Source organism: Methylosinus sp. Ce-a6, from assembly GCF_009811655.1.
In the GTDB taxonomy this organism is placed as follows: Bacteria; Pseudomonadota; Alphaproteobacteria; order Rhizobiales; family Beijerinckiaceae; genus Methylosinus.
The window spans coordinates 51700-147390 of record NZ_BGJX01000008.1 but is presented as its reverse complement, the minus strand read 5'-3'; the positions used below and the strand labels follow the sequence as shown (position 1 = coordinate 147390).

At 66.2% G+C, this 95691-nt stretch carries 97 protein-coding genes and 2 tRNA genes (1 of these 99 only partly in view); 40 read left to right on the top strand and 59 right to left on the bottom strand.

Annotation, left to right across the window (positions count from 1 at the left end; genetic code table 11):
- The first annotated feature begins 101 nt into the window (after window positions 1-101).
- Both Mspo_RS07990 and Mspo_RS07985 read left to right on the top strand, forming a co-directional pair.
- Window positions 102-1085: a GDP-mannose 4,6-dehydratase gene (locus Mspo_RS07990; protein ID WP_201281652.1), complete on the top strand. Its 984-nt coding sequence runs from the start codon at window positions 102-104 to the stop codon at window positions 1083-1085.
- Window positions 1082-2503, top strand: coding sequence for a glycosyltransferase family 1 protein (locus tag Mspo_RS07985; RefSeq protein ID WP_159728553.1), 1422 nt, complete (start codon window positions 1082-1084; stop codon window positions 2501-2503). The genes Mspo_RS07990 and Mspo_RS07985 overlap by 4 nt, the downstream gene beginning before the upstream one ends.
- A 96-nt stretch (window positions 2504-2599) precedes the next feature.
- Here the strand turns inward: Mspo_RS07985 and Mspo_RS07980 are convergent, their stop codons facing one another.
- The 4 genes from Mspo_RS07980 to Mspo_RS07965 form a co-directional block, all read right to left on the bottom strand.
- On the bottom strand, window positions 2600-6364 hold the full coding sequence (locus tag Mspo_RS07980) for an AAA family ATPase (protein WP_159728551.1): 3765 nt from the start codon (window positions 6362-6364) through the stop codon (window positions 2600-2602).
- Window positions 6365-7588, bottom strand: a complete 1224-nt coding sequence (locus Mspo_RS07975; RefSeq protein ID WP_159728549.1) for an exonuclease SbcCD subunit D C-terminal domain-containing protein — start codon at window positions 7586-7588, stop codon at window positions 6365-6367. It lies immediately after the preceding gene.
- A 62-nt stretch (window positions 7589-7650) separates the two neighbouring features.
- A complete protein-coding gene (locus Mspo_RS07970; protein WP_159728547.1) occupies window positions 7651-8103 on the bottom strand; it encodes a cupin domain-containing protein in 453 nt (150 codons plus the stop codon).
- Window positions 8104-8113: 10 nt separating this feature from the next.
- Complete coding sequence (locus Mspo_RS07965; RefSeq protein WP_159728545.1) at window positions 8114-9829, bottom strand: OFA family MFS transporter; 1716 nt, start codon at window positions 9827-9829, stop codon at window positions 8114-8116.
- A gap of 380 nt (window positions 9830-10209) precedes the next feature.
- Here Mspo_RS07965 and Mspo_RS07960 point away from each other — a divergent pair, with 380 nt between their 5' ends.
- Window positions 10210-11208, top strand: coding sequence for an LLM class flavin-dependent oxidoreductase (locus Mspo_RS07960; RefSeq protein ID WP_159728543.1), 999 nt, complete (start codon window positions 10210-10212; stop codon window positions 11206-11208).
- 77 nt (window positions 11209-11285) lie between these two features.
- On the opposite strand, the gene Mspo_RS07955 is transcribed toward Mspo_RS07960, so the two are convergent.
- Window positions 11286-12032 carry a hypothetical protein gene (locus Mspo_RS07955; protein WP_159728541.1) on the bottom strand — a complete coding sequence of 249 codons (747 nt, stop codon included), beginning with the start codon at window positions 12030-12032 and terminating at the stop codon, window positions 11286-11288.
- Window positions 12033-12215: 183 nt separating this feature from the next.
- Here Mspo_RS07955 and lexA point away from each other — a divergent pair, with 183 nt between their 5' ends.
- Both lexA and Mspo_RS07945 read left to right on the top strand, forming a co-directional pair.
- Window positions 12216-12920 (top strand): transcriptional repressor LexA, encoded by a 705-nt coding sequence (lexA, locus tag Mspo_RS07950; RefSeq protein ID WP_159728539.1) that lies wholly within the window; start codon window positions 12216-12218, stop codon window positions 12918-12920.
- Between the two features lie 212 nt (window positions 12921-13132).
- Window positions 13133-15034 (top strand): AsmA family protein, encoded by a 1902-nt coding sequence (locus tag Mspo_RS07945; protein WP_159728537.1) that lies wholly within the window; start codon window positions 13133-13135, stop codon window positions 15032-15034.
- Window positions 15035-15163: 129 nt separating this feature from the next.
- Here the strand turns inward: Mspo_RS07945 and Mspo_RS07940 are convergent, their stop codons facing one another.
- From Mspo_RS07940 to Mspo_RS07900, 9 genes are all read right to left on the bottom strand, one after another.
- Window positions 15164-15637 carry a GNAT family N-acetyltransferase gene (locus tag Mspo_RS07940; RefSeq protein WP_159728535.1) on the bottom strand — a complete coding sequence of 158 codons (474 nt, stop codon included), beginning with the start codon at window positions 15635-15637 and terminating at the stop codon, window positions 15164-15166.
- A 51-nt stretch (window positions 15638-15688) separates the two neighbouring features.
- Window positions 15689-15979 (bottom strand): DUF1778 domain-containing protein, encoded by a 291-nt coding sequence (locus tag Mspo_RS07935; RefSeq protein ID WP_159728533.1) that lies wholly within the window; start codon window positions 15977-15979, stop codon window positions 15689-15691.
- A 48-nt stretch (window positions 15980-16027) separates the two neighbouring features.
- Complete coding sequence (locus Mspo_RS07930; RefSeq protein WP_159728531.1) at window positions 16028-16822, bottom strand: ABC transporter permease subunit; 795 nt, start codon at window positions 16820-16822, stop codon at window positions 16028-16030.
- Window positions 16819-17736 (bottom strand): ABC transporter permease subunit, encoded by a 918-nt coding sequence (locus tag Mspo_RS07925; RefSeq protein ID WP_159728529.1) that lies wholly within the window; start codon window positions 17734-17736, stop codon window positions 16819-16821. The genes Mspo_RS07930 and Mspo_RS07925 overlap by 4 nt, the downstream gene beginning before the upstream one ends.
- A complete protein-coding gene (locus Mspo_RS07920) occupies window positions 17736-18794 on the bottom strand; it encodes an ABC transporter ATP-binding protein (protein WP_159728527.1) in 1059 nt (352 codons plus the stop codon). Before Mspo_RS07920 ends, Mspo_RS07925 begins: the two co-directional genes overlap by 1 nt.
- 56 nt (window positions 18795-18850) lie before the next feature.
- Window positions 18851-19561, bottom strand: coding sequence for a bifunctional 2-polyprenyl-6-hydroxyphenol methylase/3-demethylubiquinol 3-O-methyltransferase UbiG (locus Mspo_RS07915; RefSeq protein ID WP_159728525.1), 711 nt, complete (start codon window positions 19559-19561; stop codon window positions 18851-18853).
- Entirely contained in the window at window positions 19543-20010 is a 468-nt protein-coding gene (locus Mspo_RS07910) for a DNA polymerase III subunit chi (protein ID WP_159728523.1), read from the bottom strand. Before Mspo_RS07910 ends, Mspo_RS07915 begins: the two co-directional genes overlap by 19 nt.
- A 112-nt stretch (window positions 20011-20122) precedes the next feature.
- The gene (xth, locus tag Mspo_RS07905; protein WP_159728521.1) at window positions 20123-20899 is read right to left on the bottom strand and encodes an exodeoxyribonuclease III; all 777 of its coding nucleotides are present in this window, start codon (window positions 20897-20899) and stop codon (window positions 20123-20125) included.
- A 63-nt stretch (window positions 20900-20962) separates the two neighbouring features.
- Window positions 20963-21529 (bottom strand): flavodoxin family protein, encoded by a 567-nt coding sequence (locus tag Mspo_RS07900; protein ID WP_159728519.1) that lies wholly within the window; start codon window positions 21527-21529, stop codon window positions 20963-20965.
- 172 nt (window positions 21530-21701) lie between these two features.
- Between Mspo_RS07900 and Mspo_RS07895 the strand changes: the two genes are divergently transcribed.
- Together Mspo_RS07895 and Mspo_RS07890 are read left to right on the top strand one after the other, a co-directional pair.
- On the top strand, window positions 21702-22604 hold the full coding sequence (locus tag Mspo_RS07895; RefSeq protein WP_159728517.1) for a LysR family transcriptional regulator: 903 nt from the start codon (window positions 21702-21704) through the stop codon (window positions 22602-22604).
- 157 nt (window positions 22605-22761) lie between these two features.
- The gene (locus Mspo_RS07890; protein ID WP_159728516.1) at window positions 22762-23379 is read left to right on the top strand and encodes an HAD family phosphatase; all 618 of its coding nucleotides are present in this window, start codon (window positions 22762-22764) and stop codon (window positions 23377-23379) included.
- Window positions 23380-23388: 9 nt separating this feature from the next.
- On the opposite strand, the gene pyrF is transcribed toward Mspo_RS07890, so the two are convergent.
- From pyrF to dnaJ, 3 genes are all read right to left on the bottom strand, one after another.
- Window positions 23389-24102 (bottom strand): orotidine-5'-phosphate decarboxylase, encoded by a 714-nt coding sequence (gene pyrF / locus Mspo_RS07885; protein ID WP_159728514.1) that lies wholly within the window; start codon window positions 24100-24102, stop codon window positions 23389-23391.
- Window position 24103: 1 nt separating this feature from the next.
- Window positions 24104-24709: a class I SAM-dependent methyltransferase gene (locus Mspo_RS07880; protein WP_159728512.1), complete on the bottom strand. Its 606-nt coding sequence runs from the start codon at window positions 24707-24709 to the stop codon at window positions 24104-24106.
- Window positions 24710-24784: 75 nt separating this feature from the next.
- Entirely contained in the window at window positions 24785-25900 is a 1116-nt protein-coding gene (dnaJ, locus tag Mspo_RS07875; RefSeq protein WP_159728510.1) for a molecular chaperone DnaJ, read from the bottom strand.
- A 401-nt stretch (window positions 25901-26301) separates the two neighbouring features.
- On the opposite strand from dnaJ, the gene Mspo_RS07870 reads away from it, so the two are divergent.
- The 6 genes from Mspo_RS07870 to mutT all read left to right on the top strand — a co-directional run bounded on the left by Mspo_RS07870 (window position 26302) and on the right by mutT (window position 31240).
- Window positions 26302-27186: a peptidylprolyl isomerase gene (locus Mspo_RS07870; RefSeq protein WP_159728509.1), complete on the top strand. Its 885-nt coding sequence runs from the start codon at window positions 26302-26304 to the stop codon at window positions 27184-27186.
- Window positions 27187-27315: 129 nt separating this feature from the next.
- Window positions 27316-28563 carry a bifunctional glutamate N-acetyltransferase/amino-acid acetyltransferase ArgJ gene (argJ, locus tag Mspo_RS07865; RefSeq protein WP_159728507.1) on the top strand — a complete coding sequence of 416 codons (1248 nt, stop codon included), beginning with the start codon at window positions 27316-27318 and terminating at the stop codon, window positions 28561-28563.
- Window positions 28564-28844: 281 nt separating this feature from the next.
- The gene (locus Mspo_RS07860) at window positions 28845-29543 is read left to right on the top strand and encodes an HAD family phosphatase (RefSeq protein ID WP_159728505.1); all 699 of its coding nucleotides are present in this window, start codon (window positions 28845-28847) and stop codon (window positions 29541-29543) included.
- Window positions 29544-29604: 61 nt separating this feature from the next.
- The gene (locus Mspo_RS07855) at window positions 29605-30024 is read left to right on the top strand and encodes a hypothetical protein (RefSeq protein ID WP_159728503.1); all 420 of its coding nucleotides are present in this window, start codon (window positions 29605-29607) and stop codon (window positions 30022-30024) included.
- Between the two features lie 225 nt (window positions 30025-30249).
- Window positions 30250-30825: a carboxypeptidase regulatory-like domain-containing protein gene (locus Mspo_RS07850; protein WP_244613236.1), complete on the top strand. Its 576-nt coding sequence runs from the start codon at window positions 30250-30252 to the stop codon at window positions 30823-30825.
- Between the two features lie 13 nt (window positions 30826-30838).
- The gene (gene mutT / locus Mspo_RS07845; RefSeq protein WP_159728501.1) at window positions 30839-31240 is read left to right on the top strand and encodes an 8-oxo-dGTP diphosphatase MutT; all 402 of its coding nucleotides are present in this window, start codon (window positions 30839-30841) and stop codon (window positions 31238-31240) included.
- Window positions 31241-31452: 212 nt separating this feature from the next.
- Here the strand turns inward: mutT and Mspo_RS07840 are convergent, their stop codons facing one another.
- From Mspo_RS07840 to Mspo_RS07830, 3 genes are all read right to left on the bottom strand, one after another.
- Window positions 31453-31869 (bottom strand): hypothetical protein, encoded by a 417-nt coding sequence (locus Mspo_RS07840; RefSeq protein WP_159728499.1) that lies wholly within the window; start codon window positions 31867-31869, stop codon window positions 31453-31455.
- Between the two features lie 143 nt (window positions 31870-32012).
- The gene (locus tag Mspo_RS07835) at window positions 32013-32744 is read right to left on the bottom strand and encodes an arginyltransferase (RefSeq protein WP_159728497.1); all 732 of its coding nucleotides are present in this window, start codon (window positions 32742-32744) and stop codon (window positions 32013-32015) included.
- A 120-nt stretch (window positions 32745-32864) separates the two neighbouring features.
- On the bottom strand, window positions 32865-33326 hold the full coding sequence (locus Mspo_RS07830) for an RDD family protein (RefSeq protein WP_159728495.1): 462 nt from the start codon (window positions 33324-33326) through the stop codon (window positions 32865-32867).
- A gap of 241 nt (window positions 33327-33567) precedes the next feature.
- Here Mspo_RS07830 and Mspo_RS07825 point away from each other — a divergent pair, with 241 nt between their 5' ends.
- Together Mspo_RS07825 and Mspo_RS07820 are read left to right on the top strand one after the other, a co-directional pair.
- Window positions 33568-33828, top strand: coding sequence for a DUF2312 domain-containing protein (locus Mspo_RS07825; protein WP_108917590.1), 261 nt, complete (start codon window positions 33568-33570; stop codon window positions 33826-33828).
- Between the two features lie 99 nt (window positions 33829-33927).
- Window positions 33928-35601: an outer membrane beta-barrel protein gene (locus Mspo_RS07820; protein ID WP_159728493.1), complete on the top strand. Its 1674-nt coding sequence runs from the start codon at window positions 33928-33930 to the stop codon at window positions 35599-35601.
- Here the strand turns inward: Mspo_RS07820 and Mspo_RS07815 are convergent.
- Complete coding sequence (locus tag Mspo_RS07815; protein WP_244613234.1) at window positions 35573-36904, bottom strand: O-antigen ligase; 1332 nt, start codon at window positions 36902-36904, stop codon at window positions 35573-35575. The two genes, Mspo_RS07820 and Mspo_RS07815, sit on opposite strands and share 29 nt — an antisense overlap.
- Window positions 36905-37056: 152 nt before the next feature.
- Here Mspo_RS07815 and mgtA point away from each other — a divergent pair, with 152 nt between their 5' ends.
- Window positions 37057-39666: a magnesium-translocating P-type ATPase gene (mgtA, locus tag Mspo_RS07810; RefSeq protein WP_159728489.1), complete on the top strand. Its 2610-nt coding sequence runs from the start codon at window positions 37057-37059 to the stop codon at window positions 39664-39666.
- A gap of 274 nt (window positions 39667-39940) precedes the next feature.
- A complete protein-coding gene (locus tag Mspo_RS07805) occupies window positions 39941-41485 on the top strand; it encodes an AAA family ATPase (RefSeq protein ID WP_159728487.1) in 1545 nt (514 codons plus the stop codon).
- An 89-nt stretch (window positions 41486-41574) separates the two neighbouring features.
- On the opposite strand, the gene Mspo_RS07800 is transcribed toward Mspo_RS07805, so the two are convergent.
- Together Mspo_RS07800 and Mspo_RS07795 are read right to left on the bottom strand one after the other, a co-directional pair.
- Window positions 41575-42558 (bottom strand): zinc-dependent alcohol dehydrogenase family protein, encoded by a 984-nt coding sequence (locus tag Mspo_RS07800; protein WP_159728569.1) that lies wholly within the window; start codon window positions 42556-42558, stop codon window positions 41575-41577.
- Window positions 42559-42569: 11 nt separating this feature from the next.
- Complete coding sequence (locus Mspo_RS07795) at window positions 42570-43043, bottom strand: GNAT family N-acetyltransferase (protein WP_159728485.1); 474 nt, start codon at window positions 43041-43043, stop codon at window positions 42570-42572.
- Between Mspo_RS07795 and Mspo_RS07790 the strand changes: the two genes are divergently transcribed.
- The 12 genes from Mspo_RS07790 (at window position 43042) to Mspo_RS07735 (ending at window position 57237) form a co-directional block, all read left to right on the top strand.
- On the top strand, window positions 43042-44019 hold the full coding sequence (locus Mspo_RS07790) for a polysaccharide deacetylase (protein WP_159728483.1): 978 nt from the start codon (window positions 43042-43044) through the stop codon (window positions 44017-44019). The genes Mspo_RS07795 and Mspo_RS07790 overlap by 2 nt on opposite strands.
- Before the next feature lie 67 nt (window positions 44020-44086).
- Window positions 44087-44350, top strand: coding sequence for a type II toxin-antitoxin system ParD family antitoxin (locus Mspo_RS07785; protein WP_159728480.1), 264 nt, complete (start codon window positions 44087-44089; stop codon window positions 44348-44350).
- Complete coding sequence (locus Mspo_RS07780; RefSeq protein ID WP_159728478.1) at window positions 44347-44571, top strand: type II toxin-antitoxin system RelE/ParE family toxin; 225 nt, start codon at window positions 44347-44349, stop codon at window positions 44569-44571. The genes Mspo_RS07785 and Mspo_RS07780 overlap by 4 nt, the downstream gene beginning before the upstream one ends.
- Window positions 44572-44801: 230 nt before the next feature.
- Entirely contained in the window at window positions 44802-47627 is a 2826-nt protein-coding gene (secA, locus tag Mspo_RS07775; RefSeq protein ID WP_159728476.1) for a preprotein translocase subunit SecA, read from the top strand.
- A gap of 108 nt (window positions 47628-47735) precedes the next feature.
- Window positions 47736-48956, top strand: a complete 1221-nt coding sequence (locus tag Mspo_RS07770; protein ID WP_159728474.1) for a 6-phosphofructokinase — start codon at window positions 47736-47738, stop codon at window positions 48954-48956.
- A gap of 318 nt (window positions 48957-49274) precedes the next feature.
- On the top strand, window positions 49275-50540 hold the full coding sequence (gene clpX, locus Mspo_RS07765) for an ATP-dependent Clp protease ATP-binding subunit ClpX (protein ID WP_159728472.1): 1266 nt from the start codon (window positions 49275-49277) through the stop codon (window positions 50538-50540).
- 289 nt (window positions 50541-50829) lie between these two features.
- Complete coding sequence (gene lon / locus Mspo_RS07760; RefSeq protein ID WP_159728470.1) at window positions 50830-53256, top strand: endopeptidase La; 2427 nt, start codon at window positions 50830-50832, stop codon at window positions 53254-53256.
- Between the two features lie 300 nt (window positions 53257-53556).
- The gene (locus tag Mspo_RS07755; protein ID WP_159728468.1) at window positions 53557-53841 is read left to right on the top strand and encodes an HU family DNA-binding protein; all 285 of its coding nucleotides are present in this window, start codon (window positions 53557-53559) and stop codon (window positions 53839-53841) included.
- Between the two features lie 168 nt (window positions 53842-54009).
- Window positions 54010-54085, top strand: a tRNA-Val gene (locus Mspo_RS07750).
- 73 nt (window positions 54086-54158) lie between these two features.
- The gene (locus Mspo_RS07745) at window positions 54159-54815 is read left to right on the top strand and encodes a hypothetical protein (protein ID WP_159728466.1); all 657 of its coding nucleotides are present in this window, start codon (window positions 54159-54161) and stop codon (window positions 54813-54815) included.
- Between the two features lie 56 nt (window positions 54816-54871).
- Window positions 54872-56407: an acyl-CoA carboxylase subunit beta gene (locus Mspo_RS07740; protein ID WP_159728464.1), complete on the top strand. Its 1536-nt coding sequence runs from the start codon at window positions 54872-54874 to the stop codon at window positions 56405-56407.
- Window positions 56408-56886: 479 nt separating this feature from the next.
- On the top strand, window positions 56887-57237 hold the full coding sequence (locus Mspo_RS07735; RefSeq protein WP_159728462.1) for a RidA family protein: 351 nt from the start codon (window positions 56887-56889) through the stop codon (window positions 57235-57237).
- Here the strand turns inward: Mspo_RS07735 and Mspo_RS07730 are convergent.
- The gene (locus Mspo_RS07730; RefSeq protein ID WP_159728460.1) at window positions 57221-58003 is read right to left on the bottom strand and encodes a molybdopterin-synthase adenylyltransferase MoeB; all 783 of its coding nucleotides are present in this window, start codon (window positions 58001-58003) and stop codon (window positions 57221-57223) included. The two genes, Mspo_RS07735 and Mspo_RS07730, sit on opposite strands and share 17 nt — an antisense overlap.
- A 213-nt stretch (window positions 58004-58216) precedes the next feature.
- On the opposite strand from Mspo_RS07730, the gene Mspo_RS07725 reads away from it, so the two are divergent.
- Window positions 58217-59020, top strand: a complete 804-nt coding sequence (locus Mspo_RS07725; protein WP_159728458.1) for a hypothetical protein — start codon at window positions 58217-58219, stop codon at window positions 59018-59020.
- Here the strand turns inward: Mspo_RS07725 and Mspo_RS07720 are convergent.
- Together Mspo_RS07720 and Mspo_RS07715 are read right to left on the bottom strand one after the other, a co-directional pair.
- On the bottom strand, window positions 58970-60067 hold the full coding sequence (locus Mspo_RS07720) for a glycosyltransferase family 1 protein (RefSeq protein WP_159728456.1): 1098 nt from the start codon (window positions 60065-60067) through the stop codon (window positions 58970-58972). The two genes, Mspo_RS07725 and Mspo_RS07720, sit on opposite strands and share 51 nt — an antisense overlap.
- Window positions 60067-60906: a UDP-2,3-diacylglucosamine diphosphatase gene (locus Mspo_RS07715; protein WP_159728454.1), complete on the bottom strand. Its 840-nt coding sequence runs from the start codon at window positions 60904-60906 to the stop codon at window positions 60067-60069. The genes Mspo_RS07720 and Mspo_RS07715 overlap by 1 nt, the downstream gene beginning before the upstream one ends.
- Window positions 60907-61072: 166 nt before the next feature.
- Between Mspo_RS07715 and Mspo_RS07710 the strand changes: the two genes are divergently transcribed.
- Both Mspo_RS07710 and Mspo_RS07705 read left to right on the top strand, forming a co-directional pair.
- Window positions 61073-61690, top strand: a complete 618-nt coding sequence (locus Mspo_RS07710; protein WP_159728452.1) for a helix-turn-helix domain-containing protein — start codon at window positions 61073-61075, stop codon at window positions 61688-61690.
- Window positions 61691-61694: 4 nt separating this feature from the next.
- Complete coding sequence (locus tag Mspo_RS07705; RefSeq protein ID WP_159728450.1) at window positions 61695-62945, top strand: MFS transporter; 1251 nt, start codon at window positions 61695-61697, stop codon at window positions 62943-62945.
- An 11-nt stretch (window positions 62946-62956) separates the two neighbouring features.
- On the opposite strand, the gene bfr is transcribed toward Mspo_RS07705, so the two are convergent.
- Together bfr and Mspo_RS07695 are read right to left on the bottom strand one after the other, a co-directional pair.
- Window positions 62957-63433 (bottom strand): bacterioferritin, encoded by a 477-nt coding sequence (gene bfr / locus Mspo_RS07700; protein WP_159728448.1) that lies wholly within the window; start codon window positions 63431-63433, stop codon window positions 62957-62959.
- 33 nt (window positions 63434-63466) lie between these two features.
- Window positions 63467-63703: a bacterioferritin-associated ferredoxin gene (locus Mspo_RS07695; protein WP_108917613.1), complete on the bottom strand. Its 237-nt coding sequence runs from the start codon at window positions 63701-63703 to the stop codon at window positions 63467-63469.
- Between the two features lie 300 nt (window positions 63704-64003).
- Here Mspo_RS07695 and Mspo_RS07690 point away from each other — a divergent pair, with 300 nt between their 5' ends.
- Complete coding sequence (locus Mspo_RS07690) at window positions 64004-64888, top strand: alpha/beta fold hydrolase (protein WP_159728446.1); 885 nt, start codon at window positions 64004-64006, stop codon at window positions 64886-64888.
- On the top strand, window positions 64885-65742 hold the full coding sequence (locus Mspo_RS07685) for a patatin-like phospholipase family protein (RefSeq protein ID WP_159728444.1): 858 nt from the start codon (window positions 64885-64887) through the stop codon (window positions 65740-65742). Before Mspo_RS07690 ends, Mspo_RS07685 begins: the two co-directional genes overlap by 4 nt.
- On the opposite strand, the gene Mspo_RS07680 is transcribed toward Mspo_RS07685, so the two are convergent.
- Both Mspo_RS07680 and Mspo_RS07675 read right to left on the bottom strand, forming a co-directional pair.
- Window positions 65727-66167, bottom strand: a complete 441-nt coding sequence (locus Mspo_RS07680) for a nucleoside deaminase (RefSeq protein ID WP_159728442.1) — start codon at window positions 66165-66167, stop codon at window positions 65727-65729. The genes Mspo_RS07685 and Mspo_RS07680 overlap by 16 nt on opposite strands.
- A 166-nt stretch (window positions 66168-66333) precedes the next feature.
- Window positions 66334-67635 (bottom strand): UDP-N-acetylglucosamine 1-carboxyvinyltransferase, encoded by a 1302-nt coding sequence (locus tag Mspo_RS07675; RefSeq protein ID WP_159728440.1) that lies wholly within the window; start codon window positions 67633-67635, stop codon window positions 66334-66336.
- 184 nt (window positions 67636-67819) lie between these two features.
- Here Mspo_RS07675 and Mspo_RS07670 point away from each other — a divergent pair, with 184 nt between their 5' ends.
- Together Mspo_RS07670 and rsmD are read left to right on the top strand one after the other, a co-directional pair.
- On the top strand, window positions 67820-69931 hold the full coding sequence (locus tag Mspo_RS07670; RefSeq protein WP_159728438.1) for a pseudouridine synthase: 2112 nt from the start codon (window positions 67820-67822) through the stop codon (window positions 69929-69931).
- A gap of 3 nt (window positions 69932-69934) precedes the next feature.
- Window positions 69935-70489 (top strand): 16S rRNA (guanine(966)-N(2))-methyltransferase RsmD, encoded by a 555-nt coding sequence (gene rsmD / locus Mspo_RS07665; protein WP_159728436.1) that lies wholly within the window; start codon window positions 69935-69937, stop codon window positions 70487-70489.
- Between the two features lie 28 nt (window positions 70490-70517).
- Here the strand turns inward: rsmD and Mspo_RS07660 are convergent, their stop codons facing one another.
- From Mspo_RS07660 to Mspo_RS07640, 5 genes are all read right to left on the bottom strand, one after another.
- Window positions 70518-71135: a DUF1134 domain-containing protein gene (locus Mspo_RS07660; protein WP_159728434.1), complete on the bottom strand. Its 618-nt coding sequence runs from the start codon at window positions 71133-71135 to the stop codon at window positions 70518-70520.
- 132 nt (window positions 71136-71267) lie between these two features.
- Window positions 71268-72092: a 3'(2'),5'-bisphosphate nucleotidase CysQ gene (cysQ, locus tag Mspo_RS07655; RefSeq protein WP_159728432.1), complete on the bottom strand. Its 825-nt coding sequence runs from the start codon at window positions 72090-72092 to the stop codon at window positions 71268-71270.
- Window positions 72093-72099: 7 nt separating this feature from the next.
- On the bottom strand, window positions 72100-72387 hold the full coding sequence (locus Mspo_RS07650) for an acylphosphatase (protein WP_159728430.1): 288 nt from the start codon (window positions 72385-72387) through the stop codon (window positions 72100-72102).
- Complete coding sequence (panC, locus tag Mspo_RS07645) at window positions 72384-73250, bottom strand: pantoate--beta-alanine ligase (RefSeq protein WP_159728428.1); 867 nt, start codon at window positions 73248-73250, stop codon at window positions 72384-72386. The genes Mspo_RS07650 and panC overlap by 4 nt, the downstream gene beginning before the upstream one ends.
- Window positions 73247-73696 carry a gamma-glutamylcyclotransferase family protein gene (locus Mspo_RS07640; RefSeq protein ID WP_159728426.1) on the bottom strand — a complete coding sequence of 150 codons (450 nt, stop codon included), beginning with the start codon at window positions 73694-73696 and terminating at the stop codon, window positions 73247-73249. The genes panC and Mspo_RS07640 overlap by 4 nt, the downstream gene beginning before the upstream one ends.
- Window positions 73697-74224: 528 nt before the next feature.
- On the opposite strand from Mspo_RS07640, the gene Mspo_RS07635 reads away from it, so the two are divergent.
- Window positions 74225-74314 (top strand) — tRNA-Ser (locus Mspo_RS07635).
- A gap of 281 nt (window positions 74315-74595) precedes the next feature.
- On the opposite strand, the gene Mspo_RS07630 is transcribed toward Mspo_RS07635, so the two are convergent.
- The gene (locus Mspo_RS07630) at window positions 74596-75300 is read right to left on the bottom strand and encodes a DUF4145 domain-containing protein (RefSeq protein WP_159728424.1); all 705 of its coding nucleotides are present in this window, start codon (window positions 75298-75300) and stop codon (window positions 74596-74598) included.
- 113 nt (window positions 75301-75413) lie between these two features.
- A complete protein-coding gene (locus Mspo_RS07625) occupies window positions 75414-76265 on the bottom strand; it encodes a S1/P1 nuclease (protein WP_244613232.1) in 852 nt (283 codons plus the stop codon).
- A 21-nt stretch (window positions 76266-76286) separates the two neighbouring features.
- Here Mspo_RS07625 and Mspo_RS07620 point away from each other — a divergent pair, with 21 nt between their 5' ends.
- On the top strand, window positions 76287-77261 hold the full coding sequence (locus tag Mspo_RS07620) for a LysR family transcriptional regulator (RefSeq protein WP_159728422.1): 975 nt from the start codon (window positions 76287-76289) through the stop codon (window positions 77259-77261).
- Between the two features lie 19 nt (window positions 77262-77280).
- Here the strand turns inward: Mspo_RS07620 and Mspo_RS07615 are convergent, their stop codons facing one another.
- On the bottom strand, window positions 77281-77508 hold the full coding sequence (locus Mspo_RS07615; protein ID WP_159728420.1) for a hypothetical protein: 228 nt from the start codon (window positions 77506-77508) through the stop codon (window positions 77281-77283).
- Between the two features lie 121 nt (window positions 77509-77629).
- Here Mspo_RS07615 and Mspo_RS07610 point away from each other — a divergent pair, with 121 nt between their 5' ends.
- Together Mspo_RS07610 and Mspo_RS07605 are read left to right on the top strand one after the other, a co-directional pair.
- Window positions 77630-78193, top strand: coding sequence for a GNAT family N-acetyltransferase (locus Mspo_RS07610; protein WP_159728418.1), 564 nt, complete (start codon window positions 77630-77632; stop codon window positions 78191-78193).
- Window positions 78190-78405 (top strand): hypothetical protein, encoded by a 216-nt coding sequence (locus tag Mspo_RS07605; RefSeq protein ID WP_159728416.1) that lies wholly within the window; start codon window positions 78190-78192, stop codon window positions 78403-78405. The genes Mspo_RS07610 and Mspo_RS07605 overlap by 4 nt, the downstream gene beginning before the upstream one ends.
- Window positions 78406-79048: 643 nt before the next feature.
- On the opposite strand, the gene Mspo_RS07600 is transcribed toward Mspo_RS07605, so the two are convergent.
- The 21 genes from Mspo_RS07600 to Mspo_RS07500 form a co-directional block, all read right to left on the bottom strand.
- Complete coding sequence (locus Mspo_RS07600) at window positions 79049-79414, bottom strand: hypothetical protein (RefSeq protein ID WP_159728414.1); 366 nt, start codon at window positions 79412-79414, stop codon at window positions 79049-79051.
- 244 nt (window positions 79415-79658) lie between these two features.
- The gene (locus Mspo_RS07595) at window positions 79659-80045 is read right to left on the bottom strand and encodes a hypothetical protein (protein WP_159728412.1); all 387 of its coding nucleotides are present in this window, start codon (window positions 80043-80045) and stop codon (window positions 79659-79661) included.
- Window positions 80046-80050: 5 nt separating this feature from the next.
- Complete coding sequence (locus tag Mspo_RS07590) at window positions 80051-80890, bottom strand: lysozyme (protein ID WP_159728410.1); 840 nt, start codon at window positions 80888-80890, stop codon at window positions 80051-80053.
- Window positions 80891-80991: 101 nt separating this feature from the next.
- Entirely contained in the window at window positions 80992-81498 is a 507-nt protein-coding gene (locus Mspo_RS07585; protein WP_159728409.1) for a DUF4376 domain-containing protein, read from the bottom strand.
- 1 nt (window position 81499) lies between these two features.
- Window positions 81500-82591, bottom strand: coding sequence for a DUF2793 domain-containing protein (locus Mspo_RS07580; RefSeq protein ID WP_159728407.1), 1092 nt, complete (start codon window positions 82589-82591; stop codon window positions 81500-81502).
- The gene (locus Mspo_RS07575) at window positions 82588-82767 is read right to left on the bottom strand and encodes a hypothetical protein (RefSeq protein WP_159728405.1); all 180 of its coding nucleotides are present in this window, start codon (window positions 82765-82767) and stop codon (window positions 82588-82590) included. The genes Mspo_RS07580 and Mspo_RS07575 overlap by 4 nt, the downstream gene beginning before the upstream one ends.
- A gap of 20 nt (window positions 82768-82787) precedes the next feature.
- Window positions 82788-83969, bottom strand: a complete 1182-nt coding sequence (locus Mspo_RS07570; protein WP_159728403.1) for a hypothetical protein — start codon at window positions 83967-83969, stop codon at window positions 82788-82790.
- Complete coding sequence (locus Mspo_RS07565; RefSeq protein ID WP_159728401.1) at window positions 83966-88066, bottom strand: glycoside hydrolase/phage tail family protein; 4101 nt, start codon at window positions 88064-88066, stop codon at window positions 83966-83968. Before Mspo_RS07565 ends, Mspo_RS07570 begins: the two co-directional genes overlap by 4 nt.
- On the bottom strand, window positions 88063-88509 hold the full coding sequence (locus Mspo_RS07560; protein ID WP_159728399.1) for an NlpC/P60 family protein: 447 nt from the start codon (window positions 88507-88509) through the stop codon (window positions 88063-88065). The genes Mspo_RS07565 and Mspo_RS07560 overlap by 4 nt, the downstream gene beginning before the upstream one ends.
- Window positions 88506-89399 (bottom strand): DUF2163 domain-containing protein, encoded by an 894-nt coding sequence (locus Mspo_RS07555; protein WP_159728397.1) that lies wholly within the window; start codon window positions 89397-89399, stop codon window positions 88506-88508. Before Mspo_RS07555 ends, Mspo_RS07560 begins: the two co-directional genes overlap by 4 nt.
- A 6-nt stretch (window positions 89400-89405) precedes the next feature.
- On the bottom strand, window positions 89406-90035 hold the full coding sequence (locus tag Mspo_RS07550) for a DUF2460 domain-containing protein (RefSeq protein ID WP_159728395.1): 630 nt from the start codon (window positions 90033-90035) through the stop codon (window positions 89406-89408).
- A 27-nt stretch (window positions 90036-90062) separates the two neighbouring features.
- Complete coding sequence (locus tag Mspo_RS07545) at window positions 90063-92009, bottom strand: hypothetical protein (protein WP_159728393.1); 1947 nt, start codon at window positions 92007-92009, stop codon at window positions 90063-90065.
- Window positions 92002-92181, bottom strand: coding sequence for a phage tail assembly chaperone (locus tag Mspo_RS07540; RefSeq protein ID WP_244613228.1), 180 nt, complete (start codon window positions 92179-92181; stop codon window positions 92002-92004). Before Mspo_RS07540 ends, Mspo_RS07545 begins: the two co-directional genes overlap by 8 nt.
- Before the next feature lie 23 nt (window positions 92182-92204).
- Window positions 92205-92591 carry a GTA-gp10 family protein gene (locus Mspo_RS07535; RefSeq protein WP_159728389.1) on the bottom strand — a complete coding sequence of 129 codons (387 nt, stop codon included), beginning with the start codon at window positions 92589-92591 and terminating at the stop codon, window positions 92205-92207.
- Between the two features lie 13 nt (window positions 92592-92604).
- Window positions 92605-92976, bottom strand: a complete 372-nt coding sequence (locus tag Mspo_RS07530) for a hypothetical protein (protein WP_159728387.1) — start codon at window positions 92974-92976, stop codon at window positions 92605-92607.
- 33 nt (window positions 92977-93009) lie between these two features.
- Window positions 93010-93414, bottom strand: a complete 405-nt coding sequence (locus tag Mspo_RS07525) for a phage major tail protein, TP901-1 family (protein ID WP_159728385.1) — start codon at window positions 93412-93414, stop codon at window positions 93010-93012.
- 51 nt (window positions 93415-93465) lie between these two features.
- Window positions 93466-93903: a DUF3168 domain-containing protein gene (locus Mspo_RS07520; protein WP_159728383.1), complete on the bottom strand. Its 438-nt coding sequence runs from the start codon at window positions 93901-93903 to the stop codon at window positions 93466-93468.
- A gap of 170 nt (window positions 93904-94073) precedes the next feature.
- Window positions 94074-94499: a hypothetical protein gene (locus tag Mspo_RS07515; RefSeq protein ID WP_159728381.1), complete on the bottom strand. Its 426-nt coding sequence runs from the start codon at window positions 94497-94499 to the stop codon at window positions 94074-94076.
- Entirely contained in the window at window positions 94496-94825 is a 330-nt protein-coding gene (locus tag Mspo_RS07510; RefSeq protein WP_159728379.1) for a phage head closure protein, read from the bottom strand. Before Mspo_RS07510 ends, Mspo_RS07515 begins: the two co-directional genes overlap by 4 nt.
- The gene (locus Mspo_RS07505; protein WP_159728378.1) at window positions 94822-95496 is read right to left on the bottom strand and encodes a head-tail connector protein; all 675 of its coding nucleotides are present in this window, start codon (window positions 95494-95496) and stop codon (window positions 94822-94824) included. Before Mspo_RS07505 ends, Mspo_RS07510 begins: the two co-directional genes overlap by 4 nt.
- Window positions 95493-95691: the 3' portion of a hypothetical protein gene (locus tag Mspo_RS07500; protein ID WP_159728377.1), read on the bottom strand. The gene runs 92 nt beyond the window's last position; only the last 199 of its 291 coding nucleotides appear in the window; its start codon lies off the right edge, out of view; it ends in the stop codon at window positions 95493-95495. The genes Mspo_RS07505 and Mspo_RS07500 overlap by 4 nt, the downstream gene beginning before the upstream one ends.

Genomic DNA, 95691 nt, shown 5'->3' with positions numbered 1-95691 from the left:
GGCTGGGCTCCGCAGACCTCGCTCGAGCAGCTGATCCATGAGATGGTCGACGCCGATCTCGAGCGCTTGAAGCGCGATTCGGGGAATCGATGAACCGAGGAATGGCGCCCCTGTCGACGGCCCGTTTCGAACGCATATTGATCACAGGCGGCTCCGGCTTCGTCGGGCGCTACATGCTCGACGCCTTGGCGCGCGACTATCCGTCCGCGCGTCGCGTCGCGCTCGCCCGCGCCGGCGAGGCCGCGCCCGACCCCGGCTGGAGCGCGGCGGCTTTCGATCTCTTGAATCCCGCGGAGGTCGATGCGGCCATCCGCGAGGCGCGCCCGGATCTCGTCGTCCATCTCGCCGCCCAATCCTCGGCCGCGCGATCCTTCGTCGCGGCGGAGGAGACTTGGCGCGTCAATTTCATCGGCTCCTTCAATCTCGCCTCGGCGCTCGCGCGTCACGCGGCCGAGGCCGTCCTGGTCTTCGCCTCCACCGCCGACGTCTATGGCGCCAGTCTGAGCGAAGGCGCGGCGCATGAGGACATGGCGCCGCGGCCGCTCAACGCCTATGCGCGCTCCAAGGCCGCGGCGGAGACGATGCTCGCCGACGTGCTGCCGCAATCCGCGCGGCTCGTCGTCGCGCGCCCCTTCAGCCATATCGGCCCGGGGCAAGACAAGCGTTTCGCCCTCGCCTCCTTCGTCGCGCAGATCGTCGAGATCGAGAGCGGCCGCGCCGAGCCGCGCCTCTTGGTGGGCGATCTCTCGGTGCAGCGCGATTTCCTGGACGTCCGCGACGTCGTCGACGCCTATTCGCGGCTCATCGCCGTCGCGCCCGGCCTGCCGTCGCGCAATGTGTTCGACGTCGCATCGGGGACGACGCGCTCGCTCGCCTCGATCGTCGAGAAGATGCGCGCCCTCGCGCGCCGCGAGTTCGACATCGTCGTCGATCCCGCGCGGATGCGTCCGGCCGATATTCCGATCGCCCGTTGCGCCGCAGCCAAGCTGCGCGAGACGACAGGCTGGAGCCCTCGACGGACGATAGAGGAAACGCTCGTCGATCTGCTCGACTATTGGCGCGCCGCCTCCGAACGGACGCGATGACCGGCGGCGACCGCGAGCGGCTCGAGGAGCGCAATCGGCTGCTCGAGCATCAGCTCGATTATCTGCGCGCCGAGCTGCTGCATCTCGTTCATGAGCGCGAAAAAAACGTCTATTCCGCCGCCTGGCTGATCTTCCGGCCGCTGCGGCGCGTCGAGGCCGCCCTCGTCGATGCGCTCGCTCCGCTGTTTCGTCGCCTTTCGCGAAAGCCCGCCGCTCGCGCCGCCGAAGCGCCCGCGCCAGACGCCGGCGAACGGAGCGCGGCGCCGCCGAAGACGAGAGCGCGGCGCCTGCTCGTCGATGTGACGGCGACCGCGCGGCGCGACGCCGGCACCGGCATTCAGCGCGTCGTCAAGAAGATCACGCAGGCGCTCTATCGCGACGACTCGCTCCCCATTCCGGCCATCGCCGTGCGCTGTGAGGGCGGACGGCTGCTCACATGCGAGGCTTTCGTCGCTTCTCTCACCGGCGGCCTTGCCGACGCCGATCGGGAGATCGCGATCGAGCCCGGCGATCGTTTCTTCATGCTCTCGGACAGCTGGAACGCATTCGAGGAGTTCCAGCCGGTCTTCGCCCGCATTCGCGCCGGCGGCGGCGAGATCGTCACCTGCGTCTTCGATCTCATTCCCGCCCTCTATCCGCACGCCTGCCATGAGGTGACGCCGCCGCGCTATGACGCCTGGCTGCGCCGCGCGCTCGTCGAGAGCGACGCCTTTCTGGCCATTTCGCGCACTGTCGCCGAGGAGCTGGCCGCTTTCGTGGAAGAGAGCCGCCTGCCGCATCGCCCGGGTCTCGCGATCGGCTGGTTCCATTGCGGCTCGGACATAACGGAGGGAGCGCCCGCCGCGCCGCGCGCGCAGATCGCCGCGGCGGCGGCCGGCGACGCGCCGGTGTTTTTGAGCGTCGGCACATTGGAGCCGCGCAAGGGCCATCGCGTCGCTCTCGCCGCTTTCGAGGCGCTCTGGCGCAAGGGACGCGACGCGCGGCTCGTCTTCGTCGGGCGGCGCGGCTGGTTCGAGGAGGCGATCGCCGCCGAAATTCTCGGCCACGCCGAGCTCGGACGGCGGCTCTTCTGGTTCGATGATGTGGGCGACGGCGAGCTCGCCTTTCTCTACGACAAGAGCAGAGCGGCGCTCGTCCCCTCCTACGCCGAGGGCTTCGGCCTGCCGATCGCCGAGGCCGCCCGCCGCGGCCGCCCGACGATCTGCAGCGATATTCCCGTGTTCCGGGAGGTCGGCGGCGCGGGCGCCCTCTATTTCCGCGTCAATGATCCGCACGCCCTGGCCGAGCGGATCGAAGAATTCCTCGACGGCCGCGTCACAGCGGATCCGGCGGCCGTCAGCCGCGCCTCCTGGGCCGAGGCGGCGCGCCGCGTCGTCCAGGCGATCGCGGCGGAGGATTGGAGCAAAAGGCTGCCCTGAGACGCCTTCTCGCCCTCTCTCCTACGAAGCCCCCCGAGACGCTCGACGAGTGACTCCCTTCCGAGGGCCGCAGGCGGGGAAAGGAGGAAACGCGCCTCACACCAGCGGCCCCGCGCGCGCCTCGATCCGCACCGCGCTGCGGCCGCCGCCGCGCTTCTCCACCCTGATCTGCACGGGAATGCGCTGGCGCAGCGATTCGACATGGCTGATGACGCCGACCTTGCGGCCCTGGCCGTGCAGCCGCTCGAGCGCGTCCATGGCGACGTCGAGCGTCGATTGATCCAGCGTGCCGAAACCCTCGTCGATGAACAGAGTGTCGACGAAGGAGCCGCGCCCCTCGAGGCTGCACAATCCGAGCGCCAGAGCGAGCGAGGCCAGGAATCTCTCGCCGCCGGACAGCGAGCGCGTCGAGCGCCGCTCGTCGCAGAGATCGCGATCGACGATCTGCAGGCCGAGATCGGCTGTGTCGCTCGCCGATCGCTCGAGCCGATAGCGCGTCGTCAGCGTCGCCAGATTGCGATTGGCGAGCGCGACGAGATGCTCGAGCGTCACGCTCTGCGCGAAGCGGCGGAATTTGTCGCCGCTGGCCGAGCCGATGGCTGCGTCGATCTCGGCCCAGCTCTTGTGCTTGGCCTCCGCGGCGTCGATCTCGGCGCCGAGGGTTTCGGCGCGCCCGCGCGCGAGATCGTCGGCGGCGAGTCTTTCGCCGATCTCGCCGAGCCGCCGCGCGAGCGCCTCCAGCTTCGCCTCCGCTTCGGCGCGGCGCGCGTCCAGGACGGGAACATCCTGCTCCGGGCGACCGGCGGCGAGCGCTTCGGCGAGGTCGCGGGCGCGCGCTTCTTTCTCGGTTCGCGCGGCGGCGACGGCGGCGTCCGCCGCCTCCAGCCGCTCGCGCAGGCCGGCGCGCTCCTGCGGCGCGACGGCGAGCAGCGCGAGCGCCGTCTCTTCGTCGATCCGCTCGGCGCCGAGCGCCGCGGCGAAATCCTGCGCCGCAGCCTCGCTGCGCGCGCGCGCCTCCGCGAGCGCCTCCGTCGCATGGGCGAGGTCGCGTTCGGCGCCGGCGTGTCGCGCTTCGGCTTCCGAGCGTCGCCGCATCGCCAAATCCAGCGCCTGCTGGGCGAGGAGACGCGCCTCGTTGCGGCGCGCGCGATGGATCGCCGTCGGCTCGCCGCCGAGCAATTCGCCGCGCCGCGCGCGCAGCTCGGCGAGCGCCGCCGCGCGTTCCTCCCATTGCGTCGTCGCGCTCGCTCGCGCCTGCGCGCAGGCGCGCGCTTCGACCCTCAGCTCCGCGAGCCTCTGCGAGAGATCGGCGACGCTGCGCTCGGCGCGGGCGGCGTTGTCGCGCGCGTCGCGAAAATCCGCGCCGCGCTGCTTCAGCCGCCGCGTCGCGCTCTCGAGATCGCGATCGAGATCGGCGGGCGAAAGGTCGCAGAGCGGCAGAAAAGGCGCGAGCGCGCGATCGACGGCGCGCAACGCTTCCGTCGCGGCGGCGCGGGATTGGCCGAGACGCGAGGCCTCCTCGCGCGCGGCGGCGATGCGCGAGAGAATATCGTCGCGCCTTCGTCTGCGCTCGTCTGTCGCGGCGGCGAGGCGATCATATTTCTGGCGCAGCGCGTCCATATCGGCGCGCAGCGCGCGCGAACGGGCGAGCCGATCGTCGAGCGCGACGCTCTCGCGCTCGATCGCCCCGTCCAGCATGTCGAGCGCCGCCGCCTCTTCGATCGAATCCGGCGGGCCCGGCAGCGACTCGTCGCGCCAGCGACCGCGCATGTCCTCATAATTCGTCGCGGCGTCGGCGCATTCGGCGAGCGCCTCGTCGCGGCGGCGATTCGCATCGGCGGCGCGTTCCTGCGCCGCGACGAGGCGGCCGCTCGCCGCGGCGATCGCGCGCTCCGCTTCCGCTATGTCGCGGCGCAATCGGTCGCGCCGCGCGCGCAGCTCGGCGATGAGCGCGTCGGCCGCCTCGCTCGAATGCGCATGGGGATGCTCGCGCGCCCCGCAGACGGGGCAGGGCGCGCCCTCGACGAGGCTCGCGCGCAGCGCCAGCGCTTCCCTCGAGAGGGCGGCGTCGGCGATCTCGCCCAGCCGCTCGACCTCGCCGCGCTTCGCCTCGCCGATCTCGCGCGCCGCCTGCGCCTGTCGCAGCGAAAGCGTCTCGCTTTCATGTGCGGCGCTCGCGCCTTCCAGCTCCAGCGAGGCGCGTCGCAAGGCGTCGCGCGCGCGCGCATGGCGCTGCGCCTGCGTCTGCATTTGCGCGAGAAGCCGGGCGAGCGCCTCCAGCGCGCGCCGCCGCCCGCTCGCCTCCTCCTCCTTCATCGCGACGAGCGCGGCGCCGCGCGTTTCTGTTTGCTCGACGAGGGCGCCACGCTGCACATCGGCTTCGCGGTCGGCGAGCTCCAGCGCGGCGAGCTCTCTGTCCGCGAGGTCGATCTCGCCGGCGAGCTCTTCCCCTCGCGCGCCGTCGCGTGTAAGCGACTGCGCCGCCTCGCTCCGGCGCGCGAGCCAATCCGCGATCTCGTCGAAGCGCGCGAACAGCGGCTCCGCCGCGGCAAGACGCGCGAGCGCCGCGCTCGTCGTTGTCGCTTCGGCCTCGGCCATGACGACTCGCTCGGCCAGCCCCGTTTCTTCCGCCGACTTCTGCTCAGCGCTTTGCGCCGCGTCGCGCGCGAAACGCTCGGCTTTGGCCGCCTCCTGCTCGGCGGCGAGGATTTCGGCGTCGAGACGCTCGGCCTGCGACCATATCGGTCCGAAGGTCTCGAGCTCGGCTTCCGCCGCCTCCGACCCTTCCCGCTTTTGCGCCGCCTCGCCACGCGCCTCCTCGAGCGCCGCCTGCGCCGCGGCGGCGGCTTCACGCGCGGTCTTTTCGCGCTCGCTCGCTCGGACGAGAGCCTGCGCGGCGGCGTCGCGCGCGGCGAGCGGGGCGCGCAGCGGCTCGGCGAGATCGAGGCTTTTCAGCCGCGCGCGCGTCTCGGCGAGCGCCTCCTGCGCGGCGCGCGCCGCCTGGTGATTCGCGTCGGCGTCGGCGACACGCGTCTCCGCTTGCGCGATCGCCTCGTGACGGCGCAGCAGCGCCATGGCCTCCTCGCGCTCGCGCGCGGCCTCCGCGCGGCCGGCCTCCGCCGCTTCGCGTTCGTTCTCGAGCGCGGCGCGCGCTTCTTCCGGCAAGAGGCCGACCTCCTCGCGGCGCCGGCGCAGAATTTCGAGCGCTTCGAGGGCGGATTTGGTCCGCAGATAGACGCGCTTCGAAATCTCCGCATAGACGGAGGCGCCGGTGATCTTCTCGAGCAGATCGGCGCGCTCTTTCGAATCGGCGCGCAGAAAGGCGTCGAAATCGCCTTGCGCCAGCAGCACGGTGCGGCGGAACTGCTCGAAGGTGAGATCGGTGAGCTCGACCACCTTGGCGCGCACCGGCTCGACGCCCGAGGCCACCGCCGCGACGATCGCGCCGGTTTCGTCGATGCGATGCAGCGCGCGGCCGCGCTGCTGCAGATTGCCGGTGGCGCGGCCTCTCGCGCGCCCGATGTCGCAGCGGGCGCGATAGCGCGTCCCGTCGCGGCCGAGGAAATCGACCTCCGCGAAGCCGCGTCCGGCGCCGCGGCGCAGAATGGAGCGCGGATCGGCGGCGCTCATCGTCTGCCCGCTCGGGTCCGGCACCGCCTCATTGACGCCCTGCGCCGCGACGCGCGGAAAAGCGTCATAGAGCGCGAGGCAGAGCGCGTCGAGAATCGTCGATTTGCCGGCGCCCGTCTCGCCGGTGATGGCGAAGAGGCCGGCGCCGCGCAGCGGCTCCTGCTCGAAATCGATCTCGAAGCGCTCGGCGAGGCTCGCGAGATTTTCGCCTCTGATCGCGAGTATGCGCATCTATTCCTCCGCGGCGGCGGCGTGGAACAGCGTCATATGCTCGCTCGTCGGCTCGGATTTATGCGTCAGCGCGAAGGCCTCGCGGAACAATTCCACCGGCTGGCGTTCGGAGAGCCGCAGCGCGGCGGGCGCCGGCGCCTCCGTCTCGCGGCGCGGCGGGCGCTCCACTGTGAGCGAGGCGAGACGGATCGGAAATTTCTCCGCTATCGCATCGATTTCGGCGTCCAATCCAACGATCGGCCCGTCGGCGGCGACGGTCAGATGGACGAAGGGCTTGTCGTCGGCCGGCGTCGCGGGACCGAGGCCGAGCGCGGCCAAGGCCGCCTCGACATTCTCGCGCGCGAGGCCGCCGCGCGGGGGAATGCGCAGGCAGGGCGTCGGGCGGGGGAGCGGGACATGCTCTATCGTCGTCGCCGCCCCCTCGATCGCGACGATGGTCACGCCGTGGTTATAGTCGATCTCCGTCTTGGAGAGCGGAAACAGCGAGCCGGAATAGCGGACGCATTCGCGTCCGACCGACTGCGGGCGATGCAGGTGGCCGAGCGCGACATAGGCGATGTCTTCCGGAAAGACGTCCGAGGGAACCGCATGTTCGCCGCCGACGAGGATGCGGCGCTCGGCGCCTTCCGATTCGAGGCCGCCCGCGACATGCAAATGGCCGGTGACGACGAGCGGCGCCGCGCCGATGCGCGCCCGCGCGGCGGCGATGAGCTCGGCGTAGAGCGCGCGCACGGAGCGCACGACCGGCGAGCCCTCGCTCGCGCCGTCGAGGATCGGCAGATCGGCGGCGCGCGGATAGGGCGCGGCGAGCAGATGCGCCTCTATCGCGCCGCCGGCCCCGCGCAGCGGCAGGAGATGGACGCCGGCGTCGATCTCGCCGTCCTTGCGCGCGATCGTGCCGACGCCGGCGACATTGACGAGATCGAACAGCGCGCGCGGCGCTTCTATGCGTCCGGCCGGATCGTGATTGCCGGCGAGGAGGACGATCGTCGCCGCGGGCAGGGCGGCGCGCAGCTCTTTCAGCGTGTCATAGAGGAGCTTCTGCGCCTCGGCGGAGGGGTTGAGGCTGTCGAATATGTCGCCGGCGACGATCACCGCGTCGACGCGCCGTTCCGCCGCGAGGGCGACGAGGGCGCGCAGGGCCTTGCGATGCTCGGCTTCGCGCGGCCAGCCCTGCAGCTGCGCGCCGAGGTGCCAGTCGGCCGTATGGAGGAGAGTGAGCAACTCGGCGCCTTCCGTGTCTTCGCGGTCCGATCTACCACGAAGATACGAAGGACACGAAGGAGTCAGCGCGTCGGAGGCGGCTTTGGCCACAGGCTGGCGCCGGAGGGGCCGACGCCGGTCTCGAGCAGCAGGACCTCGCCATCCTTCGCCCAGCCGAAATGGACCGTCTCCGCCGGCACGACGATCGAATCGCCGGGGCCGAGGACGCGCAGCGATTTTTCGTCGAAGCTCGTCCCGACGCCGGCGTGGAAGCGGCCGGAGATCACCGTCACGACACGCGCGTCGGGATGGGTGTGCGGCAGCGATCTCGCGCCGGCGGCATATTTCACCGAGATGGCGTAGAGCGCGCCGGGCTGCGTCGCCGCGCCGCTCACCGGCGCGGCGAAGACGCCTGTAAAGAGCGGCACGGGCGAATAGTTCAACGCGCTCTGCAGCACCGCTTGCGGCGGGCCTTCGGCCCGCGCCTCGCCGGCCCAGAGGGCCAGCGAAGCGCAGAGGAGAGATCGCGCGAGCATGGACGCCCCGTCAGCGGAACAGGACGAAGGTCTTCTGCAGCGTGATCGACACGCCCCAGGCGAGCGGTATGCCGACGGCGGCCCAGGCGGCGAGCAGCAGAATGCGCGAGTCGCCGTTCTGCGCGGCGGCGGCGCGCCGCGCCTCGGCCGCCGCGGCTTCCGCCGCCTGTCCCTCCTCGACGAAATCCTCGAAATCGGCGTGGGGCTCCTTTTCTTCCGCCACGACGGCGGCGACGCTGGTCTTCTTCTCCGCGGCGACCTCCTCGTCGGTCATGAACAGCTTCTCGGCGACGGGCCGCACGGCGAGATCGCAGACGAGGCCGATAACGAGCAGGCCGGCGAGAATATACATGGTCTGATTATAGACCGCCTCGCGGGCGACGCCGTGGTCGAGCTGATAGTCGCGGATGTAATTGACGAGCACCGGGCCGAGCACGCCCGCCGTCGACCAGGCGGTGAGCAGCCGGCCATGGATCGCGCCCACGTAATGCGTGCCGAAAATATCCGCGAGATAGGCCGGTATGGTGGCGAAGGCGCCGCCATACATGGACAGGATCACGCAGAAGAACAGCACGAACAGCACCACATCGCCCTGCTGCGCCGCCCATGGCGCGGTGGAATAGAGAATGAAGCCGAGGATGAAGAAGACGGCGTAGGTCGTCTTGCGGCCGAGCTTGTCGGACCATGTGGCCCAGAACAAACGCCCGCCGATGTTGCAGAGGCTGAGCAGCCCGGTGAATCCGGCGGCGATGGCGGCGATCTTCGTCTTTTGCGCGGCGTCGAGGCTGGAAAATCCGATGTCGAGGCCGATGAGACGTCCGCCGAACACTTCCTGCAGCATGGGCGAGGCCATGCCGAGCACGCCGATGCCGGCGCTGACATTGAGCATCAGCACCGCCCACAGCAGCCAGAATTGCGGGGTCTTCCAGGCGACGTCGAGATGCACGTGGCGGCTCGTCATCATTTTATTGGCGGCGGTCGCGGAGGGCTCGAAGCCCTCGGGCTTCCAGCCGTCGCGCGGCACGCGATAGCCGAGCGCGCCGCCGACCATGAAGACGAAATAGATCGCCGCCATTGTGACGAAGGTCTGCCACACGCCGATCGAGGTCGGCGTCGCATAATAGGCCATCAGCTTGTCGGCGAGCGGCGCGCCGATCATCGCGCCGCCGCCGAAGCCCATGATGGCGAGGCCCGTCGCCATGCCGCGCCGGTCCGGGAACCATTTGATGAGCGTCGAGACCGGCGAGATATAGCCGAGGCCGAGGCCGATGCCGCCGATGACGCCGGAGCCGAGCCACAGCATCCAGATCTGATGCAGATAGACGCCGGCGGCCGAGATCAGCAGGCCGCCGCACCAGCACAGCGCCGCCGCGAGGCCGGCCTTGCGGGGGCCGGCGGTCTCCAGCCAATGGCCGAAGACGGCGGCCGAGGAGCCGAGAAAGACGAAGAACAGCGTGAAGGTCCAGCCGAGCATGCTGATCTTCCAATCGCAGCTCGTCGTGACGACGCTGGCGAAAAAGCTCATATCCGCCGGGCAGGCCTTGGGCTCGGCGCCGCCGACGGCGCGCGACAGCGGCAGCCAGAACACGCTGAAGCCATAGGCCATGCCGATGCAAAGATGCACGGCGAGAGCGGCCGGCGGCACCAGCCAGCGATTGAAGCCGTGCGCTGCGATCGAGCGCTCCCGGCTGAAGAAATGCCGGGAAGGCATGGCGGCTACCGACATGAAATCCTCCGATGACGAGCCGCGCCTCGAAGATGCGGCGTCGCGAGCGAACCGGGGCGCCGCCTTCGTGCGGCGCCCGCTGGCGCGAGACAATGCCGACGGCCGCGATTTTTTCAACTCTCCTATCGAAAAATCGCGACAGCGCGATCATAGATCAATATCGATTTCCCGTCGCTTTATTCGATTCTTCTATGACTGTCCTATCCGACGGAATGGACGCGAGCTTTCTCCGCTCTGATCAAAATTCGCACGAATCGCCAATGTTTTTAGGCTTGCCGGCGCTTGCCGCGCTCCCTATCCTGTCTCACGATATGTAACTGCCGTATATAGCAAACGCGGCGCGCGATCGAAGCGCCGGCGCGCATCTCGAGAGCATCGCCATGCGGTTCGGCGTCTTCTGCACCTATGAAAATCCGCAGCAGGATTACGCCCGCTGTTTCGAGACGCAGACGCGGCTCATCCGTCATGCGGAGGCGCTCGGCTTCGAGGAGGCCTGGGTCGCCGAGCATCATTTCGAGCCCGACGCGGCCTGCCCGTCGATCCTCGCCCTGCTGTCCTATCTCGCCGGCGTGACGACGAAGATAAGGCTCGGCTCGGCCGCGGTTCTGCTCGCCTTCCGCAATCCGATCCAGGTGGCGGAGGATGTCGCGACGATCGATCTTCTGTCCAAGGGCCGTTTCGACTTCGGCGTCGCGCGCGGCGGGCCTTTCGAATTGCAGAACCGGCATTTCGGCGCCGGCAAGGATTCTACGCGCGAGATGACGCTGGAGGCGCTCGGCCTCGTCAACCGCCTGCTCTATGAGGATAAGGTGACCTTCACCGGCGCGCATTACGAGGCCAATGGGCTGAGCCTCACGCCGCGGCCGCTGCAAAAGCCGATCCCCACCTATCTCGCCACCACCACGCCGGGGGCGATCCGCTACGCCGCGCGCAACGGCTTCGGCGTGATGGCCGGTCCGCCTTTCCCGATCGAGCAGATCACGGAGACGCTGCGCGTCTATCGCGAGGCGGCGGGGCCGGAGGGCGATCCGCGCTTCACCATGGCGCGCTTTTATTTCGCCGCGCCGCGGCGCGAGCAGGCGCTGGCCGAGGCGCTTCCCTTCCTCGCGCGTTTTTCCGAGCGCATGCGCGGCAATTTCGCCCGCCAGGACGGCGCGGCTCCCCCCTCGCTGACCGAGGAGGGGCTGCTCGAGCGCTCGCTGATCGGCGATTTCGACGAGGTGGCGGAGAAGATCGCCGCCTATCGCGACGAGACCGCCGCGCGGGCGATCTTGCTGAAGCCGATCTCCCGCGACGCGGAGAAGAATCTGCGCGCGCTCGAGGATTTCGCGCGGCATGTGCGGCCGATGCTGGGGGTGGAGGCGGCGGCGGCGCAGTGAGCTACCGCGGTCCACGACCTCCACGTAAATAGCCCAAAATATAATCTTGCTGTAGAGGCGCATATTTGGAGTCGGTGTCATTTGTTTGAATATGCTTGTTTTATTCCCGGTATGTAACCGGCAATGCCGATCCGATGATTTGCCTTATACAATATCGAATTTTCTCGCCCATTTATGTCTTTATACTTAAGATTAAATGATATGCCGCTGCGCTTTAATGACGATGCAGATACCTCGTCAAGGCTGAATAATAATACTCCTGTAATCATTGAGCCTGGATAGATAGGCGTCCTTGTCTTGTCGTACAACGCGTCTGTGCCAAATAGAGTTAGATTTTGCTTTTCATTCACGTCGACCGTCACCGTATTTGGCACCATTACGAGCTTACCTTGAAATGATTGGCCGTCTATGTTGAGCTCAAGGGAGTAGTTATCGACCACGCTTGGCATATTTCCGCGATTTTTGATCGTGGCAACCAACAAAACAGGATTCTTGAGGAGCGTATCTGGCTGTAGCTGATTGCCATCGGATTTTGAGGTTACATCTCCACCCCAGGCAATTTCAACTATGTTCCCTTCTAATGATGGGACGCTAAGTGTGGATTGCCCTAAAAGTAGTGATAAGAAGAAGAATAAACAAAACATCGGAACAATGAGGCGCAGTCCCTGAAGTTTTGCTTTGGGTTGAACGGTATTGATGATCGTTTTTATCACCTTATCAGTGACAAGTGCAGTGACGATGGCAAATAGGGCTTTTTTTCCAAAATCCCATGCAACATTTTGGACTAAGAAATCGATCGTAAGCCAGTCTGGAATAAAAGACATCGGGGACTCCAACGTAAGGCGGATGGGTCCTTCTGTATCGCGAATCCCCACTATCCGAAAGAGGTCTTGCGGAACGCACCGGGAACGCATATCCTCCCGTTCATGATTTGTTTATGAACCCGCGCCATCATGCGCGCGTTCGGTGGTGGCGCGCCGCGGGCGGGGCGGCGCCGGGGGGCTCCTATGCTGACCAAAAAACAGAGCGATTTGCTGCGCTTCATCCATGAGCGGCTGAAGGAGACCGGCGTGCCGCCCTCCTTCGACGAGATGAAGGACGCGCTCGATCTGCGCTCCAAATCCGGCATCCACAGGCTCATTCTCGCGCTCGAGGAGCGCGGCTTCATCCGCCGCCTGCCCAATCGGGCCCGCGCGCTCGAGGTGCTGCGCCTCCCCGAATCGGCGACGCCCCGCGTCGCCGCGCGCGGCGGCAAATTCTCGCCCTCCGTCATAGAGGGCGCGCTCGGCCGCGTGCGGCCCGTTCCGGCCGGCGAGCCGGAGTCCGATCAGCAGGTGGCGATCCCGGTCATGGGCCGCATCGCCGCCGGCACGCCCATCTCCGCGCTGCAGAACCGCAGCCACATTATCAATCTGCCGCCCGATCTGCTCGGCGGCGGCGAGCATTTCGCGCTCGAGGTGCGCGGCGACTCGATGATCGAGGCCGGCATTCTCGACGGCGACGTCGTCGTGGTGAAGAAGCAGGACACCGCCGACACCGGCGACATCGTCGTCGCCCTCATCGACGATGAGGAGGCGACGCTGAAGCGGCTGCGCAAGCGCGGCGCCTCGATCGCGCTCGAGGCGGCCAATCCCGCCTATGAGACGCGCATCTTCGGACCGGACCGCGTGCGCATCCAGGGCCGGCTGGTCAGCCTGCTGCGCAAATACTGAGGTCGCTCGCGCCGCCACGATCTCGCCGCCCTTTGCGGCCATCGTCCCTGCCGCGCGTTTCACGCCGCTGGGCGAGGAGCGGCGCGGCGTGGCGTGGGAAGCGGTCCCGGACGGGGCCGCTCGCTTTTTCTGCATGGATGCGGGAAGCGGTCCCGTATGGGACCGCTCGCTTTTTCTGCATGGACGATGGAATGTCGCACTCGACCGGCCCAATGCGCGAAGTCGAAGCATCGAAACCGGCCGCCGGCCGATCGCGTTTCCGCCGACCCTCGCGGCGCTGGCTGCTGGCGATGGGCGTCGCCGCCGCTCTGGCGCTCGGCGCGGCGCTCGCGCCCTGGACCTTCTCGACCAGCGCATTGCTCGAGGAGATTTCCGGCCAGCTCAGCTCCTCCTCGGGGCTCTATATCGCCGCCAAGGGCCGCTCGACCTTCTCCCTGCTGCCGCGCCCGCACATCACCATCGACAGCATCGCCTTCGCCGATCCGGCCGCCGCGCTCACCATCGAGGCGGAGCGGCTGCATGGCAATGTGCGGCTGCCGCCGCTCCTCGCCGGCCGGCTCGAGCTCGCCGACGTCGAGCTGATCAAGCCCTCGATCGAAATCGATCTCGATCGCAAGCCGATGACCTCCGCCGGCGCCGCCGTGCGCGCCGCGGCGGCGCGGCCCTCGACGCCGGAGGCCGAAAAGGCCGATCGCGCAAGGCTCGGGGGGGTCTCCATCGTCTCGGGCGTCGCGCGGCTCAAAACCGCCGGCGGCGAGGAGACGATCCAGGACATAGACGCGACGCTCGACTGGCGCACCGTCGGCTCGCCGGCGACGCTCGACGCCGCCTTCTCCTGGCGCGGCGAGCGTCCGCGCGCCATTCTCTGGGTGCTGAAGCCCGGCGCGCTCTTGCGCGGCGAGCAGACGCCGGTCACCGCCCGTCTCGATTCCGAGAGTGTGCGGCTCGAGGCCGAGGGCTTCGGCCAGCTCGGCGCCAAGCCCCGCTACACGGGCCGGCTGAGCGCTTCCTCGCCCTCGCTGCGCCATGCGCTCGGCCTCGTCAATGTCAGCGCGCCGCTGCCCGGCCCCTTCGAGAATGTCCAGCTCTCCGCCAAGGCCAGCGTCGGCCTGCGGGATTTCCAGCTCTCTGATCTCAAGCTCTCGGCCGACGACAATGAATTCGAAGGCTCATTCGCATTGCGCCGCGAGGGCGACAAGCCGATCGTCCATGCGACGCTCGCCAGCAATTTCGTCTCGCTGAAGCCGATCATCGTCGATCTGCCGCCGCTCGCCGGCGCCGACGGCCAATGGAGCCGCGACGGCTTCTCTCTCCCCAATATTCTGGACGCCGACGTCGATCTGCGTCTCTCGGCGACGCGCGCGCGCATCTTGCGGCTGAACCTCGAGGACGCCGCTTTGTCGCTGCTGCTGCGCGGCGGCCGGCTCGAGCTCGCGCTCGCCGAGGCGCAGGCCTATAAGGGCACGGTCAAGGGCCGCGCGACTTTCGCCGCCAACGCCGCCGGCGCGCTGGAATTCCACGGCGGCGCGCAATTGTCGGGCGTCGACGCCGGCGCGCTCGCCTGGGACCTCGCGGCGCGGCCCGATCTCGGCGGTGCGCTGGACGCGAGTCTCGCGCTGGATGCGACCGGCGACAGCGTCGCCCAGCTCATGCGCGACCTCGACGGCCGCGCGAGCTTCACGCTGACCGAGGGCGAGGTCGGCGGCATCGATCTCGAGCGCGCGCTGCGCCGCGTCGACAAGCGGCCGCTCTCCAGCGCGATGGACATTCGCTCCGGCCATTCGCTCGTCGACCGCGCCAGCGCGACGGTCAAGATCGTCAAGGGAACGGCGAATATAGAGGACGGCCAGGCGCATGGGCCGGGCTTCTCGCTCGCTTTCGCCGGTCAGACGCGCATTCCAGACCGCAGCCTCGCGCTGAAGGCGCAGGCGAGCGAGGCCGACGCCTCCGGCAAGCCGCGCGAGAAGGGCGTGCAGATCGGCTTCGATCTCTCGGGCCCATGGGACGATCCCGTCTTCGCGCCGGACGCCGCCGCGCTGATCAAGCGCTCCGGCGCCGCGGCGCCGCTGCTGCCGCGCGGCGATGCGGAGAGCGGGGCGGCGAAGGAGAGGTGAGCGGCGCCTCGTCTCGTTGCTGCGACGGCTAGAGCATGTTCCCGAAAAGTGCGAAGCGGTTTTCGGAAAAGAACATGCGAATCCAAATAACGCTAGAGCGCATTCGGACATGATTTGTCCGAATGCGCTCTAGCGTTCGTCTTTTTCGCTCCCGCTTATTTGCTCGAACTTAACGAGATCGAGCGCGAGCGTCGGCGTTTCGACTGGCAAACGCGCGAAGCCGTGATGGCGATAGAAGCCTTCCGCCGCCGGCGAGATCGCGTGAACGACGAGGAGACGGGCGGACACGTCGCGCGATGCGCGAAGGGCGCGCGATAGGGCGTCGTGAAGCAGAGCCCGGCCGATTCCCTGTGCTTGCCAATTCTCGTCGATGGCGGGACGCCCGAGGATCACCGACGGAATATGTCTCGGCATGTTTCGCCGCATCGAGCCCAGCGCCTCCCTATTGAGAATCTGTCCCATGGAGAGCGCGTAGAAGCCGATCACCCGTCGCGACCCCGCCGGGCAGAGGACATAAGTCTTGCTGGCGCCTGTCTCTATATTGGCGAGCGCGCGCTCGCGCAGCCATTCGTCGAGAACCGCCTCGCCGGACCGAAATTCCAAGAGCTCGTGTGTTCGCTCAGCGGCGCAGGCGCGTCGAGGGGAAGTCGCGCCTCAGCCACGCCGCCAGGGGGCCTTGCTCGAGGCGAGCCGTTTCATGCCCATTTCTTCCTCGGTCGACGCCGGCGCGTCCAACCAGTCCAGAACTTCGCGAAAGGCTCGGCGGTCTGCATAAAGGGTCGTCTGGTCTAGAAGGACATTCTTGGCCGCGCTCAAGGCGGAGGCCAACATGAATTGCGAGCGGTTGGCTCCCATCAATTCGGCCGCCTGGTCGATGAGCGATCTGTCCTGCTCGCGGGCGCGCAGATGGATGTTGACTTCGGCGAGCGGCTGCGGGGATTTCATGTCCGCAAAAATGGGATGGTGTGTTTACAATGTCGACATCTGCGGCGCTCACCCGGCCCCGCCGCCCTCGGCGCGGCCGCGGGTGATGAGCGCCGACAGGCCGAGAGCGGCGGCGACGAAGCCGAGCAGCAGCGTCGAAATGGCGTTGACCTCCGGCGACACGCCGAGCCGCACCTGCGAATAGATGCGCATCGGCAAAGTCGTCGCGCCGGGCCCGGTGGCGAAGCTCGCTATGACGAGATCGTCGAGCGAGATGATGAAGGCCAGGAGATAGGCGCTGACGACGCTCGGCGCGATCAGCGGCAGAGTGACGAGCGCGAAGGCGCGAACAGGCGTCGCGCCCAGATCCATCGCCGCCTCCTCGAGCGTGCGGTCGCAGCCTTTCAGCGCCGCATGGATCATCACCGTCGCGAAGCACATTGTGAAGGAGGCGTGCGCCAGAACGAGCGTGAGGAAGCCGCGCTCGACGCCGAATGCGACGAAGACCAGCAGGAGCCCGAGGCCGAGCACGACCTCCGGCATCACCAGCGGCGCATAGATCGAGCCCGCGAAGAGAGCGCGGGTGCGGAAGGCGCCGAAACGCGCGAGCGCCAGCGCCGCCAGCAGCCCGTTGATCGTTGCGATGAGCGCGGAGAGCGCGGCGGCGGCGAGGCTGATCTGCGCGGCGCGCAGCATCTGCTCGTCGTGAAAAAGCGCCGCGTACCATTTGGTGGAGAAGCCGCCCCATACCGTCACCAGCCGCGAGGCGTTGAAGCTCATCGTCGCCAGAATGACGATCGGCCCGTAGAGAAACACGAAGCCGGCGACGAGCGCGCCGAGGCGGGCGAGGCGCGCGGCGTTCATCGCGCGTCCTCGCGCAACTGCGCGCGCTCATAGAGGAGGATGGGAAACAGCAGCAGAGCGAGCAGCGCCACCGCGGCCGCCGAAGCCGCCGGCCAATCGCGATTGGCGAAGAAGTCGTTCCACAGAGTGCGGCCGATCATCAGAGTGTCGGAGCCGCCGAGGAGGTCGGGAATGACGAATTCGCCGACCGCCGGAATGAAGACGAGCAGCGCGCCGGCGACGATCCCACGCCGCGACAAGGGCAGGGTGACATGCAGGAAGACCTGCAGCGGCGTCGCGCCGAGATCGGCGGCGGCCTCGCGGAGCGAAGCGTCTTGTCCCTCGATCGCCGCATAGAGCGGCAGCAGCATGAAGGGAAGATAGGAATAGACGATGCCGACGACGACAGCGCCGCTCGTCGCGAACATGGGCAAAGGCGCGTCGATGAGGCCGAGCGCCATCAGCGCGTGATTGATGAGGCCCTCGTCCTTCAGCAGCGCGATCCAGGCATAGACGCGGATGAGAAAGCTCGTCCAGAAGGGCGCCACCGCAAAGCCGATGAGAATGGGCCGCAATCGCCGTGGCGCGCGCGCAATGGCCAAAGCGAACGGATAGGCGACGATGAGGCAAATCAGCGTCGCGACGCCGGCGATCGTCAGCGAGGAGAGATAGGAGTCGAGATAGAGATTGTCCTCGGCGAGGCCGCGATAGGCGCCCAAGCCGAACTGCGAGAGCTTCTCGAAAAGGCCGGCGACGCCATTCGCGAGGTCGAGGACGGGCTCATAGGGCGGTCGCGTCTGCGCCGGCTGCGACAGCGAGATTTTGACGATCAGCGCGAAGGGCGCGAGGAAGAACAGCGCGATCCAGGCGTAGGGCGCCGCGATGACGAGCATCTCGCCGCGGGTGAGCTTTCGTCTCTTGCCGCTCTCCGGCATTATTCGCTCGCAAAAAGGCGCGCGGCCGAAGGCGGGAAGGAGACGCGCGCGGCGTCGCCGATGGAGAAGGATCGCCCGCCATCGGCGCCGCGCGAGACGCGCAAAGTCTCGCCGCCGGAAAGGCGCAGGCGAAAATGCGTCGTCTCGCCGCGAAAGGCGACATCCTCGATCACGCCGCGCAAGCCTTCGGCCGCTTCGCTCGCCGGCGCGATGGCGAGCCGCTCCGGGCGAATGGCGAGCACGGCTTTCGCGCCGTCTTCGAGGCCGTCGTCGCCGGCCGGCAGGCGGCCGAAAGGGCCGACGAAGGCGCCGCTCTCCATGTGGCCCTCGAGGAAATTCATCTGCCCGATGAAGGAGGCGACGAAGCGCGTCGCCGGACGCTCATAGACCTCCGCCGGCGCGCCGATCTGCTCGATGCGGCCGGCGCGCATCACGGCGATGCGGTCGGCCATCACCAGCGCCTCGTCCTGGTCATGGGTGACGACGACGAAGCTCGTCTTCAGCCGGCGTTGGATTTCCTTGATCTGGAATTGCGTCTCCTCGCGCAACTGGCGGTCGAGCGCGCCCAAGGGCTCGTCGAGCAGCAGCAGCCTCGGCCTCGGCGCGAGCGCGCGGGCGAGCGCGACGCGCTGGCGCTGCCCGCCGGAGAGCTGGTCCGGGCGGCGCGTCTCGACGCCCTCGAGCCGCACGATCTGCAAGAGCTCGGCGACGCGCGCGGCGATCTCCGTTTTGCCCGCGCCCTGCCGGCGCAGGCCGAAGGCGATGTTCTCGAACACAGAGAGATGCGGGAACAGCGCATAGGATTGGAACATCAGATTGACGGGCCGGCGATGCGGCGGCGCGCCGCTCATGTCGGCGCCCGCGATCTCGACGCGGCCGGAGTCCAATGTCTCGAAGCCGGCGACGAGGCGCATCAGCGTGGTCTTGCCGCAGCCGGACGGGCCGAGCAGCGCGAAGAATTCGCCCCCGCCGACCTCGAGCGACACGTCCTCGAGCGCCGTGACCGCGCCGAAGCGCTTGGACGCGCCCTTGATCGAGAGTAGCGGCGCGTCGGTCATTTCGCTCCCGTTCCACGATCGAAGCGGAGCGAGCCTTCAGGCTCGCAAATCGCCCGTCAGCCGTCTCGGCGAAAGGCCGCCCGCCAATGGCGGACCATGGCGTCGGTCGCGGGAATATCCTCGAGCGTCTCGCAACGCAAGCCGCCCACAGCGAGCGCCGCGATCCGGCTCGGCGGCAGCGGCCATGGGGGGCCGGCGACCTCCTGTCCCTCGTCGCGGGCCCGCGCGATGACGAGCAGCAGCCCGCCCGGCGCAATGAGCGAGGCGAGCGCCTGCGCCGCTTCGTCCAGCAGCGAATCGGGGAGCGCCTGCAGCGTGTAGCATTCATGGACGAGATCGAAGCCGCCGCGCCATTCCGGCGGCGCGGCGAAGAGATCGGCCGCGCGATAATCGACCGCGCTCCGCGGAAAGCGGCGCTTCGCCCAGGCGACGGCGTTCTCGACGAGATCGAAGGCCGTCACGCGGGCGCCGGCGGCGGCGAGCGCCTCGGCGTTGTCGCCGAGCCCGCAGCCGATATCGAGCGCGCGGAGGTGGTCGAGACGGCGCGTCGCCAGCCAGTCCGCGAGCAGCGGATGGGGCGCGAGATTGGCCCAGGGCACATTCGCCGCATCGCCCTCGGCGAGGCGATAGACGGCCTCGAACCAGTCCTTGCGCTGCGGATCGGCCGTAGCGCCGCCCGCCCTCTTATGCGGATCGATCGCGTCGAGACGCGCCCTCGCGGCGGCGCGGCGCGCGAAAAACTCCTCGTTCACGCCTGTTTCTCCCATTTGCCTTCCTCGCTCTGGCGCCAGTAGGAGAGCGTGTGCCCCTCCGTCTTCAGCCGCCGCCATTGCTCGCGCGCGGCCGGCGCCGCCGCCTCGTCATTGCCGTCGAACATCAGTATCGCGCGCTCTTCCGGCGCGCTCCGCGCATCGGCGAGCACGGGAGAAAGCTCCGCATTCTCGACGAAAAAGCGCACATGGGCGCGATTGGGATTGTCCGGCCCGATCGTGAGGAAAATGGGCTGGCTCTCGGGATCGCCGTCCTTTTGCGCGCCATGCGGCAGAAAGCTCTCCGGCGAATAGGACCATAAGAGATCGTCGAGCGCCTCGAGGCGCCGCTCGCTCGTCGCCTGCACCACGACGCGCCAGCCGCGCGCGAGCGAGAGCTCGAGCAGCTTGGGCAAAGCGCTCTCGAGCGGGCGCCGCTGGAGATGGTAGAACCAGACGTCGGTCATGGCCCGCGCCACCCTCCGCGCTCCGTCATTGCGAGCGGAGCGAAGCGATCCAGAGCCGTGGGGCGGCCCCTGGATCGTTTCGTCGCTGCGCTCCTCGCGATGACGGCCCCGGTCACTCGAGCTCGCATCGGATCGGCACGTGATCGGAGGGCTTCGCGCCGGCGCGCAGCTCCTTGTCGATCGTCACGCTCTGCAAGCGGTCGGCGGCCTGCGGCGAGAGCAGCAGATGGTCGATGCGGAGCCCATTGTTCTTCTGCCAGGCGCCGGCCTGATAATCCCAGAAAGTATAGAGCCCGGTCGCATCGGTCGAAGCGCGCAGCGCCTCCGTATAGCCGAGGTTCAGCAGCTCCTGGAATTTAGCGCGCGTCTGCGGCAGGAACAGCGCGTCGCCGGCCCAGCCGACCGGATCATAGACGTCGCCTCGCGCCGGAATGACATTATAGTCGCCGGCGAGCACGACCTGTTCCTCGAGCGCCAGAAGGCTCGCCGCATGGGCGATGAGGCAATCCATGAAGGCGAGCTTATAGGCGTATTTTTCCGTCTCGGGCGGATTGCCGTTGGGCAGATAGATGCTGGCGACGCGCAGCGCGCCATGGTCGGTCGAGACCACCGCCTCTATGTAGCGGGCCTGCGGATCATGCTCGAATTTCGGCAGGCCGCGCACGACCTCTATTCTGTGCTTGGAGAGAATGGCGACGCCGTTGAACGTCTTCTGCCCATGCGTCTCGACATTATAGCCCAAGTCCTCGATCTCGGCGCGCGGGAAGGCGGCGTCCTCGCATTTGATCTCCTGCAGGCAGAGCACATCCGGCGCGACGTCGCGCAGATAGGCGGTGAGCGGCTCCAGCCGCTGGCGGACGGAATTGACGTTCCAACTGGCGATGCGCAAGGGCCTGACCTCTCGTCGCGGACAGGCCCTTTGTTTAGCGCGTGCGCCGGCCGAATGAAACGCTCAGCCGCGCCAGCGGATCGCCGTCTTCGCCACCCGCTCGCCCAAAAGCTCGGCCGTCTTCAGATCGGCCTGGGGCGGGCCGAATTCCGGGCCCTGGTCGGCGTTGGATTGCGCCATGGCGCCGAGAAAGCTGCCGAGCCGGTTCACATCCTCGACGCTGCCCTTGCTCGAATTATTGCCGGGAAGCACGCCCAGCCCCACCCAGATCATGCCGTGCTGGGCCGCGAAGACGGCGAGCTGCAGCAGGGTGGAGAGCTTGTCGCCGCTCTGGCTCGCCGAATTGGTGAAGCCGGCGGCGATCTTGTCCTTCCAATCCTGCGTGAACCAGCTCTTCGAGCTGGCGTCCATGAAGGCTTTGAACGGCGCGGAGACGCCGCCCATATAGGTCGGCGCGCCGAAGACGATGGCGTCCGCCTTCTGCAGATCGCCCCAATGGGCTTCGGCGTCCTCCGCCTTCACCAATTGCGCCGTCGCGCCGGGAACCGAGGCCGCGCCGCGCGCGACCGCCTCCGCCTGTTTCGCCGTATGGCCGTAGCCGCTGTGATAGACGATCGCGATATGAGTCATGAGAGCCTCCCGTCAAATCGACCAGCCGCCATTGATTTTCGCGGCAAAGGTCGTTTGGGCCTCGATCTGATTTTGCGCCGGCGACGCCGGCCTCGACGAGGCGAAAGCTAATCCGCGTCGGCTTTGAAATAATTCACCGATAATCGAATTGATTGTTCTATGGTGTCGAACAATGGATCTGCTGCAAGCCATGCGCGCCTTCGTCGCCGTCGCCGAGACGGGGAGCTTCACCGAAGCCGCGACGCGGCTCGGTCTCTCCCGGGCCATGGCGAGCAAACATATCATGGACCTCGAGGCCCATCTCGGCCTGCGGCTTCTCAATCGCACGACGCGCGCGGTCGGCCTCACCGAGGCGGGGGCGTCCTACGCCGCCCGCTGCCGCGAAATTCTCGACGCGATCCTATCGGCCGAGCAGGAGGCGACGAGCCGCGCCGCCGAGCCCGTCGGACGGCTGCGCGTCAGCGCGCCCGCCTTCTTCGGCAATAGATTTATCGCGCCGCTCGTCGCCGAATTCGCTCAGCGCTTTCCAAAGGTCGATGTCGAGCTTTCCGTCGACGACCGATATGTCGATCTCGTCGAGGAGAATTTCGATCTCGCCATTCGCATCGGCCGGCTCGCCGACAGTTCGCTGGTCGTGAGCCGCATCGCCTCGACCAAGCTCATGGTCTGCGGCGCGCCCTCTTATCTCGATCGGCGCGGGCGTCCCACGCGGCCGGCCGATCTCGCCGGCCACGAGTGCCTGCGCTACAGCCAAGCGACGATCGGAGCGGCCTGGCCTTTCGCCGGTCCCGAGGGCCCGGAGGTCGTGCGCCTATCGAGCCGTTTCGCCAGCAATAGCGCCGAGGCGCTCTGCGCCATGGCGGCGCGCGGTCTCGGGCTCGTCTGCGCTCCGGAATTCTACGTGCTGGATTATTTGCGCAGCGGCGCGCTGGAGCAGATTCTCGCCGATCATATGGTCGAGCCGCTCGGCGTCTTCGTCGTGCAGCCGAGCCGCCGGCATGTTCCTTCCAAGGCGCGACGCTTCATCGAATTCCTGACACAGGCCTTCGCTATACGCCCGCCTTGCGCGCCTTAGAGCATGTTCCCGAAAAGTGCGAAGCGGTTTTCGGAAAAGAACATGCGAATCCAAATAACTCTAGAGCGCTTTCCGCTCGAGCGGAATCGTTCGAGCGACCAGAATTCGCTCCAGACGAAATGCCGGACCAGTTTCCGATCCGATAGGAGCTTCTCATATGTTCGTGAAATCTCGCGTCACCACCGTCGTCTTCGACGTCGGCAATGTGCTCGTCGACTGGAATCCGCGCCATCTCTATCGCAAGCTGTTCGACGACGCCGAGGCCATGGAGCGTTTTCTCGGCGAAATCTGCACGACGGACTGGAATCTCGAATTGGACCGCGGGCGTCCTTTCGCCGAGGCGGTGGACGAGCTCGTCACGCGATTTCCCGATTTCGCCGAAGCGATCCGCGCCTATGACGCGCGCTGGAGCGAGATGGTCGCCGGGCCCATAGCCGGCAGTGTGGCGCTGCTGGAGCGGCTCGCCGAGCGCGAGACGCCGCTCTATGCGCTCACCAATTTCTCGGACGAGAAATTCGTCGAGACCTATGAGCGATTCGTCTTTTTCCGGCGCTTTGCGGGCGTCGTCGTCTCCGGCCGGGTGAAGCTGCTGAAACCCGATCCGGCGATCTATCGCCTCCTGCTCGAGACCTATGGGCTCGATCCGGCCGAGTGCTTCTTCATCGACGATTCGGCCGCCAATGTGGAAGGCGCGCGCAATGTCGGCATGCATGCGGCGCGCTTCGAGAGCCCGGAGCAGGTCGAGCGCGAGCTGATGGAGCTGGCGCTGCTGTGAGGCGCGTCCTCACGCGCCGACGGCGGCGATTTCCTCGACGATGCGCTGCGCGGCGGCGCGCGGATCCTCGGCCTGCGTCACCGGGCGGCCGACGACGAGATGGTCGGCGCCGGCCGCGATCGCCTCGGCGGGCGTCATCACGCGCTTCTGGTCGCCGAGCGCGGCGCCCGCCGGACGCACGCCCGGCGTCACCAGCGCCATTCGCGGTCCGACCAGCGCGCGAATCGGCGCGACCTCCTGCGGCGACAGGATGAGCCCGTCGATCCCCGCATCCTTCGCCTGTCTTGCGCGGCGCGCGACGAGCTCGGCGACGCCGATGGAATAGTTGGCCTCCGCGAGATCGGAATCGTCATAGGAGGTCATCACCGTGACGGCGAGCAGCCGCAATCCGCTCTCGCCCGCGCCCTGGCGGGCGGCGCGCATCGTCTGCGGAAAGCCGTGAACGGTGAGGAAATCCGCGCCGAGCCGCGCGATTTGCCGCGTCGCGCGCTCGACGGTCTGGCCGATGTCGTGGAGCTTCAGATCGATGAAGACCTTCTTGCCGGTGGCCTTCAGCTCCTCGACGAGCGGCAGGCCGCCGCCATAGGCGAGCTCCATGCCGATCTTGTAGAAGGAGACGGCGTCGCCGAGCCGTGAGACCAGCGCGCGCGCCGCCTCCACGCTGTCGACGTCGAGCGCGACGATGAGGCGGTCGCGCGCCGGGATCGTCGCGCCGTCGCCCATGTCAGCCGGCCCGGCGGCTATAACGCCACACGCGGGCCGGCGGAATATTCGCCCAGACCCGCGAGACCTCGGACGAGAAGGCGGAGCCGCCCGGATGGCGTTTCAGCGGCATGGGCGAGAACAGGCCATAGGTGAACTGAATGAGCACGCCGCCCGGCGCCATCATCTCGAAGGCCTGGTCGAGCAGGCGCAGCCGGTCCGATTCGGGCTGGTTCAGCAGCGGCAGGCTGGAGACGACCGCGGCGATCGGGCCTTCGAGCTTGCCGCCCAGCGTCTGCTTCAGCGAATAGGCGTCGCCCTGCACCACCTCGACGCCGGGAAAGCGCTGCCGCAAGAGATCGCAGAACGACGTCTCATATTCGACCAGGAGCAGGCGCGAGGCAGGAACCCCGCGCTCGAGCAGCGCCTGTGTGACAGGGCCGGTGCCCGGGCCGAGCTCGACGACCGGCCCCTCGCGGGAAAGATCGACATAGCTCGCCATGGCGCGGGCGAGCGCGGGCCCCGAGGGCGATACGGCGCCGACGCCACGGGGATTTTCCATCCAAGACCGCAGAAAGCGCGCATTGTCGGCGAGAGCGGATTTCAGTGGCTCGATAGTCTGTGACACGCTGAGACAGCCCCTCGATCGTTCCAAATGCGCGCGACCATGTACGAGGTCGCTCGCTCGGTCAATGGCGTCCGCTCACTTGCCGAAAAGCTCCTTCATCCGAGCGAAGAAGCCGGTCGCCTCGGGGTGGGTGTGGTGGGAGGACTCCTCCTCGAATTCGGCGAGCAGCTCGCGCTGGCGCTTGGTCAGATTTTGCGGCGTCTCGACGCTGATCTGCACGTAGAGATCGCCCGATTCGCGCCCGCGCAGCAGCGGCATGCCCTTGGCTTTCACCTTGATCTGCTTGCCGGTTTGCGCGCCTTCCGGAATTTTGATCTCGGTCTCGCCGCCGTCGATCGTATGCACGGTGATCTTGCCGCCGAGCGCGGCGCGCACCATGGAGATCGGCACGCGGCAATAGAGATCGGCGCCGTCGCGCTGGAAGAATGTGTGCGGCTTCACCGAGAGGAAGATGTAGAGGTCGCCGGGCGGTCCGCCGCGCAATCCGGCCTCGCCCTCGCCGGCGAGGCGGATGCGGGTGCCGTCCTCGACGCCGGGCGGCACATTGACGGAGAGCGTTCGCTCGATCGTCGAGCGGCCGGTCCCAGAGCAGACGGAGCAGGGATTGTCGATGACCTCGCCGCGGCCCTGGCAGGTCGGGCAGGTGCGCTCTATGGCGAAGAAGCCCTGTTGAGCGCGCACGCGGCCATGGCCGGCGCAGGTCGGGCAGGTCTTGGGCTTGGAGCCTTTTTTGGCGCCCGTGCCGGAGCAGGCCTCGCAGGAGACCGAGGTCGGCAGCTTCAGCGTTGCCGCCTTGCCGTGGAAGGCCTCCTCCAGCGTGATCTCCATATTGTAGCGCAGGTCCGAGCCGCGCTCGCGCGCCGCGCCGCGGCCGCCGCGTCGGCCCATCACCTCGCCGAAGAGATCGTCGAAAATATCGGCCATGGAGGCGGCGAAGCCGTCGCCGGCGCCGAAGCCGCCGCCCTGCTCGAAGGCGGCGTGGCCGAAACGGTCATAGGCGGCGCGCTTCTGCGAGTCGGAGAGGCATTGATAGGCCTCGTTGATCTCCTTGAAGCGCGCCTCGGCGTCCTTGTCGCCGGGATTGCGGTCCGGATGATATTGCATCGCGGCCTTGCGAAAGGCGATCTTCAGCTCGACATCGGTCGAGGTCTTGGAAACGCCGAGTATTTCGTAGAAGTCGCGTTTGGACATGGGTCGGTCATTGGCAAGTTGGGGAGCCGTCCCGCCGACGGGGCGCGTCGAGGATCGCGGACAGCCGATATATGAACTCGGGCGAATCTGCTAGCACGGTTTGCCGAACGACGCCAAAGCCGGGCAGTTCCGAATCTGCGATTCGTCGACCTCGCCCGGCCGCGCGCCGCATGGCGGAACCTCCCGCCGCGCGTCGCGGCGGCGTCGCGCATGTCGAATTTCGCCATTTCACCTTCGCCATTTCGACCTTCGCAATATATTGTCGACCAATCCTATTGAAATGTCGCGTACGGCCGCGACGCGCTGAAATTTCCGTGTTCCCCTTTGCTTGGACTTGCTCTAGTGGAACGCTGTTCGCGACAGGCCTCCCCCCGCCTGTCGCACTTTTGTTGGAGACCATCATGCCTCACCTCAAGACCATGCGTCTCGGCAGCCGGGGCGTCCTCGCCGCGATCGGCGTCCTCGCTCTGCTGGCGATGGGCGCGGCTCCGGCGCAGGCCAAGGTCCTCGCCAAGGTCAATGGCGTCGAAATTACCGACGACGACGTGAAGATCGCGCTCGACGACCTCGGCTCGGGCCTGCCGCGACAATTGGAGGGCAAGGCGCGTGAGAATTACATTCTCGATTTCCTCATCGACGAGCAGCTCGTGGTGCAGAAGGCGCAGCGCGACAAGCTCGGCGAGACGGCGGATTTCGCCAAGAAGCTCGCTTATTTGCGCGACAAGGCGCTGATGGAGGCGCTGCTCGGCAAGATCGCCAAGGACGCGACCACCGAGGCCGCCGTCAAGAAGACTTATGACGAGGCCGCCAAGAATCAGAAGCCCGAGACCGAGATCCACGCCCATCATATTCTGGTGAATACGGAGGACGAGGCCAAGGCGGCGCAAAAGCGCGTGAGGGGCGGCGAGGATTTCTCCAAGGTCGCCACCGAGCTCTCCAAGGACACGGGCGCGCAGGGCGGCGATCTCGGCTGGTTCACCAAGGACCGCATGGTGCCGGAATTCGGCGAGGCGGCGTTCAAGCTGGAGCCGGGGCAGACATCCGATCCGGTGAAGACGCAATTCGGTTGGCACATCATTAAGCTGGACGGCAAGCGCCCGAAGGTGTTCCCGCCGCTCGACCAGGTGCGCGACCAGGTCTCCCGCTATGTGGCGCAGAAGGCGCAGTCGGACCTCATCGTCGAGCTGCGCCAGGGCGCCAAGATCGAGCGCACGGAGGCGCCGCCCGCGGAGGCCAAGCCGGCGGACAAGCCCGCCGAGGCGAAGCCCGCCGAGAAGAAGAAATAGTCATGAGGCGGTAGTGAGTGGGGAGTAGTGAGGAGGCGGCGGACCGCTACGTCCGCCGCCGCTCACCACTCACCACTCACCACTCACTTCCCCCGTCACTCTCGCCTTTTTCAGGACCCATACCGAGCCATGGCCAAGGCCGCTCCCGTTTCGCCGCTCGCCCCCAAGACCTATCCCGATATTCCGCCGATCGACGGCGTCCGCTTCGCCGTCGCCCAGGCCGGCGTCCGCTACGCCGGGCGCACCGACGTCATGCTCGCCCTCTTCGACGAGGGGACGCAAGTCGCCGGCGTCTTCACCCGCTCCAAATGCCCGTCCGCTCCCGTCGACTGGTGCCGCGCGCGGCTCGACGGCGGCAAGGCGCGCGCGCTGCTCGTCAATTCCGGCAACGCCAACGCCTTCACCGGCAAGGCCGGCAAGGAGGCGGTGAAGCTCTCGGCCAAGCTCGTCGCCGCCGCCGCCGGCGTGCTCGAGAAACAAGTGTTCCTGGCCTCGACCGGCGTCATCGGCGAGCCGCTGGACGCCACGAAATTCGAGCCCGTGCTCGGCAAGCTCGTCGCCGAGGCGCGGCCCGACTCCTGGCGCGAGGCCGCCTCCGCCATCATGACGACCGACACCTATCCGAAGCTCTCGACGCGCGTCGCGAGGCTCGGCGACGTGGAAGTGCGCATCGCCGGAATCGCCAAGGGCGCCGGCATGATCGCCCCCGACATGGCGACGATGCTCTCCTTCGTCTTCACCGACGCGCCGATCGAGGCGGAGGCGTTGCAGAGCCTGCTCTCGAAATCGGTGCAGGGCTCGTTCAACGCGATCACCGTCGATAGCGACACTTCGACGTCGGACACTCTGCTGCTCTTCGCGACCGGCGCGGCGGAAAAGCGCGGCGCGCCCGCGATCGACAAGGCGAGCGACCGACGCCTCGAGGATTTTCGCCGCGCGCTGGACGAGGTGCTGCTCGACCTCGCCCATCAGGTGGTGAAGGACGGCGAGGGCGCGCGCAAATTCGTCGAGGTGACGGTGATCGGGGCCGAGAGCGCGAAAGCGGCCAAGCGCATCGCCCTCTCCATCGCCAATTCGCCGCTGGTGAAGACGGCGGTCGCCGGCGAGGACGCCAATTGGGGCCGCGTCGTCATGGCGGTCGGCAAATCCGGCGAGGCGGCGGATCGCGACAAGCTCGCCATCTGGTTCGGCGACATACGCGTCGCCCATAAGGGCCAGCGGGATCCGGATTACGACGAGGCCGAAGTCTCGCAGATCATGAAGCGCGACGACATCGCCATCCATGTCGATCTCGGCCTCGGCTCCGGCGCCGCGCGCGTGTGGACCTGCGATCTCACGAAAGAATATGTCGCCATCAACGGCGACTATCGGAGCTGATCTTTTGCGGATTCCTTCTCCCACTCGTGGGAGAAGGTGGCCCCGCGAAGCGAGGTCGGATGAGCGTCGCTGCGAACGCCGGCGATCTCGCGATGTCAGCCCCCATCGCAAGCCGCAGGAACGACGAGCTCTTCCGACCCTCGCTGACGCGAGGGACATCTTCTCCCGCGAGCGGGAGAAGGAGTCGAGGCCTTGACATGCGCTCGTGACCTCTTCGTCATCGCAACGTTTCGAGAATCGGTTTCTACTCGCCTCGGCTCGGTGGCGGCGAGGAAGCGGACGTGGTTTTTCCCTATCCTGTGGAGGCGGTCCTTTTCGACATGGACGGCACGCTCCTCGATACGGAGCGGCTCTATGTCGACGCCTGGCTCGCGGCCGGACGCGCCGTCGGCTATGACATCACGGAAGCCTTCTGCCATCGCATGATCGGCAAGCCCATGCAGGATTGCGAGACGATGATGATCGAGCGCTTCGGCGCCGATTTCCCGCTCGACGCCTGCATAGAGGCCTGCGGCTCCTTCGTCGCCCACGCCTCGCGCGCCGGCGTGCCGCTCAAGGACGGCGCGCGCGAGCTCGTCGATTATCTCACCGCCATGAATATTCCGCTCGCCGTCGCCACCTCCTCGCGGCGGCCGACGGCGGAGCATCATCTGAGCCGTTGCGGCCTGCTGTCGCATTTCTCCGCTCTGGTGACGCGCGACGATGTCGCGCGCGGCAAGCCGCATCCCGAATCCTATCTGCGCGCCGCGCGCGCGCTCGGCAAGGAGCCGCCGCGCTGTCTCGCGCTCGAGGATTCGCCCACCGGCCTGCGCTCGGCCGCCGCCTCCGGCGCGATGACGATTCTCGCGCCGGACATATTGCAGCCCTCGTCGGAGGAGCGCGCGCTCTGCCTCGCCGTCGTCGCGAGCCTGCGCGACGTGCTCGAGATGCTGCGCGCCCATGCGGATGCGCCGCGCCCCCTAGGGGCCTTTGCGCGCTGACGAGAACCGCCTCGGTTTCTAGACTGCGGAACGATTCGACGCTTGCGCCACGGAGATGGCGATGACCCCGCGCCGGCCGCTTTTCGCGGCTGTTCTGCTTGCTCTTTGCCTATCGCTCTCCGCCTGCGCCGGCGCCTATGAGGAGGCGCGGGACTATGCGGCGCTCTCCGGCGTCGCCGTGGAGAAGAGCGCGCCCGACGGCGATGCGAAAAAGGCCCGCGGGAAGAAAGGCGGCGAGAAGAAAGGCGGACAGAAAAAAAGCGCCGAGAAGAAGAAGCCGGCCCAAAAAAAGGCCGAGGACGACGAGAACGAGCCGCCGCCTGTCGGCGCCTGCGTCACCTATCAATTCATGGGGGGCGCGGATTGCGAGGAGGCGATCACCAAGCGCGATTGCTACGACAAGCGCATGAATGTCGTCGATTGGCGCAATGGGCTGAGCTGCGCCGCCGCCTTTCTGTCGCCGCCGCCGGCCGATCGCTGATGCAGTTTCTGGCTGATCGCTTTGGCCCGCAAATACAACTCCCTCATCCCGAGGCGCTTTTTGCGGGACGCAAAAAGCCTCGAAGGATGATCCAGCGCGCGCGGCTTCGACCCTTCGAGACGCCCGCTTCGCGGGCTCCTCAGGGCGAGGGATTGTTGCTTCGTCCGCGTATCGATCGGAAATCGCATGACAGCGCGAGGCCGAAAGCTGCCGAAAGCGCGAGCCTTGCCTTTGCGTGGCGAAGCGGCGACATTGGCCGCGCTTTTCGCCGTGCCGGGGCCGTTTTCCATGCGTCTTGTCGTCGTCTGCGCCGCGCTCGCGCCGCTCGCCCTTTCCGCCTGCAACAGCGCCGCGCCCGACCTGCGCTTCGATCCGGCCGAGGCGGCCTTCATCCGGCAGGAGGGCAAGGCGACGATCGAGGGTCAGGCTTTTCTGCGCGACCGGCAGGGGCATTTGAATGTGCGCTACGCCGCGGGCGAGGTGGTGCGGCTCATTCCCGCGACCGCCTATGCGCAGGCGCGCTTCGCGCAGTTCTACGGCACACGGAAGTTTATTCCCGCCCTCTTCATGCCGACGCCGACGCAGGAGGCCGAATATGCGGCCTATACGCGCACGACCAAGGCGGGCGCGACGGGCCGCTTCGCCTTCGACAAGGTCGCGCCGGGCCGCTATCTCGTGACGACGCAGCTCACCTGGGTCCCGAAGGGCGGCTTGCTCAGCGATGGCGGCGCGATGTACGACGAGATCGTCGTCACCGGCAAGGAGACCGATCCGATCGAGGTCGTGCTCTCCGGCAATTGAACGGGGAAACGCATTGTCCTTGCTTCTCGTCGTCGCCGCCGCGCTCGTCGACGCGCGGGGCCGCGTGCTGATCGCCGAGCGCCCGCCCGGCAAGCAGCTCGCCGGGCTGTGGGAGTTTCCCGGCGGCAAGCTGGACCCGGGCGAACGGCCCGAGCAGGCGCTCGTCCGCGAGCTCGCCGAGGAGCTCGGCATAGAGGTGGAGACGGCCGACCTCGCGCCGCTGACCTTCGCCAGTCACGCCTATGAGGCCTTCCATCTCCTGATGCCGCTCTATCTCTGCCGGCGCTGGCGCGGCGAGCCGCGCTCGCGTGAGGGGCAGGCGATCGCCTGGACGCGGCCGAGCGAGCTCGACCCCGCGCAAATGCCGCCGGCCGACGCGCCGCTGATCGCGCCGCTCGTCGCGCTGCTCGGCTGAAGCGGGGCCTGGGCCGACAAAAACGAAAAAGGCCTCCCGGAGGGGAGATCCGGGAGGCCATGCGTCCGCCGTCGCGCGAGAGGGGGCGGGGAAGCGGCGGCGGGCTTCGACGCCCCTGGCTTACCGGGCGTCGAATGCTTCGAAATCGAAAAAGCTCGAGCGTTTCCAGCCGAAGTGGACGCCGGTTCGGCGTCCGGAAACGCGTCAAATCCCTAGTTGCAGACCCGCACGCGGCGATAGGCGACGACATCGCCCCAGTCGTCGACGACCGGCTGATTGGCGAGATAGCAACCGCCGTAACCGTAGCCGTAGCCGTAACCGTAACCGTAGCCGTAATGCGGCTGCGACGCCGCGGCGGCGACCGCGCCGACGGCCAGAGCGCCGAGCACGCCCGCCGCGACGGGAGCGCCCCAGCCGTAGCCATGGTGGCCGCGCCAGCCATAGCCGGCATGGCCCCAGCCCGGACGCCATTCGTGACCGCCGTGATGGCCCCAGCCGCCATGGTGGTGGTCCCAGCCGCCGGGATGGCCCCAGTCGTCGGCGTGTGCCGGCGTGGCGGCGCCGACCGTCGTCGCGGCGATGACGCCAGCGACCGCGATTGCGGCGATTTTCATGATCTTGGCGTCCATGGACGCTCTCCTTCGCTCCGTCGGCCGCGCGCGGCGCGGGCCGGCAATTCCCGATGACGAAGGAAAGGTTAATTCCGCGAAGCTGAACGGCGCATGGCCGGTTCGTTCATCTGGCCTTCAGGAAACGCGGCAGGGCGCGGACATCAACCGACGCGCTTCCAGCCGTCCATGCCGAGCCGCTCCTGCGGCAGGAAGCGGGCCTTATAGGCCATCTTGCGCGAGCCTTCGACCCAATAGCCGAGATAGAGATGGGGCAAAGAGGCGCGGCGCACCCGCTCCACATGATCGAGAATCATGAAGGCGCCGAGCGAGCGCTCGTCCATCGTCGGATCGTAGAAGGAATAGACCATCGACAGACCGTCGGCGAGATAGTCGGTCAGGCAGCAGGCGACGAGCCTGCCCGGCCCGCCATTGACGTCGGGCGCGCGATATTCGACGAGCCGCGTCTCGACATGGCTGTCCTCGACCATCATCTGATAGTCGATCATGCTCATGTCGGCCATGCCGCCGTCATTGTGCCGCACGCCGACATAGGCGCGAAACAGCGCATATTGCTCGGTCACGGCATGGGGGCGGCGCGCCTCGGCGAAGATGTCGGCGTTGCGCCGCGCCACCCGGCGCAGGTTCTTGGACTGCTCGAACTCGTCCACCTTCACGCGCACCGAGATGCAGGCGCGGCAGGTCTCGCAGGCCGGCCGATAGGCGATGGTCTGCGAGCGGCGGAAGCCCGATTGCGTCAGAGTGTCGTTGAGCGCCGGCGCGCGGCGGCCGATGAGATGGGTAAAGACCTTGCGCTCCTCGCGGCCCGGCAGATAGGGGCAGGGCGCGGGCGAAGTGAGATAGAATTGCGGCGCGTCGCGGGGCTCTCTCGTCACGCTGGTCTCGTCCTGTCGCCGAATTCGATATACCGCACGCTCCGACGCCTTCCAGCGCGGACGGACAGCGATATTAGAATCGACGCGGGCGGCGCGCCAAGAATTTTTCTACTCGATATCTCAATCCGCGCGGCGCAGGACGATGACGTCGGCCAGAATGTCGTGCAGGCAGCGCTTGTCCGGGGTGATGAAGGTCGCGAGCAGCAGAGGCGGGAACAGCCAGCTCACATAAAAGAGCACGCCGTGGACGGCCGCGTTGAGGAAGGGCGCCGGCGCGCCATCGGAGAGGCGGACCTCGAGGTCCATGGCCCGCATCCCCGGCGTCGCCCGCCGCCAGCCGGAGACCGTGAGGCCGTTATAGAAGAAGGCGACGAGCGGAAACAGCGGCGGCAGCAGCAGAGCCGACAGGCCGAAGCTCAGCACCAGCAGCGCGAACCATAGCGCCGCCGACAGAAGCGCCACCGCGACGAAATCGAGGCAGACGGCGAGGATGCGGCGCGTGCGGACGCCGGCGAGCGCTTCCCGCGGCGGCTGGCCGGGCGAGACCGGATAAAGGCGGCCGTCGCCGCTGGCGTCGTACATTTTCGCATCCTCTCGGCGCCCGCAGCGGGCGGGCCGCGGTTGATGTCGGGGACGAAAGGCCGGCCGTCAAGCTCGGACGCAAGGAAAGCGGGGATTATTTCGTCCCGCGCTTGACGGCGCCGGCCGCGGCTTGGCATGGCTCCCCACCGCCCTGGAAGCGGGCGCCGCGCCGCCCCTCCAGAGCCCTCGAAGCCCCCCAGAGGAGAAGATCATGGCCAGCAACAGGGTCGCCGCCCGTGAGATGGAGGCCAGCGCCGGGATCGATCCGACCGGCGAGGTGAATGGCGGCCATTTGCGCTCCTTCATCGAGCGCATCGAGCGGCTCGAGGAGGAGAAGCGCGCCATCGCCGACGACATCAAGGACGTCTATGGCGAGGCCAAGAGCACCGGCTTCGATCCGAAAATCATGCGCAAGATCGTCTCGCTGCGCCGCCAGGACAAGCACAAGCGCGCGGAAGAAGAAGAAATTCTCGAGCTCTATATGGCCGCGCTCGGCGAATGAGCGCCTGAGGCTCGGCCGGTAAGCATCCGTTAACCATAACTCCTTAACGCTCGACTCCATCGCGCCTGCTTCGAAACGGGCGTCCGCGCGAGGGAACGAGTGGCTTCCGCCAAGTCTCAGAGCCGCGCCGCGGCAACGACGCTCATCGCTCTGTCGCTGGCCGCGCCGGCGGCGGTCGCGCCCTCGCGTCCGGCCGAGGGCCAGGCGCTCTCGCCGTCCTCGCTCGATATCGCCCCGCTGCGCGATCTGCCGGCGACGCCGCCCATACCGGGCCCCGCGGCCGCGCCGCCCGCCGTCACGCAGCCGGCGCCGGAGCGGCAGGCCGCCCCCGAGGTCTCGCCCGGCGCGCCCAATTATGGACCGCCGCGCGTGCGTGCGCGCGTGCCGCGACCCTATCCGCCGCCGCCGCGCCTGAAGCCGCCGCCATTCTCGCCGGCGCACCCGCTGCCGCCGCTCGAGCCCTATAAGACCTCCTACCAGGCCAAGGAGAAGATCAAGCGCCAGGCGAGGCTGCGCCTGCGCGGCTTCCGCGGGACGCTGGATCTGCCGCCCGAGCGCCCGCCGCCGCCCAATGTCGCACTGCCCGCGCAGATACCGACCAAGCCCAAGCCGGTCGTCGACGCCAATCCCTATGCGCCGCTGGGCGTCGGGGTGGGCTCGCTGCGCCTCTACCCCTATGCCGAGCCGACCTTTGGCTATGACACCAACCCCAACCGCCTGACAGCGGACGTCCACGGCTCGCAGTTCTTCCGCGTCGACGCGGGCCTGCGGCTGCGCTCGGAATGGACGCGCGACGAGATTCAGGGGAATCTGCGGCTCGGCTATGTCGATTATTTCAGCGTCCAAAACGCCGATCGGCCGGACGGCGCCGGCGACGTCTTCTATCGATGGGACGTCGCGCGCGACACAAAGGTGAAATTCGAGGGCCGCTTCACACTCGACACGCAGCGGCCCGGCGCGCCGGGCCTCGCCACCACACTGCCCAATGTCGTCGTCGTCAATCGGCCGCTCATCGTCTCGCTCGGAACCGCGGCCGGCGTCACCCAGAGCTTCGGGCGCCTCGACGCGACGATGCGCGCGACCTTCGACCGCTGGATCTATCAGAACGCCTATTACAACGACGGCTCCGTGCTCAATCTGATGAGCACGAGCTACAATGCCTACGGGATCAATCCCCGCCTCGCCTTCGAGCTCAATCCCTCGATGAAGCCTTTTGTGGAGGCGATCGTCGACAAGCGCGTCCACGATTCCTGGCTCGACCCTTACGGCTATGCGCGCGACAGCACGGGCGTCTATGGCCGTGTCGGCACGACCTTCAAGATCACCGATCTCGTCAGGGGCGAAGCCTCCGGCGGCTACGCTCAGCGCGACTATGCCGATCCGCGCCTGCCGCGCCTGCGCGGGCCGATCATCGACGCCGCCATCATCTATACGGCGACGCCGCTCACCACGTTCACGCTGCGCGCCGGAACGACGCTCTCCGAGACCACGCTGCAGGGCGCTGCGGGCATTCTCTCGCGCAACATCACCTTCGATGCGACGCATGCGATGTTCCGCAATTTCACCATCACCGCGACCGGCAGCTATCAGACCAATAATTATCAGGGCGCCGACACTCTGGAGCGCATCGGCACGGCGGGCGTGAAGCTCGAATACAAGCTCACGCGCTCGCTCTCCATCAAAGGGAGCTATTTCTGGCAGCGCCTCGTCAGCACGGCGAATTCGAACTTCACCGCCAATGTCATCATGGGCGGGCTTCGCTTCGAGCCGTGACGAGAGTTTCGTCTCGCGCCGCGCGCTCGGCCCATTTCACGCGGCCGACCTCGAGGCCCCAGACGGCGCCGAGATAGATGAAGAAATAGCGCCAATGGTCGATGTCGATCTGCAGCGCCTGCAGGAAGAACACGAACATCGCCGACCAGATGAGCTGCCCCTGCCGCAGATAGGGCGAGCGCGTGAGCGACAGGCGGAAGCCGACGAAGGTGGTCGTCAGCACGAGGCCGAGAAAGGCGAAGCCGCCGAGCCAGCCATTGGAGGCGAAGGCGTTGATGTAGGAATTATGCGGCTCGAGGCCGAAGGTCAGGCGGAATCGCAGCGGGCCCATGCCGTTCGGCCGCTCGACGAGCATGGGCAGCGAGCGCTTCTGATTGCCGAAGCGCCCCGTCGGGCCCTCGTCATAGTCCTGCGTCGCCGAGGCGCGCTTGAAGAAGAACTCGCGCACCGAATAATCGGTGAGCGCGACGCCTATGCCGACCGCGACGACGCCGGCGACGGCGAGCGCCATGGCGCCGATGCGCAGCCGCATCTTGCGGGAGTCCGCCGTGACGACCGACATGATCGTCATCAGCGCGATCGACACCACCGCCGCGCCCCAGGAGCCGCGCGAGAAGGAGGTGAAGAGCGCCGCGCCGCAGAGCGCGAGGCCGATGAGCGTGACGGGCCAGAATCGCCAGCGGCCGAGCAGCAGGCGCTGCACGAAAAAAAGCACGCCCGGCACCATATAGGAGCCCAGCACATTGGGGTCCTTGAAGGGCGCCATGGCGCGCCCGTCCAGCGTCATGGCGGCGTGATTGCCGAACAGCCCCGCCCAGGAGCCGACCGCTATGACCGCCGCCAGAATGCAGCTCGCCGCATAGCCGCTCATGCACAGATCGAAGCGCCTCGACGTGTTCTCCGAGAAGAACAGCATATAGAAGGCGCCCGTCGTCGAGATGAACAGCGTATGCGTCATGAACTCGACCGGGTCCGGCTCGTTCCAATAGGGAATGAGCGAGAGGTAGCCGCCGAGCGTCCACAGCGCGAGGAAAGCGACGCCCGGCAGCACCGCGCGATGAATGCGCACGCCGCCGAGCCCCCAGACGATGAGCGTGAGCAGGATCAGGAGGTCGTAAGGAGAGGGCTCGATGAACACCACCGAGCCGGAAAAGGAGGTGATCCAGAACAGCGCGCCGAGCAGCCGCGGATAGTTCAGGGTCCATCTCGGCTGCGCCGCCGCCGCCGCGGCCTCGGTCATCGCTTGTCCCATATCGGAACGATCCAGAAGATCGCGCGCCTTCGGGCGCGACGCGCGCGACATGAGGACGGCGCCTTGCGAATTTGCTAGCCTCTTCATCGTTAACAAAGCGTGACCTGAGCTTGATAGCGAAGCGACATCGCGCCCTCTTGCCGGACCATGATGAAACAGCTTCGATCCTTTCGCTCCTCGCCCGAATCGGGATTCAGCAAGAGATGAACCAGCGATTTTCGCCGCCGCGCCTGCGCCACGAGAGAGGTCACGACGACGAGCTCTTGCGCTCGGCGGAGGAAACAGGCGAGGAGACGCTCCGGCGCCTGAAAACCTCGCCGTCCGGATTGGCCGTGCGCGCCGCGGCGCTGAGGCTCCGGCGCGTCGGGCTCAATCGCATCGCCCGCGAAAGGCGTCCGAGCCTCATGCGCGAGCTCGCCGGCCGCGCCAAGAATCCGTTGAACGCTCTGCTGCTCTCGCTCGCTGTCGTATCCTACGCGCTCGGCGATCTGCGCGCATCCGTCGTCATCGCGGCGATGGTCGTGCTGAGCGTCGGCCTCGCCTTCTTTCAGGAGCATCGCTCCAACGAGGCGGCGGCGCGCCTGCAGGCCATGGTGCGCACGCACGCCTCCGTGCGCCGGCCGGGCGCGCATACGCCGGACGGTTTCGTCGAGGAGCCGATCGAGCGCCTCGCGCCGGGCGACATCGTGCGCCTTTCCGCCGGCGATATGATCCCCGCCGATCTGCGCCTGCTCGAGGCGAAAGACCTTTTCGTCAATCAATCGGCGCTGACCGGCGAATCCATGCCGGTGGAGAAATTCGCCCATGCCGAGCCCGCGAGCGATCCATTCGCCGCGCGCAATATCGCGCTGATGGGCGCCAATGTGGTGAGCGGCTACGCCACCGGCGTCGTGGTGGAGACGGGGCGGCGCACCGCTCTCGGCGCGCTCGCCGACAAAATGGCCGGCGCGCGCGTCGAGACGAGCTTCGACAAGGGCGTGACGCGATTCACGCTGCTGATGATCGGCTTCATGGCGGTGATGGCCCCTGCCGTCTTCATCATCAATGGCGTGACCAAGGGAGACTGGCTGCAGGCGCTGCTCTTCGCCGTCTCGGTGGCGGTGGGCCTCACGCCCGAAATGCTGCCGATGATCGTGACGGTCAATCTCGCCAAGGGCGCGATCGCCATCGCCCGCAAGAAAGTGATCGTGAAGCGATTGAACGCCATCCAGAATTTCGGCGCGATGGATGTGCTCTGCACCGACAAGACCGGCACGCTGACGCAGGACCGCATCATATTGAAGCGGCATCTGGATATTTTCGGCGAGGATTCGGACCGCGTGCTCGAATTCGCTTTTCTCAACAGCCATTTTCAATCGGGGTTGAAAAATCTGCTGGATCGCGCCGTGCTCGAGCATCACGAATTGGCGAGCGCGCTGCGTCCCGATCACGCTTTCGAGAAGATCGACGAAATTCCCTTCGATTTCGAGCGGCGGCGGCTCTCGGTGGTGGTGCGCCGCGACGACGGGCCGCATCTCCTCATCTGCAAGGGTGCGGTGGAGGAGCTCTTCGCCATTTCGTCGCGCTACGAGACCGCGACGGATTGCGGCGCGCTCGATCCTTCGCATCTCGAGGCGGCGCAGCGCGAGACGGAGGAGCTGAACGCCGACGGGTTCCGTGTCGTCGCGGTCGCCTACAAAGAGCTGCCGCAAGAACAGGCGAGCTTTTCTGTCGCCGACGAGAGCGCGCTGACGCTGCTCGGCTATATCGCTTTTCTCGATCCGCCCAAGGAGAGCGCCGCGCCGGCCATAGCGGCGCTCGAAAAATCCGGCGTCGCGGTGAAGATACTGACCGGCGACAACGAGATAGTGACGCGCAAGATCTGCAAGGACGTCGGCCTTTCGGTGGGGCGCGTCGCGCTCGGCTCGGAGATCGAGCGGATGAGCGACGAGGAATTGTCCGCTCTCGCCGATGAGGCGAGCGTCTTCGCCAAGCTCTCGCCGCCGCAAAAGGCGCGCGTCATCGATGCGCTGCATCGCAAGGGCCATGTCGTCGGCTATCTCGGCGACGGCATAAACGACGGGCCGGCGCTGAAGGCGGCGGATGTCGGCATTTCCGTCGACACGGCCGTCGACATCGCCAAGGAATCGGCCGATATCATCTTGCTCGAGAAGAGCCTCGCCGTGCTCGGCGACGGCGTGCTCGAGGGCCGCAAAGTGTTCGCCAACATCACCAAATATATCAAGATGGGCGCGAGCTCGAACTTCGGCAATATGTTCAGCGTGCTCGGCGCGAGCATGTTTCTGCCCTTCCTGCCGATGACGCCCATTCAAGTGCTCACCAATAATCTGCTCTATGATTTTTCGCAGACGACGATCCCCACCGACAATGTGGATAAGGAATATCTCGAGAAGCCGCGCCGTTGGGACATAGACAATATCGCCAAATTCGTGACTGTCGTCGGGCCGATCAGCTCCATCTTCGATTATGCGACCTTCGCGCTGATGATCTACGCCTTCGGCGCCTGGACCGATCCGTCTCTGTTTCAGAGCGGCTGGTTCGTCGAATCGCTGCTGACGCAGACGCTCATCATCCATGTCATCCGCACGGCGCGGGTTCCCTTCATCCAGAGTCGGGCGAGCAATGCGCTGATGCTGACGACGCTCGTCGTCTGTCTCTTCGGCGCGGCGCTGCCCTTTTCGCCGATCGCCGGCGTCTTCGGCTTCACGCCGCTGCCGCCGCTCTATTGGCCGGCGATATTCTCCTTCCTCCTCGCCTATTGCGTGCTCGCGCATCTCGTGAAGAGCTGGTTCGTGAAGAGATGGGGGATGTGATGGAATCATCGTGCGCGACTCCTTCTCCCGCCTGCGGGAGAAGGTGGCCCGGCGTAGCCGGGTCGGATGAGGGCTCGTCGCCATTGCCCGCGACATCGATGAAATGCGCGCCAGCGATGAAGGATTCGAATTCCGCCGTCGGCCCTCATCCGATCCCGCCATTAGCCCGGCGCTTGCGACGGGCGTCCTTTCGGACGCCCTATGGCGGGGCCACCTTCTCCCGCAGGCGGGAGAAGGGGCGCGCGTTCTGCGTGGCGTCGGAGGGCTTTGTCCCATGACATTCGGCGCGCAGGACGAGACCGTTCGTTTTCTCATGGCGCAGGGCGAGGACGCGCAGACGATCGTCACCCATATCTCGATCGTCGTGCTGACGAAGGAGCGCGCCTATAAGCTCAAGCGCGATGTCGTCTTTCCCTATCTCGATTTCCATACGCCACAGATTCGACTGGCGATGTGCGAGCGCGAAGTCGCGCTCAACCGCCGCACGGCGCCGCGGCTCTATCTCGCCGTGCGACGCGTCACGCGCGGGGACGACGGCGCGCTTGCCTTCGACGGCGAGGGGGAGCTCGTCGACGCCGTCGTCGAGATGCGGCGTTTCGAGGAGGACGATCTCCTCGACAATCTCGCCGTCGCCGGCCGTCTCTCGGCGCCGCTCGTCGAGCGGCTCGCCGAGCGCGTCGCGCTGTTTCACGATGGCGCGGAAGTGGTCGCGGGCCGCGGCGGCGCGGCGGTCATGGCCTCTCTGCTCGATCTCGGCGAAGCCTGCTCGCTCGCCAAATCGGCCGTTGTTTCCGCAGAGGAGCGGCGCGCGCTCGCCGACGATCTGCGGAGCGCGGCGCAGACGCATGGCGCGCTCATCGATCATCGGCGCGACGCCGGCAAAGTGCGGCGCTGCCACGGCGATCTCACCTTGCGCAATATCTGCCTCGTCGACGGCGAGCCGACGCCTTTCGACTGCATCGAATTCTCCGATGCGCTGGCGACGATCGACATTCTCTACGATCTCGCCTTTCTAATCATGGATCTGCGCCGGCGCGGGCTGGACGCGCTCGCCGCCTTCGCGCTCAATCGCTATCTCGATCAGCGCGACGAGGCGGACGGCTTGCCGCTGCTGCCCTTCTTCATGGCGCTGCGCGCCGCCATCCGCGCCGATGTCGCGGCCGCGCGCGCGCTCGACGCCGACGCCGATCATGCGGCGCTGAACAGAGAGACGCGCGATTATTTCGATCTCGCTCGCGCTCTGCTTCGACCCGCGGCGCCGCGCATCGTCGCCATCGGCGGCCTGAGCGGCTCGGGCAAGTCGAGCGTCGCGGCGGCGCTGGCGCCGCTTCTCGGCGCGGCGCCCGGCGCGCGCACGCTCAACAGCGATCGGCTGCGCAAGAAGCTCTTCGGCGTCGCGCCGACGTCGCCTCTGCCGCAGGAGGCTTACACTGTCGCCGTTTCCGCAAAGGTCTATGAGTCGATGCAGAGCGAGGCGCTGCGCGTCGCCGCTTTCGGCTGGCCTGTCATCGTCGACGCCGTCTATGCGCGCGAAAGCGAGCGCGATGCGCTGGAGGCGGCGGCGCGTGGCGCGGGCATTCCCTTCGCCGGCTTTTGGCTCGAGGCCGATGCGTCGCTGTGCGTTTCGCGCGTCGGCGCGCGCAAGGGCGATGTGTCGGATGCGACGCAGGAGATCGCGGCGCGGCAGCGCAATTACGATCTCGGCGCGCTGCGGTGGATGCGCATCGACGCTTCGCGAGAGACGGATGTGGTCGCCGAGGAGATAGCGGCGCTGACGCCCCCTCCCCAGCCTTCCCCCGCTGCGCGGGAGAGGGGGTAGGCTGCGCGCTTCATCGAGCCGCCGCGAGACGCCGATCGTCGGCGTCTCCCTCTCCCGCCGCAGGCGGGGGAGGGCCGGGGAGGGGGCGCTCACGGCAACAGCACCGCCGCGCCTTGCAGGCGCCCCTCGCGCAAATCCGCGAGCGCCTCATTGGCCGCGGCGAGAGGATAGCGCACGACATGCGCATCGACGCCGAGCTGGCGAGCGAGCGCCAGAAACTCGCGCGCGTCGTCGCGGGTGAGATTGGCGACCGAGGCGATCCGACGCTCCTCCCACAGCAGCGAATAGGGAAAAGAGGGAATGTCGCTCATGTGAATGCCGCCGCAGACGACGATCCCGCCCTTGCGCAGCGCCGAGAGCGCGCGCGGGACGAGGGCGCCGACGGGCGCGAAGATGATCGCCGCATCGAGCGTCTCGGGCGGCGCCTCGTCGGAGCCGCCGGCCCAGACGGCGCCGAGCGAGAGCGCGAAATCGCGCGCCCTCTCGTCCCCCGGCCGCACAAAGGCGAAGATGCGCCGCCCGCGCGCGATCGCGACCTGCGCGATGATATGCGCCGCGGCGCCGAAGCCGTAGACGCCGACGTTCCGCGCTTCGCCCGTCATTTTCAGCGAGCGCCAGCCGATGAGGCCGGCGCAGAGCAGCGGCGCCAGCGTCGCGGCGTCGCCCTCTCGCGGAAGCAAAAAGCAATAGGAGGCGTCGGCGACCGTATGAGTCGCATAGCCGCCGTCGCGCGTGTAGCCGGTGAAGAGCGGATCGTCGCAGAGATTCTCATGTCCGCTCGCGCAATAGGGGCAGGCGCCGCAGGTGTGGCCGAGCCAGGGAACGCCGACGCGCTCGCCGATCGCGAATCCCGTGACGCCCGCGCCGATCTCCATCACGCGGCCGACGATCTCATGGCCCGGAACGATGGGCAGCTTCGGATGCTCGAGCTCGCCGTCGACGACATGGAGATCGGTGCGGCAGACGCCGCAGGCCTCGACCTCGAGCAGCAATTCGCCTGAATCCGGACGGGGCAGGGGCCGGCGCTCGGCCGCGAGCGGCGTCCGCGGCCGGCGCAGCGCCATGGCCGTCATTTCCGGCGCGCTCATGCGGGCTCGAGCCTCTTGGAGAAGAACATGCGGCTATGGCCGAGTGGAAAATCGGCGATCTCGCCGAATCGGACGAAGCCGAATCTCTCATAGAGGCGAGCGGCGCGAGGGTCGAAACTGTCGATATAGAGGCCGAGGCAGTCGCGCGAGCGGGCCTCGCTCTCGGCGCGCCGCAGCAGCGCCGTGCCGAGGCCTATGCCGCGGCGCTCGGGCGAGACCCACAAATGCCTTATATAGAGCCAGCGCCAATGGAAGACGCCGTTGAGCCCGCCGATCAGCGCGCCGGCGTCGTCATGGGCGATGATGGAGTAGGGCGCCTCGTCGCGGGGGCGGAAACGGGCGGCGAGCTCGCCGCCGAGCGCCGCCGCGACGGCCGGGCTCTCGCGGGCGAGATCGTGGAAGACGACCGAAAGCGTTTCCCGCGGGGATTTCCCGTCAGGGTCTTTTTGGGGAGGAGTTTTCTCGGTCATGCGCCATCCCCCGCGAAGCAACGCGACGATCTCATTCTGGGCGCTCGCCGCCCTCGCCGCAATCGCCCCTCGCGTCGAGGCGCGCGAGGCGGCGCGCCGCGTAGCGGATTATCGGCCTGTCTTTCTGGAATGCCATGGGCCCTCCGGCGAGACGCGCCTCGCCATCCGCCGCATGCGGCTCGACGGCGAACGAATCGCGCTCACGGTCGATCCGGCGACGCTGGAGACGAGCCTCGAGCCCGAGAGCGCATGGCGCTGCCTCGAGACGACGGAGGAGGCTCAACAGGAGACGCGCTTCATGCGCGCGCTGCGGCCGCGGCCCGGCGCTCCGGACGAGCCGCGTCTCGTCGCCTCCGGGCGCAGCCTCTCGATCAGCGCCGGTCTCGGCCATGGGGCAGGGGCGGGCTCCTATCTCACCGGCGATCTCTGCCCGAGCCGGCGGCCGCTCGACCGCGACTTTCTGCGCAGCCTCGCCGATGTCGCGCCCGGCGCGCCGCTGGCGCTCTCCGTGTCCGGCCTCTGGCTCGAGCGGCACGGCGCGGATTTCGACTGGCTGATGAGCGAGGCGGCGAGCGGATCGCTGCGGATCGCCTGGGTCGGCCATTCCTACAGCCACCCTTACGCTCCGCGCCTCGCCGATGCGCAGAATTATCTGCTGCGGCCGGGCGTCGATCTCGACGCCGAAATCTTGCGGGTGGAAAAGCTTTTGATCGAGCGCGGGGCGACGCCTTCGGCGTTTTTCCGCTTTCCCGGCCTCGTCGCCGACGCGCGGCTGATGGAGAAGCTGCGCCGCCGCCATTTGATCGCGCTCGGCGCGGACGCCTGGCTCGTGCTTTCGCCGGCGCCCCGCGACGGCTCGATCGTGCTGGTCCACCCCAATGGCAACGAGCCCGCGGGGCTGCGCCTATTCTCGAGACTGCTGGAGCAGGGCCGGCTGCCCCTGCCGTTTCGGCGGATCGAGGAGGCGCCGGAGTGACGGGAGGGGGGTCGTCTTTGCAAAGTTCGGCCGATTTGCCATAGTCCGACGATGAAGGAGAGCTGCTATGCCGAGCGGCGTTCTACTCGAGCGGGACTTGGAGAGGGCCATCGATCGGCTGGTGTCGAGCGGCCGCTATCGTTCCAGGAGCGAGGTAATCCGCGAAGGCGTGCGGCTGATCGAAGAGCGCGATAAGCGAATGGCGGCGCTCGATGTCGCTTTGCAGCGCGGTCTCGCCGACGCTCGCGCCGGCCGGATCCATTCCGCTGACGAGGTTTTCGCCGAACTTCGCGCGCGCTATGGAGACGCAGGGGGCCGACGCTCCGAATGAAGCTCGCCTTCTCCGCCGAGGCGCGCGCTTTCATCTTTGTCGACGATCTCGAGGCCCGCTGCCGCGCCCTTCCGGCGACGCCGCTGGCCTATCCTCTCCTTCCTGGTCACGAAGCGAGCGGCATTCATCGGGTGGTCCATGGCAATTATCTGATTTTCTATCAAGTCTTGGACGAGACGGTCGTCGTCCTGCACGTCCTCTCCGGCGCGATGGATTTATGAATCGTGATTGTTTCCAAAAGGCTGACCCGCCCTGTCGGGTAAGCTTTCCCTTACATTGACAAGGGTTCTGGCGGCTCTTATCTCTCGCCCGGTCGCCGCGCCGCCGCTGCGAGCGCGAGCGCGCGGCCGCGCGCGCCTTTCGAAAAGAAATTGGCAAATCGAAAGGAACATGTGCGAAAAGGCGGCCTCCGCCGGCCCCTTCCCCGGGGCTCATCTAGAAAGGTTTGCGCATGCTCGGCGCCATCGCCAAGAAGATTTTCGGCTCGGCCAACGACCGTCGGCTCAAGACCTATCAGCCGAAGGTCAAGGCGATCAACGCCTTGGAGGCCGAGCTCGCGGCTCTGTCGGACGAGGCGCTGCAGGCGCGCACGATCGATTTCCGCGACGCGCTCGAGAACGGCAAAAGGCTCGACGATCTGCTCGTTCCCGCCTTCGCCACCGTCCGCGAGGCGGCCAAGCGCGTGCTCGGCCAGAGGCATTTCGACGTGCAGCTCATCGGCGGCATGGTCCTGCACGAGGGCTCCATCGCCGAGATGCGCACCGGCGAGGGCAAGACGCTCGTCGCCACGCTCGCGGTCTATCTCAACGCGCTCGCCGGCCGCGGCGTCCATGTCGTCACCGTCAACGACTATCTCGCCCGCCGCGACGCCGAATGGATGGGTCGCGTCTATCGCTTCCTCGGCATGAGCGTCGGCGTCATCGTCCACGACATATCGGACGAGGAGCGCGCCGAAGCCTATGCTTGCGACATCACCTACGGCACCAACAACGAGTTCGGCTTCGACTATCTGCGCGACAATATGAAATACGAGCTGGCGCAGATGGCGCAGCGCCCGCATGTCTTCGCCATCGTCGACGAGGTGGATTCGATCCTCGTCGACGAGGCGCGCACGCCGCTCATCATTTCCGGCCATTCGGACGACAAATCCGATCTCTACAACGCCATCGACAAGCTCATTCCGAAGCTGGGCAAGGAAGATTACGAGCTCGACGAGAAGCAGCGCACCGTCAATCTGACGGAGGCCGGCAATGAGCATATGGAGGAGCTGCTGGCGGAAGCCGGCGTGCTCGCCGACGGCGCGCTCTATGAGGCGCAGAACGTCACGCTCGTTCACCACGTCAATCAGGGCCTGCGCGCGCACAAGCTGTTCCAGCGCGACAAGGATTACATCGTCCGCAAGGGCGAGGTCGTCATCATCGACGAATTCACCGGCCGCATGATGCCCGGCCGCCGCTATTCGGAAGGCCTGCATCAGGCGCTCGAGGCCAAGGAGCGCGTGCCCGTCCAGCCGGAGAACGTCACGCTCGCGTCGATCACTTTCCAGAACTATTTCCGCCTCTATGAGAAGCTCGCCGGCATGACCGGCACGGCCTCGACGGAAGCGGAGGAGTTCGCCGAGATCTACAAGCTCGACGTCATCGAGATTCCAACGAACCGCCCGGTGCAGCGCATAGACGAGGACGACGAGGTCTATCGCACCGGACGCGAGAAGCTCGACGCCATCGCGCGCGAGATCGAGGAGGCGAACGCGAAGATGCAGCCGCTTCTCGTCGGCACGACCTCGATCGAGAAGTCGGAGCAGCTCGCCGAATTCCTGCTCTCCAAGGGCTATCGGCAGATCGACTTCTCGGAGCCGACCAAGGCGCTCGCCAAGCTCTACGAGGCGGCGCGCAGCGGCGAGCCGTCGAAGCAATTCGCCGTGCTCAACGCGCGCTTCCACGAGCAGGAGGCCTATATCGTCGCCGAGGCCGGCGTGCCGGGCGCGATCACCATCGCCACCAATATGGCCGGCCGCGGCACCGACATTCAGCTCGGCGGCAACATAGAGATGCGCGTCGCGCAGGAATGCGCCGGGCTCGAGGGCGTCGCGCGCGAGGCGAAAGAAGCCGAGATTCGCGCCGAGGTCGCCGATCTCAAGGAGAAGGCGCTCGCCGCCGGCGGCCTCTACATCATCGGCACGGAGCGCCATGAGAGCCGGCGCATCGACAATCAGCTGCGCGGCCGCTCCGGCCGCCAGGGCGATCCCGGCCGCTCGAAATTCTTCCTGTCGCTGCAGGACGATCTCATGCGCATCTTCGGCTCCGAGCGCATGGATTCGATGCTGGTGAAGCTCGGCCTGCAGGATGGCGAGGCGATCGTCCATCCCTGGATCAACAAGGCGCTCGAGAAGGCGCAGCACAAGGTCGAGGCGCGCAACTTCGACATACGCAAGAACATATTGAAGTTCGACAATGTCATGAACGACCAGCGCAAGGTGATCTTCGAGCGCCGGCGCGAGATCATGGCGGAGGAGAGCGTCGAGGAGACGGTGAACGAGATGCGCGAGGATGTCGTCGCGGGGCTCGTCGCCGAGCGCATCCCGCATGACGCCTATGCGGAGGCCTGGGACATAGAAGGCCTCGCCGAGGATGTGCGCAGCAAGCTCAATCTCGATCTGCCGGTCGAGGATTGGGCGAAGGAAGAGGGCATCGCCGACGAGGAGATCAAGGAGCGTCTGCTCGCGGCGGCGAACCAATCCTACGCCGAGCGCGTCGAGCGCAATTCGGAGCAGCTCTCGCGCATGATCGAGAAGCAGGTCGTGCTGCAGGCGCTCGACCATCTCTGGCGCGATCATCTCGTCGTGCTCGACCATCTGCGGCAGGTGATCGGCTGGCGCGGCATGGCGCAGCGCGATCCGCTCAACGAATACAAGTCCGAGGCGCTGGAGCTGTTCCGCAGCCTGATGACGCATTGGGACGAGACCGTCACCTCGCAATTGATGCGCGTCGAGGTCTCCTTCGAGGCGCCGCCGGCTCCCGCGGAGCTGCCGCCCATGGAATATATGCATCCGGACCCGAACGCCGCGGGCGCCGAGCAGAGCGCGCTCGCCGAGCTCAATGCGCGGCTCGCCGCCGCCGATTTTTCGCCGCAGGCGTTGGGCGGCGGCGTGGCGGTCGCCGAGGCTTCGGCGCGCGATCCCGCCAATCCGGCGAGCTGGGGCAAGGTCGGCCGCAACGAGCCGTGTCCCTGCGGCTCGGGCAAGAAGTTCAAGCACTGCCACGGCGCATTGGTGTGATGTGAGGCAGTCGGCAATAGGCGCTCGGCAGTCCGACGCACGTCTGCTCCGGCGCGCTTTTGCCACTGCCTACTGCCGACTACCCATTTGCCTTGCATAGGAGCTCTCGTGTCCGACATCGATTTCTCGAAAGTCCTCATCGCGCAGGGCGGAGGCCCCACCGCGGTCATCAATCAGTCGCTCGTCGGCGCGGTGCTCGAGTCGCGCAAGTTCCGCTGCGTGGATCGCGTCTATGGCGCGCTGCATGGCGTGCGCGGCATCGTCGACGAGGACTTCGTCGATCTGACGCAAGAGACGACGCATAATCTCGAAATGGTCGCGCAGACTCCCTCCTCGGCGCTCGGCTCCACGCGCGACAAGCCGGATCTCAAATATTGCCACCAGATCTTCGAGGTGCTGCGCGCGCATCGGATCGGCTGCTTTTTCTATGTGGGCGGCAATGACAGCTCCGACACGGTGCGCATCGTCTCGGAGGAGGCGGGGCGCGCCGGCTATCCGCTGCGCGTCGTGCATATTCCCAAGACGATCGACAATGATCTGATGATCAACGATCACACGCCGGGCTTTCCCTCCGCGGCGCGCTGGGTCGCGCAGGCCTTCGCCGGCGCCAATCTCGACAATTGGGCGCTGCCCGGCGTCTATATCGCCGTGGTGATGGGCCGCCATGCGGGCTTTCTCACCGCCGCTTCCGCGCTCGGCAAGAAGTTTCCGGACGACGGCCCGCATCTCATCTATGTGCCCGAGCGCGTCTTCGACACGGAGCGCTTCCTCGCCGACGTCAAAGCGACGATGGACAAATATGGGCGCTGCGTCGTCGCCGTCTCCGAGGGCGTCAGCGACGAGAAGCACACGCCGATCGCGGTCAAGCTCGCCGAGCAGGTGGAGAAGGACGCGCATGGCAATGTGCACCTCGGCGGCGGCGCTCTCGCCGACATGCTGACCGAGCTCGTCAAGTCGAAGCTCGGCTTCAAGCGCGTGCGCGCCGACACTTTCGGCTATGTGCAGCGCAGCTTCGTCGGCTGCGTCTCCGACGTGGATCAGCGCGAGGCGCGCGAGGTCGGCGAGAAGGCGGTGCAGTTCGCGCTGTGGGGGGATCGCGACGGCTCCGTGACGATTCACCGCACGGGCTTCTACTCGGTCGATTATCGGCTCACGCCGCTGGAGGCGGTCGCCGGCAAGACCAAGGTGATGCCGGACGAGTTCCTGAGCGCCGATGGAACCGATGTCACTGACGCCTTCCGACTTTATCTGCGTCCGCTGCTCGGCTCGGGCATGCCGGATGCGTACAGGCTGCGCCTCAATCCTGTCGCCAAAATTCTGAGAGCGTAACGTCTCGAAAGTGTCATGCGCACGGCGACGCCCTGGGTCAAAAGCTTGATTTCCAGGGCGTTTACTCTCTAGAAGGGGAAGCAGCCGGGAAAAGCCGCCGCCCCCCTTCCCAAGGCGCGATTCTTGCTTGATTTATGTGGGGCCGCCGTGGTTGCATTGGGGGCTGGGGCTAATAGACTGGTTCCAGCGTGGACGCCGGAGGCTGGGGCGGGGAATGCGGCGGGCCGTGCCTGCCTGCACCTTTTGTTAGGCCCTCGCTGATATCGAGTGAGGTTGGTTCGATTCGCGAGAGCGGGCCGATCGGTCAGGAGACGAGACATGAGCAAGGTCGGCAGCAGCGACTCGAAGAACACGCTCTACTGCTCATTTTGCGGTAAGAGCCAGCATGAGGTGCGCAAGCTCATCGCCGGCCCCACGGTCTTCATCTGCGACGAATGCGTCGAGCTCTGCATGGACATCATCCGCGAGGAGAACAAGTCCATCGTCAAGCAGCGCGACGGCATTCCGACGCCGCGGGAGATCTGCAAGGTTCTCGATGATTATGTGATCGGCCAGGCGCAGGCCAAGCGCGTGCTCTCGGTGGCCGTGCACAATCACTACAAGCGCCTCAATCACGCCGCCAAGCATGGCGACGTCGAGCTCGCCAAATCCAATATTCTGCTGATCGGACCGACCGGCGTCGGCAAGACGATGCTGGCGCAGACGCTCGCGCGCATTCTCGACGTGCCCTTCACCATGGCCGACGCGACGACGCTGACCGAAGCGGGCTATGTCGGCGAGGATGTCGAGAACATCATCCTCAAGCTGCTGCAAGCCTCCGACTATAATGTCGAGCGGGCGCAGCGCGGCATCGTCTATGTCGACGAGATCGACAAGATCTCGCGCAAATCCGACAATCCGTCCATCACCCGCGACGTGTCGGGCGAGGGCGTGCAGCAGGCGCTGCTGAAGATCATGGAAGGCACCATCGCCTCCGTGCCGCCGCAAGGCGGCCGCAAGCATCCGCAGCAGGAATTCCTGCAGGTCGACACCACCAACATCCTCTTCATCTGCGGCGGCGCCTTCGCCGGCCTCGAGAAGATCATTTCGGCGCGGGGTCGCGGCACGTCGATCGGCTTCGGCGCCAATGTGCAGGCGCCGGACGAGCGCCGCACCGGCGACATCTTCCGCCATGTGCAGCCGGAGGATCTGCTGAAGTTCGGCCTCATCCCCGAATTCGTCGGCCGCCTGCCGGTGATCGCGACGCTCGAGGATCTGGACGAGGAGGCGTTGAAGCGCATCCTCACTGAGCCGAAGAATGCGCTGGTCAAACAATATCAGCGCCTGTTCGAGATGGAGAGCACCGAGCTCACCTTCCAGGACGAGGCCCTTTCGTCCGTCGCCCGCAAGGCGATCGAGCGCCACACCGGCGCGCGCGGCCTGCGCTCCATCATGGAGGGCATTCTGCTCGACACAATGTTCGAGCTTCCCGGCCTCGAGGGCGTCGAGCAGGTCGTCATCGGGCCCGAGGTCGTCGAGGGCAAGGCGCGTCCGCTCTACATCTACGCCGAACGCAACGAGAAGAGCGGCGGCGCCAGCGCCTGACGCTTTTTTGGGCGCGGGAGCGCGCCTTTTTCGCCGCTCCCGCCCTCTCATGTCGCATATGTCTGTTTTTCCAGTATCTTGAATCGTTCCGCCGCTGGGCCCATTTGTTGCGTGATCGCCTTCGACGCCGTTCATGCGCTAGCGGGTTTGCGGAAGGCGGGATCGAGAGCCGTCCGAGCGTCGGGCCCGGAACTTGCAAGCGTCACTTTAACGTCAGAAGCGTCCCTCTGCGTCAGAGCGTCGCCTCGCCCCGCCTCGGCGGGGAGCGAAACGGAACAGGAAAAAAGAAATGACGAACGAAAAGCGCAATTCCATCGTTCCCGGCGCGATCGAGAGTTATCCGGTTCTGCCGTTGCGCGACATAGTGGTCTTTCCGCATATGATCGTTCCGCTCTTCGTCGCGCGCGACAAATCGATCCGCGCGCTCGAAGAGGTGACGAAGTCCGAGCGCCTCATTCTGCTCGCGACGCAGAAGAACGCCGGCGACGACGATCCGGCGCCCGACGCGATCTATTCGATCGGCACGCTCGCCAATGTGCTGCAGCTGCTGAAGCTTCCCGACGGCACGGTCAAAGTGCTGGTCGAGGGCGTCGGCCGCGCCAAGGTGCGCAACTATACGCGCGTCGATGAATATCACGAGGCCGACGCCGAAGCGCTCGGCGACGAGATCGACCAGCCCGTGGAGGTCGAGGCGCTCGGCCGCTCGGTGATCGCCGAGTTCGACTCTTATGTGAAGCTCAACAAGAAAGTGTCGCCCGAGATCGCCGCCGCGGTCACGCAGATCGAGGATTTTTCCAAGCTCGCCGACACGGTCGCCTCGCATCTCTCGGTGAAGATCGCCGAGAAGCAGGATGTGCTGGAGACGATCTCCGTCGCCAAGCGCCTGGAGAAGTGCCTCGCGCTGATGGAGAGCGAGATCTCCGTGCTGCAGGTGGAGAAGCGCATTCGCACGCGCGTCAAGCGCCAGATGGAGAAGACGCAGCGCGAGTACTATCTCAACGAGCAGATGAAGGCGATCCAGAAGGAGCTCGGCGACGAGGACGGCAAGGACGATCTCGCCGAGCTCGAGGAGCGCATCAAGAACACCAAGCTCTCCAAGGAAGCACGCGACAAGGCGGTCGCCGAATTCAAGAAGCTGCGCCAGATGTCGCCCATGTCGGCGGAAGCGACCGTCGTGCGCAATTATCTCGACTGGCTGCTGGCGCTGCCCTGGGGCAAGAAGTCCAAGATCAAGCGCGATCTCGAGCAGGCGCAGGGCGTGCTCGACGCCGATCATTTCGGCCTCGACAAGGTCAAGGAGCGCATCCTCGAATATCTCGCCGTGCAGAGCAGAGCCAATAAGCTGACCGGCCCGATCCTGTGCCTCGTCGGCCCGCCCGGCGTCGGCAAGACCTCGCTCGGCAAGTCGATCGCCAAGGCGACGGGACGCGAATTCGTGCGCATGTCGCTCGGCGGCGTGCGCGACGAGGCGGAGATCCGCGGACATCGGCGGACCTATATCGGCTCCATGCCCGGCAAGATCATCCAGTCGATGCGCAAGGCCAAGACGTCCAACCCGCTCTTCCTGCTCGACGAGATCGACAAGATGGGCATGGACTTCCGCGGCGATCCGTCGTCCGCTCTGCTCGAGGTGCTCGATCCGGAGCAGAACGCCACCTTCGCCGATCACTATCTCGAGGTCGATTACGATCTGTCCAATGTGATGTTCGTGACGACGTCGAACACACTGAATATCCCGGCGCCTCTGATGGACCGCATGGAGATCATCCGCATCGCCGGCTACACCGAGGACGAGAAGGCCGAGATCGCCCGCAAGCATCTCATCCCCAATGCGGTCAAGAAGCATGGGCTCGCCGCGGACGAATGGGCGATCGACGACGAGGCGCTGCTGACGCTGGTCCGCCGCTACACGCGCGAGGCGGGCGTCCGCAACCTCGAGCGCGAGCTGTCCAATCTCGCCCGCAAGGCGGTGAAGGAGATTCTGCTCTCCAAAGAGAAGGGCAAGAAGGTCTTTGTCACCAATGACAACATCACCGACTATCTGGGCGTCCACAAATATCGCTATGGCGAGGCGGAGCTCGAGGATCAGGTGGGCGTCGTCACCGGCCTCGCCGTCACCGGCGTCGGCGGCGAGCTGCTGACGATCGAAGGCGTGATGATGCCCGGCAAGGGCAAGATGACGGTGACCGGCAATCTGCAGGATGTGATGAAGGAGTCGATCTCCGCCGCCGCATCCTATGTGCGCTCGCGCGCCGTCGATTTCGGCATAGAGCCGCCGCTGTTCGACCGCCGCGACATCCATGTGCATGTGCCGGAAGGCGCGACGCCCAAGGACGGCCCTTCGGCCGGCACGGCGATGGCGACGACGATCGTCTCGATCTTGACCGGCATTCCGGTTCGCCGCGACATCGCCATGACCGGCGAGATCACGCTGCGCGGCCGCGTGCTGCCGATCGGCGGCCTGAAGGAGAAGCTGCTCGCGGCGCTGCGCGGCGGCCTCAAGAAGGTGCTGATCCCGGAAGAGAACGCCAAGGATCTGGCCGATATTCCGGACTCGGTGAAGAACGGGCTCGAGGTCGTGCCGGTCTCGCGCATGGATGAGGTGCTCGCCCATGCGCTCGTGCGTCAGCCGACGCCGATCGTCTGGGAAGAGCCCGCGGCCCAGATCGCCGCCAAGGTCGTCGAGGACGACGCGGCCGGCGTGCGCGCGCACTGAAGGCTTCGGCCGGCCCCTCCGCCTTCGGCTATGCCGCGGGGGAGGGGCCGCCGTCCTCCGCGCGAAGGCGGTCGAGGCCCGTTCGGGGCCCCGGTTTCCGCCTGTTTCCCCCATCGTCTCGCGCTGAGGCGCCCGGATTTCCAGGGATTCCGGCGTCGCGCTTTCTTCTAACCCTTGCTTTTGCTGAGATTCCGGCACATCACTCCTCTGTGCCGGGTCCGAACGATTCGACGCCGCTCGATTTTCGGCGCTCACGGCGCATCGACGACCGGCTCCGGCAAAAGCAGAAGGGATGAGACCATGGTCAATAAATTGGAACTGGTCGAGCATGTCGCGGAGGCGACCGAGACGTCGAAGGCCGCCGCCGCCGCCGCCATAGACGCGGTGCTCGACGGCATCACCAAGGCCCTCAAAAAGGGCGAAGAGGTGCGTCTGGTCGGTTTCGGCACCTTCTCCGTCAAGAAGCGCGCGGCGGGCAAGGGCCGCAACCCCGCGACCGGCGAAGAGATCAAGATCCCCGCTTCCAAGAGCGCCCGATTCAAGCCCGGCGCCACGCTCAAGGCGGCCCTCAACAAGACCAAGTAGAGGCAGGCTCCCGCCGCCTCCGGCTTCCCCCCTTTCGACCGGAATTCCAGCTCGCCGCCGGGGCGCGACCGTCGCCGGCGGCTTTGTCGTTTCGCCGCTCGCGCGACTCGTCTTGCAGGCGGGGGCGCCCTCCCGTAAACAATGCGGCGTCGATCCCGGTCGGCGCGCGGGCGGTTAGCTCAGTCGGTAGAGCGTCTCGTTTACACCGAGAGGGTCGGCGGTTCGAGTCCGTCACCGCCCACCAGGCCGCGATCCGGGAGAGAGCCGCGGGGGCGGGAATTGGCCGCATATGGGGATAAAGACGCAGCGCCGAGAGCATGAGCCGAAAATCCGTCCTTTTCCTCGCTCTTGCCGCGCTCGTCGCGTCGCCTATGGCGCATGCGGAGGAGATGTCCTTCCACCTCGCGACAATGGCCAACGCCGGTTGCGGCGATCATTGTCCGCGCGTCATCGTCGCGGAGGGCGAGATCGTGGAGGACACGGCCGACGCCTTTGTGCGTTTTCTGCGCGATCAGGGACGCGAGACGGAGCTTCGGAGCATCGTCCTCCTCGACTCGCCGGGCGGCCGCGTCGTCGCCTCCATGCAGCTCGGCCAGGCGCTGCGGCGGCTCGGCATGGCGGTGATCGTCGCGAGAGTCGAGTCCGAAGTCGGCGCGCTCGTCTCGGGGCGCTGCTATTCCGCCTGCGTCTATGCGCTGATGGGCGGCCGCAAGCGGGTGATCCCGCGCCAGAGCCGCGTCGGCGTGCATCGCATGTTCAATTATGTCGACGGGGTCGACCCGAGGAGCGGCGAAGTCCTGCGCGAGCGTCATTACGACGACGGAGGAATGCGCCGCGCGCTTCTCCGCTACAGCGCCTCCATGGGCGTGAGCCGCGATCTGATCGCGCTCGCCGAGCGCACTTCGCCCGATCGCGTCCATCTCCTCTCCGCCGCCGAGATCGCCCGCTGGCGGCTCGGCTCGCCCAGACTGTAAAACCAGCCGCCGAGGCTCGTCGGCGTTTCCACTCAACCGGCAGGATCGATCGTTCCATGAAACATATCATCGAGGGTCTCGAGCAGCGGCGCGCCTCGGCGCGTCTCGGCGGCGGCGTCAAGCGCATCGACGCGCAACATGCGCGCGGCAAGCTCACCGCGCGCGAGCGCATCGAGCTGCTGCTCGATCACGGCTCCTTCGAGGAGTTCGACATGTTCGTCGAGCACCGTTGCGCCGATTTCGGCATGGACAAGGGCGAGAAAATCTCGGGCGACGGCGTCGTCACCGGCTGGGGCACGGTGAACGGCCGCGCCGTCTTCGTCTTCGCCAAGGATTTCACCGTCTTCGGCGGCTCTCTGTCGGAGACCCATGCGCAGAAAATCACCAAGCTGCAGGACATGGCGCTGAAAAACAGGGCGCCGATCATCGGCCTGTTCGACGCCGGCGGCGCGCGCATTCAGGAGGGCGTCGCGGCGCTCGGGGGCTATGGCGAGGTGTTCCAGCGCAATGTGCTGGCCTCCGGCGTCATTCCGCAGATTTCCGTCATCATGGGCCCCTGCGCCGGCGGCGACGTCTATTCGCCGGCCATGACCGACTTCATCTTCATGGTGCGCGACACGAGCTATATGTTCGTCACCGGCCCGGATGTGGTGAAGACCGTCACCAATGAGACGGTGACGGCGGAAGAGCTCGGCGGCGCCTCCGTGCACACGACCAAGAGCTCGATCGCCGACAAGGCCTATGACAATGACGTCGAGGCGCTGTTGCAGATGCGCCGCCTCATCGACTTCCTGCCTTCCTCCAATAAGGAGGAGCCGCCGGAGTGGCCGAGCTTCGACGAGGCCGAGCGGCTCGACGCCTCGCTCGACACGCTCGTTCCGGACAATCCCAACAAGCCCTACGATATCAAGGAGCTCATCACGAAGATCGCCGATGAGGGCGATTTCTTCGAGATTCAGGAGACCCACGCCAAGAATATCGTCGTCGGCTTCGGCCGCATCGAGGGCCGCACGGTGGGCTTCGTCGCCAATCAGCCCATGGTGCTCGCGGGCGTGCTCGACATCGACGCGTCGAAGAAAGCCGCGCGCTTCGTGCGCTTTTGCGACTGCTTCAACATTCCGATCGTCACTTTCGTCGACGTCCCTGGCTTCCTGCCGGGCACGGCGCAGGAATATGGCGGCCTCATCAAGCATGGCGCGAAACTGCTCTTCGCCTATGCCGAGGCCACCGTGCCCAAGGTCACTCTCATCACCCGCAAGGCCTTCGGCGGCGCCTATGACGTCATGGCCTCCAAGCATCTGCGCGGCGATGTGAACTACGCCTGGCCCTCGGCCCAGATCGCCGTCATGGGCGCCAAGGGCGCCGTCGAGATCATCTTCCGCGCCGATATCGGCGACGCCGAGAAGATCGCCCAGCGCACCAAGGAATATGAGGACCGCTTCCTGTCGCCCTTCGTCGCCGCCGAGCGCGGCTATATCGACGAGGTGATCATGCCGAGCGCGACGCGCAAGCGCATCGCCCGCGCGCTCGCCCTGCTCCGCCATAAGGAGTTGGAAAACCCCTGGAAAAAGCACGACAACATCCCGCTCTGACCCATCTGTTCGGGCAGGTGCGCGCGCCGGCGGCCTTCAGGCGCTCGGCGCGCCCGCCGCCCAAGCCGAGAACAGCCTGCCCCGAAGGCGGGCGCCCTCAGCACAATTTCATTCCAGCGACGGGCTTTTTCGGATGACAAAACGCCCCGCCTGTCATAATGTCCCCTTCGCCGAGCTGGCTAAAAACATTTGAACGCAGAAAGCGTTCGACCAATTGCTGGCTGAGGTCCAAGTCGGGGAGGACGCCGGAACTCTGCACATCCGCGAGACGCTCCACACCTTTTCTCGCGAGACGCGCCCAAGGAAGAGTCCGGTTAAAGGACGGGTACCAAAGAGTGGGGAGAGGCGAGGGCCGTCCCCGCTCTTTGTGTATGTAGAGGCACGATAGAGATTTTCAGTCGATGGATAGCCCTGGCCTATGAAGCGCGGCGCGCTCCGCCCTCCCGCCCCGATACTCGTAACCCTCGGAGAAACGAAATATGTCCATCAAGCGGATCGGCGCCGGCGCGCGCATGAGCAAGGCCGTCGTGCATGGCGGGGTGATCTATACCGCGGGCCAGGTCGCCGAAGCGGCCAAGGGCGGCTCGGTCGCCGATCAGACGCGCGAGATTCTCGGCCTCATCGACACGATTCTCCAGGAGGCCGGCAGCGAGAAGGCCAAGATTCTCTCGGCGACGATCTATCTTGCGGACATCGCGACTTTCGCCGAGATGAACAGCATCTGGGACGTCTGGGTCGATAAGAGCAACCCGCCGGCCCGCGCCACCGTCGAGGCGAAGCTCGTCGCGCCGGACTACAGGATAGAGATCGCCGTCATCGCTGCGCTGTGACGCCGGTCAGCGGATTGTCCGGATCATAGGCGTAGCGCAGCGTCTCGAAGCGCATGGAGCGGGCGTCGAAGAGCAGCAGGCGCCCGGTGAGACCCTCGCCGAAGCCGACGATCTCGCGGATCACTTCCAGCGCCATCATCGCGCCGACGATTCCCGTCAGCGCGCCGAGCACGCCGGCCTCCTCGCAGCTCGGCACGGCGCCTGGCGGCGGCGGCGCGGGGAAGAGGCAGCGATAGGTCGGATTGGGCTTGCCGGTCGAATCGGTCTCGAACGGGCGCAGCGTCGTCAGCGAGGCGTCGAAGCCGCCGACGGCCGCGGTGACGAGCGGCTTTTTTTCGTAGAAGCAGGCGTCCGAGACGAGATAGCGCGTCGCGAAATTGTCGGAGCCGTCGGCGACGATGTCATAGCCGGCGACGAGCCCGCGCGCATTCTGCTCGTCGAGGCGCAGCGCATGGGTCTCGACATGCACATGCGGATTGAGCCGATGGATCGCCTCCCGCGCGCTGTCGACCTTCAGCCGGCCGACAGCGGTCGTCTGATGAATGACCTGCCGCTGCAGATTGGAGAGCGAGACCTCGTCGTCATCGACGATGCCGAGCGCGCCGACGCCGGCGGCCGCGAGATATTGGAGGAGCGGCGCGCCGAGGCCGCCCGCGCCCACGACGAGCGCGCGCGCTTTTTTCAGCCGCTGCTGGCCGGGTCCGCCGACCTCGCGCAGCACGATATGGCGGGCGTAGCGCTCGATTTCTTCGGCCGAGAGGCTCATGTCGTTTTTCCTGCGCCGAAGCTCGCGCGCCTCTTGTCTCCCAGTCGCGCTCGCCGCGATACTTTTACCATGAAGCCGCCGAGGAACGCCACGAAGGGCGGGCGGACGCGCGCATGACGAGCGCGACGGCGTTTTCGCGCTTGCATATAACGGCGTCGCAGACTTTGCTTGAATATGCGCGATTCGGCGCTTCTTGTCCCGCAAGGACGGCCTATGACTACTCTACCGGCTCCGCCCACCGGCCTCTATCCCGAAGACTATGAGCGAATCGAAGCCGCGGTGATGGAGACCGTGCGCGGCCGCTGGTTCCTGCTCGAATATGCGCGCCGCCAGCGCGCCGAGGAGACGGAGCGGCTCGTGGTGGCCGTCGATCGCCTGGAGCGCGTCGCGGCGCGCGTCGAGGCGCAGGAGGCGGCCGCCGATTGGCGCCTGCCGCGCCGCCTCGTCGAGCGCGCGCAGGAATTCGCGCGGACGCTGCGCGCGAGCGGCGTCGACGAGATGCTCTGCGCCCAGGCGGACGCGCTGGCGGAGCAGTTTTCCAAATTGCTCGATGCGCCGGCGGCGATGTCGGATGAAGCGTCTCGCGCAATCGCGGACGCCGCGCCTGTCGAGATCGTGGCGGATTACGTAGTCGCCGAGCCTTCCGCCGCATCCATCGCGATCCGGCCGGTTGCCGCGGCGGAGCCGATCGAAGCCGCGCAAGCGGAGTTCGAGCCGATCGATTCGGACCCGCTCGAAGTCGAGCCGGTCGTGGCGGAGAAGCCTGTCGCCTTCGAGCCCCAGCCTGTCGCCCGGCTCGAAGAGGAGCGGATCGCCGGGATCGGGGACATCCCCGCCTTTGCCGAAGCGCCGGCGTGCAATGGGATCGCCTTCGAGGAATCCGTCGCTTGGGCGATCCGGTCGGATGAGGTCGCGCCGCCGAAGGCCGCGCCGGCGCAGATCGTCGATCCGCGCCTCGCGGCCCTGTCACGGCTCGATCATCTCACCCTGCACGAAAAGCTCAGGCTGTTTGGCTGAGCAGGTCTTGCCGGAGGCGGCCTGAGACGCCGCCGCCGCCTCGACGCCGTTCTGATGAGCGAGCGCCACATTGCCGAGAAATTGCCGCGCGCTCGCTTCCCAGGTGAAGGTCAGCGCATGGGCGCGCGGAACAGCGCGCGGAATATCCGTCGCCGCGAGACAGGCCGCCTGCAAATCCTCGCTGAGCACGCCGGCGCCGCTCGCGCCGACGACGTCGAGCGGGCCGGCCACCGGAAAGGCCGCCACCGGCAGGCCGCAGGCCATGGCCTCGAGCAACACCATTCCGAAAGTGTCGGTGCGGCTCGGAAACACGAAGACATCCGCGCTGGCGTAGAGCGTCGCCAGCTCCTCGCTCGTCTTCAGGCCGAGGAAGCGCGCCTCGGGATAGGCCGCCTCGAGCGCCGCGCGCTCCGGTCCGTCGCCGGCGACGAGCTTCGTGCCGGGCAGGTCGAGCGAGAGAAAGGCTTCGACATTCTTCTCCACCGCGAGCCGGCCCGCATAGAGATAGATCGGGCGCTCGAAGCCGAGATCTGTCGCCGCGCCCGGATGAAACAGCTCGTGGTCGACGCCGCGCGACCAGCGCATCAGCCGGCGGAATCCCCGCGCGGAAAGCTCCTGCGCCAGCGTCTGCGTCGAGACCATCGTCCCTGCGCCGCTATTATGGAAGCGCCGCAGCAGCGCATAGGTCACGCAGACCGGCAACCGCGTGCGGGCGTGAATATATTCGGGAAAGCGCGTGTGATAGCTCGTGGTGAAGCGCCGGCCCTGGCGACGGCAGCAGGCGCGCGTGGCGAGGCCCACCGGCCCTTCCGTGGCGATATGGACGTGGTCGTAGCCCTGCGCCAATCGTTTCGCCACCGCCCCTGCCGAAGCGAAGGCGAGCTGAATTTCCGGATAGGTCGGCATTGGAACGAAGGAGAAATCCTGAGGGGTCAGGAAATCGATCGATGCGCCGAGGGCGTTCGCCGCCCGCGCCATCGCCTCCAGGGAACGCACGACTCCGTTGACTTGCGGACGCCAAGCGTCCGTCGCGATCAATATCCGCATCAGGCGGCGGCCCTCGCCTGTGTTTCGGCCTGCGGCTGCTGCGCGGCCTCGGCCGCAGCCTGCTCCTTGGCGGTCTTCTGCCAGTGGATGATCTCCAACCGGCCGTCGGCGTGCTCGGCGATCGCCGTGCAGCTCTCGACGAAATCGCCGGTGTTCACATAGAGCATCCCGTCGATCTGACGGATCGTCGCGTGATGAATATGCCCGCAGACGACGCCGTCGACTCCGCGCCGCGCCGCTTCCGCCGCCAGCGTCTGCTCGAAATCGCCGATGAAATTCACCGCATTCTTGACCTTGAGCTTGGCCCAGGCGGAGAAGGACCAATAGCCGACGCCGAATATGCGCCGCACGCGATTGGCCCAGGTGTTGGTGAAGAGCGCGGCCTCATAGGCCCAGTCGCCGAGGAAGGCGAGCCAGCGCGCATGGCGAACGACGATGTCGAACTGATCGCCATGGATGACGAGCAGCTTCTTGCCGTCGGCGGTCTCGTGAATGTCGGTCTCGGCGACTTCGACGCCGCCGAACTCCATGCCCGTATAGTCCCGGGCGAATTCGTCGTGATTGCCCGGCACATAGACGACGCGCGCGCCCTTGCGCGCCTTGCGCAGCAGCTTCTGCACGACGTCATTGTGCGCCTGCGGCCAATACCAGCCGTTCTTCAGCCGCCAGCCGTCGACGATGTCGCCGACGAGATAGATGGTGCCGGCGTCGTGATGCTTCAGAAAGTCGAGCAGAAGCTCGGCTTGAAGCCCTCTGGTGCCGAGATGGAGATCCGACAAGAACAGGGTCCGGAAGCGCCGGGCGCTCTGCGAGTCGGCCAAGGAATCCATTGCGGTCATATCGACGCGCCCGCCTCTTGATTGTGCCGCAGCGCCTCCTTCCCACCAGATTCTTGTTGCGTAACGATGACACCCATCGGGATCGACGGAGTCGTGGCGAATTTCTCGTTCGATATTTCGAACGAATTCGATTATCTAAGCGGCCGGGTCGAATGGAGCGGACGTCATGGGCGTGGAAGGCCGCGAAAAACAAAAGATTCTGGAAGCGGGGGCGTTGGCGTTGTCCGGTCAGCTCGGCGTGACTGTCCAGCGTTTGCGCAAGGCCTATAATCTGTCGCTGTCGGAGCTCTCCCAGCAGTCCGGCGTCGCCAAATCGATCATCAGCCAGATCGAGCGCAACGAGACCAATCCGACGCTCGCGACGATCTGGCGTCTCGCCCAGGCCCTCGACGTCTCGATCGAGCGCGTGCTGCAGACCACGGAGGACGAGCCCTTCCTGGAGAAGACCAGCCGGTCGGACACGCCGATCCTCGTCTCCGACGACGGCAAGTGCCGGCTGGCGATCATCGGCTGGATCAAGACCGTCGAATGGCTGCAGTGCTACGAATTCTCCGCCGATCCGGGGGGAGTGCTCGAATCGGAGGCGCATCAGCGCGGCTCGGTCGAGAGCCTGTCCTTGCGGGAAGGCGAGCTCGAGGTGGAGGTCGCCGGCGTGAAAGAGACCGTGCGCGCGGGCGAGACGCTGCGCTATCGCTGCGATCGTCCGCATGTGATCCGCAATCTCGGGCCGAGCGCCGCCCAGGCGACGATGGTGTGCATTCTCAAAGCCGCCGCTATGGAGTGAAGGTTTGACGAAATTCAAGAGCCGCGAGACGGCGCCGAACCGCTGCGCCGAGCTCAGGCTGTCGCTGCTGCAGGCGTCCATCTATGCGATCGTCGGCGTGCAGCTTCCCTTCTTCGCCATCTGGCTGTCGGCGCGCGGGCTCGACGCTCTCGAGATCGCCGCCGTTTTCGCGGCGCAGCCGGTGATCCGCATCGTCTCCATGCTCGCCGCCTCGCGTCGGGCGGATCGGATCGGCGACCATGGCGCGCTGCTCGTCGGCTGCATGGCGGCGATGGCGGCCGCCTATGCGGTGATGGGCTGGTCCGCGGGCTTCGTCCCGCTGCTCATCGCCGGCGCCATGGTCGCGCTGGCGCAGGGGCCGCTGGCGCCGCTCGCCGATGGCGTCACCTTCGGCGAGGCGCGGCGGCGGCGCGAGGCCGGCCTGCCACAGCTTCACTATTCCTGGGTGCGCGGCTGGGGCTCCATGTCGATTCTCGTCTTCCTCGCGGCGAGCGGGCCCGTCGCGGGAGCGCTCGCGGTCGATAACATCGTCTGGCTGCTCGCTTGCGTCGCCGCTCTCGCCTGCCTCGCTTGCGTCGGCTCGCTGATCGGCTTCGGCTCTTCCGGCCCCAGGGCCGAGCGCGACGCGGGCGGACGACTGTCGCGACCGGAGCTCGTCGCGCTGGTCATCGCCGCCGCGGCGCTGGTGCAGAGCTCCCATTCGATGGTGAACACATTCGGCGCGCTGCATTGGAAGGAGCAGGGTCACAGCGACACTTTCGTCGCTTTCGCCTGGGTCGCGGCGCTCGCGACCGAGGTCGTCGCCTTTCTGATGGCGGCGCGCTGGTTCGGCGGCGAGGCCAAGGCCGGCGCCTTTCTCGTCATCGGCGCGATCGGCGCCGTCTTGCGCTGGCTGCTGATGTCGGCCGATCCCGGCCCCTTCGGGATTTTCTTCGCGCAGGCGCTGCACGGCGCCTCATGCGCGGCCGTGCAGATCGGGCCGGCCTATCTGCTCGCCGAGCTCGGCGGCAAGGAGCGCCTCGCGCAATCGCAGGCCTGGCTCGCCGCGGCGATCGCGGGCGGAACCAGCCTGCTGACATTCCTGGCGGGGCCGCTCTATGCGCAGGCGGGCGAGCGCGGCTATCTGGCGATGGCCGCCGTCGCCTTCGTCGGCCTGCTGCTCTCTTGCGCCGTGGCTCAGCTCTGCGCGCCTCGCCGCGCCCGGGCGGAGGCGGGGCGGAAAGCCCACGCCGAGCCCGAGCATTCGAGCGCCTGACGAATCTGTCTTTAAGAGAGATCGCCCACGTGCTTTTGCGAGTAGAGCTGCACGCCGAGCTGCTTGATCAGCTCCAGCTGAGTCTCGAGGAAGTCGATGTGGCGCTCCTCGCTCTGCACGACCTCCTCGAACAGCAGCTTGCTGACGCGGTCGTGGATCGACAGCGCATAATCCGCCGCCTCGAGATAGAGCGCGCGCGCGTCGACCTCGGTCGCGAGGTCGAGGCGGATGATCTCTTCGACCGACTGGCCGATGCGCAGAGGATCGAGGCTCTGCATGTTCGGAAAGCCTTCGAGGAAGAGGATGCGATGCACGAATTTATCGGCGTGCTCCATCTCCTCGATCGACTCGTGGCGCCACTTCTTGCCGAGCTCCTTGAAGCCCCAATTGTCGAGAATGCGGTAATGCAGCCAATATTGGTTGATGGCCGTCAGCTCGGCGCGCACGCCGCGATTCAAATATTCGATCAGTTTCGCGTCGCCGCGCATATCTCGCCCTCCCGCCCGGCCGATGCGGCCGGGTCATGCAGCCAATTCGTCTGCGCGGCAATTATCGCATTCGCCGGCTCCGCTGCAATGATCGGAAGGGACCGCCGCATGCTGATCGACGATCGCGCTGATGTTTCGCGCGCATCGGCCGCATCGCGGCTCGCACCCCATATGCCGGAAGATCGCTCCGACGCTCGGCCGATCCGATCTTCCTCCGAGAGCCTCGCGGACTTGCCCGTCCGAGAGCACATTGCAAGAGCAGACGATCATCTCCGCACCTAGTTTGGAAGGGTTGTAAACTAGCTGTTAATTCAGTAGCTTAATCTACCATTCCGATCTTGGCCAGCAATCTTTGTCGGTTTCCCGACAGTGGTCGCGCGGCCTGCGGAGACGACGCAAATCGCGCGCCACGGCCTTTTGGCCGCGCCAGATTATTTGTTGTGGATAAAGCCCGCGGCAAGAGCGAGAGCATGCTCGCGCCCGACCCTTTTGAAAATCTCTCGAGCCGAGAAAGGCTCGGGACGACACCGTTCCGCACCGGCTTTTCTCGAACTCGAGGGCATGGCTCCGATGTCCGATCTCGCTGACCTCCTCCCCGGCTTCGCTTCGCATTGGATCGACGCGCCCGCCGGCTCCATTTTCGCCCGCTCCTTTGGCTCCGGGCCGCCGCTGCTGCTGCTGCACGGATTCGGCGAGACCCATGTCGCCTGGGCGAGGATCGCGCCGAAGCTCGCCGAGCGCTTCTTCGTCGTCGCCATGGATCTGCGCGGCTATGGCTGGTCCTCCGCGCCGCCGAGCGAGAAGGGCGAGGCCTATACGAAGCGCGCGCAGGGCGATGATGTCATCGTCGTCATGGAGAAGCTCGGCCATGTGCGCTTCTCGCTCGTCGGCCACGACCGCGGCGCGCGCGTCGGCTTCCGCCTCGCGCTCGACCATCCGGGCCGGCTGGAGAAGCTCGCCCTCATCGACATAGCTCCGCTCGAGGAGTCGATCGGCGACGCCGGCCTCATGCGCCTCGGGCGCGCGCGGCTGCTGTCGCAGCCGGCGCCCAAGCCCGAGCAATTGATCGGCCTCGACCCGAAAGGCTTTCTCGAGGGAACGCTGGCGAGCGAAACCAAATCCCGCACGCTCGACGCTTTCGATCCGCGCGCGCTCGCGCATTATCGCGCGGCGTTCGACGAGCCTTCGCGCATCCACGCCTTCTGCGAGGATTTTCGCGCCGGCGCGGGGGCCGACCGTGAGCTGGACCTCGCCGATCGCGCGGCGGGCGCGAAGATCGTCGTTCCGACGCTGGCGCTCTGGGGCGCGGCGAGCTTTTCCGGCCAGGGCGCCGCGCTGCTCGCGCAATGGCGCGAATGGGCGAGCGATATTCGCGGAGTCGAGATCGACAGCGGCCATTATCTCGCCGAGGAGGCGCCGCAGGCCACGCTCGCCGCGCTCTGGTCCTTTCTGTGAGCGCCTTCGGCTACAGCGTCGCGGTGGCGCTCGGCGGCGGCGGCGCGCGCGGCCTCGCCCATATCGCCGTGCTGGAGGCGCTGGATGAATTGGGCGTGCGTCCCCGCGCCATCGCCGGCACGTCGATCGGCGCGATCGTCGGCTCCGCCTATGCGGCGGGATTTTCCGGCGCCGATCTGCGCGCCCATTCCGAGCAGATTTTCGGCAATCGCGTGCGTCTGGCGCGCCGGCTGCTGCGCTCGCGGGCGCGGCGGCGCGCGCGCACCTTCTCGGATTTCGCCCATCCCGCGCTCGTCGACGCGGAGCGTTTCCTCGACGCCTTCTGGCCGCCGGGAATGCCGGAGAGCTTCGAGGAGCTGCGAATTCCCTTCATCGCAGTGGCGACCGACTTCCGCCTGCGCCGCGAGGCGGCGATCTCGTCCGGCCCGCTGCGGCCGGCGGTGGGCGGCTCCATGGCCATTCCGGGCCTGGTGCGGCCGGTGGCCTATGGCGACAGCTTTCTGATCGACGGCGGGCTCGTCAATCCGCTGCCCTACAACCATCTCGTCGGGCGCGCCGACATTGTGCTCGCCGTCGACGTCTCCGGCTCGACGAGCAGGCGCGCGCGCAATCGTCCGCCGTCGCCATTGGAGACGATCATCGTCGCGAGCCAGATCATGATGAACGCCATCAGCGAGCGCATGATCCAGGAGAGCCCGCCCGACGTGCTGATCGCGCCGGCCGTCAATCAATATCTCGCGCTCGACCTCTTCAAGGCGAAGCGCATCTTCGAGGCGGGCGACGCCTGCCGCGCGCGCGTGATCGAGGGATTGCAGAGCGCCGCGGCGCGGCTCGAGCGTCAGCGCCGCGCCTGAAAGAAGGCGCGCAGCAGCTCCGCCGCCTCGCGCTCGCGCAAGCCGCCATAGACCTCCGGCGCGTGATGGCAGGTCTTTAGCGAGAAGAATCGCGCGCCATGCTCGACGCCGCCGCCCTTGGGGTCTTCCGCGGAGAAATACAGCCTGCGAATGCGCGCGAAGGAGATCGCCGCTGCGCACATGGCGCAGGGCTCGAGCGTGACATAGAGATCGCAATCGGCGAGCCGCTCTGTTCCGAGCGCAGAGCAGGCGGCGCGAATGGCGAGCATTTCCGCGTGAGCGGTGGGGTCCTTGTCGCGCAAGGTGCGGTTTCCGGCGACGGCGATGACGGAGCCGTCGCGCGCGATCGCCGCGCCGACGGGAACTTCGTCCGCCGCGAAGGCGTCGCGCGCGGCGTCGAAAGCGGCGGAGAGGGGATCGGTCATCGCGCGCGAGCCGAGAGGCCCCCTCGCTTACCCTCCCCCGCTGCGCGGGAGAAGGGATCGATTGGCATTTCGCAGAGACGTCGATGAAGCGCGGAACCTGCTCCCTCTCCCGCGTAGCGGGGGAGGGCCGGGGAGGGGGCGTTCAGGAAACGGGCGTCGCGCCGCCTCACTCCCCGCCGTTCCATTCCACCTCCGCGCCGAGCATCCGCAAATTCTCGACGAAGCGCGGATGCGCGCGCTTGATCGGCGTGGCGTTGTGGATCACCGAGCGCCCTTCTATGCTCGCGGCGAGCATGAGCAGGGCGATGGCGACGCGGATGATATAGGGGCTCTCCACCTGCGCCGGCACGAGCGGCTTGCCGCCGAAGGCGATGAGCCGATGCGGGTCCGACAGAAACACATGCGCGCCGAATTTGGAGAGCTCGCCCGTCCAGCCGAGCGCGCCGTCATAGACCTTGTTCCAGAACATCACGCTGCCCTCGGCCTTCACGCCGAGCGCGATGAAGATCGGCAGGAGATCGACCGGCAGATAGGGCCAGGGCGCCGCCTCCACCTTCTGTAGGACGTTTCGGGTGAAGGGCTCGGCGACCTTCAGCGGGCCATTGGCTTTCGTCTTCGACCAGCCGTCCTCATGCACGATATGCACGCCGAATTTCGCGAAGGTGCGGTCGATGAGAGGAAACTGGTCGGGCGCGGAATTCTTCACCTCGACGCCGCCGCCGGTGATCGCGCCGAGCGCGAGAAAGGTCGCGACCTCGTGGAAATCCTCGGTCAGACGGAACTCGCCGCCCGAGAGGAAATCGACCCCGTCTATCGTGAGCTGCGAGGTGCCTGTCCCTGAGATGCGCGCGCCGAGCGTCTGCATGAAGGCGCAGAACTCCTGCACATGCGGCTCGGAGGCGGCGTTGGTGAGCCTGGACTGGCCGCTCGCCAGCGCCGCGCAGAGCACGAAATTCTCCGTCGTGGTGACGGAGGCGTAGTCGAGCCAATGGCGCGTCGCGCGTAAGGGTCCGGAAGACCGGATGACGAGCGAATCCTCGCTGCGCTCGATCGTCGCGCCGAAGGATCTCAGCACCTCTATGTGCGGATCGATCTCGCGGGCGCCGAGCGTGCAGCCCTTCACATCGTCCTCGATGCGCGCGACGCCGAAACGCGCCAGCAGCGGGGGCACGAGCATGATGGAGGAGCGCATCTCGACGGGCAGGCGATGCACCGCGGGGTCGAAGCGCGTCTCGCCATGGCGCAGCTCGAGCAGGCCGGTCGCAAAATCCATCCGCACGTCGCTGCCGAGCGTGCGGAACAATTCCAGTATCTTCTTGACGTCGGTGATCTCCGGCACGCCATGGATGCGCAGCGGTCGGTCCGTCAGCAGCGTCGCGCAGAGAATGGGCAGCACGGCGTTCTTGTTCGCGGAAGGGACGATCCTGCCGCCGAGCGGGCGTCCGCCATGCACGATCAGATGAGCCATACCGCCTCCGAGCCTCTCTTGCCCCTTTTAAAGAGCCGAAATAGGGGACGCCCGCCGCGTTTCGCGGGGCGCGGGCCATCTCCCTAGGGGATTTGAGGCCATAACTCGGATTCATGGCGAATGACGAGTGAAAAAGCGGCCGCCGCGCCTTTCTCTTTCGCCCTTCGACCTGCTATCAGGGCCTATGACCGACAAAAAGCCAGAAAGACCCGCCCGCCGTAAGGACGGCGGCGACCAGCCGCCGCGTCGCCGCGCTCCTGTAAAGCCAGCGCCCGACGATTCGGCCGCCAGCGCCTTCGAGGGCGAGCGCATCGCCAAGGTCATGGCGCGCGCCGGCGCCTGCTCGCGCCGCGACGCCGAGATTTGGGTCGCGGAAGGTCGAGTCTCCGTCAATGGCCGCGTGCTGGAGAGCCCCGCCTTCAATGTGCAGGAGGGCGACCGCATAGAGGTTGACGGCGTCCCGCTCGCCGCGCGCGAGCCGACGCGGCTGTTTTTGTTCCACAAGCCCGCGGGTCTCGTCACCAGCGCCAAGGATCCGGAAGGGCGCGAGACGGTCTTCGGCTTCCTCGAGGAGCGCTATCCCGATCTGCCGCGCCTCGTCAGCGTCGGGCGGCTCGACATCAATACGGAAGGCCTGCTGCTGCTCACCAATGACGGCGGCCTCGCGCGCACGCTCGAGCTTCCGGCGACCGGCTGGACGCGCCGCTATCGCGTGCGCGCCCATGGCGAGATCGACCAGGCTCGGCTCGACGAGCTGAAGAAAGGCGTCACCGTCGACGATGTCGATTACGCGCCGATCGAGGCCAAGCTCGACCGCGTGCAGGGCGCCAATGTCTGGATCTCCATCGCGCTGCGCGAGGGCAAGAATCGCGAGATCAAGCGTGTGCTCGAGCATTTGGGGCTCGACGTCAATCGCCTCATCCGCGTCTCCTTCGGCCCCTTCCAGCTCGGCGAGCTCGAGGAGGGCGTCGTCGAGGAGGTGCGGCTGAAGACGTTGCGCGAGCAGCTCGGCAAAGGGCTCGCCGAGCTCGCCGGCGTGGACTTCTCCTCGCCGCGGCGCGAGAGCGAGGAGCCGCCCCATGTCGCGGCGGAGGAGGCCCGCCAGCGCGCCAAGACGCGCTCGCGCAAACATGTGGCGACGATGCGCGCCGAACGCGAGGAGACACGCGGCAAGGGCCCGCGCGCGCGCATCGAGCGCGCCGCGACCAGCGACCGCAAGGGCCGTGCGGTGCCGGTGGAGAAGATCGTGCCCGTGCGCCGGGCCGAGGAGCCGGCGACGACGCGCAACGCCCGCCGCTTTCGCGCCGAGCGGGCGGAGGGCGCGCCCGCGCCTGTCGCGAGCGAGCGCCGCCGGTCGCCGCGCGCCGAGAGCGGGGAGGCGCCGCGCCGCTTCGCCGCCGAGCGCGGCCCGCGGCGGGACGAGGAAGCGCGTTCCTTCGCAGGCGAGCGCGAGCGGCGGCCGAAACGTTTCGAGACGAGCGAAGGCCGTCCGCCGCGCCGCGAGGGAGCGGAGCAGCGTCCGCGCTCGGGCGAGCGGAAGGAGCGTTTCGATGGCGTCGAGCGTCGCGGGGCGCGCTTCGGCGCCGGCGAAGGCCCGCGTCGCGAGCGAGCGCCGCGCCGCGAGGGCGAGGGACGTCCGCCGCGCCGCGAGGGAGCGGAGCAGCGTCCGCGCTCGGGCGAGAGGAAGGAGCGTTTCGATGGCGGCGAGCGTCGCGGGGCGCGCTTCGGCGCCGGCGAAGGGCCGCGTCGCGAGCGTGCGCCGCGCCGCGAGGGCGAGGGCGGTCCTCCGCGCCGCGAGGGAGCGGAGCAGCGTCCGCGCTCGGGCGAGCGGAAGGAGCGTTTCGATGGCGGCGAGCGTCGCGGGGCGCGCTTCGGCGCCGGCGAAGGGCCGCGCCGCGAGCGTGCGCCGCGCCGGGAGGGCGAGGGACGTCCGCCGCGCCGCGAGGGAGCGGAGCAGCGTCCGCGCTCGGGCGAGCGGAAGGAGCGTTTCGATGGCGGCGAGCGTCGCGGGGCGCGCTTTGGCGCCGGCGAAGGGCCGCGCCGCGAGCGTGCGCCGCGCCGCGAGGGCGAGGGACGTCCGCCGCGGCGGGACGGGGCCGAGGCGCGCGCGCCGTGTAAGGACGGGGACGCTCGCCCGTCGGGTCGCGGCGGCAAGAGCGGAGAAGCGCCGCGCCGCGGGCCGCCTCGCGGCGGCGACAAGCCGCGCGGCGGCGGGGCGGGCAAAAGCGCGGGCAAGGGGGGCGCGGGCAAGGGGGGCGCGCGCAAGCCCGGCGGCGCGCCGCGCAAGCCGCGCTAGCCGATGCGCATCGTCGCCGGCGCCTTTCGCGGGCGCGCGCTGAAGGCGCCGCAATCGCAGTCGATTCGCCCGACTTCGGATCGGCTGCGCGAGTCGATCTTCGACATTCTCGCCCACGCCTATGGCGATCCGGTTCCGGGGGCGCGCGTCGTCGATCTCTTCGCCGGCACGGGCGCGCTCGGCCTCGAGGCGCTTTCGCGCGGCGCCGAGCGTATCCTCTTCGTCGATGAAGGCGCGGAGGCGCGCGCGCTGCTGCGCGCCAATGTCGAGGCCTTGGGCGCAGGCGGCCTGACGCGCGTCTTCCGCCGCGACGCGACCAGGCTCGGCCTCGCGCCGCCGGGCGAATTATTCACCCTCGCCTTTCTCGATCCGCCCTATGGGCGCGATCTCGCCTCGCGCGCGCTTCGCTCGCTCGTCGAAGGCGGCTGGCTCGCCGAGGGCGCGCTCGTCGTCGTCGAAGAGGCGGCGGAGGCTCCTCTCTCGCTGCCCGCGGAAATCGTCGAGGAAGAGCGCCGCCGCTATGGCGACACGCAGATCGTCGTCGCGCGGCGATCGTGAAAATCTCCGCGGCGGCGGTCCTGGCTTTTCAGAACGGATTCCACGTCGCTTCGGGCGTGAATTTCAGATAGCCGAGATTGACGCCCAATCGCGCGCCGAGGCCGGCGCGGATCGGCGCGATGACGACGCCGTCGGCGGTGAGCTCGGTGAAGCCGAGGCCGCCGACGAGATAAGCGGAGCCGGCGACGCCGCCGAAGCGCGTGTAGATGGCGTCGACCGAAGGCAGATTATAGATGAGCATCATCGTCCGGTCGCCGTCGGCGCCGGCGTCGAAGCCGAGCGACGGCCCCTGCCAATAGACGCGCCGCTGCCCGGCGTTGCGCGTATACATCACGCCCTCGCCATAGCGCAGGCCGCCGATGAAGGCCCCCGATCCCTCCTGGCCGAGCACATAGGCGTTCGGCCGGCCCCAGCGGCGCGCCAATTGCTCGACGCCCTGCGCGAGATCGCGCGCGATGGCGCCGAAGAAGCGGTGGCCGCTGCGCACCACCTCGTCGCCGGACATGGGCTCCGGTCTTTGCTCGGGCCGCTCGCCATAGGCGGCGCGCGCCGGCGTGAGCGGCGACAGGACAGCGGCCGAGGCGAGAGCGAGCATCTCCCGGCGGGTCGCGAGCATCTGCCTGGGAATCGGATGAGCGGCGCGCATGACGAAAAATCCCGGTTGCAACGGATGCGAATCATTCCGCTGACGTTTCAATGCGATCGTGTCGCGCCCATGGCGCCGCGACGGCGCGCGTCGAGCGGCTGTTCTTCGCGAAAGAAGAATCTCGCCGCGTCCTTAACAAAGTCTTGCAGCGGCGCTGTCGCCGAAGGCGATGAAAGCTCCATTGCGATAGGATGCGTCCGCCTTGCCATAGACGAGCGGGCGGCCGGAGGGATCGACGACGCCGCCGCCGGCCGCGCGCAGCACGGCGTCGCCGGCGGCCGTGTCCCATTCCATCGTCGGGCCGAAGCGCGGATAGAGATCGGCCGCGCCCTCCGCCAGAAGGCAGAATTTGATCGATGAGCCGATTTCGCGAATGGCGGCGACATCGCGCTCTTTCAGAAAGGCGCGCGTCGCCTCGTCGAGATGGGAGCGGCTGACCAGCGCCGTCGGCCCCTCGGCGGGAAGCGCGCGCACGCGGAGCGCCCGCCAGGCGTCGCGCGGCGGCGCCGGAAGGCCGGGCGCGGCGTCGGCGGAGAAGGCGCGCGCGCCGGCGAACCACAATTTCCCGAGAACCGGGGCGAAAACCGCGCCGGCGCGCGGCGCGCCCGCGACGATGAGGCCGATGTTGATGGTGAACTCGCTGCTGCGCGCCAGAAACTCGCGCGTGCCGTCGAGCGGGTCGACGAGCAGAAACGTCTTTGCGCGTGCGAAGTCGGCGCCGGCGGCGGCGGCCTCCTCGGCGACGATGGGAACGCCGGGCAGCAGCTCGGCGAGCCGCGCGGTGAGAAAGGCCTCGATCTTCTCGTCCGCCTCGCAGACCGGGCTCGAATCCTTTTTCGCCCGCGCGTCGATGGTCGGGGCGGCGAGCAGCGCCATGGGAATAGCGCCGGCGCGCGTCGTGAGATCGGCGAAAGCCGCCGCGAGCGCGTCGAAATCCTCGTCGCTGTCCATCCGCATGTCGCCGTCAAAACTCCACATCGCCACGCCGCTCGACGAGAGCGGCCGCGTCCGTCTCCTCCCGTCGAAGATCGTGGACGCGCGCCAGCGCCGGCCCGCGCCGCGCCGTCGCGATAAGCGAATCGAGCGCGTCGCGAGGCCCGGCGGCGACGATCTCCACCGCGCCGTCGTCGCAATTGCGCGCCCAGCCGGCGAGCGCGAGCCGCCGCGCCTCCCGCGCGACAAAGGCGCGAAAGCCGACGCCCTGCACGCGGCCGCGCACGATGATGCGGACGACGAGCCGCGCCTCGCTCATCGCGGCGCCTCGACGGCGACATTGTCGATGAGCCTTGTCGCGCCGAGCTTTGCTGCGACCAGCAGGCGGATCGGGCCGTCGTGACGAAAGGCGACGCGGGCCAGCGTCTCGGCGTGGCGCGCTTCGAGATAATCGATGACGAAGCCCTTCGCCGCGATCTCTTCGCGCGCCCCGGCCATCACATGACCGATCGGCTCGCCCTCGGCGATGAGCCGCGCCGCCTCGGTCAGCGCGCGATGGAGCGCGGGGGCGACGGCCCGCTCCTCCTTCGAGAGATAGATGTTGCGCGACGACATGGCGAGGCCGTCCGCCTCGCGCAGCGTCGGCGCGCCGACGATCTCGGCGCGCAGGTCGAGATCGCGCGCGAGGCGGCGGATGACCAGCAATTGCTGATAGTCCTTCTCGCCGAACACAGCGACGTCGCAGTCCGCCTGGTTCAAGAGCTTGGCGACGACGAGCGCGACGCCGGAAAAATGCGTCGGGCGGAAATGGTCCTCGAGATCGGCGACGGCCGGCCCGCCCACGGTGACGGCGGTGGAAAAGCCCGGCGGATAGATTTCCTCCGCCGCGGGCGCATAGCAGAGATCGGCGTCGACGCGCGCGAGCCGCTCGACATCGGCGGCGAGCGTGCGGGGATAACGATCGAAATCCTCGCCCGCGGCAAATTGCGTGGGATTGACGAAGACCGAGACCATCACGCGCCGGGCGCGCCGGCGCGCCTCCTCGACCAGCGAGAGATGGCCGTCGTGCAGCGCGCCCATGGTGGGGACGAAGCCGACGCGCTCGCCGCGCGCCCGCCACAGCGCGACGCGCTGGCGCAGCTCGGCGAGCGTATGGACGGTCTGGATGGGAAAGGCGCTCATTTTCGGCTCATCCTCTGCTGCGCGGCTGGCGCGAGGCTCTCCAGAAAGGCGATATAGGCCGAAGGCAGGCCGAGCGAGCGCGCCGAGGCGGCGACGCTCTCGACATAGCCCGGCGCCGGGCCGCCCTCGCGCGCGGCTGTCCCGATATAGACGAGCGCCTGCGCCGCGCCGGCCGGCTTGCGCAGCACGGGCAGGATGGTCTTGCGGTAGAGGCCGCGGCCGACCTCCTCGTAACGATCGAGCGCCGGAACATCCGCCACGGCGAGGTCGAAGATGAGGCCATGGACCTGCGCGCGCCCATCCGGGACGATGGTGGCGAATCCGATCTCCGCAATTGCGAAGCGATAGCGCGCGATCCGGCCGAGGCCGAGCGGCCGCGATCTCGGGCAGCGCGCGGCCATTGCGGCGACGTCCATATTGGCGCCATAGGCGAAATAGAGCGGCATGAGGTCGTCCTGGATGCGGGCGAAACATAGAGCGATTTCCGCCGCAGAGGAATCGTTCGGAGGGGGGCGTCCGATAACAAAATATCCGCCTCTTTTCGATCCAAGGCGGGCCTTACGCGCCGCTGCGCCGCGAGCGAGACGCCGGCGCCTCGGCGCAGCCCCGTCGAAAAAAGGAAAGAGCCCGGCCTCGGCCGGGCTCCCGGGCGAGGACGGCCCCTGGGAATTCACCGCCCTCGCCTGATATTCTCATCATTGGACGTCGTTTTTGAAAGTGCGTCGAATCGACGCGACCAAAAGGAGAAGAAAAATGGAGGAGTTCGAAGGCGGCTTTCTTCGCAATACGGCGATCGGTCTCGTCCTGGCTCTGGCGGCGTCCATCGTCTATGTGTGGTTCCGCTAGGGCGCAGGGCCTGAGCGGGGCGCCGCAGCGGCCGGTTGACGCAGCGTCATAGAGAAGCGATAGGCTGTCGCCCGATTCCTCGCGCGCCGCCGGATGCTTTCGCGCGCGCGAAGAGTCGGGGGCGGTTCGGAAGGGTGGCCGAGTGGTTTAAGGCAGCGGTCTTGAAAACCGCCGTGGGGGAAACCCCACCGTGGGTTCGAATCCCACCCCTTCCGCCAGATCAATAACTTATGTCAATTTTTGCGTCCGCATATGGCGCAAATGGCGCGAACGGAAGCGGTTCGTCCAGGCACGATAGTCGGCACAGTTTGTTCCGGCGGCGTTCGATGCTCTTCCTGACCGACTTATTGGTGCGCAAAGAGTGCGCTTGTTCGAGAGAAGGCCTCCGCCGCCAGTCGAGTTCGGCACCGCTTGCGACGACCGACGCTCAGGGATGGGCGCCTCGTCCCGAGTGTAGGCTAACGTGACGCGTCCGTTGCGGATCCCGCTCTCGCGTGGGTCACGACGGTGAAGCGGATGGAGGCTTTCGGGCTTGCAGGCGAGAAAGCAGAGACTGGAGTTGGTATAAAGCCTTGAGAATTTCTTTTGCCAACTCGATGGAGTCTGCGGCCTCTTCGCTACCGATATTATCATATGCTTTTGCCTCGATGTGGGCGGCATCATTCCCGAGAGCTTTTAGTTCCATCATTGCCTCAAATAGCGCTTCTGGAAGAACGATCGTTGTTTTCAACGATACAAGCTTCTGATGAAGGTTGCTGCCTTGCGCGCTATTGAGATCGCAGATTTCCTCGAGCAGCCTCCGCACCATCATTGCAGCGGCGCGATGAGCGCCGGCCGCATGACATGAAATCGCTTCTCTCAACGTCGCCAGGATAGGCAACGGAAGGTTTTCGGAGTTGAAATCTATAAGCTCTGGAGGTTCTATTTCTACGACCCGTCCGTTCGCGAGGACGACAAAAACGAACCCAAAACATTCTGCATTTGGGCAAATTCTTATCGACGCAGAACAAATTTGCATCGCTGGGCGATGTTCTATTTGCCCATTTTTACTATATTCAATTGCGGCGCTGCCAAAAACAGAGAATGTTCCCAATTGACGGCAATGCGGACATCTGATCGTGATGGGCGCAGGCTTGATCTGTAGCTGCTGTAGGTTTCCTTCCGGTTGAAAGAAATTCGGATTATTCGGCTGAAAAATTGCCATAGACGCCTCACGACAGCTCGTCATCGTCGCGAGTTTCTAGCCGATCCTCGTGGGAGAATGCCATTCGATTTTTTCGGCTTCGACCGATGTCACGATCGAGCCGGCTACGATGTTCACTGAAGGGCTGCATTGATCGATCCTGCCAGCCTTGCCCCAGCGAGCGCGACCTGCCGCTCCGCAATTCTTTTCGCCTCCGCCTGATAGGCGTCGGTCAGCGCAAACGGCCCCGCGCCGTCGCCGATCGGCCCGACATAGACGAACCGCTCGGCAAGCTTCTCGCTCTCGCGCACCCAGGCCACAGGATCCTCGATGGCCGCCGTCGCATCGGGCGAGGGCAGGGTGGCCGCGAGCGCCTCGGCGTCCGAGGGACCGCCCCGATCGCCCAGCAGCCCATCCCAATAGGCATGGAGCTTGGCCCCGCATGTGAACGCGAGGCAGACGGTCTCCTTATTGCCGCCCTGATCGCCCTTCGGCATGCCGCGCGAGAACCGCGATGTTGCGTGCAGCGGCTGGTGAACATCGCCGACCAGATGGAGCAGCCACACGAGATCGTAGGACTTCACGTCATCGCTCGCCGAATTGGAGGCGAGGGCCTGCTGAAACGCCTCGATCTGCGTCAGCGCGTTCGGCGCCTGCGGCGTTTCGCCGGGCGTGCCGTCGGACGAGAACGGCAGGTCGACATAGTGCCAGTAGTCGTGGACGAGGTGGTCGGAATAGCCGGTGTTCGCCGTTGCGCTGGCGCCGTCCTGGGCAATCGAGCGCCGCTGGTAATTGTTGCTGCGCTTGATGTCGTCGGCCCAGGTCGCCGCATGGACGAAGGCGCAAAAAACTCGACGCGATGTATTTTTGCTGCAATCGTTATGGCTTAGGTGGGCGTTGATTGCGAGGAGCGCACATTTCGTTCGCCCACATTTCTCCTTGCGGCTGGGTGGGTTGCAGTTATGGAACCATTTACTCCCGATCAAAAGTCCCTCCACCGTAGTGTAATGGATGATAAAAACATCCTGAGCGGCCAATTCTGGGGAGAGCTGCGCGTGTTTCTCGCGGTGGCGAAGGCAGGATCATTCAATCGTGCAGCAGATATGCTAGGAATGAGCCATCCGACCGTAAGCCGTCAGGTCAAGCGATTGCAGGATCTTATGGGTTCTCAGCTTGTAGTGCCAACGAAACACGGAGTGATTTTCACAGAGAAAGGTGAGCTGCTTGCACAGTCTGTATGTAAACTTGATCAGCAGCTATTTGCGCTCAGCAGTGGCATAAAATCAAAGACAGGAGAAATAAAGGGAGTTGTTCGCATCAGCATCACCGATGCGCTCAGCTCGATTTTCTTGGCCCCGAGCTTAGAGGCTTTCTCTAGAGAGCACCCAAAAATTCAAGTTCATTTAAAAACGCCATATAATATCACTAATCTGAAGGAAAATCAGACAGATATGATGGTCGGTTTCAAAAGCGCTGATTCTGGGGAGTTGGCTTTCCAACCACTCGGATATTTGCATTTCATTCCGATCGTTTCAAAAACGTATATCCGTAATTATGGTTTACCAACGCAGGAAAACATAGCACAACATCGTTTCATTCAATCCGAGTTCTATTCAGCAAGAACAGGTCTTTGGGATAGCTGGTTAGATCTTTGTGACCGCGGCACCATAGCTCACTTCTGTGACCATGCTTTTGCCTACGGAATGCTTGTGAAATCGGGCCTCGGGATCGGGCTGTTAGCGAGCTATACAGTGCTTGAGCCGAGCTCGGTCCCATTGAACCTCGATGCCAGGATTTCGGTGCCGATGTTCCTGATCGCGGTAAGGCAGCGATTGGATTCCCGCCCCGTACGTCTCGTTTTCGATTGGCTTTCCTCGATTCTCGGGCCTGCAAACCCGTGGTTTGGGAAAAAAATAGATCTGCACGCGAGACCATCGGCCTACGATATCGGATTCCGATCTCTATTTAATATCGATGAATGATCGGTGCTGCCGACAAAGGTCAATGCGTTCCGTCTCGGAAACGATCAGGGGCGTGGAATCCCAGAATTTGCTGAATCTTCTCCTTTAGATGAGTTCGCTCCGGCGAGTCCATTCCTTCGAGTCGGTTCGAGACATGCCGCTCGATCGCTTCCCAGTTCGGGCCGAATAGCGTGACGGCTTCATTACAGAGATCCGCGAGAAGTGTGTATCCTCTGTCCTGGATAGGCCGGTACTTTTCATCTGCCATTTTTTCCCGCCTTGTTCGAACGTTTTTGAACAACCGATGAAAATAAGCAATATTCCATGATATTCAGCTTTCATCCACTATCCGCCACGGAACTTAGCTCACACTTTCTGGGGCCTTGGACATGGCGGAGACTAACGCATATAACCACATTCGTGTCGAAATTATAACCGAGTACGAGCAGCTCCTCCACGCTTTCGCTGTTCGCAGCATTTGCTTCATGGAAGAGCATGGCGTTCCTGCGCGCCAGACATTCGACGGCAACGACTATCAGGCGACGCACGTGATCGCCTATGCACATGATGAGCCGATCGGAACCGCGCGCCTGAGATGGTTTCGCGAGTTCGCGAAAATGGAGCGCACTTGCTTCCGAAAGGAGCATCGTGGTCCCCGCGTCCTTCAACATTGTTCTCGGTTCATTTTTGATCATGTGGCGCAGAAAGGCTACGAACGCCTAGTGACTCACGCGAAGCCGAAGTATGCGCGGATGTGGCGCGGAGTATTGGGTTTCGTCCCGGTCGATGGCAAAGAGCCGATGTATTTCGAAGGGGAGGAGGAGCCGTATCTCGAGCTCGTGAAATGCCTCGATCCCCACCCCAGGCCCGTCTCGGAACAGGCCAGCATTGCTGTTCTCTTTAGGGTGGAAGGACGGTGGGATAAACCTTCTCAATTCGAGAGCGCAGTTTGAGCGAAAGAACAGAAGAAGCAAAAATGGAAAATATATATCGCGATTTTCTGCAAGAATTATTGGGAATTCATGCCAGGATGATCGAGCGTTTGTTGCTCGATGAGCCAACACCGGTTCTCGCGGCATTGTTTTTAGATTTAGGAAAAACATATCTACGTATATCCGAGATACTGCAGCGATTAGAAGTGGAAGGTGACGAATACAAGCCGTAGCGCGCATGTTGTCGATGAGGAGGGTAGAATGGTAGTGCGAAAATCAAAAGCAAATGTAGCAATGAGTGAAGATCGTGACATAAATTCAATACTTGCAATGCTTGACTATATTATGCCGGAAGTGAAGAGTATCGATCAAGATGCTCTTGAGCTTCTTACGGCCGCGCGAGGGCGATTGTATGGCCGCCTCGTCGAGGACATGCATTGTGTGCATTGCGGATCGATAATGAAAAGAGCTTATTGACCCCACTAAGAAACAGGCCGGCACAGAAGTCAGACGCGTGTCATACAATCAATGAAATGCATTCGAACTCCTGGGAGCTTGCTCAAGCCGCCAATTCCTGACGACTTCCGGGATTCGGGCCTCGAAATCCGGCCATCGTTGGATCAAATCGCGTTCGATGAGGATAAGTCCTCTGCGTGCGACCGGAAATGGAATCCGGTCTTCCCGCAACAATCTGACCGTATAAGTTAGAGCGGTCACGAGCATGTCTTCAGGACGTAGGCTTTTCGTTTGCATGCCGCAGACTACTATGAAGGGGCTCGACAAAAATTTCAGAACGGTGGCAATCCACAAATATCTGCCGAAACAGAAGGCTCCACCGGTTGAAGTCGGTGGGGCAACGCGGGCAATCAGCGCATTTCAGGGCAAGTCGGGTCTCCGACGTGGGATTTTCATGATCGACAGACCGAATTTGGTTCGCTCGATCAGCCAGCGACAGAAATCGATCCCGGTTAGGCCGAGCGCGAATCCGGTCAGCCCCGGCACCGCATCGGCCGGCACGAGAGCCGGATCGACGCCGATCTGCCGGTAAAGCCAGTGCACGCCCGCGCCGACGAGTGGCGCGAAGATCGGCGTTCCGACGAAGCTGAACGCTCCGCCGGCAATGCCGGCTATGATGCGCAAGTGCCACGGGCCGTTGAGCAGCAGCGCGCTCACTCCGGCGCCGGCGAGCAAGCCCACGAGCGGCGCGACATGATAGGTGTCGTTGGATATCGGATCGGACATTTGCGCCTCCTCCTATCGCTTCGTTTCGCCGGCTAGCCCCGCGTCCCGCCGCTGTCGCCACCTCACATTGGCGCCATGCCGATCCCCGCATGTCGAAAGCGCCGCGCGATCGTGGCCCCATAGACGCTCGACCTCGCCCGCGCCGAGCGCGTGCGCCGGGAGCCTCACAGGGCGCTCGCACGGCTTGTCGAGATCGCCGGGGGCCTCGAACCGCGCCAGCTCCCGCACGGGCTCGGTCCGGCTGCTATCGGGCGAGCCGGTCGAGGCGCATGACGCTGTCGCGAGCGAGGCAAGGACGATGATCGTGGGCGGCAGACGCATCGGCGGATTCCTTGAGGCGGATTTCGAGGTCGAGGTTTTTCTTGGCGAGAGCATTCGATTCCGTCGCGCCGGCGGCGCGCGCCTCGGCGATGGCGGCCTCGCGGCGGATGTGCTCGGCGTCGGCGGCGCGCTGGAGCTCGGCGCGGAACGCCTCGGCGCGCGCGTCGCAGGCGGCGCGCTCGCGATGTCCGGCCCAAAGCCATGCGACCCCGAAGGCGACGGCGGCCGCGCCGATCGGCGTGCGGATCGCGGCGGAGAGGGCGTCGAGCGCGCCTTTGACGAGCGCGGGAATGAGGGCGAGAAAAGGCATGGAGATTATCTCCCCACATTGAGGCCGCAGGCCGCGTCGTCGACGCGCGCGGCCTTGACGATGGCCGCCCCGCGCCAGGCGCGCCAGACGAAATAGGCAGCAACCGCGGAGAGCCCGAGGACGGCGAGAAGTGGCCAATAGGTCCGCAGCGCCTCGAGCGCCGAGACGCCGCTCTGGATTGCCGTCGCAGCTTCCTGCGCCTGATCCGCGACATCCTTGACCTGCGACAGCGCCATCGTCGCGCCGCCGATGGAAATGACCGATCCGGCGACGCCCTGTTGCGCCTGATCGGCGCCGGCGATCGTGCGTGAGCCGGCGGCGCGCAGATAGGCGGCCGAGACATTTTCGCCCTCGACGCGCGACGGCGCCTCGACGAGGCGCAGCGCCCCCCGGTCGAGATGATTGTCTCCCGTCGCCGCGAGGAATTGCGCGCGCTCGCCGCGCCGGCGGCCGATGATTTCCTTCGGCTTGTTCCAAAGCAGGAAGGCGTCTGCGGCGCCCGCGTAGTCATAGGCGTTGAGGCGCTTGACGACGCTCGATTTCTCGAACGCGCCGACGCCGATATTGAAACACAACGACGTGAGCGCATCGAACTGGCCTTGCGAGAGGGGCGTGCGGACCGCCTCATTCACGGCGCGCTCATATTGGCCGAGATCGCGCGAGAGGATTGCATCGACGTCGGCCTTCGAGACGACGAGTCCGGGCGTCACGACGGGCGCGCCGGCCGCCGACGTATGGCCGACGCCGATCGTCCAGACGCCGACGCTGTCGCGATAGGCGCGCGTCTTGAAACCCTCGCGCTTGATGAGCTTGGCGCGGCCGTCCGCGCTCATTCGCATGGTCATGAGTCACCTTTTCGTGAGAGGCGCGCACGCGCGCAAAAAAGCCCGCCGAAACGGCGAGCCAAAGATCGAGGAACGGATGCTGTCGCGGGTGTGGCGGCGGCCTATCCGGGCCAGCCGCTTTCTATGTCGATCGCCGCCAGCGCCATCGCGTCGGCTGCGGCATCGATCTCGGCGGCGAGCTGCGCCTCGCGATCGAAGCAGCTCTGCACATGCGCGCGCACGGCCTGCGCCACGGCGATCAGCGCGGCGTGATCGAGCAGCGCGAAAGAGCCGTCGGCGAGCTTCCAATTCACCGCATAGGCGTCGTCGAGCACGCTGGCGACGACGGCCGCCGTCAGCTTGCCTTGCGTCTTCTCGTCGCTCGGCATGCTCATGCCGTTCACTATCGTTCCCGCCGTCTCGGCGCGCCAGCGGCGCTCAGCGAGGGCGGCGCGCTTGGCGGCTTTCAGCGCGGCGAGGGTCGCCGTCGGGACGGGCGTCGGCGCATTGCCTGCGGCGACCCAGGCCAGATAATCCCGATAATCGCGATTGCCCGGATCGGCGGGGATGAGCGCCCCATCGGCGTCGCGCCGGATGCAATCGGAGCCGGCGAGCAGCGAGTAGGACATGTCAGAGCTCCGCTGATAGGTAGATTTTTGCGACTGACGTGCTGCCGCCGCTAGCCCCCGCGCCGGATGGGTCCGTGTTGAATCCAATCGTCCCGCCGTCTGGACCGAGGCTCGAGCCAGAGACCGATATGGCGGCGCGGAGCGCATACCCATATTCCTCGAATGCGTTCGCGCCGTCGACGATGATAATAGTCGGCGTGGCGGCAAGGCGCGTGCGGAAAGCGCCCGCGAGGGACAGCACCGTCACGCTGGCTTGCCATCTGCCAGACCACCCGCTGAGGCGTTGATAGTATCGCTCGCACAGCATCATTTCTATTCCGGGCGGCCGGCGCTCGAAGGCGGAGGAGTGCGCCCCCGCCTCGAATTGCGGGCGCAGGACAGTCCCGGTCGAGAATTCCGCGGCCGTGAGCGTGTTCGCGGCCAGCCCTGTAACCGTGAGCCCATTGGCCGGAACCACGGCATAGGAGCCGGAGGCAGTCGTCTGCCAGACGCGCGCCTGAGCCGTGCCGGCGTGCGAGAGCACATAGGCGCCGCCTTCGATCAGCGATGCTTCGATGGGCAGCACGAGCGAGCCGGCCGTGATGGTGAGCGTCGTGTCGACGCCTGACGCCGCGAATGTGTAGGTCGCGCCGCCCGCGCCCGCCTTCACGCCGTCATGGCCATAGGCGCCGGCTGCGAGCGTCACCGTGCCAGAAACGGCGCGCTGGTTGATCGCGAACGAGGCATTGCGCAGGCGATTGCGGAAGCCCGCGAGCGAGGGCTCGCTCTGCCATGTGGAGCCCGAATAGACGACCGCGACAGAACGCGACGCGACCCACGCGCGCCATCCGTTCTTCGGCGTGTAGAACGCCCAGGCGCCGTTCTGATAGGCCGCGATCTTGCCCGCCTGTCCCGCCCATGCGCCCGAGGGGCTCGCGGCGACGATGTAGCGGTCGCCGTCCGCTGGCGAGCCCGGCGGCGTCGCGAGCGCATCGTCGATGACGGCGAGCTGCACGATCGCGTCGAGCGCGCGCAGCGCTTCATTGTGCGTGACGTGCTTTTGCGACTGGTTGGCGTCGATGAGGGCAAGCGCGAGGTTTGGCGTGCTCGTCATTGCTTTTCAACTTTCAGCTTGGCGATTTCGTCGCGCGCGACGGCGAGAGCGAGCGTTGCAGCGTCGAGAGCTTCCTGTGCTTCGTGGAACTTCGACGACAGCACGGCGGCGCGCTCGGACATGAGCCGCGCCTGGAGCTCCAGTTCGGCGATATAGCCGCGCAGCGCGGCCGGCATTTTGGAAAGGTCGGCCATGGTCATGAGATCCTCGCACCCCAGAAACTATTCTCACTCGCAAGCACGCGGCCGTCGTTGGTCGTGAAGAATATCTTCGCCGCGACGGTGTCGCTCGCGGCGAGCTTCAAGAGCGCAGTCGCCGCGACTTGTGTCTTCTGGTCGGTGATCGCGGCGTCTCCGGCCGTCCCGATCGTGTCCGAATTCGGCGCTGCGCCATTGACCGAAAGTCCGACCTGCATCTTCGTCGGCGCTGCCCCGCCCGTCGTCTCGAATGTGGCGGCGAGCCCGAACAGATAATGGCCCGCAGTCGGCGCGGTGAAGGTCAGCACATTGGCGGCGATTGTCGCGGCGTTTTGGTCGTTGTGACGCAGATTGTTGAACAGCAGGTCGCGCCATGCGCCGGCGACATAGTTCTGTCCGAAATTCAGATAGGCGGAGAATTTCGCCCCTTGCGCATGATCGACGGCGCCGGTCGATTTGTCGATCGTGAAACCTGTTTTGTAGCTCGAGCCATCGGCGCTCACCTTGAAGGTGAAATTGTCGTCTCCCAAGAGCCCGACCAGCGCGCGAGCGGAATAGCCCGTCTGGAAGGTCAGAGCGACATCATTGGCGCTGGCGGTCTTGTTGAACGTGAAGCGGCAATGGTCGGTCTCGGCATCGAAAAGAAAGGCCGTGCCCTTCACCCCGAGCGCGTTGTTGACGTCGGCGGCGAAGCCGTTGAGCCCGACATGGCCGGTCGATTTGTCGACGGAGAGCGCCTGGCGAAATGCCGCTCCGTCTGGCGAGACCTTGATCGTGAAATTGTCGTCGCCGAGCAGGCCGAACAGCGCGCGCGTGGACGCTGCGTCCTGGAACACGAAAGCTGCGTCCTTGGCGGCGGCGCTCTTGTCGACGGCGATCCGCATGTCGCCCGTTCCCGGCGTCACATCATCGTGCGAGAACAGCGCGGCATTGGATTTCACCGCGAGACGGTTCGTGGCGTCGGCGGTCGTGTTGACCCCGAGCAGCGTCGGCGCGGCGGAGAGCTTGCCGTCGAGCGCGGCCTGGAGCCCCGTCACATCTCCGATAGCGTGCGAATGCGCCGCCGGCGCGTAGCCGGCCGCCGCCTGCAGCGGCCGGAACTGCGCGCCGTCCCAAAACCATAGAGCGCCGGAACCGAGGTCATATCCGAGCCAGCTCGTCGTCAGTCGCGTGACGCTCATTGCTTCGTCGCCGCCGTTCCGCGCCCAATCTGGCCGCTCATCTGATAGACCCGAAACTTGACGCTCGTCAGCAGCGCCCCGAAATCGGCGACCTGCTCGGCTGTCTGGTAGAGATAGGCCGGCGCGCCGAGGCCTGTGATCGTGCGCACCACGGCGCTGCCGGCGCCGTTGAGGATTTCGACCTCATATTGCTCGGAGTCCTCATTCAACGGCACATCGGGCGGGTCCCACGCGTCGCCGCCGAAGCGCGTTCGGCGCAGCCATGTGAGCAAGATGTCGCCGCTCGCCTGCCATGTCGCGCGGAGCTGCGACGGCGACCAGGGCCGCAGGCCGACACCGCGCGGCGTGATGCTGTAGTCGTAATAGGAGGCGTCTCCCGGATCATAGAGCGCCGGCCCGATCTTGAGCGTCATCGCCTGCCCGATCTGGTCGACCGACATGCCGAGAGAGACGAGCGAGGATCTCTGAAGCAGCACGACGCGCGCGCCGGCCGCGATCGGATCGGCCATGCCCGACTCCGTTCCGAGCTGCGCGCGCAACAGTTTCGATAGCTTGTATTTGTTCGCCGCGACGAGCGTTGCCGTCGCGAATTGGATGATTTCCCACGCGCCGTCCGCCGCGTTCTTTACGGCTATCGCATTGGCGCCCGCGAAAACATCCGTGTCGCTCGCCGAGAGCAGCGTCGTCGCGCCGTAGAACTGGACATAGACCGCGTTGCCCATGTCCCAGACGGAGCGCGGCCCGCTGTAGAGCGGATCGGTCAGCTCGCCGATTGGCGTCGGCGCCGACACGTTGGCAATGAGCGTGTTCGAGCCGCCGGATGATCGATAGACAGAGACGCCGGTCCAAGGCTCGCCGAAGGCGGCGACCCTCGGCGCGTAAGGCGCGGGCTCTTCGCCGCTCTCCATCGGAATGTCGAGGATTTCGACGATCGGCGGCCCACTCGTGGTGCGTGCCGGCTTGTTCCGGCCGGCTTCGCCGACCGCCGGAAAGACCTTCGCCAATGACGGGTCGAAGCCTTGCGCCGTGAGCGTGCGGAACGTGCCGATATCGATCGTCTCGACTCGCATCGTCATTGCGACGCCCTCGAGCGAGATCGTGAGGCAGTCGCTCGGATCGAGGGCGGCCTTGGACGGCGGCAGCTTGATCGTGGCGCTTTCGCGCCCCGCCCAGGCCTGTTGCAGCAGCGAGCCTGCGATAGAGCGCGCGCGCGGCGGCTCGAGCACGGCGGGCGTGGAGACTTGAGCGACATTGTTCGAGGAGCCGACGTCCTTACGCTCGCTCACCGTGCCTGTCGCATAGTCCGCATAGGCGTCGACGAAGGAGAGATGCAAGGCGCCGGGCAGATCGGTCTCCTGCGCGCGTGTGAGCGCATAGCCGACATCGACCTCGCTCTCCATCACGAGATCGTCCGCGACGATCGTCGCGGACTGCGCGGCGATGCGCGACGCGAAGACGATCTTGCCGCCCGATTCATGAGCGCCGAATTGAAACGCGTTCTCGAGGCCTTCGATCACGTCTCGCGGCGAGACGACGCCGTCCGCCGCCGCGCCGAGGACGAGCGAGTCCGGGCCGAGCAGGCGCGCCGTGTCGAGATCGGTAACGCCGACTGAACCGCATAGCTCGGCGATGATCCATTGGAGTGGGACTTCCGTCAGACGCCCGGTCAGCCAATGGCCGAGCTCGTAATTATAGCCGTCCCGCCACGTCGAGGCCTGGGCTGGAAAGTCGGGAAACGGTCGCGCATCCCACGCCCAGGCGAACATATTTTTCGGCTCGACCATCTTGATCGCGCCGATCGTCGGCGCGTTGTCGCGCCAATAGGAGAGCATCGCCTCGAAATAGGCGCGCTGGATCGCGTCGTCGCGGCCGCCCGTCGAGAAATAGGGAAGAATGGATTCGGACGATTTCGGATCGACGAAGACATTCGGCTGGTTCGTTCCCTTGTCGACGGCGGCACAGCCGAACTCGGTGAACCAGATCGGCTTCGCTCCGGCCGTCCATGCCGTGGCCGAAATGTTCTCGACGCCGCCCGGACGGCTCTTATGCGCGTTCGACCACCGAGATCGAATGTCCTTGTTGCGATAGACCCACGGCTTGCCATAAGCGCCATCGGTGATCGGCGTGCGCGTCTGCGACGCACGGTTGGCGTCGCTCGTATAATACCAGTCGAAATATTCGCCGCCCTCGACATTCGCTTGCAGATAGGCGCGATCATAGATCGACTCTGGCGCTCCCGGTCCTGCGCCGTCCGCGTTCGGGCTCGTGTCGCGCCAATCGGAGATCGGAAGGTAATTATCGATCCCGACGAAGTCGATGTTCGAGTCGCTCCACAACGGATCGAGATTGAAGATCACGTCGCCCGTGCCGTCCGCCGGGCGGTGCGAATGATATTCGGACCAGTCTGCCGCATAACCGATCTTCGTCGCGCCGCCGACGATCGCGCGCACGCTCGCGGCGAGGCTCTTGAGGCGCGTGACGGCCGGATAGGCTCCGTCGCCCGGCGACGAGCGCACCTGCGTCAGGCCGACCAGCTCGGAGCCGATGAGGAAGCCGTCGACGCCGCCGGCGCTCACGCAGAGATTCGCGTAATGCGCCACCATCGCGTCGTATTGGTCGAAGAACGCGTTGACCTGCGTCGCCGCCGTGGCAGTCTTGTCGACCGTGCCGGCGTAGCCGGGCGCCGGCGAGCAGGTGATGCGCCCGCGCCATGGGAAGGCCGCCTGGCCGACGCCGGCCGCATTGGCGCTGTAGGGGTTCGGCAGCGTGTTGCCGGGCGGGATATCCATCATGACGAAGGGGTAGAAGATGCAGCGCAGCCCGCGGCGCTTGATCTCCGCAATTGCCTCCTTGACGACATTGTCGGACGGCGTTCCGCCAAAGGCCGGAACCGGGGCGCCGGAGGCGGTCGGGTCGAGGATGGACGGGTCGATTTGCGACGCGACTTGCGCGGCGGTTCCCAAGGGCGCGAGAAAGGCGCCGGGCGTGCCATAGGGCGCGCGGACTGGAAATCCGTTGACGAGCACGAACCATGCGGTCCCATTGCGCGTGTAGCCGGCGACCTCCCAATCCGCCGGGACCGTGTTCTTTTGGGCGATTTCGACCTTGGGAACGATCTGGCAGACGCCAGCGCGCAGATCGGTCCCGAACCATGATACGACGAGCATGACCGCGTCGGGGGCGCTCAATGCGCCCTCGGCCGCCCACCAATTGCCGCCGGTCGGCTTGTTCGGCGTTCCGGTCCAAGGCATGCTCCAAGCGGGAGCGGGCGGAAAGACCGCGGAATTGTCGCCGCTCCCGACGAGCTGGTCGAGCGACATCATGATATCGGCTCGCGCGAAATCGGCGTTGGTGTTCTGCGGCTGATAGCTCCCGGCGGTGAGGGCGGCCTTATAGACCTGCGTCCCGTAGACGAATTCGCCGGAGCCTGGAATCATGCAGACGGATTTCAGGCTGTTCGAGAGATCATTCGCGTCAGTGACGACGGGTCGACGGATGATTTCCGCGCTGATCTGCGGCACGCGATTGCCGAATTTCGACGCGTCGACGGTCTGGAAAACGAGATAGGCGATCCCGCGATAGGCCGGGACATTTCCGACGCCCTCGATCGACTCGATATGCGTGTCGGCGACTTGCTGATCCGAACCATTGTAAAAGCGCCACGTATATTCCGAAAGGTCGAGTTCTTTTCCATCGGCCCATACGCGGCCGAGAATCGTTCCGGGGCCGCCTTCGCAAAAGGCGACTGCGAAAGAGACGTCATAATGATAATTGACCGTCCAATTAACGCCGAGCTGCGAACCACCGCCGCCGCCGCCCTTGCCGGCGCTGGCGTTGACCTGGAAGCTCGGGTCGAGCGTCGTGCGCTCGGTGAAATTCGAGCACCAGATCAGATTGCCGCCGAGGCGCATGCGGCCCCAGAGCTTGCGGATCGACGCGCCCTCGGAAGAGCCGGAGAGATAGACGTCGTCGACGCGCTGCCCGAAGGTGATGTTCGGCTGGCGATTTCCCGCGTTGCGGCCGAGCGCGCGACCGACGAAGCCGAGCCCCGTCCCGACCGCCGTGCTGACGGCCGTCCCGATCAACATGTCCGTCATTGGTCGACGATCCCGGGGAAGGCAAAGGCGGCGACGATATGGCGCCGCCAATAGGGCGTGAGCGCGATCTCGCGCACGCAATCGGCCGCTTGCGCATGGATCATCGATCCCGGCCCCGACACGATCGCCATATGCTTCGCGATCCGGCCCTCGCGCATCCGAAAGACGATCACGTCGGCAGCGCGCGCATCTTGCAGCGCGATCGGCGTCATGTGGCGCGCCGCGGCCTCGAGGATATGCTCGACGGCGCCCGCCTCGCCCCAGTCCGGCGAGTAGGGCGGCGGCTCCTCGGGCTCGGCCCCATGGACCTCACGCCAGACGCCGCGCACGAGGCCGAGGCAGTCGCAGCCAGCGCCCTTGCACGCCGCCTGATGGCGATAGGGCGTGCCGATCCAAGCGCGCGCCGCGGCGACGATCTCGGATCGAGAGACGGCTTCGGTCATCCGAAGATCGAGCCGCCGCCCTGGTTCGGCGCGCCGCGCTTGGCGGTCGCGACGACATGATCGGTTCCCGGAATATGCGGGAAGCCACGGAAATTCGCTTGATTGGAGAATTTGTCGCGGCATGCGGAGAGGCTTTTCTCGCAGCCGGCCGTCACCGTCGCGACGTCGCCGAGCGCTATGGCGAAGGGCGGCGCATTCCACAGCTCGAGCATGTCCTGGCCCGAGGTGCGCGTATGCTTCTTGATTTCCATCGTGACGTCGGCGTTGGCCCCAGAGCTGAACGCCGCCTTGCCGTGCGTGAACCAATCGACGGCGAAAGAGCCGAGGCCTGTGACGATGACGAGGCGCGACGATCCGGCGGAAGCCGCCGTCGCCGTCCCGCGCAGCGCCGCTTTCGTCAGATCGATGCGGCACTTCGCATCGCCGAGCGTCGCGCTGCATGTGCGCTGATATGTCCCGCCGATCTTTTGGTTCAGCCGATGCGCGAGCGAACGGAATTCGGCGGTGAAGGCGAGGCCGGCGCGCTTGATCTCGCCGAGGTTTCCCTTCGAGATCGTGAGGAATTGCGTCGGGTCCGCCCAATTCACCCAAAGCAATTCGAGCGTCGCGTCGTCATAGCGGCCGGCAAGGATGTCCGTCTCGGTGATCGATGCGGACGAGAGCGCGCCGGCGGCGGTGAAATTATCGACCGAGAGGCCGAGGCTCGTTGCGATCTGCGACGCGGTGAAGCCAGTGGCAGCCTGGAAGGTTGTTCCGTCGCAGACGATGTTCTCGTCATGCTCGGTGAAGCCGAGCACGGTCGCGTCGCGCCGCGTCATGCGCCAGCAATAAGCCATCGTCGTCGCTCCGCTCGACAGATGTGCGGCGAGTGGCGCAGGGAGCGTCTTCACGTCTCGTCAGACCTTGATTTCGACAATCGGAATGTTGGGAATCTGCCCGGCCTCGAAGTGAGAGTAGTCGACTTCGAGATAGTCGATATCGAAGCGCGCAGGGACGTCGAATTCGAATCCCGCGCGAACGACGGCGCCATTTGCCGGCGCGCTCGCGAAGGTCACAACGCCCGTCGTCGTGTCGACGGTCCATCCGCTCGTTTGCTGCACGCCGTTGACGCTGACCAGCACCGTGCCGGCGACCGGCTTGCGGATTTGGCGCGACCAGGGCGCGAATGTCGAGCCATAGGTCTTGACGAGCTGAAATGTCGTCGCCGCGCCCGTCCCCGTGCCGATGGTCTGATCCGTCGACGTTGGGGTCGCCGCAGCCGCGCTGGATTTGAAATCGAGGCGATCCTTCCACCGGAACCCATAGAGCCGGCCGCGGCGCTCCTCCCAGAACGCGACCACGCGCTCGAGCTGCGCGAACGTCTTGACCCCATAGCCAGCGTTGTACTTGCGCCGGGAGCCCGCCCAGATCGAATTACGCTCTTCGGCCGCCGAGCGCGTCGTGACGACGTCCGTTCGGCGCTCCGGACCGCCGCGGGCGCCGAGAGAGATGTCGGTCGGAAATCGGACCTCATGGAAGGCCGCCATCGATGCGCTCCGCGCCGCCAGAGGCGATCAGATGTTCCGTTGGCCTCGCGCGGCGGCGCGGGTGAGAAGCGCCGAAATCTGGCTCTCCGAGCGCGCGAAGCTCGGCGCGTCCGGGCTCGTGACGTTGAAAGTGATGTGCTGGACGAGGGCGCGATCTCGCGGCGCTCGCGGCGCTGGACGAGCCGGAATAACGCTCGCCGGCCCGGTGATGATCTCCGGCCCGCGCTCGCCGGCTATGCCCCATTTGCCAGCCGGGATCGCGCCGCCATCGGCGAAGAGGCCCGCAAAGCCGTCGAAGAACCCGCCGCCGCCGCCTCCCGCGAGAGCGGCCCCGGAAAGCTGCATGGGCGCTCCAGCGCCGCCTCCAAATATCCCGCCGAAATTCAGTCCGCTGAAGAGCTGTCCGAACAGCCCTCCGACCTGGCCGTTTCTTCCGGACAAGCCGAGCGCCTGGCCGAACATGCCTTCGCCCGTCAGAGCCCCGCGCAGCGCGGAGTTTGCGAGCGTCCGCGCCAGATCGGCGAGAACATCCTTGGCGCTCTTTCCGCGTGTGATCAGCTCGCTGAGCGAGTTCGTCACAGTGTCGGCGAACTCGCGCATAGCGGCGTTCAGTTCTTGCTGCTTCTGTCGAAGCTCTTCGACGCGATCCTTGTATTGCTGCGTCGCGCCGGCGAGCGAAAGGACGCTCTGCCGCTGCTCGTCGGTTAGCGTCTTGCCTTCCTTGTCGGCGATGGCCTGCGCGCGGCCGAGCGCCACGGCTTGCGCACGCTCGATATTGCCTTTCGACCAGTTTTCGGCCTCCGCTTTTGCGATCGCTTCGGCCTGCTTGAGTTGCTCGATGTAGCGCTCGATTTGATCTGCCTTCTCGGCTCCGCCGCTCGTGTCCTTGTCATAGAGCCCGCGGATTGACCGCGTGCCGCTGCGCGAGACCGTGAGCGGTTTCCGGCCGGAATCTCGGTCGGCCATGGCGTCCTCGCGCTCCCGCTCGAGCAGCCGCGCGTTCAGCGACCGCTTGGCGATGTCGAGCATGGAGGCTTGATAGCGGCTCTCCGCCGCTCCTGGCGATCCGACCCCGACGCCTTCGAGCCCAGCCCCGATCGTCCTTCGAAGCTCGGCGTAGCGGCGCTCGATTTCGCGGGTGAGCTCGCCGAACTGAAACCCCATCTTGTGGAGGGCGTCGCCGATCGCCGCCAGGACCGCATACATGACGTCGATCGTCTTGTCGCGGATGTTCTCCCACACCTTGGTCCAGGCGTCTTGCAGATATTCCCACTTCCTGACCAGTTCGTTGTTCGTGCGTTCGCCGGCCTGCGTCGCGCTCGCCCCGAATTTCTCGACCGCTTCCGAGCCGCGCTCGAACACCCGCGCCATCTCCTCGGAGAGCCCGAGGAGCTTCAGAGCGTTTAGCTTGTCGACCTCGTTATCCGCGTCCCGGATCAGATTCGCGATGTCGCCGAGCACCTTCTGGAACGGCCGGGCGTTTCCTGTCGCGTCCTTCAGGGCGATCCCGTTCTTTTGCAGGAAGTCGGCGAGCTTGCCGCCGGCGACGGACGCTTCCCTGAGCTGCTCGGCGAGCTGGACGAGTTCCCGATTCATTTGGGCCGGATCGATCCCGAAGAACGATGCGGACTTGTCGAGGCTCTTGAGCGCCCTGGTCTCCACGCCGAGCGCGCGCGACGCTTCCTCGAGCTGGCGCGTTTTCTCGACGGCATCGTTGATCTCGCGCAGGAATGAACCGGAAATCACCCCGACCAGAGCACCGCGCAGCGTCGACGCGAACAGTCGCGCCGAGAGCGACATTTTTTGAATAGACTGGTTTGTCTCCTCCATCCCGCGCTGCATGTCGCGCGAGCTTTGCTGCGCTTGGTCGGCCATCTGCCGAAGCTGGGCCCGCGCCTCGGCCAGACCCGCCTTCAAATTGGCTGTGTCCGCCTTGAACTGATAGACGAGGCCGCCAACGATCGCTTCAGCCATGGGCTTTCAGCCTTCCCTGTTCATCGAGCCGCGCGAAGAGCGCGTCGACCTCGGCGCGCGTCGGCGCACCGCCGCCGTGACCGCCGCGACGCACGCCCTTGCTTTCCAGGTAGCCGTCGCAGGCCGCGAAGAACTCGGGAAGCGTCATGCGCCAGAAGTCGTCGGGGCGCATGCGCAGATGCCCGAGTCCGATTCTCATCCACGCTCGCCAGCGGTCGACGCCCGAGAGGCCGCCGGCGCGCCCAAAGGGGCGTCGGGGCCCTCCGCCTCGGGCGCATCGATTCTCGACATGCCGGAACGACCCATGATCTCGGACAACGCCTCCATGAATTCCGCGGGTGACATGTTGTCGATGGCTCGTCGGCGCGCCGGCGTCAGCTCGTGGCCATTGCCCTCGACCAGGGCCGCTAGAAACTTCATGAGCTTGGTGGCGCTCAGCCGCTCTCCGAAGTTGAGGGCCTCCTCGAAGGATTCCACTCCGAACGCATCCTCGATTTTCGCCAGCGCGCCGAGACCGAGGCCGATCTCGAGCGTTTCGTCGCCGAGGTGGAAGTCGACCAAGCCGCGTGCCCTATTCGCCATGGTCGCTACTCCGTCAGAGCGAGGCCGCCGGCAGCGCGATCGCCGCGAGCGAGAGATTGGTGATGGTTCCGGAATTGGCGATCGTCACCGTGCCGGTGGCGTCGATGTAGGCCTGCGGGATCGGGCCGATCATCTTGTCGCCGGTCGTCGCCGGAATAGTGACCTGGATCGCCGGCACGGCCACCTGCCCGACGCCTTGGACCTTGGCAGTGGTCGGAGAGACCGGGTTGATGGTGACGGTCGCCGTCGCGGCATTTGTATTCTTGGCGTGCAGGAACAGGCGCTCGTTGCCGTTCGCGCCGGGAATCGTGTCGCTCGCGGTCGCGGCCTGAAAGCTTGGCGTGAGTCCGGCAGCGGAGATGTTCTGAATCGTGAGGGCGGACATGGTTCGCGCTCCTTTCGAAAGACGAGATCAGGATCAGGAATAGATGAAGGTCGGCTGCCCGCTCGACATGAGTTTCACGGTGAAGGTCGTCGCGTCGTTGTAGGGGCCGGCCTCCTCGTAGCTGTCGACGAGGAACGTGCCGTCGATCTGGATTCCAGGCGAAACGAGACGCATGGTCTGAAGGGTCGAAGTCGACGCCGCCTGGAAGAGCAGCTTCGCGGTCGCGTCCTGCTGATAGATTCCTGCAGCGTCGATCTCGAGAGATTGCACGCCCGCATTGCCGAGCAGCTCCTGCCAGCGGCCGGCGCTGTCTGCGGTCGTCACGTCGACGTTGGTGTTGTCCACCTTGAAGCTGCGCGTGCGCAGCCCGGCGACGGGCACATAGCTGCCGCCGGACAGAATCGAGAGCGCCCATAGGCGCCCGGCTTGTGCGGTCATTTCGTGATGCTCCTATGGGATTGCCGCGCGTGCCCCGGGCGGCGCAGGAATTCAGGTATGGTCGACGAGCGCGCGAACAGAGACGAGGCCGTGGACGGTTCGGCCGTCGGGATCGCGGTAGGGGCCGATCTCATTGGTCACGCGGATCAGCGTGCATTTGAACGGCGAGGCGAGCGTCAGGCTCGCGGTGTGCAGCGTCTGCCGACACAGCGCCATGATCGCGCGCGCCGCGCCTCCCTCGGGCGTCTGCGAATCCGGCTGGTGCCAGACGTTGAGATCGAGCAGGACCTCTTGCCCGTCTTCGGTCGCGGTCGACCAGTCGTTCGAGCGAATGGCGATCGAGATATAGGGCGTCTGATGGCCCGACGGCGCGAGCGTCACGACCTTGCTGCCGGCGAGCATGCCGGCGAGCGTGCTATTCGCGAGCAGCGCCGACCGGACCGCTGCGATGAGCGAAGCGGCCGCGTCGAGCGGGAGTGATGCTGCCATCGGCGTGGACTATCCGGCAATCGCCAGAGCGCCGCGCGCGCTCATAGGAAAGCTCGGACGGCGTGACGCGGGTTTCCCCCCACGATCCGACGACCACGATCTGACCATTTTCCTCGTCGATCCAGATATCTTCAATCGCAGCGCGCGCGACGCAGACAGAAATCGCGTCATCATTTGAGGGCCGCTGCGATGTAGACATCGAACACTTCTTTCGAACGCTTGCCGGCTTCCTCTCCCGCGGGGCGCAGGAAGGGCCGCGCGGCCATGGCCACCGTGCCATATTCGAGGTGGATGGCGTGGGGGGCGAGAGCCCGTAAATCGACCTGCAATTTTTGGGTGATGTCGATTCTTATCGATCCGACGAGGAAGCCGAGATCATTGGCCGGCGCCTCGCCCAGAGCGGACGCGCGGTGCGTGATCTCGCCGCGCTTGTAGACGCGCCCTGTCTTCGGGCCTTTCAGAATGCGCCGTTGGGCGTCGGACTGCGCCATAAGGGCGATGGCCTTGAGCGCATCGAGCGTCCCTTTCTCGATGCGAGCCTGAAGATCATTCTCGACCTCCCGTATGGCGCCTTCCAACACGCTGACCTTGATCATGCGTTTAACTCCGAAAGGAAGACGGTCAAAAATTGCCGCTGCTCCGTTTCGTCCGTCACGCCCTCGACGTCGAAGCGCCGCCCACGCCAGACGATGCGAGAATTCGTGGTGATGTCTGTCCGGTAGCGGATCTTCATCTCATATCGGCGGATGGCGTCGTCGCGCCCGGCGAGCTCGACCTGACGCGCGCTGAGCGGCCGCATTCGAGCCCAGCACGTTGCGACCTGCGTCCAAGTCGTCGTGATGTCGCCGACGTCGTCGACGGCCTGCGTCTGCGCATAGATCGCGACGCGCTCGCGCATCGCGCCGATATTCGAAACCTTCATCGGAGTCTCGTCGCCCGATAGGAGCCGAAGATCGCGTCGATATGAGCAGGCACCTTTCCGATGCGGCCATCCGCTACTGGCTCACGGTTGTCGTACCAATGCTTGACGAGCATCTTGATCGCCAAGACCAGATCGTCCGGCACGCCGGAATAAGGCGCCGCGTCAAACCCCGCCGTGATGCTGATCTCGATCGCGCTCTTCGGCGCCATGACGATGACGGGCCAGATCGTCCCGAGCTTGCGTATGATGCGCCCGCGCATGTCGGAGACTTCCGAGTAGTAGATCGCGGGATCGACCGTCGTAAAGTCGCCATAGGCGTCGCGCAGCCGAATTTGCGTCACCGCCTGAAACGGTCGCTTCGGGATTTCGATGACGCCCGCCGGCGAGACCATCGCGAGCGGGGCCTCGCGGACCCCATCCCACCAAGGGGACGAGAGTCCGCCGCCGCTCGTTCCATCCGGCCAGCGGTCGAGCACGGCGACCCAGCTCTGCGTGAGCAGCGCGAGGCCGGTCTCCTTTTCGGCTCGCCGGCGCGCGGCGGCGATCAGCGCGGTGATCAGCGCGTCGTCGTCGGCAAGGTCGACGCGGGCATAGGCCTTCGCGTCGGCCAGGGTCAAAGGCTCGCTCGCCGCGTCGGTGACGAGGCGGAGGCGAGCCGTAGAGGAGATCATTGCTGCGGCGCCGCCGGGTTGATCGGAACGGCCGCGGCGGCTGGCTCGGCGGTCTGGATCGCGGCCGCGGTCGGAGCGGCCTCGAGCGCATCTGCCGACGCCTCGAGATAGGCGGCGGTCTTGTCGAGTAGGGCGTCGTATTCGGCCCGCGCCTTGGAGAGGTCGGCCACCAGTTGCGCCTTGTCGGCCTCGAGC

Excerpts from the sequence above, each read along its gene's own strand:
- Mspo_RS07990 (WP_201281652.1), top strand. The coding sequence starts at position 102 with ATGGCGCCCCTGTCGACGGCCCGTTTCGAACGCATATTGATCACAGGC.
- Mspo_RS07985 (WP_159728553.1), top strand. The coding sequence starts at position 1,082 with ATGACCGGCGGCGACCGCGAGCGGCTCGAGGAGCGCAATCGGCTGCTC.
- Mspo_RS07980 (WP_159728551.1), bottom strand. The coding sequence starts at position 6,364 with ATGCGCATACTCGCGATCAGAGGCGAAAATCTCGCGAGCCTCGCCGAG.
- Mspo_RS07970 (WP_159728547.1), bottom strand. The coding sequence starts at position 8,103 with ATGCTCGCGCGATCTCTCCTCTGCGCTTCGCTGGCCCTCTGGGCCGGC.
- Mspo_RS07965 (WP_159728545.1), bottom strand. The coding sequence starts at position 9,829 with ATGTCGGTAGCCGCCATGCCTTCCCGGCATTTCTTCAGCCGGGAGCGC.
- Mspo_RS07960 (WP_159728543.1), top strand. The coding sequence starts at position 10,210 with ATGCGGTTCGGCGTCTTCTGCACCTATGAAAATCCGCAGCAGGATTAC.
- Mspo_RS07955 (WP_159728541.1), bottom strand. The coding sequence starts at position 12,032 with ATGTCTTTTATTCCAGACTGGCTTACGATCGATTTCTTAGTCCAAAAT.
- lexA (WP_159728539.1), top strand. The coding sequence starts at position 12,216 with ATGCTGACCAAAAAACAGAGCGATTTGCTGCGCTTCATCCATGAGCGG.
- Mspo_RS07945 (WP_159728537.1), top strand. The coding sequence starts at position 13,133 with ATGCGCGAAGTCGAAGCATCGAAACCGGCCGCCGGCCGATCGCGTTTC.
- Mspo_RS07935 (WP_159728533.1), bottom strand. The coding sequence starts at position 15,979 with ATGAAATCCCCGCAGCCGCTCGCCGAAGTCAACATCCATCTGCGCGCC.
- Mspo_RS07930 (WP_159728531.1), bottom strand. The coding sequence starts at position 16,822 with ATGAACGCCGCGCGCCTCGCCCGCCTCGGCGCGCTCGTCGCCGGCTTC.
- Mspo_RS07925 (WP_159728529.1), bottom strand. The coding sequence starts at position 17,736 with ATGCCGGAGAGCGGCAAGAGACGAAAGCTCACCCGCGGCGAGATGCTC.
- Mspo_RS07920 (WP_159728527.1), bottom strand. The coding sequence starts at position 18,794 with ATGACCGACGCGCCGCTACTCTCGATCAAGGGCGCGTCCAAGCGCTTC.
- Mspo_RS07915 (WP_159728525.1), bottom strand. The coding sequence starts at position 19,561 with ATGGGAGAAACAGGCGTGAACGAGGAGTTTTTCGCGCGCCGCGCCGCC.
- Mspo_RS07910 (WP_159728523.1), bottom strand. The coding sequence starts at position 20,010 with ATGACCGACGTCTGGTTCTACCATCTCCAGCGGCGCCCGCTCGAGAGC.
- Mspo_RS07900 (WP_159728519.1), bottom strand. The coding sequence starts at position 21,529 with ATGACTCATATCGCGATCGTCTATCACAGCGGCTACGGCCATACGGCG.
- Mspo_RS07895 (WP_159728517.1), top strand. The coding sequence starts at position 21,702 with ATGGATCTGCTGCAAGCCATGCGCGCCTTCGTCGCCGTCGCCGAGACG.
- Mspo_RS07890 (WP_159728516.1), top strand. The coding sequence starts at position 22,762 with ATGTTCGTGAAATCTCGCGTCACCACCGTCGTCTTCGACGTCGGCAAT.
- pyrF (WP_159728514.1), bottom strand. The coding sequence starts at position 24,102 with ATGGGCGACGGCGCGACGATCCCGGCGCGCGACCGCCTCATCGTCGCG.
- dnaJ (WP_159728510.1), bottom strand. The coding sequence starts at position 25,900 with ATGTCCAAACGCGACTTCTACGAAATACTCGGCGTTTCCAAGACCTCG.
- Mspo_RS07870 (WP_159728509.1), top strand. The coding sequence starts at position 26,302 with ATGCCTCACCTCAAGACCATGCGTCTCGGCAGCCGGGGCGTCCTCGCC.
- argJ (WP_159728507.1), top strand. The coding sequence starts at position 27,316 with ATGGCCAAGGCCGCTCCCGTTTCGCCGCTCGCCCCCAAGACCTATCCC.
- Mspo_RS07855 (WP_159728503.1), top strand. The coding sequence starts at position 29,605 with ATGACCCCGCGCCGGCCGCTTTTCGCGGCTGTTCTGCTTGCTCTTTGC.
- Mspo_RS07840 (WP_159728499.1), bottom strand. The coding sequence starts at position 31,869 with ATGGACGCCAAGATCATGAAAATCGCCGCAATCGCGGTCGCTGGCGTC.
- Mspo_RS07830 (WP_159728495.1), bottom strand. The coding sequence starts at position 33,326 with ATGTACGACGCCAGCGGCGACGGCCGCCTTTATCCGGTCTCGCCCGGC.
- Mspo_RS07825 (WP_108917590.1), top strand. The coding sequence starts at position 33,568 with ATGGAGGCCAGCGCCGGGATCGATCCGACCGGCGAGGTGAATGGCGGC.
- Mspo_RS07815 (WP_244613234.1), bottom strand. The coding sequence starts at position 36,904 with ATGTCGCGCGCGTCGCGCCCGAAGGCGCGCGATCTTCTGGATCGTTCC.
- mgtA (WP_159728489.1), top strand. The coding sequence starts at position 37,057 with ATGAACCAGCGATTTTCGCCGCCGCGCCTGCGCCACGAGAGAGGTCAC.
- Mspo_RS07805 (WP_159728487.1), top strand. The coding sequence starts at position 39,941 with ATGACATTCGGCGCGCAGGACGAGACCGTTCGTTTTCTCATGGCGCAG.
- Mspo_RS07800 (WP_159728569.1), bottom strand. The coding sequence starts at position 42,558 with ATGACGGCCATGGCGCTGCGCCGGCCGCGGACGCCGCTCGCGGCCGAG.
- Mspo_RS07790 (WP_159728483.1), top strand. The coding sequence starts at position 43,042 with ATGCGCCATCCCCCGCGAAGCAACGCGACGATCTCATTCTGGGCGCTC.
- Mspo_RS07795 (WP_159728485.1), bottom strand. The coding sequence starts at position 43,043 with ATGACCGAGAAAACTCCTCCCCAAAAAGACCCTGACGGGAAATCCCCG.
- Mspo_RS07785 (WP_159728480.1), top strand. The coding sequence starts at position 44,087 with ATGCCGAGCGGCGTTCTACTCGAGCGGGACTTGGAGAGGGCCATCGAT.
- Mspo_RS07780 (WP_159728478.1), top strand. The coding sequence starts at position 44,347 with ATGAAGCTCGCCTTCTCCGCCGAGGCGCGCGCTTTCATCTTTGTCGAC.
- secA (WP_159728476.1), top strand. The coding sequence starts at position 44,802 with ATGCTCGGCGCCATCGCCAAGAAGATTTTCGGCTCGGCCAACGACCGT.
- clpX (WP_159728472.1), top strand. The coding sequence starts at position 49,275 with ATGAGCAAGGTCGGCAGCAGCGACTCGAAGAACACGCTCTACTGCTCA.
- lon (WP_159728470.1), top strand. The coding sequence starts at position 50,830 with ATGACGAACGAAAAGCGCAATTCCATCGTTCCCGGCGCGATCGAGAGT.
- Mspo_RS07755 (WP_159728468.1), top strand. The coding sequence starts at position 53,557 with ATGGTCAATAAATTGGAACTGGTCGAGCATGTCGCGGAGGCGACCGAG.
- Mspo_RS07745 (WP_159728466.1), top strand. The coding sequence starts at position 54,159 with ATGAGCCGAAAATCCGTCCTTTTCCTCGCTCTTGCCGCGCTCGTCGCG.
- Mspo_RS07740 (WP_159728464.1), top strand. The coding sequence starts at position 54,872 with ATGAAACATATCATCGAGGGTCTCGAGCAGCGGCGCGCCTCGGCGCGT.
- Mspo_RS07735 (WP_159728462.1), top strand. The coding sequence starts at position 56,887 with ATGTCCATCAAGCGGATCGGCGCCGGCGCGCGCATGAGCAAGGCCGTC.
- Mspo_RS07730 (WP_159728460.1), bottom strand. The coding sequence starts at position 58,003 with ATGAGCCTCTCGGCCGAAGAAATCGAGCGCTACGCCCGCCATATCGTG.
- Mspo_RS07725 (WP_159728458.1), top strand. The coding sequence starts at position 58,217 with ATGACTACTCTACCGGCTCCGCCCACCGGCCTCTATCCCGAAGACTAT.
- Mspo_RS07720 (WP_159728456.1), bottom strand. The coding sequence starts at position 60,067 with ATGCGGATATTGATCGCGACGGACGCTTGGCGTCCGCAAGTCAACGGA.
- Mspo_RS07715 (WP_159728454.1), bottom strand. The coding sequence starts at position 60,906 with ATGACCGCAATGGATTCCTTGGCCGACTCGCAGAGCGCCCGGCGCTTC.
- Mspo_RS07710 (WP_159728452.1), top strand. The coding sequence starts at position 61,073 with ATGGGCGTGGAAGGCCGCGAAAAACAAAAGATTCTGGAAGCGGGGGCG.
- bfr (WP_159728448.1), bottom strand. The coding sequence starts at position 63,433 with ATGCGCGGCGACGCGAAACTGATCGAATATTTGAATCGCGGCGTGCGC.
- Mspo_RS07695 (WP_108917613.1), bottom strand. The coding sequence starts at position 63,703 with ATGATCGTCTGCTCTTGCAATGTGCTCTCGGACGGGCAAGTCCGCGAG.
- Mspo_RS07690 (WP_159728446.1), top strand. The coding sequence starts at position 64,004 with ATGTCCGATCTCGCTGACCTCCTCCCCGGCTTCGCTTCGCATTGGATC.
- Mspo_RS07680 (WP_159728442.1), bottom strand. The coding sequence starts at position 66,167 with ATGACCGATCCCCTCTCCGCCGCTTTCGACGCCGCGCGCGACGCCTTC.
- Mspo_RS07675 (WP_159728440.1), bottom strand. The coding sequence starts at position 67,635 with ATGGCTCATCTGATCGTGCATGGCGGACGCCCGCTCGGCGGCAGGATC.
- Mspo_RS07670 (WP_159728438.1), top strand. The coding sequence starts at position 67,820 with ATGACCGACAAAAAGCCAGAAAGACCCGCCCGCCGTAAGGACGGCGGC.
- rsmD (WP_159728436.1), top strand. The coding sequence starts at position 69,935 with ATGCGCATCGTCGCCGGCGCCTTTCGCGGGCGCGCGCTGAAGGCGCCG.
- Mspo_RS07660 (WP_159728434.1), bottom strand. The coding sequence starts at position 71,135 with ATGCGCGCCGCTCATCCGATTCCCAGGCAGATGCTCGCGACCCGCCGG.
- cysQ (WP_159728432.1), bottom strand. The coding sequence starts at position 72,092 with ATGCGGATGGACAGCGACGAGGATTTCGACGCGCTCGCGGCGGCTTTC.
- Mspo_RS07650 (WP_159728430.1), bottom strand. The coding sequence starts at position 72,387 with ATGAGCGAGGCGCGGCTCGTCGTCCGCATCATCGTGCGCGGCCGCGTG.
- panC (WP_159728428.1), bottom strand. The coding sequence starts at position 73,250 with ATGAGCGCCTTTCCCATCCAGACCGTCCATACGCTCGCCGAGCTGCGC.
- Mspo_RS07640 (WP_159728426.1), bottom strand. The coding sequence starts at position 73,696 with ATGCCGCTCTATTTCGCCTATGGCGCCAATATGGACGTCGCCGCAATG.
- Mspo_RS07630 (WP_159728424.1), bottom strand. The coding sequence starts at position 75,300 with ATGGCAATTTTTCAGCCGAATAATCCGAATTTCTTTCAACCGGAAGGA.
- Mspo_RS07620 (WP_159728422.1), top strand. The coding sequence starts at position 76,287 with ATGGATGATAAAAACATCCTGAGCGGCCAATTCTGGGGAGAGCTGCGC.
- Mspo_RS07615 (WP_159728420.1), bottom strand. The coding sequence starts at position 77,508 with ATGGCAGATGAAAAGTACCGGCCTATCCAGGACAGAGGATACACACTT.
- Mspo_RS07610 (WP_159728418.1), top strand. The coding sequence starts at position 77,630 with ATGGCGGAGACTAACGCATATAACCACATTCGTGTCGAAATTATAACC.
- Mspo_RS07600 (WP_159728414.1), bottom strand. The coding sequence starts at position 79,414 with ATGTCCGATCCGATATCCAACGACACCTATCATGTCGCGCCGCTCGTG.
- Mspo_RS07595 (WP_159728412.1), bottom strand. The coding sequence starts at position 80,045 with ATGCCTTTTCTCGCCCTCATTCCCGCGCTCGTCAAAGGCGCGCTCGAC.
- Mspo_RS07590 (WP_159728410.1), bottom strand. The coding sequence starts at position 80,890 with ATGACCATGCGAATGAGCGCGGACGGCCGCGCCAAGCTCATCAAGCGC.
- Mspo_RS07585 (WP_159728409.1), bottom strand. The coding sequence starts at position 81,498 with ATGTCCTACTCGCTGCTCGCCGGCTCCGATTGCATCCGGCGCGACGCC.
- Mspo_RS07580 (WP_159728407.1), bottom strand. The coding sequence starts at position 82,591 with ATGACGAGCACGCCAAACCTCGCGCTTGCCCTCATCGACGCCAACCAG.
- Mspo_RS07575 (WP_159728405.1), bottom strand. The coding sequence starts at position 82,767 with ATGCCGGCCGCGCTGCGCGGCTATATCGCCGAACTGGAGCTCCAGGCG.
- Mspo_RS07570 (WP_159728403.1), bottom strand. The coding sequence starts at position 83,969 with ATGAGCGTCACGCGACTGACGACGAGCTGGCTCGGATATGACCTCGGT.
- Mspo_RS07565 (WP_159728401.1), bottom strand. The coding sequence starts at position 88,066 with ATGACGGACATGTTGATCGGGACGGCCGTCAGCACGGCGGTCGGGACG.
- Mspo_RS07560 (WP_159728399.1), bottom strand. The coding sequence starts at position 88,509 with ATGACCGAAGCCGTCTCTCGATCCGAGATCGTCGCCGCGGCGCGCGCT.
- Mspo_RS07550 (WP_159728395.1), bottom strand. The coding sequence starts at position 90,035 with ATGGCGGCCTTCCATGAGGTCCGATTTCCGACCGACATCTCTCTCGGC.
- Mspo_RS07545 (WP_159728393.1), bottom strand. The coding sequence starts at position 92,009 with ATGGCTGAAGCGATCGTTGGCGGCCTCGTCTATCAGTTCAAGGCGGAC.
- Mspo_RS07540 (WP_244613228.1), bottom strand. The coding sequence starts at position 92,181 with ATGCGCCCCGACGACTTCTGGCGCATGACGCTTCCCGAGTTCTTCGCG.
- Mspo_RS07535 (WP_159728389.1), bottom strand. The coding sequence starts at position 92,591 with ATGGCGAATAGGGCACGCGGCTTGGTCGACTTCCACCTCGGCGACGAA.
- Mspo_RS07530 (WP_159728387.1), bottom strand. The coding sequence starts at position 92,976 with ATGTCCGCCCTCACGATTCAGAACATCTCCGCTGCCGGACTCACGCCA.
- Mspo_RS07525 (WP_159728385.1), bottom strand. The coding sequence starts at position 93,414 with ATGACCGCACAAGCCGGGCGCCTATGGGCGCTCTCGATTCTGTCCGGC.
- Mspo_RS07520 (WP_159728383.1), bottom strand. The coding sequence starts at position 93,903 with ATGGCAGCATCACTCCCGCTCGACGCGGCCGCTTCGCTCATCGCAGCG.
- Mspo_RS07515 (WP_159728381.1), bottom strand. The coding sequence starts at position 94,499 with ATGATCAAGGTCAGCGTGTTGGAAGGCGCCATACGGGAGGTCGAGAAT.
- Mspo_RS07510 (WP_159728379.1), bottom strand. The coding sequence starts at position 94,825 with ATGAAGGTTTCGAATATCGGCGCGATGCGCGAGCGCGTCGCGATCTAT.
- Mspo_RS07505 (WP_159728378.1), bottom strand. The coding sequence starts at position 95,496 with ATGATCTCCTCTACGGCTCGCCTCCGCCTCGTCACCGACGCGGCGAGC.